Raw genomic sequence first — 115,343 nt, 5'->3', positions numbered from 1 at the left:
CATCCGTTATGACTCCTTGGGGACCGATAATCAGCCAAATGTACAGCCCTTGGCGACAAACGGAATGGTTAACTGCTTTAGAGTTTTATACAAAACAGAATATTCCGATTTTTGATGTGGTGACGGCAGGTAACTTTGAAGGGGGGGATTTTATGCTCATTGAACCTGGCGTAGCACTGTGTGGTTATTCTGGCGAACGTACTAATGAAGCGGGTATGAAGCAAGTAAAAGGTTGGTTTGAAAAAGAAGGGTGGGAGCTTGAAGGCATAAAATTTGACCCACACTTTTTACATATGGATGTGCAATGTGTCATGGTAGCTGAAAAATTGGCTGCTGTTTGTACCGCCGTTGCACCACAGAGTTTACTGACGTGGTTAAAAGGAAAAGGCATTGATATTATTGATATTCCTTATAAAGAAGCCATGGAATTAGGTTGTAATATTGTATCGTTAGGCGATGAAAGAGTGCTTATTCCTTCAGACAGTTTGACTTTAAGGGACCAATGTAACGCTCGTGGTTTAACTGTGTTTGACCCTGATATCTCTATGATCACAAAAGGTGGCGGTGGTGTGCACTGCATGTGCCAAGCCTTGAAAAGAGACGAAAAGTAATAAGTGAAATTGTCGTCAAGGAGGTCGCAATGGAATTAGCATTATATCGCACATTATGGGGTGTTAAAGAGCCCATTACCGCGCTAGCACCTATGTTGCGCAAAGTTGGTTTTCAAGGGGTAGAGGGAAGAGTGCCGCTAGATGTTGAATCTAGAACTGCTTTTAAACAAGCACTTGAAGCAACTGGCTTAGATTATATCGGTATTATTTTTACGGGTGGCGACGTCATTCCCGACCAAAGTAAAACGGTTGCGGATCATTTACAGCTTCTTGAGCAACAGTTGCCTTATGCAAAAGAACTGGGTGCGAAGTTTGTGAATGTATTAGCGGGTAATGATCGTTGGCCAATGGAAAAACAGGTTGAGTTTTTCACAAAAGCACTGGCTATCGCGAAGCAGGCCGACGTGATCTGTAGTTTTGAAACCCATCGCAGTACGTCGCTTTACAGCCCATGGGTAACACTTGAGCTAATGGAACTAGTGCCAGACATGATGTTTACCCTGGATATTAGCCACTGGATCTTAGTGTGTGAACGTCTACTTGATAAACCTGAAGATGATCTCTCTGCTTTCTTGAAACGTGTATTTCATATTCAAGCGCGTGTGGGTTATGACCAAGGTGCACAAGTCCCTCATCCTGCAGCACCTGAATATCAAATGGCTTTAAAATATCACCAACATGTATGGGAACAAGTTTGGTCTCATCATCAATCTCAAGGTCGAAAAGTAACAACAATGACCACCGAATTTGGGCCTGATGGCTACTTGCATCACCTTCCTTTTACTAACGTACCTGTTGCCGATTTATGGTCATTAAATGATTGGATGGCAGAGGAAGAACAGTCACATTATTCACTATTTCAGAAAAATGTATCATCAACTAATAACTTGAAAGGTGCTCTATGAGTAATACAAAGCCAGCATTCACTAGTATTCCTGTTATCAATGTATCGGGATTATTCAGTACAGATATAAAAGAGCGCCAAGCGGTTGCAGATAAAATGGGTAAAGCAGCTGCCGAAGTTGGCTTTTTATATGTCACAGGACACGGTGTGCCTAAAGCGCAAATTGCTGGCTTGCGACTAGCTGCTAAGCAGTTTTTTAGCCAATCACTGACTACAAAAATGCAACATTATATTGGAGACTCTAAAACCCATAAGGGCTTTGTACCTGAAGGTGAAGAAATTTATGGCACAGGTAAACCCGATAACAAAGAGGCTTATGATGTTGGCTTTCCTGCTCCTAAAGATAACCCGTATGTATTGAATAATACGCCATTGATTGGTGAAAACGAGTGGCCAGAATTAGCCGAATTTAGAGAACCTATCTTAGCCTATTACAACACCGTATTTGGTCTCGGTAGAAAATTGTTTTCTGGGTTTGCATTGGCGTTGGGGTTAGAAGAAAGCTATTTCGAAAGCATGGTGACTTGTCCGCCAGCAAAGCTGAGATTAATTCATTATCCATTCAATAAAGAGGTGCTGGATCGTCCTGGTATTGGCGCACATACGGATTATGAGTGTTTCACTATGTTATTACCTGACCAACCTGGACTAGAAGTATTAAATGACGATGGCGATTGGATAGATGCGCCACCAGTACAAATTGATGATGAAGAAGCCTTTGTGATTAACATTGGCGATATGCTTGAAGTACTCACTGCAGGTAAGTTTGTTGCCACATCACATCGTGTTCGAAAAGTGGCACATGAGCGTTATTCTTTCCCGCTTTTCTTTGCTTGCGATTACGATACCTTAGTCAAACCATTACCGCAATTTGACGATGGTAAAAATGAATACAAAGAACTCAGTATTGGTGAGCATATGTATAGCCAAGCGTTACAAACTTATCGATATTTACGAGAAAAGGTTTCAAAAGGGGAGTTGTCGCTTCCTGAACGAGCAAGAGGCGTTAATACGTTTGGTCATTTTAAAAAGCAGCCATAATATTAAATACAATAATTTTAAATACAATAATATTTCATATAATAAATACTTAACACAATAGAATATTTTAATTAAATCAAAAGGATAACACTTATGGAAAAGGCAAAAAAACTATTTACATCAACACTTATTGCAGCGGCAATAGGACTTAGCAGTACAAGTGCTTTAGCGGCTAGCACATTAACTGAAGGTAAAATTAATGTTGGAATGGAAATTACTTATCCTCCTTTTGAGTCTTATGACGGTGACAAAGTAGTAGGATTCGATCCTGAATTAACCGCATTATTGGCCAATAAAATGGGTGTTGAATATGGGTTTACTGATAATAAGTTTACGGGCTTGATTCTGGGCTTAGCCTCTAATAAATTTGATGCTGTAATTTCAGGTATGTACATTATTCCTGATCGTTTAGAAAAGGCAGATGCCATTCCTTATGCCAAAACAGGTGCTTCAATCATGGTTGCTAAAGGGAGTGATATTCAACCTAAAACAGGTGAAGATCTATGTGGCGTGAAAGTTGGGCTTCAACAAGGTACAACGTGGGTTAAAACACTGCACGAACTGTCCGATTCTTACTGTGTCGCAAACGATTTACCGTCGATTGTCGTTCAAGAATTTCCAACCGCGCCAGAAGCAACACAAGCAATGATGTCTAAGAACATACAGGCTCAGATTGAAATTGCAGGTGCAGCACAAATGTTGGTTGAACGTACGAGAGAGCGTGTGGAAATTTCTTCAACAACCTTAATTTTCCCGCAAACACTGGGTATTTACCTTAAGCAAGGAAATGATGAGCTAAAATCGCAATTAGAAAAAGCGATGTCAGAGATTAAAGCAGATGGTTCTTACCAAGCGTTGATTACAAAATATGAATTAATACCTATCACTGAATAATTTTTAATCGCTATGGCTATCTTGCCATAGCTTCTTTTGTTGTCTCTTAACACATATTTTGTGCAGAAAGTTATTCACTTTCAAGGAGTTTTTATGAGTTTAGATTGGGAATACTTTTTTTCATTATTTACTATGTCTGCTTTTTACGAAGCATGTGTCATCGTTATTATTTTGAGTGTGTTAGCGTGGAGCTTTGGGGCAGTATTTGGTTTTGTAGTTGCTTGCGGAAAGCTTTCTGAAAAAAAATGGTTATCGATACCCTCCTCAGTATTTGTTTGGTTTTTTCGAAGTGTCCCGTTATTAGTTGTATTAGTGTTTGTTTACAACATGCCGCAATTATTTCCAGTAACAGGGCCTTATCTTGGTGTGCCTTTTTTTGCTGGTTTAGTCAGTTTAGTAGTAACAGAAGCCGCGTATATGGCAGAAATTCATCGTAGTGGTTTAGTCTCTGTTGCTAAAGGACAAAAAGAAGCGGGGCATGCATTAAGCATTGGTTTTTTAGGTGTGCAACGCATCATTATTATTCCACAAGCTATTCGTGTTTCAATGCCTGCTATGGTCAATGAATTTGTTACTATTATTAAGCTCAGTTCATTAGTCTCTGCCATTTCATTATCTGAACTGTTACAAGTCGGACAACGTCTGTATTCGCAAAACTTTTTAGTGTTAGAAACCTTATTAGCCGTTGCGGTTTACTACGTTGCTATTGTTACTATCTTTAGTACGATTTTGCATTGGGCTGAGAGAAAAATGGATATTTCATTACGCTCGCCTGAAGCGTTGTCCGATGAAGAATGTGAAGTGTTAAGACAGCAATCTACAGCGGTTACTCATACACCAATAGACCCAACGCAAAAAGGTGTGCCTAATGCACTTTTTCTACAAAAAATTAAAAAATCATACGGCCGACATGAAGTATTAAAAGGTATAGATCTTAAAGTAAAACCTGGTGAAGTATTAAGTATTATTGGGCCTTCAGGCTCAGGTAAAACCACACTGATTAGAACCATTAATGATCTTGAGAAAATTGATGGGGGTGAAATTGTGTTGTTTGGGGAAGATTTCATTAAACCAAAAGGGCAAAGCAATCAGCGTACTGTTTTCGAAGGGATAAAACGTATTGGCATGGTGTTTCAATCGTTTAATTTATTTCCGCATAAAACCGTATTACAAAATATTATGATTGCACCTAACTACCACGATAAAAATACTTCTGACTCAGAGACTCAAGCTCAAGCCTTGTTTTTATTAGACAGAGTAGGGTTACTAGCGCATGCCTACAAATACCCGCATCAACTTTCTGGTGGTCAACAACAACGTGTAGCGATCGCACGTGCATTGGCAATGTCCCCTGATATTATGTTGTTCGATGAACCTACCTCGGCGTTAGACCCAGAAATGGTCGGAGAAGTATTAAAAGTGATTCAAGATTTAGCAAAAGAAGGGATGACTATGATCATTGTGACGCATGAAATGGAGTTTGCATTATCAGTTTCTGACCGCGTTATTATGATGGAAGATGGCATAATACAAGTTGATGCGAGTCCTGTTGATATTATTGACAATCCAAATAATAAAGAAGGTTTTGAACGAGTTAAAGCATTTATGGGGAAAGCAAGCTAATGGATGAACAAGTACAAGAACAAATTCTGCGCCGTGATCTCGCAGCTGCTTATCGTTTAGCCGCTATGTTTGGTTGGGAAGATACGTTATATACACATTTTTCAGTTCGTTTGCCTAGTGAAGGTGAAGCTCGATTTCTCATTAATCCTTTTGGGTTGATGTTTGATGAAATCACTGCAAGTAATTTAATTGTCGTTGATGCGAAAGGTCATATTGTGAGCGGAGATGCTAAATATAATCCAGCGGGGTTCACTATTCACAGTGCGGTGCACAGTGCGCGTGACGATGCGCATTGTGTGATTCATACCCATACTTTAGCTGGTATGGCGGTTGCAGCTTGCGAAAGTGGTTTGTTAAATGTTAACCAAATTAGTGCAGAATTTCATGAGCAGGTTGGTTATCACGATTATGAAGGGGTTGCGTTTAATCTTGAAGAACGCGCACGTATTCAAGCTTCTTTAGGCGACAATATGGCTTTAATCCTAAAAAATCATGGGTTACTAAGTGTCGGTGAGACGGTTGCTGATGCTTTTCAAATCATGTTTTACCTAAATAAAGCCTGTGAAATTCAAGTCGCAGCAGGGCAAGCCGCAGGTCTATCACGTATTCAGATTATTCCTGATAAGTTAGCAAACTATGTGTCAGGACAGTTTAAAAAAGTAGCACATGAAAGACAAATAGTCTGGGATGCTTGGTTAAGAAAGCTTGACCGTATTGACCCGTCATACAAGGATTAATCACCATGAAACCCATCATATTAATCGCAATGAATGACCCTGAACTTGTTGAACATTTTTTAAATTGTGCGCCGCAAGTTGCTCCTGAAGTTGAATGGGTGTTACCTACCAATCCACTTGCAAATAAAGCAAAAGTCGCTGCTTGTTGGTACCCTGAAGCATCATTATTATCTGATTTTCCTCAACTTGAATGTTTACATTCAGTCGGTGCCGGAGAAGATAACCTCGGTGATTTATTATCATCTGGTTTGAAGGTTGAACGCATCATCGATGAAGATCAAAAAGTAGGGATGTTTGAGTATGTGTTATGGGGGGTATTATATTATCAGCGAGATATGGATAGATATAATCAAGCCGATAAAACTAAGGTTTGGCAACCGCTTCCACAACGTAACACAAAAAATATTAAAGTCGGTGTATTAGGTCTTGGGGAGATTGGTAGCTTTGTTGCTACAAAGTTAGCTTCCATGGGTTATCAAGTGTCAGGATGGTCGAGAAGCCCAAAGCATATTGAAGGAGTATATAGTGTTCATGGCAATGATGCTTTACCTGATATGCTTGGAGAGTTGGATATACTCGTTAACTTACTGCCCTTAAATACTGCGACAGTAGGTATTTTAAATCAATCCTTTTTATCGATGTTACCAATGACTGCTAGCTTAATAAATTGTGGTCGAGGTGATCATGTCATTGAAGAAGATTTGGTTGAGTTATTGTCTAAAAACTTACTACGTGGCGCTATACTAGATGTATTTAAAACAGAACCTCTGTCGAGTCAAAGTAAATTAAGAAATTTGGATAATGTCTTTATTACACCACACATTGCATCAAGTGCTACTCCTGAGGTTATAGTAAAACAAATCTCAACTGCTGCTTTAGGTTATCAAGGTCAATTCGTTAATGCTTAATTCAGATTATCTAACAGCTCGATATTTGGATATTTCTTTGATGCACAAATAACTGAATTAGAACATGGTTATTTGCACAACCTTAGTTATCACATGAAAGATAACTAAGGTTAAATAGGTTTTACAAGATATTATATGTTTTTGAGTAATCAACTATTTCAGCCTTTAACCTGGATAGTGAAGTGTTTTTATTTCTAGGAAGTCCTCTAAGCCTAGTACACCTCCCTCTCTACCAACTCCAGAATATTTATACCCTCCAAATGGGCTTCCATAACGATGGGGCCCACCATTAATATGTACCATGCCTGCGCGTAAACGAGCAGCAACACGTTCAGCTCGATTCATATCATTTGTTTCAATATAGGCTGCTAAACCATAGTCTGTATCATTTGCTATCTCAATTGCTTGCTGTTCGTCTGCAAATGGAATAAGAACGAGTACGGGACCAAATATTTCTTCACGAGCAATGTTCATCTCATTCGTTACATTTGAAAATACAGTTGGTTTGGCGAAATATCCTGCTTCAAATCCAGCAGGCTTGCCAGTGCCACCAACAAGTAAATTAGCTCCTTCAGTGATGCCTTTTTTGATCATATCTTGAACTCGTTCAAATTGTTTCTGGCTGACTAATGGCCCGATATGCTCACCTTCTTCATCCGGCATTCCCACTAGAACAGCTTCTGCAGCAGACTTTGCAATAAGAGTTGCTTTTTCATACACAGATTGTTGGATCAACATGCGAGTAGGAGCATCACAGGATTGACCTGAATTAAGAAAGCAAGTTTGAACTCCACGCACGACACTTGTTTCGATATCTGCATCATCAAAGATAATGTTGGGAGATTTTCCACCGAGTTCTAAAGTTACTCTTTTAATTGTATCCGCAGCACTTTTACTGATTGATATTCCGGCTTTTGTTGACCCGGTAAATGAAACCATATCGACATCTTTGTGCTTAGAAAGTACTGCACCTGCCGATATACCATCTCCATTAACTAGATTGAAGCTTCCTGCTGGAAATCCTGCTTCTTCAATCATTTCAGCAAAAAGCATTGCATTAAGGGGAGTCTGTTCACTTGGCTTTAATACACAAGTACAGCCTGTCGCCAGTGCAGGAATAACTTTTAAAGCAATTTGGTTTATAGGCCAGTTCCAAGGAGTGATAAGTCCACAAACACCAATAGATTCTCTACAAATAATATCCCCATTAGGTAGGGTTTCTCGCGTTTTTAGCTGGCCTAATCCAGCAATGAAACCTTCTAAATGACCTAAACCAGTGTGTGCTTAGACTTGACCAGAATACATCTATGCAGTCAAATAAGAAGTATCATATTTTTAGATATAATTATTATTACTCTTAACTATTTAGACTGAAATCTATTTAAATTTAGGTTTATTTTTGCACTAAATCAAACGCTACCTTAAAAGCACTTTGCAATAATTCAACTTTATTCGGCTCTATCGGCACTTTTTTATGCACTAAAGATAAATCAAATTGATAAGTCAGTGTACTTGGTTGAATTATTCTAATCTCTCCAGCATTTAATTCTTGTTGAATATAACTTTGCGGCATATAACCTAGATATTGGCCAGACAATATCATTGTTTTACGCATATCAAATTGGTAAGCCTTGGCATTCAGATTTAATTTTCTTAACTGTTTTTTACCATTTTCTTCTATATCAATACCTGGGTGAATGGTGGAGGCAGAGGCTAAATCTTCAGGTGTAATGTGAGTATCAACCTTGTTAAAGAAAGGGTGCTTTTTACCACAACAAAGATAAATAGGTTCACTAGTTAAACGTGTGTAACTTAAGCCTTCAATCTTTTGGTAACCAGGAAATATACCAATATGTGCTTTATCTTTAAGTAATAATTTTTCAATGTTAGAAATAGAATCTCCATCTAACGTAATATGTAAATTAGGCGCTTTGCGATGAACAATTTCAATCATATTAGCTAATTTTTTTTGCTTATTTTTATCTAGTTGATCTGCACATAAAATAACTATTTCACCACTCAACTCTTTACCTAATGTGCCCACTATTAATGAGAAATCATTTAATGAATCAAATAAATTAATAACCGCTCGATAGACTAATTGACCTTCTTCGGTTAATGAGAAACCTCCTCGCCCACGCATACAAAGTTTTAATTTCATTCGTGTTTCAAGGTTAGACATATGAACACTAATCGTCGATCGGGTAATGCCAAGCGCTTTTTCAGCAGCAGAAAACCCACCATGCTCTACAACTGAAACAAAAATACGTAATAACCGTAAATCATATTCAGCGATGGGTTTGGGAATGATCGAATGAGTGTTCATAAATTCTCTAATGTTTTATTTAGTTAAACCTTTAGGTTGATAGTTTTATATTTAACATGACTTAAATTTAGTATTCAATAGCTAAACATTAAATCGTAGAGGTTATTTATGCTGAATCATCAAGACTTAGGTTTACAAGATAAACAATTAATTAAACATTTTTCTTATATCAATGGCAGTTGGCACAGTAGTGAATCACAAATTGATGTGACTAACCCTGCGAATGGAGAGGTGATTGCTCGAGTTGCTAATGCGGGTGTTGCTGAAACTGAATTAGCCATCAAATCGGCAAATGACGCATTTAAAATGTGGTCATCAAAATCAGCAACTGAACGTGCTGGCATTATGAAAAACTGGTTTGATTTAATGATTCAACATCAAGACGATTTAGCGCGAATATTAACCTTAGAGCAAGGTAAACCAATTGCAGAAGCAAAAGGTGAAATAGCCTACGGCGCTGCATTTATTGAATGGTTTGCTGAAGAGGGGAAGCGTATTTATGGTGATACCATCCCAGGTCCTTCTAACGATAAACGTATTATTGTGATCAAACAACCTGTTGGTGTCGTCGCATCGATTACGCCATGGAATTTCCCTAATGCAATGATTTCACGTAAAGCAGCAGCTGCATTAGCGGCTGGTTGTACTTTTGTTGTGCGTCCAGCAACACAAACGCCACTTTCTGCGTTGGCTATGGCTGAATTAGCAGAGCGAGCAGGTATACCGGCAGGTGTTTTTAATGTAGTTGTAGGTGATGATGCAAGAGGGATGGGCGAAGTCTTAACCCAGCATCCTGATGTTGATAAATTTACTTTTACTGGTTCAACTGCGGTGGGTAAGTCTTTGATCAGCCAATGTGCAACATCAGTAAAAAAAGTATCGATGGAGTTAGGAGGTAATGCGCCTTTTATTGTATTTAATGATGCAGATATTGATGCCGCAGTAAAAGGGGCGTTAATGTCTAAATATCGTAATGCGGGTCAAACCTGTGTCTGTACGAATCGTATTTTTGTGCAAAGCAAAGTGCTTGAAGATTTTACTGAAAAATTTACTGCCGCTGTATCTAAATTAACGATTGGTGATGGCCTAATTGACGGTATTAATATTGGTCCGATGATTTCAAGTCAAGCTGTGGAAGGGGTTGATAAGTTAGTAAAAGAGTCAATTTCTGCTGGGGCTAAACTCGTATTGGGTGGGAAAACTGATAAAGCTGGAGATGCTTTTTATCAACCTACTATTTTAACTAACGTGACTAACGATATGCCCATCGCAAGTAATGAAATATTTGGTCCAGTGTCTCCAATTATTAGTTTTGAAGATGAAGACGAAGTGATCGCGATGGCAAATGATACTGAGTATGGTTTGGCTGCTTACTTTTACGCTCGCGATATTGGGTTAATTTGGCGAGTGGCTGAAAACCTAGAGTATGGCATGGTAGGTATCAATGAAGGTGCAATTTCCAATGCAGCGGCTCCATTTGGCGGGGTAAAACAATCTGGTAATGGACGTGAAGGTTCAAAATATGGATTAGACGATTACTTAGAAATCAAATACTTATGTTTAGGTGGTTTAGATAAATAAACATGATGAGTTAATCGAAATATTTTGATCATGAAAATAATAATATTAGGTGAATAAAATGAACAATACTGATTTACAAAACAGAAAAGTAAAAGTAATCGCACGTGGCCAAGGTAACGTTTATCCAGTGTATGTTGAGCGAGCAAAGAACGCTGAAATTTGGGATGTTGAAGGTAATCGTTACATTGACTTTGGTACTGGTATTGCAGTCTGTAATACCGGTCATAGCCATCCTAAAGTGATTGATGCTGTTAAAAGTCAAATAGATAAATTTAGTCATACTTGTGTCATGGTAAACCCTTATGAAAGTGCCGTTGAATTAGCTGAAAAGTTAATTGAAATAGCGCCTGGTGAGTCAGATAAAAAAGCTATTTTTGTTACAACAGGTGCTGAAGCCGTAGAAAATTGTGTCAAAATTGCACGAGCACACACAGGGCGTAGAGGGGTGATTGCATTTAACGGAGGTTTTCATGGACGCACTAATTTAACCATGGCATTAACTGGGAAAATAACGCCTTATAAACATTTGTTTGGTCCATTTCCTGGTGATATTTTTCATGCCCCTTTTCCAATAGAGTCTCATGGCATTTCTGTTAATGATTCTCTGAAAGCGATCGCCAACTTATTTAAAGTGGATATTTCTCCAACGGATGTGGCTGCTATTATTGTTGAACCAATACAAGGCGAAGGCGGCTTTTATTCAGCTCCTATTGAGTTCTTAGTTGCTTTACGCAAGCTGTGTGATGAACATGGTATTGTTTTAATCGCAGATGAAATTCAAACAGGTTTTGGTCGTACAGGTAAAATGTTTAATATGGAATATTCTAATGTTGAACCCGATTTAATTACTATGGCAAAAGGGATCGCTGGTGGATTTCCAATTTCCGCCGTGGTCGGTAAAAGTGAGATCATGGATGCGCCATTACCAGGTGGGTTAGGGGGCACTTATGGTGGTTCTCCTGTTGCCTGTGCAGCTGCTTTAGCTGTACTAGAAGTGATTGAAGAAGAAAACTTAGTTCAACGTTCAAATGAAATTGGAGCTATTTTCAACGAGAAATTAACCTTATTAAAAAGCCAACATCCAGAACTTATTTCAGATGTGAGAAATAAAGGGGCAATGATTGCAATAGAATTAATGACTGATGGTGATATTGAACAGCCAAATAGTGTATTAACACAAGCCATTATCGCCAATGCAGCTAAGTATGGTTTGGTGTTATTAGCCTGTGGGTTTTATGGTAATGTGATCCGTTTTTTACCTGCGTTGACAGCAAGTAATGAGATCGTTGAAGAAGGATTAGAACAATTTACTAAACTGTTTAAATCGTTATGTTAATAGAATTTTTTAATCGTATTAAGTAGAAGATATAAAGAGAAATCTATCTAATGTTACTAGATTTCTCTTTTTTAATTCTGTCTTACCAAATTGCATTCCGCTCATTTTATCTCGTCCAAAACAGGCTGCTTTTAAATAATAGCTATATCTTTCTACATTTCAAAAATCTGTACATATTCTGAAGCTTTTAAATCCCAGATATTTCTTTAGATACCGATATTAGTTGATAACTAAATGAATAATTGATAATTCTTATTTGAAAAAGCACTACGTAAGCTTAATTAAAATAGAACGTTTTGGTGCAATTTCCTTTTTATGATCGTTTATGGTGCACCAATTAGAACAATAAGAATTCCTGAATATATCTATCTTATTGTAATTATTGGTTATTGTTAATTGGCATTATATTTGCTGTATTTTAAATTCTCGTATGAGAGATATTGGCAATTAACATTGCCCTATCTACAATTTGGTAATAGACATCTAGGGTTCCGGCTTTTAAAGCGACTGGACCGAGAGTTGTCGACCTTTATTATCTAAAGGTTACACGGAGGGATAAAAGCCCGGGAGAAGATTAGAGCAATGTCTCTCATGCTTTTTCAGTGTAATTAAGGATAAATATATGGAACTTACTAAATACTTACGTCACTCTGCTACAAAATTACTCACTATCGGCACGCTATGCTGCGCTGTCATTCTTACCCCCTCTACTGCAGTTGCAGAAACAAAATCAACATTTCGCTTAGCTTGGACTATTTATGTCGGTTGGATGCCTTGGGATTATGGTAATGCATCGGGCATTGTTAAAAAGTGGGCTGATAAATACGATATTGATATCGAAGTGGTACAAGTTAATGATTATGTCGAATCAATTAACCAATATACAGCGGGTGGCTTTGATGCAACGGTAATGACCAATATGGATGCATTAACCATTCCTGCTGCGAGTGGTGTTGATTCTACGGCCGTTATTATCGGTGATTTCTCTAACGGTAATGATGGTGTTGTTCTTAAAGGCGATAAAACCTTAGCGGATATTAAAGGCCAAAACATTAACTTAGTAGAGTTAAGTGTTTCTCATTATTTATTAGCGCGTGCGTTGGATTCGGTTTCATTAACTGAACGTGATGTACGTGTTGTTAATACGTCAGATGCAGATCTTGTTGCTGCATTTACCACTGACGACGTGACTTCTGTTACTACTTGGAACCCTCTGCTAAGTGAAATCACTGCAATGCCAAATACAAGTAAAGTCTTTGACTCTTCAATGATCCCGGGTGAAATTATTGACTTATTAATGGTTAATACAAAAACACTTGCGGATAATCCTAAGCTAGGTAAAGCCCTAACAGGTGCTTGGTATGAAATTATGGACACCATGCAAGGTAGTAGTAAAAAAGCGATTGATGCAAGAACCTTGATGGCTGAAGCTTCTGGTACTGATTTAGATGGATACGATGCCCAACTTGCGTCTACAAAAATGTTTTTTAACGCCGAAGATGCAGTTGCATTTAACAATAGTGCTGAGCTAAAAAATACCATGAGCAAAGTGGCAGAGTTTTCATTTGAACACGGTTTATTAGGTGAAGGTGCAAGTGATGCTAAGTTTATCGGTATAGAAACGCCAAGTGGTGTTTATGGCAATAAGCAAAATATAAAGTTACGTTTTGACCCTTTATATATGCAAATGGCCATCGATAAAAAACTATAAGGCTGACCTTATGCGTCTGATGAATAGTAAGCCAAGTCGCTCAATGCGACTTGCTTTAAACCTGCTACCTTTTGTCCTCTTATTAATTATCTATACGCTGGCATCAGATGCTCGTTTATTAGAAAATCCAAGTGACAAACTGTTACCTTCGTGGTCAAGCTTTGCCGATGCAATACAGCGTATGGCATTTGAACCAAGTAAACGTACCGGCGAATATCTGTTATGGGTTGATACTATCTCAAGCTTGCAACGTTTATTACTGGGTGTTGGTATTAGTGCATTGATCGGCTTAGTAATTGGCGTTGCTAATGGAATGTTGCCTTTATTTCGAGCAACGTTATCACCTTTAGTTACCGCTATTTCTTTAATCCCACCGATGGCGATATTACCTATATTGTTCATTGTGTTTGGTTTAGGTGAGCTATCAAAAGTAATGCTTATTATTATTGGTATCTGTCCGATCCTAATACGTGATTTACAACTACGTACACAATCATTACCCGTTGAGCAGTTATTAAAAGCACAGACCTTAGGTGCCAACACTTGGCAAATCATGGTCAGAGTAGTGTTACCACAAGTATTACCACCATTGTTGAATGCAGTACGTTTAACGCTAGGTAGTGCATGGTTGTTCTTAATTGCAGGGGAGGCCATCGCAGCAACCGAAGGGTTAGGATATCGTATTTTTTTAATTCGTCGTTATTTAGCGATGGATGTGATTTTGCCTTATGTACTTTGGATTGCAGTATTAGCTTTCTTAATGGACACCATTTTACGATTAATTTCTAAACGCGCTTTTCCTTGGTATCACGGTAAAAGAGGGGAAGAGTAATGAATGATTCATCTGCTGAAAAAACAGCTCAACCCATTATTGAAATCAAACAAGTATGGAAAGAGTACGGCGACCATATCGTTCTTGAGAAACTTAACTTAAATGTACAAGCAGGCGAGTTTGTTAGCATTGTTGGCGCATCAGGTTGTGGTAAAACAACGTTGTTAAATATGTTGTTAGGGACAGAGTCTCAAAGTAGAGGTGAAATTTTACTTGATGGCGAGCCTATGCCAACAGAACCTAATGCCACGCGAGGGATCGTGTTTCAGAAATACTCTGCTTTTCCGCATCTTAATGCATTAGAAAATGTGATGTTAGGAGCTGAATTCGCTGATGCACCTTTACTTGGTAAAGTATTTGGTACTCCACGTAAAAAAATTAAAGAACAAGCACTAGAGATGTTAACGGCTGTTGGTCTGGCTGACGCAGCAATGCGTTACCCAAATGAATTATCAGGCGGTATGCAACAGCGTTTAGCGATTGCGCAAGCGTTAATAAAAGAACCTCGTATTTTGTTACTTGATGAACCTTTTGGTGCACTCGATCCGGGTATTCGGAAAGATATGCACAAATTAGTGAGCGAGTTATGGCAAAAACGCGGCTTAACTATCTTTATGATCACCCATGATTTGTCTGAAGGCTTTAGTTTAGGATCTCGCGTCTGGGTGTTAGATAAACCACGAATCGACCCACAACAGCCAGAGCGCTACGGAGCACAAATCGTTTACGATATTGCGCTTAACGCTACACAGGCTATGCCATCATCAATACAAACATTAATAGAAAAACAAGCAACAGCCAAAAGTGCTGTTCAGGAGAATACTCATGAGTAATACATCACTGTCACAAGAGCAGTTACCATCACAACAGCAATCAAGCATCATTTATGAAGATACCATTCCAGGTGCAAGTCATTGGTCAATGGTTATTCCTGCTGGGCAAATATTGTCACTAACCGATATCGAAGGTGGTGCTAATGTTTCTATGTTGTTTTATAACCCAAAAAATTTATTAGAGCGTTATAACGCGCCAGACACTTTAAAGTGCCAGCACACCTTTAAATTAACCCATGGACATTGTTTGTATTCTGATATGGGACGTATTTTTTGTTCTATTGTACGAGATGATACCCAGTGGATTGATAGTATCGGTGGAGTCGCCAATAAACAAAAAGTGGCTGATAAATGGGGCGTAAGAAACTACCAGGGCGATCGTAATGCTTGGTTACAAAATGGATACGATAGTTTGTTAGTAGAAGTGGCTAAATATGGTCTAGGTAAACGAGATTTAGCGGCGAATATCAATATTTTTAGCCAAGTTAAGACTAATGACGAAGGCGATTTAAGTTTTGTGACTGACCATAGTAAAGCAGGTGATGTTGTTGAATTACGTTTTGAAATGGAAACCTTAGTGGTCTTTACCACCTGTCCTCACCCAATGAACCCTGCAGCAGACTACCCAAATCGCTCCGTACAACTTGCTTTACGGACTGCTCCTGAAATGAGCGCTGATGATAAATGCTTAAATTCTAGTGATGAAAATGGACGTGGTTTTGAAAACAATCGTCGCTATAACTTTCAATCTACTCATCAAACATTTAATCAACAGCATAACTGCCAGCATGCACATACTTATTCACACGACAGCCATACTGCGAAACAAGGAGCATAACCATGATTACTTCAAGCCAATTAAAAGCTGAAAATGCGACACGAAGCGATACTGTGCCTGCAGGTGATTATTACATGCAAGTACTTAAAGCAGGGCAAACATTACGTATTTTAGATCTTGAGGGTAACCAAGCTGCAGATACTTTATTTTATAATGCAAATGATCCAAGTGAACGTTATAGCTGCATGGATACCATTCGAGAACAAGGTAATGTTTATTTAACGGCGGGTACCAAGTTATTGTCTAATGACGGTAACGAAATGCTAGAAATTACTGCTGATACCTGTGGTCGTCACGATACCTTAGGTGGTGCTTGCTCAACAGAAAGTAATACCGTGCGTTACGCGATTGAAAAAAAGTGTATGCATGCTTGCCGTGATAGTTGGTTGCTCGCTGTCGCTGAAAACCCACAGTATGGTTTAAGCAAACAAGATATTACCCATAATATTAACTTTTTTATGAATGTACCGGTTAATAAAGAGGGCGGTTTAAGTTTTGCTGATGGTATTAGTGGCGCCGGAAAGTATGTTGAGTTAACCGCAAAAATGGATGTCATTGTACTGCTTTCTAATTGTCCACAATTGAATAATCCTTGTAATGCTTACAATCCAACACCAGTAGAAATGATTATCTGGGATTAAATTTGAGGTGATAAATCATAACAATATGATTTAGTAATACGTTAAGAAGCTAACAAGGACGACCTTGTTAAAATGCTTAGATTATTTCGGGACGACCCGACCTGTTAAAGGTCAACATTATGCTTAATACTAAACTTACTACTGAGCCTATTAAAGCACCGGTTCAAATGTTCACTAAGGTATTGATTGCCAATCGTGGTGCAATTGCTTGTCGTATTATTCGCACATTATCAGCCATGGGCATTAAAAGTATCTCTATTTATAGCCTCGCCGATGCCGATAGCTTACATGTTTCTCAAGCAGATGAAGCTTATTCATTAGGTGAAGGTGGTGCAAAACAAACTTATCTCAATATTGAAAAAGTGATCGCCATTGCTAAACAATGTGGTGCACAAGCGATTCATCCTGGTTATGGTTTTTTAAGTGAAAATGTTGATTTTGTGCAAGCCTGTGAAGAAAACGAGGTGATCTTTTTAGGGCCAACATCACAACAAATGTTGGAGTTTGGTCTTAAACATCGTGCCCGTGAAATCGCTGAACAAGCCAACGTGCCGTTATTACCCGGTAGTGATTTGTTAGTTGATATCGATGATGCGTTAACTTGCGCAGAAAAAATTGGTTACCCAGTGATGCTAAAAAGTACTGCTGGTGGCGGTGGTATAGGTATGCAGCGTTGTAATAGCGCAGAAGAATTAAACCAAGCATATGATTCAGTTAAAAGGTTAAGTGAAAACAACTTCAGTAACAGTGCACTTTTTTTAGAAAAATTCATCGTTCAAGCGCGTCATATTGAAGTACAAGTGTTTGGTGATGGTGAAGGTCATGCGATTGCGTTAGGAGAACGAGATTGTTCAGCGCAACGTCGTAACCAAAAAGTAATTGAAGAATGCCCAGCCCCAAACTTAGATGATGCACTACGTAAAGAGTTACATAGCACAGCAACACGCTTAGCAGCATCAGTAAACTATCGTAGTGCAGGCACAGTGGAATTTGTATTTGACCAACAAGCACAGCAATTTTACTTTTTAGAAGTGAATACACGCTTACAAGTAGAGCATGGTGTAACTGAGTTAGTGTATAAGGTTGACTTGGTTAATTGGATGGTCAGCTTAGCGGCAAAACAATTAGCACCATTAGTTGAACTTGAACAAAATTTAGTCGCCAAAGGCCATGCCATTCAAGTACGTTTATATGCCGAAGATGCGAACAAATCTTTCCAACCAAGTGCGGGGTTAATTAGCCATGTTAAATGGGCGACAGAGGTGGAACAGGGCACATTACGCATTGATCACTGGTTAGAAAGCGGTACTGAAGTCTCTCCCTTTTTTGACCCGATGTTAGCCAAAGTTATTTGTCACAGTGAGTCGCGAGAACAAGCATTAACGGGGCTAAAACAAGCGCTTATAAACAGTGAAATTTACGGTATTGAAACTAACAAAGATTACTTACATCAACTATTAAGTAGCAAAGTGGTTGAAGAGGCAAAGTTACTAACACAAACCCTCAATCAGTTTGTATACGCACCTTGTTCTATCGACGTATTAAGCGGTGGAACACAAACAACCATTCAAGATTACCCTGGTCGCAAAGGTTACTGGAATATCGGCGTACCTCCTTCAGGCCCAATGGACAGTGTGAGCTTTCGTTTAGCGAATACATTATTAGGTAATAACAATGATGCTGCCGGTTTAGAAATTACTGTGAGTGGCCCAACATTACGTTTTAACAGCGCGACACGCATCGTATTAACCGGTTCAACAATCGATGCGGTGTTAGATAATGTAAGTATCAGTAATGGTGTAGTTATTAATGTGCAAGCGGGACAAACGTTAACCTTAGGCAATATTAAAGGAGCGGGTTCTCGCTGTTATTTATCTGTACAAGGTGGTATTCAATGCCCTGATTACTTAGGCAGTAAATCAACGTTCACCTTAGGCCAATTTGGTGGTCATGCAGGTCGTGCTTTACGTACGGGTGATGTATTACATATAGATGATTTAGCTGAAAGTAGCTTTCAGATTGCTGAATCGAAACAGGCTGCTTTACTTCCTGGTGCCTTGTTACCCGCTACATTGTTACCTGAAATTACAGACGAATGGACTATTCGTGTTATTTACGGACCACATGGAGCACCTGATTTCTTCTGCCCTGAAGATATTGATGCTTTCTTTGATGCAACGTGGAAAGTTCACTTTAACTCCAGTCGTACTGGTGTTCGTTTAATGGGACCAAAACCAAAATGGGCGCGTAATGATGGCGGTGAAGCGGGTTTACACCCTTCAAACATTCATGATAACGCTTATGCAGTAGGTACGATTGATTTTACTGGGGACATGCCTGTTATTTTAGGCCCAGATGGCCCAAGTTTAGGTGGTTTGGTTTGTCCAGTTACCATCATTAAAGCGGACCTGTGGAAAGTTGGGCAGTTAAAAGCAGGTGCTAGCATTCGTTTTCAACCGATATCAATTCTTGATGCACAACAGTTAGAAACACAGCAAATTCAACAATTACAATCCGGTCAGTTTACTGAGCAGAAAGCGCCAACAGAATTACCTGAAACTGCGATTATCAAAAAAGTTGATAAAACAGAACATAACGAACAAGTGGTTTACCGCGCGAGTGGCGAAGATTACTTATTAGTGGAATACGGTCAGCAAGTGTTAGACGTGGCATTACGTTTTCGTGTACATGCATTGATGTTAAAGCTGCAAGATATGAATATTGCTGGCATTGAAGAATTAACACCGGGAATCCGCTCACTGCAAGTCCATTACGATAATTTACAACTTCCGCTTGCTCAATTATTAACTCTATTAGCCGAAGCTGAACAAGCGTTAGGGGATATTAGCCAATTAACCGTGCCATCACGTATCGTGCATATTCCTTTATCTTGGGATGATTATGCAACACGTTTAGCGATTAAAAAATACGATGAATTAGTCCGTAAAGATGCACCATGGTGTCCTGATAACATTGAGTTTATTCGTCGCATTAATGGTTTAGACTCCGTTGAAGAAGTAAAAGAAATTGTCTTCAATGCCAGTTATTTAGTGATGGGATTAGGTGATGTGTATTTAGGAGCGCCAGTAGCAACGCCGCTCGATCCTCGCCATCGATTAGTGACTACAAAATATAATCCAGCTCGTACTTGGACACCAGAAAATGCCGTGGGTATTGGTGGTGCTTATTTATGTGTTTACGGAATGGAAGGACCTGGTGGTTATCAGTTTGTTGGTCGTACTTTACAAATGTGGAACCGTTATCGCAAAACTGCAGAATTTGAAAAACCATGGCTATTACGCTTCTTTGATCAAATTAAATTCTATCCAGTAAGCAGTGAAGAATTAACTCAAATTCGTCATGATTTTCCTCGTGGTAATTACCCACTGAAAATAGAAGAAACAACATTTAGCTTAGCAGAATATCAACAAAGCTTATGTGATGCTCAAGACTCGATTGTGACTTTTAAAGAGAAGCAACAAAAAGCCTTTGAAGCAGAACGTCAACGTTGGCAAGAAACGGGTCAAGCTAACTTCGTTGCGGATGAAATGACACAAGTTGAAACGGATGTCATTAGCCTAACGGCAGAACAACGTGCTGTTGATAGCCATGTGGCAGGTAATATTTGGAAAATATTAGTAGAGCCGGGTGACGAGGTGATTGCAGGGCAACCGTTATTAATACTTGAAGCGATGAAAATGGAAATTGAAGTGGTGGCACCAGCCGCAGGGATTGTCTCAAGCCTTGTACAAAAAGAAGGTGCACAAGTACATGCAGGACAACGTTTATTGATTTTGGAGAAAAGCTAATGACTGATACTAAACAGGTTCTTGATAATAAAAAGATTATTGATAATAAAAAGATTACTGAGGCTAATAAAATGACAACACAAAACATGACGATCAGTGCCTTACAAGCAGCCTACTGTAGTGGTGAATTAACAATAGAAATATTTTTAGCCGCTAAATTACAACAAGCCAAAGACGATCAAAATAACGTCTGGTTAAGCACTATTTCTGAAAAACAGTTAACTGAGATGTTAACGTCATTAAGTAATAAACTAAGCACCCAATCCATTGATGATTTACCGTTATATGGTGTGCCTTTTGCGATCAAAGATAATATTGATTTAAGCCTATTACCGACTACAGCAGGTTGTGAAGCGTATCGTTTTCAACCAGATCAATCAGCGCAAGTCGTGCAATTATTAATAGAAGCGGGAGCGATTCCATTAGGTAAAACTAATTTAGACCAATTTGCCACCGGGCTTGTTGGTGTGCGTAGCCCATGGGGCGCGGTTAAAAATAGTTTTAACCCTGATTATATTTCTGGTGGTTCAAGCTCAGGCAGCGCAGTCGCTGTTGCTAATGGTAACGTGAGTTTCTCATTAGGTACGGATACGGCAGGTTCAGGCCGAATACCTGCTGCACTTAATAATATTGTTGGTTTAAAAGCGACCAAAGGATTATTGAGTTGTACAGGCGTTGTACCGGCATGTAAAAGTTTAGACTGTGTGACTTTATTAGCGAATACGGTTGATGAGCTTAACCAGTTATTAGATATTACTGCCAAGCAAGATAACAATGATTGTTACTCGCGAGAAAACCTTGGTACTGATGCGGCATACCAACCTGAGACAGGCTTTGAATCATTAAAAATTGGCGTGCCAGAACAAGACCAATTAGCCTTTTTTGGCGATGAAAGTGCACAAACTTTATTTGCTAGTACGGTTGAGCAATTAAAACAAGCTGGCGCAGAACTAGTGACTATCAACTTTCAGCCTTTTTTAGATGCTGCCACATTGCTTTATGAAGGACCTTGGGTAGCCGAACGTTATGCCGCTATTGAAGAGTTCTTTATTAAAGATCCTAAACAATGCTTACCAGTGATTGAAACTATTATCGGTGGGGCAACAGCACATTCAGCGGTGAGCGCTTTTAAAGCTATGTATAAATTACAAGCATTTAAAGTACAGTGTGATGCGATTCTGGCGGAGCTAGATTGTGTTGTGACTCCAACTGCTGGCACGATTTATAGTATCGCTGAGCTTGAAGCAGATCCAATTCAGTTAAATTCTAACTTGGGTTATTACACTAACTTTATGAACTTATTAGATTATGCCGCAATTGCCGTACCTGCTGGTTTCTTAGCATCAGGGTTACCTTTTGGTGTGACTTTCTTTGGCCCTGCTTTTAGCGATCGTTTATTACTGAATACTGGCGCAAAACTACAACAACTGAATAACTTTACCTTAGGCGCAACTGAGCAAATGTTAAGTAAGGCAAATGCTAATAAAGCGCAAGCCAGCTCATCCGCTGCTGAAATCGACATTGCTGTTTGTGGCGCACACCTTTCAGGTTTTCCACTTAACCATCAGTTAACAGAGCGCGGTGGTTATTTAGTAAAAAGTACTAAGACGACTGCTGATTATCGCTTTTATGCACTGGCTGGTGGTCCTCCTTTTCGTCCTGGTTTAATTCGAGTGACAGAGCAAGGTGTCGCGATTGATGTCGAAGTGTGGCGTTTACCTGCAAGTACAGTAGGCAGTTTTTTACAGGGAATAGGGCAACCGTTAGGGCTCGGTAAAGTAGAACTAGAAGACGGCAGTTGGGTGACTAGTTTCATTTGTGAAGGTTATGCGATTAATGACGCGACAGATATTAGTCACTTAGGTAGTTGGCGTGCGTATGCCGAACTGAATAAATCATTAATAGACACAAACGAAGTATAGACTGTATTAAGTTATTTCAAGATTAGCCTACATATTATTGTTGTAGGCTAGTTTTCATTATGTAGCTGTTAATGTCAGTGTAATTGTTAACATAGCCGCTTATTAGGACAATTTATTAAACTTATAACCAATGCCATATACTGAGCTTATTGGGTCTACTTCAGGTGCGATTTTGTTAATTTTTTTACGAATGTTTTTGATATGAGTATCGATGTTACGGTCGGAGATATCAAAAGTGTCGCTGTAGGCATACACTAATATTTCTTCTCGGCTGAATACACGACCACTGTTTTCTAAAAAAAGTCGAACGATTAAAAATTCCCTTGGTGTTAGATCTAAAAACTGTCCTTTAAAGGTCACTTCAAAGGCATTTATTTTCATTTCAAATCCAGAGTGTTTAATGACTTGTGTAGCATCAATCTCATTATTATTACCCGCTCGGCGTAATACGGTTTTAACTCTCGCCATCACTTCCCTTGGACTAAAGGGTTTACAAATATAATCATCTGCGCCAAATTCTAAGCCGAGTAGTTTATCAATTTCTTCGCCTTTTGCAGTGATCATGATGATAGGTAGTTCTGAGAAGGATCTGATTTTTTTACAGATCTCCAAGCCATCAATATCGGGTAACATTAAGTCAAGCAACATCAGGTCAATACTATTATCTTCAACAAAACCAACCACCTCTTTACCGCTACAGTGGTGTTCGACTAAGTAACCTGCATTTTGACAATAAGCGATCAGTATCTCTGCGATATGAGCTTCATCTTCAACAATGAGAATAGTCTGTTTTTTCATGGCCTATAATTCCTGTGCTCTGGTAATGTAATATTAATACTTAACCCACCTAATGATGACTCAGCAGTAGTGATAGTTCCTTGGTGGGCCTCGATAATTTGCTTACATAATGCTAAGCCTAAGCCGGAGCCTCCATAACCTCGGTTACGCGAAGGCTCTACGCGATAAAAGCGCTCAAACAATTTATCTTGGATATTTACCGGCACACCTGGGGCTGAATCTTGTATTTGAATATGCACTTGCTTAGCAATGATTTGTGCTGATATTTGGATTTGTCCAAGTGCATCAGTATAACGGCAGCAGTTCTCGAAAAGGTTAACGAATAATTGTCGAATCCTATCTTTATCGGCTAGTACGATACATTTTTTATCTGCCATTAATTGGGCGACTTGTGAGCAATCGACTCGAAGTTCTTTTTGACTAAACTGAGCTGTAAAACTATCGGCTACTTGCAATAGTATTTGAATAGGGTTGAGTGATTCTTTTTTATAAGTGAGTCCACCTACGTCGGTAATAGAGAGCTGATAAAGGTCATTAACAATATGGCTCATGCTATCTATTTGATCTATAAACAGTTGAACACGCTGCTCATCTGCTACAAATATACCGTCTTGCACACCAATCAGTTGGCCTCTTAATACGGTCAAAGGTGTTTTTAACTCATGTGTTACATCTGACATCCATTTAAAACGGCTATGTTGATTTTTGTCTAAGGTGTCAGCTAATACATTGACGTTTTCTGATAACAAAGCCAATTCGTCGTTTGTTTTCTTTTCAATTCTAATACGATAATTACCTCGAATTAAGGTGTAGGTACCTTCAATAAGCGAACTGATTGGTGCGACCAAATGCCTTGAAAATAACCAAGCAGTAAATAATGACAACACAATAACAATCAAAGCGATTACGTAATAACTTTTATATTGCTGTGCTAAAAATTGACTACCGGGGCTACCTTTAGCCAATTCAGAGGGAATTAAGCTAATCCATCCAATAGTTTGTCCATTTAACTCAATCACTTCGCTGTATGAGTTATCAGTTATTAATGGTTTGCCAATAACTACTTTTTTATCAACATCGTATAGGCTTAATCTTTGTTGTGTTTGTAATAAATTACTTAGTGCAGATAGGCTATCATCAGCCTCAATATCATCCTTTGATTGTGACTTATTGTTCCCATTTTTTGCTTTTGGTCCCAACATGGCTTTCCAAAGAGGCTCATTTCCTTTTAATTCATCCCAACTGTCATTTTCTTGGTAGTAAGCAATTATTCGGCTTTTTAAATCTGCAATTTTTTTATGTTCAGCTTCATTCACAAAATCATTGAAGCTGGTGGATAAATTGATGGTTATTAATACCAACATTAAACTGACAGCAATAAAGCTGGTGAGAAAAAACACAAAGAAAAATTTATAGAATAGCTTCAATTGTAGTCCTTTTTTATCATTAATATCGCTTGAGTAAGTGAGTTAATTGCCCTCAAATATAGCTCACTTTATTTTAAACTTACTGCTCGTTAACTTATGATACTCATCTCGGATATTATCTGTTCGGTATGTCTCTTATTAATCTCTAGACAGTGCCTCTACCGGGTTAAGTTTAGCCGCATTTCGTGCTGGTAGATAACCAAATAAAACACCGATCAAAGTTGAGCAAGCAAATGCGGTAATGATTGAATTCGTTGAATAAAGCATTTGAAAGTCACTGCTGCTAGAGGCGAAGATAAGACCAATTAAAAAAGCCAATGAAATACCCAAAATACCACCGCAAATACAGACTAACACCGCTTCAATTAAAAATTGTCGTAAAATATCATGCTTACGAGCACCTACTGCCATTCGAATACCTATTTCACGGGTACGTTCAGTTACTGACACTAACATAATATTCATGACACCAATGCCCCCCACAATAAGAGAGATAAACGCTATGGTTGAAATAAGCATGGTCATAGTCGCTGACGTTTTTTCAATATTTGCTCGAATAGTATCTGTGTTTACGGTAAAAAAGTCTTCAACACCGTGACGCATTTTAATTAGCTTAATAATACCCTGTTCAGCAGCGGTGCTAGACACGCTATCATTAATTCGTACAGTAATATCATTAACATCATTTTGTCTAAAAATACGTGCTGATACAGTGGTGTAAGGGATCCATACATTTAATGCGTCAGTGTTGCCAAAGGCACTTTCTCTTGGTTCTGTCACGCCAATCACTCGTACGGGTAGTTGACCGAGAAATATCACTTTACCGAGTGGTGATTCTTTCGGGAATAAAGAGGTTACAGTGTTTGAGTCGATGACGGCTACTTGAGCGAGTTCATCAACGCTATTTTCATTAAAATATTGGCCTTGCGCTAAAGTGTAACCGCGTACTCTAAAATACTCTGCCCCTACACCTTGTACTTCACCGGTGACGGCTTGGTTGCTATAGCGAATCGCCACATCCGCTCTCACTGTTGGTGTAACACTATCAACAAATGGTAATGTTTTGAGAATCTCTGCATCACTGGCTGTTAACGTGCGTATTCGACCAGAACGGCGATCACCCAGCCCATTACCGGGTTTAATTTCAATAGTGTTGGTGCCCATTGATGCCATATTTTCCAGAACCGCTTGTTGGGAACCGTTACCCAGTGCGACAACGGAAACAACGGATGCGATACCAATAATAATACCAAGCATGGTTAGAAACGTACGAAGCTTATGACTAGACATGGCAATCAATGCCATTTTTAGCGCTTCAAGATAACGTGTCCAATCAAATAAACTGTTTTTCGGGATAGTCGCCTTTTTCTCTTTTTTAAATTCGACGGCATTAACTGTTTCCGTTTTTGGGTTAGTGACTGTGTCACTTTTTATTTCACCGTCTTTTATCTCAATAATACGATCAGCAAACTTCGCAACCTGTAAGTCATGGGTCACTAAGATAATGGTATGGCCGTCTTTATGTAATTCTTGTAACAGCTTCATCATTTCTTCGCCGCTGCTACTATCAAGTGCACCTGTTGGTTCATCTGCTAAAATAACGTCGCCACCATTGACTAGTGCGCGTGCAACACTGACCCGTTGCTGCTGACCACCACTTAATTGGCTTGGTTTGTGATCAAGCCTGTCACTCAACCCTAATCGAGTCAGCAATGCTTCAGCTTTTGCTCGACGAGTTGCTTTATCTTCACTGGCATATAACGCTGGTACTTCTACATTCGCGACGGCGGAAAGATCTCCCAGTAGATGATAACGCTGAAATATAAAACCAAAATATTCGCGGCGCAGTGCTGCTAATTGGTCTTCATCCATTTTAGAAGTATCTTGACCATTAATCAGATACTGGCCTGCCGAAGGCTTGTCCAAACAGCCTAAAATATTCATTAAGGTTGACTTGCCTGAACCGGATGCGCCAACAATAGCGATCATTTCGCCTCTGTGAACTTTTAAACTCACGTTATTTAACACGGTAAGATCTTGTTCTCCAGCGCTAAATGTTCGGCTGACACCTGCAATTTCAAGTAGCACTTCACTCATAGATTAAAGCCCCGCTAGGTTTTGATGGCCACCCGCCTGACGGCTAGAGGTAGTGGTTTGATTTGCAGAAGATTGGCCGATAATAATTTCGTCACCTTCCTCAAGTCCTGATAATATTTGTGCATTAACACTGTTATTGATGCCAACTTCAACATCTCGGTACTCGACTTTATTATCTACTTTGACTGGCACTTGATAACTATTTGCTTGGTTTGTTGCTCCGCTTGATTTAGCTATAAGCACTTGAGAAGGAACTTGCAATGCATCTTCCGCACTTTCTAGAATAATAGATACTTGAGCAGTCATGCCAATACGTAATAGCTGTTCAGGGTTGTCGACATCAAATAATGCATTGTAATAAATAGCATCACTGTCACCTATGCTTAGCTGACTATCATCGCCAGTCAATAGTGTAGGGCCAGGCTCAATTGCACGTAATACTGCCGTGTATTTTTGTTTAGCATCACCAAGAATTGAAAAGTAAACTTGTTGTCCTGGGTTTATATGGATAACGTCTGCTTCTGATACTTCAGCTTTAATGGTCATGGTTGTTAGCTGCGCGAGTTCAACAATACTAGGTGTTTCTTGATTGTTGCTGATAGTTTGACCTTGTTGTGCAGAAATATAAATAACAGTGCCATCGATAGGCGCAACGATTGTCGTATAACCTAATGCTAATTTGGCGTTATCGACACTGATCAGTGCTTGTTCTTTCTGTGCTTCGATTTGTTCTAGTTCTGCGCTATATACCGTTAACGTTGCCTGCGCCGTGTCGAAAATGGACTGAGAGCTCACGCCATTTTTAAACATTTTTTGTTGGCGTTTAAATTCTGCTGTTGCTTCATGTATTTGTGCTTGTTTTGCTCGGTATTGAGCATTGATAATAGTAAGTGACGCTTGCGTTTCTTTTAACGTATTTTTTTGCGTCAAATTGTCTATTTGGGCAATTAAATCGCCTTTTTTAACCTGATCGCCGAGATTAACTGCAATATTGTCTATTTGTCCTGATGCCTGAGAACCCACATCAACCAGGGTATAGGGATAAAGTACGCCATTTGTTAAGACTACATTTTCTATATTGCCCTTTTTTACAAAGTCAGTGGTAAAAACAAGATTTTGTTCATTTTCTGCAAAGTAGTACTGAATCGAGAAAACAACTCCAACAACGAACAATATTAATATCGTTATGTGCTTTATTTTTTTATTCATGACCGACCCAATCTTATTAGTAAAAGTGAAAATGCTTCAATGAAAGCGATTAGGGTAAGTATAAGTAACAAATATAGGTAAAGAATGAAGATGAAAAATAAATTAAGTGTTTGTATTTAAAGTGCTATTTTTATTTTTTATGTGATTGTGTGGCAATTGTGTGGATGTGTTTTTATTTATTACTTTATCCATCAAGCGTTATTGTGCTTTTGTAAGCATTAAAAAATAAGCTATTTTCAGTTAAAAAAGTAATCACGGTCTTTCATTCCATTAAACTTATCTCTGCACATTAGCGTCTTTAATCATCATATTATGTTTATTTTACAAAATATTATGTCTGTCTAATTAAACCTTAATGCCATGCCTTCAGTATTAAGACTGAGAGAATACAATTTACTGATCATTTGAGATGAAGGGCTTATTCAACATGCACCATAATTAAACGTTAATCACTCACTGAATCATTTCAAGCAGTTTTTATTTAATGAGTATTATTAATTATTTTTTCTTTTTGGTTATCAATTAGTCATATTTTTTATAAGTAAAGTGCGAATGATCGTATTAATTAGAAAAACAATATGTTCTAATGTGAGCATTAAAGTGCGTTATCGAACATTTAGAACAAGGATTCCGAAATGAGCCTCAATAGAACAAACAATATTAAACAGCTAGCTGAAGAAGAGTTAGATGTCCTTATTTTAGGTGGTGGTATTAATGGTGCTGTTGCTGCGGCATCTTTGGCTGCTAAAGGCGTTAAAGTTGGACTAATCGATAAAGGAGATTTTGCAGGTGCAACCAGCTCTAATTCTTCAAACCTCGCATGGGGCGGTATTAAATACCTAGAAAGCCATGAATATCGTTTAGTGAATAAACTTTGTAAAAGTCGTAACAACTTAATGAAACATTACCCATCATCAGTGACTGAGGTTCGTTTCTTAACAACGATTCAAAAAGGTTTTCGTTTCCCAGTGTGGTTTGTGTTCATGGGGACGCTAGCTTACTGGTTATTTGGTCGCCTATTCACTATGGCGCCTAAATATCTGACACGTAATACGATTAAACAACTTGAACCATCTATTAAAGTCACTGGCGCACAAGCAGGTTTCGAATACTCAGATGCTTTCTTAAAAGATAATGATTCGCGCTTTGTATTCAACTTTATTACTGCCGCGGCAAAAAAATCAGCTCTCGTTGCAAACTATGTAGAGTCGGTTAACGCGGTACGTGAAAATGACCAATGGGTGATACAAGCAAAAGATAAAACCAACGGTCAAGCGTTTACTATTAAAGCAAAAACGCTCATAAATGCGTGTGGTCCGTTAGTTGACCAAGTTAATAAAGGCACTAAACAGAAAACATCGCATCATCACTTATTTTCTAAAGGTGTGCATTTAACGGTTGATCGTATTTCGAAAGAGCATCGCGTATTAGCCTTTTTTGCGAGCGATGGGCGTTTGTTCTTTGTGTTACCAATGGGTTCTAAAACGTGCATCGGTACAACGGATAACCAGGTTGAAAGCCATCAAACATCAGTGACTGATGAAGATCGTCAATTTATTCTTGATAATGCGAATACGTTATTAGAGTTAGATAAGCCATTAACTAAAGATGACATTATTGCTGAACGATGTGGCGTTCGCCCATTAGCGATTGAAGCGGAAGAGGGCGTAGCTGACTGGGTAGCGTTATCCCGTAAGCATGCTATCGATGTTAATAAAGCTGATAAACACATCAGTATTTTTGGTGGAAAACTAACCGACTGTATTAATGTTGGCGATGAAGTTGCTGATATTATTGAGGATTTAGAAATTTCAATGAACCGTTCTGATGCACTTTGGTACGGCGAACCTGCTGATCAAGTTAAAGCGAAATTTATGGGTGAGATTGAAGAATTTAATATTGATAAGTTAACACCAAAAGGCGCACTTGAGCCTTTATCTAGTCGTTTCTGGCGTCGTTATGGCGAAGATGCATTTGTACTAGTTGAAGCGATTAAACAGAATCCAGCTAAAGCAAATCTTGCGCTTGAACATACCGAGTTTACTTGGGCTGAAATTGACTGGGTTGCCGAGAATGAAATGATTGTTAACCTTGATGACTTACTTCGTCGACGTTCAAAAGCAACATTAGTGATTCGTAAAGAGCTATTAGACAATGCAGAAGGGCTGGAAGCGATAAGTAAGCGTTTGTTCGGTGATGATGCACAACAAAAAATGGATGAATTCCGTGGTCGAACTAATTTTAACCGCATTTAACCGTTAACGCCGCTGATTCATTATTTACTGATGTACATCCAGTGAAAATATAATGAAGTAAGTAGTGTTTATTTAGGAAAGTAATGTTCGTATTACTTTCCTAATGTTCGTTTGATTGTAGTCTCAATCATAATGGTTATAGCGATTATTTTAACAAGTAAATTAGCTTCAATAAATAATTGTGATAACGAGACTCTGCAACAACACTCTGCAACAATATACCAGCCTGCAATAATCTATTAAAAACTCTTCCTACTTCTAATCTGATTTATTACTCTATTCTTATACTCATTCTGTTTTTAATTTGTAACTTCATTTTTAGCTATTCTTCGGCTATTACGTGCGGTAAATTCACGAATTGGCACGCTAATTAATCTTCTATCAAGTAAGCTTTACATTAAGCTGTTTTATTAACCGGTACCAGTGGAAGATCTGAGGGAAGGTTAGTGTGATTACTATAAATTTTATCAAACTCAGATAATGAAGCGACTTTTACCGAAGCGGAAATCGTCCATTTAGTGGCATCGGCTACTAACCAAGTTTGTCGTGAGTTTTTTACAATACATCTCGAAATCTCTGCTTCAGCAGTTTCATGTTCCATTGCTGAATGACTGCTCGTCACCGCTGCGCAGCCTAATATGCCGATGTCTGCTTCAAAATTATTGAAGAACTCTGTGACATTATTACCAACCACATCTTGTTGTTGTGATCGAAATAACCCACCTGCAATATAGACCTCAATATCAGGATTCATTTCCAGAATGCGAACAACCTGTAAGTTATTAGTGATCACACGGTGTTTGGTTTTTAAGTAATAGGCGATACGCGTTACTGTTGTGCCGATCCCCATAATGATGGTTGAACCATCAGGAATAGCATTGGCGACTTTTTTGGCTATTTGATCTTTTACATCAAACTGTATATCACTACGATATTGATAACTGCTATTGGTCAATTGTGCAGGTAATCCTACACCGCCATGGATACGGCGAGCATAACCTGCTTTACAAAGTTGATTAACGTCTCGGCGAATAGTTTGCGTTGTCACCTGAAAGTGTTCAGACATGGTTTCTATCTGAATATCTTCCTTCTTACGTAAGCGCAATAAAATATTTTGCTGACGAGCGTTAAGTTTTATCATGTGTTAACAAATACATCTGGTTTGTCAGTAATAATAATATCGACGCCCCAAGATCTAAATTTATCTGCTTGTGTTACATCGTTAAGTGTCCAAATAACTAGTTTAAGTCCTGCATCTGTGATTGTTTTTGCCATCGTTTGATTTAATATTTTATGATCAAGATGCACGCTATACAGGTTCAGAGCCTTTAATTTTTCTAACGTAGCTAGGGGATTATGTTCAGTAATATAACCTAATCGAATATCTGGCATGACTTGATGACAATGCTCTAATGCTAATTCAGAGAAGCTAGATAAGATGAGCTTTTCATTTGGAAAGTTTACGTTAGTTAATACCTTTGCGATCTCATTCACTAGCGGTTCAGCTTGATGTGGATGATGAATCTTAATCTCAAGATTCATACTCAAATCATTCTCCATGAAGAACAATAAAGTGTGTTCAAGCGAGATAATCTGTTCACCAATAAACGCGTCTGAAAACCAACTTCCGGCATCTAATGCTTGTAGTTGATTAAACGTTAAATCAGCCACTAAGCCTTCACCGTTTGTGCAACGGTTAACCGTTTCATCATGGAAGATGATAGGTGTTTTATCTGCGCTAAGTTGTGTATCTAACTCAATCCATTTAGCACCCGATTGCAGTGCTTTTTTAAAACCTGATAACGTATTTTCTGGCGCCAGTGAAGCTGCACCACGATGACCTGCAATCATAAATCCACCTGTAATGTTCATTTGAACGTTAATGACTTGTTAATAGCTAGGTTAATAATAATGCATTTTAGAAAATATAAAAGGCTTAAAAATACAACAGACTGTCATATTAACTTAACAATTCAATGGTATTTATACGTTCTGGTCTACATTTTTGTAACCTACTATTTGCACGATAATGATTTTCATATGATTCTACAAATGTTCATATGAATAATGTTGTATAGGTTGGAAAAGGTTAACAAAAAAGCACATACAACTTATCTCACTATTTTTTTGTTTTAATAAACGAACTGATTTATTAAAACTAACTTTACAAACAAAGGTACTATTTATGATAAAGGTAATCGGAACCGTATTAACAGCTGTTGCATTGCTTGTTGGTTGTGGCGAAAAACCTGCTGACACAACGAAAGGCGCAGACGTTGCTAAAACAGCTGAGCCAATCGATATCAACATGAGTTTGGTATTTACTCAAAACGAATTATTAACGCAAGAGCTAATCAAAGCGACTGATAAAATTCGTGAGCGTACTGACGGTGGTGTGAACATCAAAGTTTATCCTGGTGGACAATTACCAGTCTATAAAGATAACCTTGAGCAAGTTGTTAATGGCGCCGATTGGATTGCTGTAGAAGATTTAAGTTACCTTGGTGATTATGTTCCTGATTTCGCTGCGTTAGCTGGCCCAATGTTATATAACTCTTACGATGAATATTTAGCGATGATGGATACAAAGTTAGTCGCTGATTTAACAGCTGAAGTTGAAAAGAAAGGGATTAAAGTGTTAAACGCTGATTACATGTTTGGTTTCCGTCATATGATCACGAATAAAGAAATTAAAAGCTCTGCGGATATGGCAGGCATGCGTATTCGTGTTCCTGGTAGCCAGTTATTCATTAGCACATTAACGTCGATGGGCGCTGCACCTGCATCATTACCTTTCCCTGAAACCTATGCCGGTGTTCAACAAGGTGTTGTTGATGGGCTTGAAGGTTCAATTTTGACTATGTACTCAACTAAAATGTATGAAGTGGCTAAAAACATGTCATTAACTAAACATTTCTTAGGTACTGTCGGTCTTTATATCTCACCTAAAGTTTGGGATAAATTTACACCTGAGCAACAGCAAATCATTAACGAAGAACTAGCGGCTGGTGCGATTTCAAATACCACTGAATTAGTTAAGTTAGACAGTGAGTACACTCAAAAACTACAAGATCTAGGCGTTAAATTTAATGAAGTTGATAGCGCTGAATTCAGTAAATTAACCGCTGATGTTTATAACCAATTTCCAGCTTGGAGTGATGATATCCGTAGCCGAATTGGTACCGAACTTGAAAAAATTCGTGCTGCTGAATAAGCCAAAAAACAAGTTTTAAAAAAGTATTATCAAGTAACTGCTTTATTGTATTTTCAATAAGGCAGTTATTTTTTTAACGTTAGATAATTATTACTGAAATTTCATTCACACCATTAGCGATTACTTCAATAATTAGTCTTTAACCGTCATATTTTGAAGGTTTTGAATGGCTAATTTTATTGCGTTTTATATTGAGGTGAGTGTGACTAATAATAAAATTTAATTAACAACCATTATATCAATTAGTGAAGTAGGAGAAGTCATGGGCTTCTTAGTTAAAAATTTTGAAGAGATATTCGCATCCATTGCAATATCCATTACCATTTTGATGGTGATTATTAATGTATTCCTTCGTTATGGATTTGGTTTTGTTGTGCCATGGAGCGAGGAGCTAGCCGTTATCTGTTTTATTTGGTCTGTCTACTTTGGGATTAGCTCATGCTACAAACATAAGCTACACATGGGTGTTGATGTTGTTATCGCATTATTACCTGAAAAAGCAAAAGTCTCGTTTAATCTCGTGGTTTTATCATTCTTATTAGTTATTAATTTGATTCTTGCTTACTTAAGTTACGACTACATGATGCTCTCTAATAAAGTGTCTCCTGTGATGGGCATGTCTTACTTTACGATTAACGGTGTGTTGTTTTTGTGTTTCTCTTTGATGACGATCCATACCGTAAACTTCATTCGAAGTGATTTAAAACAGCTATTCAAAAAGCAATCCAATACTCTATAGGTGACACCGTGGAAATCTATCTTCCAATTATTATGCTGTTCGTTTTATTTTTATTAAACGTTCCCATCGCATTTTCATTAATCGCTTCTTCGTTGGTTTATTTTTTATTTATTAATACCTCGATTCCAGTCAGCTTAGTGATGCAACGTTTTATTTCATCAGCTTCATCATTTCCGTTATTGGCGATACCCTTCTTTATTATGGTGGGATCGGTCATGAATTATTCTGGAATAAGTCGTAGTTTACTGTCACTTGCAGATTCATTGATTGGGCATAAAACCGGTGGTCTTGCACATGTGAACGTCGCATTAAGTACGTTAATGGGCGGGATTTCTGGCTCTGCTAATGCGGACGCGGCAATGCAATCTAAAATACTTGCACCTGAAATGACTAAACGTGGTTATGACTTGCCTTTTACGGCGGCAATAACCGCGGCATCATCAAGTATTAGCCCTGTGATTCCACCTGGTATTAATCTTATTATTTACGCGTTATTAGCTAATGTGTCAGTGCATGAAATGTTCATTGCGGGTTATGTGCCTGCCTTCATGATGGCGTTATCTTTAATGGTCACTATTGCTATCATTGCTAGACGTAGAAAATACGCCCCTTCAAGAACAGAAGCAGCACCAGCAAAAGAACGTCTACATTATTTAGGTAAAGCAATTCCTGCTTTATTAATTCCATTTGGTATCATTTTAGGGATGCGTTTTGGTTTATTTACACCGACTGAAGCGGGTGCTATTGCTGTTTTGTTGTGTGCCATTATTGGGTTGTTTATTTACCGTGAATTAAAAGTTAGCCATTTCCCTGCCATCTTCAAAGAGACAATTCAAGGCACTAGCAGCGTGATGTTCATTATCATTGGTGCGATGATTTTTGGTTATTACATGACGTTGGAGCAGATCCCTCAGAATGTGGCTTCTGCCTTGATTTTAGTCACTGATAACAAGCTCGTCTTATTAATGCTAATCAATCTATTGTTATTGATTGTTGGTATGTTCATTGAGGGTGGGGCGGCAATGATCATTTTAACGCCACTATTACTACCGGCCGTATTGAACCTTGGTGTTAACCCTGTCCACTTCGGTATTATCGTGATTGTTAATATTATGATTGGTGGAGTCACACCGCCATTTGGCTCGATGATGTTTACAGTTTGTTCGATACTTAAAGTAAAACTGGTGGACTTTGTTCGTGAGGTATTGCCTCTTTTATTTGCATTATTAGTTGTATTAATGTTGTTAACTTATTCAGAAGGTTTAGTGATGTTCTTACCTAACTTATTATAAGTCGATTGCTTATAAATGGATGGTTTTGAAGTCGATAAATTAGTAAGTCGATAGGTTAATAAATACAAACGAACAAGCACCATAGATATTAAGAGATATGATGAAACTACCAAAAAATACATTAACTAATGAATGGAAAGAGGTGCAGTGGGTACTGACCGATGTTGACGATACATTAACTTGGAATGGCCAGTTACCACCAGAAACCTTAATCGCCTTGTCTGCATTACAACAAGCAGGTCTTAAAGTGGTTGCTGTGACAGGTGCATGTGCAGGGTGGTGTGACCATATTGCACAGCTTTGGCCTGTTGATGCGGTAATTGGAGAAAACGGTGCATTCATTATGGAGAAAAAGGAAGGGTACTTAACACTTCGTTCCGGTGCGCCGATGTCAACTATCGTCGATAATCAAACTAAGTTAAAGCAGCAAGTTGTTGATCTATTATTAGACTACCCTGATTTAAATCTAACCTTAGATCAATCATATCGCTTGTGTGAAGTAGCTATTGATATTGGCCAAAATCGTGAACCAGTATCACCAGAAATAATTGCTGAAGTTGTCTCTAAAATTAAACAGTTAGGGGCGAGTGCGACGGCAAGCTCGATTCATATTAATAGCTGGTATGGAGATCACTCTAAAAAAGCTACTTCATTAGCATTCTTGCATGAAAAAGGCTTATCAGAATCCCAAATAACGTCTCAAGCTTGTTATGTTGGTGATTCATTAAATGATGAATTCATGTTTGCGGCATTACCCAAAAGTGTCGGAGTGGCTAATATTAAGAAGTATTGGGATAAGCTTCAGCATCATCCAGAATTTGTGATGACTGAATCTGGTGGTTATGGTTTTGCTGAGTTTGTAAAACAGTTATTAGCGATTAAAGGAGCAGCGTAGTAGAGCATTCAAATTGAATAATATAGTTAATTATTTCTTTCGTTATTCGGTAGTTTACCTAGAGTGATTTTATTTTGGTATAAGTTATCATTACTGTTCGATACCATAATTCGCACTTTTTTATTAAATATAGATTTTATTATTCATTCTCTAGAAAGCTCTCATTGTGAATACATAATGAGAGCTTTAATAATGTGATAAAATTATTTTATTTTATTTTTACTGTTGGTCTTTTTCTTATTCTGCGCGGTTATTTTGATCGGCGGTAAAAGGTGTAATTTATTGTGTATTGCGTGATGAATAAAAGACAACTTAGTGCGTACTGCTTGCGTTAATACAAACGGGTAAGCATCTGACAATCCCATGCTTCTATTTAATGAATTAAGCATCACTGAAAAATCCATCCACGTATCTAAAATACTATTTATGTCGGTTTGTCTTCGAAAATAAGAAGCATCCTGAGGTAAATTTAATTCTCCAAGTTCTTCTGTATCGGCTTCAACTCCTGAAGTGGAGCCTGCCATTGAAAAATTTTGTGCCGTTTCTAAGGTATCTATAATATGCATATAGTGCGCCCACGTTTCTGCCCAGTCTTCATAAGGGTGCATGGTCGCATATTCGCTGATGAAGGTATCTCGCCAATTCTTGGGCGCGCCGTGTTTATAATGTTGTTTAAGTGCTTCTTGATAATCTAATTGATCATCACCAAAATATTGTTTACATAAAGCGTGTTTTTTCGGTGAGTGAGTAATCAGTTGATCAAAATAATAGTGGCCTAATTCATGGCGGAAATGACCAAGCAGTGTACGGTATCGTTCACCCATTGCATGTTTTGTTTGAGATCTTGCAACATCATCAGCTTCGGCTAAATTAATTGTAATATGTCCACAATCATGCCCTGTGAACACTGTTTCATGTCCAGCTAATGGACTAGTAAAATGGTCATTTACATCGCGGTCAGTAATAAAATCAAAACTTAACCCTGTTTCAGGGTTTTCACTGATAGTTTGTAGCGGAATGGGCAGTGCTTTTAAAGTATAAAGAGCGCGGCGCTTAGCTGTTTCCATTTTTTTCCATAAAGGAATATGTTCAACAATGCTTAAATCCGGAACGGTTTCATTAAAACGACAGCCAAAGCACAGCATTTCTTCGTTATCTGGATCAGGTACAAAAGTACTTAAATTAACCATGCCATTACAGGCATTAAATTGTTCATTATTGTCACATTTTTTATAATGAATTTTTGGGGTTGCTGCTTTAAAAAATAAGCCTGTTTTTTGATCAAGTTCATAAGGTTCTACTTGGTCAAATTCATCATCCAATCCAACTGTTCTTGAGCAAGCAATGCAGTGAGTGCTTTCAAAAAATAAAATAGGTTGATCTTTGCAATTACATTGGAATGTTTTCATATTAATACCGGAGAATAAAGGGATGGAAAAAGCATAGTTCATTATCGAGTATCGTACTCAGCTCAACAAGCATTAAGCATGTTTTAGACATTTTACGACTTAGCTATTTAAAATAATCAATATAAAAATAATATATTTGAATTAATACCATCATTGATTATTTTGTGCATAGCTAAATGACAACATAATAATAATGGTATTTGATTCTTTTAATCGAGGTTATCGACTAAATTCGCTGTAATAAATCAGATTTCTTACTATTATATTCATCATCTGTCAGCGCACCTAAATCACGTAGCTCAGCTAATTTTGCTATAATTTCTAGTGTTTGGTTTGTTGTTTCAGTATTCGAATTATTTGTAATCGTTTCATTTACATTCGGTTGATTTGGAACAAACTCAGGTGCCGTATTTTTTTCTGTAAAGTTATCTTGTTGTACAAAGTTAGTTTGCGGCGCAGGAGGCATTGCTTGGCCTGAAACTAAAGGTAAACTATTTACGCTCAGTGTGCCAAATTGACTACTAAAGCTGAGAGAATCATTACTACCTTGCTGTTGACTTACACCGCCAATATTATGGTTTAGTGTGTCATATACAGAAACTTGTCCATTTAATTCAACAGCTAATCGATTAGGAAAAACAGCATAACGACTATTATTCTGTGCACCACTACTGAATGGAGTGCCTAAATTAACTGGCCACCATTGATTACTGCCGGGTGTACCCGCTGGAATCATTGGAAATATTTGGTTATTACTGAGTATGTTTGATAGTTCATTACATATGTTATCAACCGTCGTTTTCAGACCATTATTAAACATATCGCCAACCATTGTCATACCGCCACGCATCCATTGGCCAGAACCGCCTAGTTCAGGGCAGTTAAATTGTGCCATGGAGCAACCTCCATTATTCACAGCAACTAACATGTGGAGGACTGCATCGTGGCTTAAGCCATAACGTGACGCTATATCATTGACGAAATTTTCACCAATATCTGTTAGCTTTTGCATACGAAATTATCCTATTAGGTAAATTGTTTTGATGTTACTGAACCGAAGAAATCGGGTCGTTTGAAGTGCATTATTTATTAGCATTTTATTAGTAATTTTGAACATTATGATATGAATAAAACATTTGAACGAATGTCGCTCAAATTGCTTATTTTATCTTAATAAATCTTGCTCGTTTTTTTATTACTTAAACGCTCAAAAGATGTCCTATCATAGCATCTTTATTAACCTTCTTAGCAGGTTTATTGTTAACTTTTTTTGACGCTAGGTAAGGCGTACATTAAATATAATTAATCTCTTTTTTAATAAGTACTTATATCCTTTTTCTTTATTATTTTATAATTATAAGTGGACTGTTCGGTTAGATTTTTCGGTGATAGTGGGTCATGGTTTATTATTACAGAGGTTTGTATTCCATTATTAATCTATTTTTTGCATTACTGTTCTCTAATTATTTCGTTAGGACAGGGCTCTTAAGTGCTAATTACCATCACTAAAAAGATATTCAAAAAGGATTCATGTTTTTCTTAAGATTTAAGATACAGGAGAAGTGGTTTTTTCTGACTTATCTGTCATTCTTCACTAGAAATTAAGTTTATACTGGACAGCTATTTTACTGTTTTTTAGTACTATTTTAGTGCATTCCTTGCACCATTGATTATATGGAGTACTATTTTTTATTGTATTTAACGGGGAATTCATTCTGTTAATTGATTGATTTAGGCTGCTAATCAAGCTAAAGCCCTTATTTTGTTGTATTTGAAGTAAGTGGAATAAATATTGCAGAAAATAAAATCAACACCAAATAACATTTTCATGTTATTTATATAGTTGCGTATCATTAAAGGGGATTAGTTGATGACCATTACTGTTGGTATTACACACCATACTGAATATAAATATGACCGTTCAGTTAAGATGGGGCCGCACATATTTCGTTTACGTCCTGCACCCCACAGCCGCACTAAAATTAAAAGTTATTCTTTAAAAATTGTACCCGAAGATCATTATATAAATTGGCAACAAGATCCTTTCGGTAATTATCAAGCAAGAGTTGTATTTAATAAACCCACCACAGAATTTAGCTTTACCGTTGATTTAGTAGCAGAACTTACTGTTATTAACCCTTTTGATTTCTTTTTAGAAGAATATGCTGAAGAATTTCCTTTTGTTTATGATTCAGTATCAAAAGCCGAGCTTGCCCCTTATTTAAAAAAACGTAAAGCGAGTACTAAATTTCTAGAACTAATTGCCTCTTTACGCCCTAAAGAGCCAATTCGTAGCGTTGACTTCTTAGTTGCAGTGAATCAGGTTATCTATGAATTAGTTGGTTATGGCATTCGTTTAGAGCCAGGTGTACAAACTGCTAATGAAACAATCACTAAAGGAACGGGATCGTGTCGTGACTCGGCTTGGTTATTAGTACAGTTATTCCGTCATCTTGGCTTAGCTTCTCGATTTGTATCAGGTTACTTGGTGCAATTAACATCTGATCAAAAATCATTAGATGGACCAAGTGGACCAGAAGAAGACTTTACTGATTTACATGCTTGGACTGAGGTTTATATTCCTGGCGCTGGTTGGATTGGGCTTGACCCTACTTCTGGTTTATTCGCCGGAGAAGGTCATATTCCATTAGCTTGTACACCAGAACCAAGTTCAGCAGCACCGGTAACCGGTGGAATAGACGACTGTGAATCTGAATTTAGCTTCTACAATAAAGTAACACGAGTGCATGAAGACCCTCGTGTTACCAAGCCTTATTCTGAAGTCCAATGGGCTGCTATCAACCGTTTAGGTCAGCAAGTCGATAATGTTTACGATGAAGAAGGTATCCATTTAACCATGGGAGGAGAACCTACGTTCATCTCTATTGATGATATGGAACATCCACAGTGGAATACTGAAGCCGATGGGAAACAAAAAAGAGAATTAGCCCAAGATTTATTTGTAGAAATGAATAAAGTCTTTACGGTCGGCGGCTTTACACATTATGGACAAGGTAAATGGTATCCTGGCGAACCTTTGCCTCGTTGGCAGTACGCTTGTTATTGGCGCAAAGATGGTGTGCCTTTGTGGAAAGACGCCAAGCTGTTAGCTGATCCGAATAAAGATTATAAATTAGACCATACCGATACTAAACAATTTGCTGAAAAATTATGTAGGGCATTAGGTTTAAGCGATAAAGCATTAACCACTGCTTATGAAGATATTCTTTACCACATGTGGCAAGAAGCATCTTTACCCGTAGAGCTAAACCCAGAACAACCTGAATTACTTGATGCAATGAGCCGTAAAGGTTTATTAGCAAAAATGGAAAAAGGGATAGAAAAACCAGTCGGTTATGCATTACCTTTAAAATGGAATGATGGCAAAAATTGCTGGCAGTCATGTACATGGGAATTTAAACGTGGGCATTGTTTCTTATTGCCGGGTGAATCTCCATTGGGCTACCGCTTACCGTTAGACAGCCTTGATTGGACTGAAAATATAATAGATCGTGACCCCTTTGATATTCCTGATGATTTTGAAAAGCCAGGTAGAGTTAAAAAAGGTTTTATCGGCAAAGAGATGGTTAAAACCGCACTTGTGTTAGAAGTGAGAGAAGGGCGTATGTATATATTTATGCCGCCTACCAGTCACTTTGAACAATATATGGGCTTATTAAATGCCATTGAAAAAGTGGCTAAAGGTTTAACTATTCCCGTCGTCATTGAAGGGTATACGCCACCAAAAGATAGTCGTGTTGAAAAATATGCGGTAACACCGGATCCTGGTGTAATAGAAGTTAATATTCATCCATCAGTTTCTTGGAAACAATTAGTTGAAAGAACCACAACCTTATATGGCTTAGCAAAACAGTGCCGTTTAGGTACTGATAAGTTTATGGCAGATGGCCGTCATACTGGTACTGGTGGTGGTAATCATGTGACATTAGGTGGTGAAACGCCGGATCAAAGTCCTTTCTTACGTCGACCTGATATTTTAAGAAGTTTTATTACTTTTTGGCAGCATCATCCTGGTTTATCTTATTTGTTTTCTGGTCTATTTATTGGGCCTACAAGTCAAGCACCACGTGTAGACGAAGCTAGAGACGAAGTATTATACGAGTTAGAGATTGCTTTCTCGCATATGCCGATGGGCGAAGTGCCTGAACCTTGGTTAGTTGACCGATTATTACGTAACTTATTGGTTGATTTAACGGGTAATACACATCGAGCTGAGTTCTGTATTGATAAGTTATATTCACCTGATTCCGCAACTGGCCGTTTAGGTATTGTCGAATTTAGGGGTTTTGAAATGCCACCTCATTCACAAATGAGTTTGGTACAAATGTTATTGTTACGTACCTTATTGGCTTGGTTTTGGAAAACGCCTTACCATAAACCATTAATACGTTGGGGTACTGAATTGCATGATAAATTCTTATTGCCACAATATGTTGAAAATGATTTAGGGGAAGTCGCTCGAGATCTACAACAAGCTGGTTTCAACTTCCAACTTAGTTGGTTAAACCCATTCTTTGAATTTAGGTTCCCAGTATGTGGTACGCGAGAAATAGATAACATTACGTTAGAGCTTAGAACCGCTATTGAACCTTGGCATGTATTAGGTGAAGAAGCGAGTGCCTCTGGTACTGCTCGTTATGTAGATTCGTCATTAGAAAGAGCACAAATCAAAGTTAAAGGCATGATCAGTGACCGTTATATTATTACTTGTAACGGACGTCGTGTACCTCTGAAATCGGTTAAAGGTAAGTCGAAAGATGAAATGGTCGCAGGTATTCGTTACCGTGCTTGGCAACCACCAACGGCACTGCATCCAACCATTGGTGTACATGCTCCGTTAGTCATTGATTTAATTGATACATGGGTAGGCCGTTCATTAGGTGGATTTGTATATCATGTGAGTCATGCTGGTGGGCGTAATCCTGAAACGTTACCTGTTAATGCATTTGAAGCTGAAGGGCGTAGAGTTGCTCGCTTCTGGGAACATGGACATACCCCTTCTTTATTGGCGACTGATGAAGCTGCTTGGAGTCCATCTGCAGTTAAACATAGTTTCCAATCTGCCGGGGCTGTTACTGAGTTTGTTATTCCTGAAGAGGAAAGTATCAACGAAGACTACCCTAATACCTTAGATTTACGCAGACAACCAACCTTTAAATAAAGGTAGGACCTAAATCACTCTACCTTTGCCTTATTTAAGGTAGAGTGATTCATTACTTCTTACTTCCGTTATATGATGATGGTTACTGACTATCAAATGGAGCACTTTCAGCTTGTATATTAAAAACCACTCTATGTCGGCATTGCCTAAATGGCTGTCCTTATATCTGAAAACCCCCCATGTTCATGACGAACTGGCTAATCATGGCGGTGATTCACCTGAACAGTGGGATACCTTATTTAATCGACTAGATAGTTTAACAGCTGAAGATATTAGCAGCCGTGCCATAGAAATTAGTCAACTATTACAAAACGGTAATACTAACCTCGAAAGTCAATCTCAGTGGCATTTTGATCCCTTACCTTTTATGTTCTCTAAATCAGAGTGGGCTTTACTGGAAGAGGGCATTAAACAAAGAACCATTTTATTAAACAAAATTCAGCAGGATATTTACGGAGAACAAAAGTTATTACTTGATGGTCATATTTCAGCACAACAATTATACCAAGATAGTAATTACCTTCGTGAAGGCTTTAGTCTTCCTCCTGAAGAGCTAAAGTTATTTTTTACTGCGCTTGATGTCTACCGTACGCCTTCTGGTGAATTCAAAGTACTGGCGGATCATTGCCAATGTCCTTTAGGCATGGGGTTATTAGTTGAAAGCCGTATTATTGCTCGACGTATTATGGCTGAAGAATTTGCAGAGTGTAATGTTCAGCAAATTAAAGGTTTCTTGAAGCATTTCCAAGAAGGCATTAACGAATATACTCAATATATGGAAGATCCTAGAGTCGTTATTCTGACTCAAGGTAGTGACGATCCAAATTATAATGAACATGCTTTTTTATCTGCTTACTTTGGCTATACCTTAGTGCAAAGTGCCGATTTGACCGTACGTAATGGTGAAGTTTGTTTAAAATCATTACAAGGTTTAGGCAAAATCAATGTCATTATTCGCTGGGTAGCTGATCGCTTTATCGATTCATTAGAGCAAACTGAATATTCATTACATGGCATTCCAGGGCTATTACAGGCAGTGCGTGAAGGTTCGGTTAAAGTATTAAACCCATTTGGTAGTGGGGTGTTATCGTCGCCAGTGATTCAATGCAATTTAGCGAAACTATCGGAACAGCTTTTAAATAAGCCGCTTATTATCGGTGAGCCTAATTATTATAATGTAGAACAAGCTAAAGCGTTAGATTGGGATTTACTTGAGTTAGTCAGTTATAAAAATAAACGGGTTAAGTTAGATGGCACTAAAGATGCGGATAAAATTACCTTATTGATTGATGAAGAGCCTAATAATTATTACTTTCAAGATAAGCCTATTTTTAGTACCGCCCCTTTTTGGGATGATGGAAAGCTAATCGCTAAACCCGTTATTTTTAGGTGTTATGCTTTAACAACTAAAAATGGTGTTGAAGTATTACCTTCTGCTTTATGTTTTTCCAATGAGATAAGTAATGATCCAAATGTGTCTGGTTGGATTAAAGATACGTGGATAAATACCGCAGATAAGACTGATTTAGACCTACACAATGTCCCTAATCCAATCAAAAAAAGAATGGATGTAACTCTACTAGAAGGTGTTATTTCTAGTCGAACTGCAGAGCATTTATTTTGGTTAGGGCGATATTTAGAAAGATGTGAAAATACCGTGCGTATTTTGCGTATTTTTATAGATAGATACACTGAACTGGCTATCTCTCCAGATGCTACTCGACTAAACATTGTCGGTCGATTTTCAAATGCTATCCGCACACAACACATTGTGTATCCATATATAGAACAACAAGCAAAATTAGATGACTTTGATCCTCTATTATCTAAGCAAGTAGCCTTCCAGTTGTTAGCTGATGAGCAATGTGCAGGCAGTATTATTAATACACTTAAATACCTGTCGAATGCTGCAGTACAAACTCGTGAGCTATTATCTCATGACAGTCGAAGAATGATTGATGATATTAATACGCAGGTTCAACTACTAAAAAATATTAACATCAACATTTCCACACGTGCGATGCAAAGCATGCTGGATAGAATCATAGGATCAATCATGGCCTTTAATGGCTCAATTGCGGATTGTATGCCTAATAGTAATGGTTGGTTCTTATTAGAAATTGGCCGTCGGATTGAGCGGAGTATTCAAATAACGTCATTAAGTTCTGCGTTATTAACCGAAGAGCTAGATGAATCAGAAGAGATTGGTTTAATAGAAGCGGTATTGAGTTGCCAAGTAAGTTTAGTGACACATAAGCGTCGTTATCGTATGTATCAAAGTATCGGGACTGGATTAGAGTTATTATTATTGGATGCGGAATATCCACGATCGCTACTTTTTCAGTTAGAGCAAATTAATCAACTTTGCCAGCACCTCCCAACTAAACGTCGACCTGGATTAATTGCAGCACATGAAAAAGCAATTTTATTATCTAAAACAACCTGTTATTTAACTGAAAAAGATTATCTACAAAAAAGTGTTGAGGGGCAGCGTCAACAATTAATAGAATTTAGCCATAATATTCGTATGAACTTAGATACTTTTTGTGATGTATTGCTACTACAATACTTCTCTCATACGCAAACAGCTAATAAATTAAACTGGACCAACATTGAACAAGCTCAATCGTGAAATATAAAATAAAACATACCACCACATACCATTACACGGACTTTGTAAGCTTGTGTCAAAACCAAGCCCGCTTAACACCGAAAACGGATCGTGGACAAATATGCCATCACAGTCGCATTGAAATTTATCCTCCGACAAACTACTTACGTCAGTTTACGGACTATTTTAATAATAATGTGACCGTTTTTGAAATTGCTACTCAACATAAAATATTAACCGTCACCATGATCAGTGAAGTTGAACTACTGATGGGGGCGAATAACAATTTAAATGACCTTGATATTACGTGGGAAAAAGTTCGTGATTTGCTATTTAAACCTAATACAACAGAACTATTAAAAGCGGCTGAATTTACTTTGCCGTCGCAGCTTACACCTCTAGATGAGGGAATTAAAGATTATGCATTAGTGTCTTTTACACCTAATAAAAATTTAATTGATGCATGTAATCATTTAATGGCACGAATTTTTCATGAATTTTATTATGATCCTGGTTTTACTACGATTAGCACGCCTTTAAGTGTTGTTTTTGCACAAAAAAGGGGCGTTTGCCAAGACTTTGCACACTTTGCACTAGCTTGCTTACGTAGTATGGGGTTAGCTGGAAGATATGTTAGTGGGTACATTGAAACAATGCCGCCCGAAGGCGAAGAAAAATTAGAAGGTGCTGATGCAACTCATGCTTGGTTCGCTGTGTTTTTCCCTGGTGTAGGCTGGGTTGATTTTGATCCTACTAACAACGTTTTACCCACTGACCAACATATCACTTTAGCCGTTGGACGAGATTTTTCTGATGTCACTCCTTTAAAAGGAGTTGTGTTTGGTGGTGGTTCTCAGCAATTAGATGTAGCAGTAGATATGATTCGATTAGAGTAATTTTTACAACTTTATATTTTATATAAGTTAATAATGAAAAAGGCGGAACAGTGTATGGGAATTGATTGGAAAGCGTATAACACAAATGGGTTTTTTGATGAATTAATTGATGGAAAAGGAAACGTCAGATTACACGGAAAGCAATTAGCTCAGTTTTTTTCTAGTTTATCAGGGGAAGAATTAACAAAAGCAAGAGCAGTTGCAGATTTAGCAATTAAAGAAATGGGTATTAGCTTTACGGTTTACGATGAAGGTAACATGATAGATAGGGCATGGCCCTTTGATATTATTCCTCGTACTATTGGCAAAAAAGAATGGCAAGGTATAGAGGTTGGTTTAAAACAACGTGTTGAAGCGTTGAATCTATTTATTGATGATTTATACCATGACCAAAAAATTATAAAGGACGGTATTTTTCCAAAAGGTTTATTAGAAAAATCTGTTAATTTCCGCTCTCAATGTGTCGGTATTAATCCTCCTAATAAAATATGGGCACATATATGTGGCTCTGATTTAGTCCGAGATGGTAGTGGTACTATGTATGTACTGGAAGATAATTTACGTGTTCCTTCCGGTGTATCATATATGCTTGAAAACCGTTCGGTAATGAAACGCGTTTTCCCCGAATTATTTGAGCAAGTTTCCATCTTACCTGTCGATGATTATCCTTCGCAACTATTTGATATGTTAGCGGCAATGTCTCCACGTCCTCAAGATAAACCTGAAGTGGTTGTATTAACACCAGGTGTCTTTAACTCTGCTTATTTTGAACATTGTTATCTGGCTCAAGAGATGGGTTGTGAATTGGTCGAAGGCAGAGATTTAGTCGTAGAAAAAGATGATTGTGTGTACATGAGAACAATCACTGGTTTACAGCGAGTCGATGTTATTTATCGTCGAATTGATGATCTGTTTTTAGATCCAGAAGCATTCTTACCTGATTCTCAATTAGGTGTTCCTGGCTTAATGCGAGCTTGGTCTAAAGGTAATGTTGCTTTAGTTAATGCACCAGGTGCAGGTGTTGCGGATGATAAAGTTGTTTACGCTTATGTGCCTGAGATGATCAAGTATTACTTAGGCGAAGATGCGAAACTCGCTAATGTCCCGACTTTTAAGTGCATGGATCCAAAAGAGTGTGACCATGTTATTAAAAACATCGATAAGTTGGTGATTAAACCTGCCAATGAATCAGGTGGTTACGGTTTATTAATTGGACCTAAGTCGACTAAAAAGCAGCAGCAAGAAACCATTGCACAAATTAAAGCAGACCCAAGAAATTGGGTGGCTCAACCTACATTAGATTTGTCTACTGTACCCACTTTAGATGGTATTGAACCTGATGGTCGTCATGCAGACTTAAGACCATTTATTTTATCATCGGGTAAAGATACTCAGGTCACAACTGGTGGTTTAACACGTGTTGCTATGGTGAAAGGTTCCTTAGTGGTGAACTCATCACAGGGTGGTGGTAGTAAAGATACTTGGATTGTTGACGAAGAGGCGAAATAATATGTTATCAAGAGTATGTGAAACTTTATATTGGGTGTCTCGCTATATTGAACGTGCAGAAAATGTAGCCCGTTTAATTAATGTTAATAATATGTTGATTATGGATCTGCCTAAAGGGGTGAGTACAGGTTGGGAGCCTTTAATCGACATTATCGGTGTGCGACAAGCATACCAAGAAAATCATACTGACTTTTCTGAATCGAAAGCCTTACGCTACTTGTTAGTTGGGCATGATAATAACTCATCAATTCTTAACTCGATTATCTCTGCGCGTGAAAGCGCACGTACTATTCGTGATGTGATACCAAGAGATGTGTGGGAAGAGATTAATTCTTTATATTACTACGTTAAAGATAATCAAAATGAAGGTTTGAGTAAGCGTGGTCGATTTGCTTATTTAAAGAAAATCATTGAATCCACACACATGATATTCGGAACATTAGATGCCACAATTAATCATGATCAAGGTTATGTTTTTATTCGATTTGGCTTAATGATCGAACGTGCAGATATGACCTCTCGAATTTTAGATATCCGCTCTGCTACGTTAATTACAAACGAAGAAGCTAAACCCTATGAAAATATTCAATGGATTAGTTTATTACGCTCAATGAGTGCTTATCAAATGTATCGCCAGCAAATGGGAGTACGTGTACAACGCGCTGACGTTATAGAATTTATTATGCACAGTGAAGTTTTCCCTCGCTCGATTTTATTCTGTTTATATGAGTTAAAACAGTTAATGGAACCCCTTATCCATTCTGTAGAGTTGATTAAATTAATCGATGAAGTCATTCAGGAATTAAAAAATAAAGATGTTAGAGCACTTAAAAATGGTGATTTACATGATTACATTGATCAAGTGCAAATCAAGTTAGCGGGTCTCCATAATGAACTAGCAGAGTCATACTTCTTAAAACCACCTGAAGTGACTGAATAAAAGAATAAAAGAATAAAACGAATGAAGTGATCAAACATTGTACGTTATAAAAGCACGATACTAAGACTAACAATAATAAGTTAGAAAGGTGTTTGCTCTCACTTCATAAGTCATTTTCCAGAGCTGATTATCTAGGCGTTCTAGGTATGGCGGTTCAAAAATGATCACCTAGACTTAAAATGTACAGACCTAAAAGGAGTGGTGAAACATACCGTTTAATAATAACTTTCCAATAAGAGCTTTAACAAATAAAGCGCCACTTTTAAGTACTACTCGACTAATTTCCATACCTAATACTAATCACATTAATTAACCTGTTTTAGTTAATTCACCGACAGACGATTAACGAAGTTAATCTTCGAAAGGCCTCAATTTACGCCTTAAACTAAGTCATTTTTCCTGCGCAAAATTTAGATCACTTATTTAACGTAATCGGTATAAATACGCTATATATTCACATTAAAAATATTCATTACTTTTTATAATGGGCTTTAGACATTTACTGAGTAACTTTTACATGGTCGCATACAAGTATCGGTAGAAAATACAAAGTTTAGCCTTTGATAATATTTACATTAAATTTTTATTTTAAATAAAGGTTTTAATAATCAGTTTCTTATGGTTATTTTTTGCGGGTTTCTAAATGTGGCATGGCTTTCGCAATGTTAAAAGAGAATAACAAATATTTAGGGACGTTTATCTGAACAGGTTTGATAAACAAGTATATAACCCTATTTTTAGCGTGAAATCATATTATACATTCTGTAATTAAGGAGATTTAAAATGGCTACACCAAAAGCAAAAACTCAAGAGTCACAACAAAAAATCGAAGAAGCGTATCATTTAGCTGAAGAAGCGACTTCTGAAGCCGTTCACTCTTTAAAAAATAAAGCACAAGAATCGTTAAGTGAAGGTTCTGAAAAAGTAAAATCAGTAACAAGTCAGGCTGAAAATATTATTAAAGAACGCCCATTATTAAGTATTGGCTGTGCTTTTTTAGCCGGATGGGCTGTTTCAAAACTGATAAAATAATTAAGTCACCAGAGAGGTTTTATTATGGAAAATACTCCAAATATGTCGAATCAAGATAAAGCCTCTCAAGGTACTCAAAAAGATCCCTTGTTAGATAACGAAGAGTTAAATAACGAGCAGTTAAATTCTGATGGGATAGATGTCAAAATTGATGATCTCAAAGATGTATTTAACAAGGTATCAAACATAGCTCAAGAAGCTGGTCAGTGGTCGGAATCTACAATTAAACTTTTCTTTGTTGAAATATTAAGAAATGTTGCCGCTGCTCAACGTTTTGTCGTTTGCCAGCTTTTATTTATTCCTTTATTGATTCTCTTTATATTTAGCTTATGTGTCAGTATCGGTATCGTTGCTTATAGTCTTACCTATAACTTATTAATTGCAGTGGGGTTTTTCTTACTTGCCATGAGTTTAGTGTTATTGGGGTTAATTTATTGGCAAAAATACCTGACCCGTTTCTTCGGTTTTAAAGAAACGATTGCTCAACTAAAGGAGGGCGCAGATGTCATCTCTAAAGCAGCTAAATCATTCGATTAACTTAAAACGATTGGAAGGTAAGAATTCCGCCAGACAGTGCGAATTGAAACTCAATTTACTATTGTATACCGTTAGCAAGCAAACTCAAAGGCACCCGTTTGCCGTGACCATCGGTGTCACTGTTGCAACTGCTTTACTGGCACGGTATAGAAAAAGAATAAAATCTTTATACCCTATCGCTTCTTTAGGTCTAAATTATTTGAGCCAACATTACAGCTCAAATAAGTAAAGTAATGAAGTTTTAAATTTCTTAAATAGAAGAGCCAGCCTAATGAAAGCTTGTCAGGCTAAGCTAAGCCAAATTAAAGCTAAGCCAAATTAAAGCTAAACCAAATTAAAGTTAAGTTGTATTAAAGTAGAAAAAATGGAGTATATAATTTGAAGGATAAACAAAAGAACACTCAAATAAATGACTCCTCTTCAACTGTTCAAGTCAGTGATGAACAGCAAATTTATACCAAAGAAAATAGCCCCGCTATCGACCAAGAAGATCAAGATATAAAGCAAAATAAAAAGGATATAAAAACCTTATACACCATTGGTTTTTGGTTCTTGTTTATTATCGTTCTTATTGGCTGTATCTACTTTGGTAAGTCTATATTATTACCCGTCATGGTCAGTACGTTTATTGCGCTGTTATGTAGCCCATTAGTTAATTATTTAGAAAAAATTGGCATTCCCAGAACAGTAGGGGTGTTGAGCGTTATCTTTTTGATTGTTGGTCTTTTATTTGGCGGAGTAGCAGTATTAACTGAGCCTGCTCAACAGTGGTGGTCGAAGCTTCCAGAGTTAGTGAAAGATATTTCACAAGAAGTGACTAATGCAACCAACAACGCAGGCACAAGTTCAGCATTAAATGAGGCAATTGTTAGTAGTTCTAATGTCGGTGAGTTTCGAAGTACAACCGTCGTTTCATTGGTTAAAAGTATTGCAGTAGCAACACCGACTGCTATTACTCAATTAATGATTTCGCTCTTTATGGCGTATTTTATGCTCAGTTATGGACGTTCTTTGTTTACTGGTTTTTTAATGCAATTTGACCATCTATCTAACAAGCGTAAAACAGTGGAATTGGTCAGAGTGATCCAAAAAGATCTCTCTCGTTATATTGGTACGGTGACGTTAATTAATATTGCGTTGGGTATCGTTGTTGGCTGTGTTTTCTTTATATTTGGTGTTGAAGACCCATTCCTATGGGGAACATTAGCAGGCATTATGAACTTTGCGCCTTATTTAGGTCCACTCATTTCTATGATCTGTTTTGGTGTTATTACTTATGTTCAATTTGATTCAATGAGTTATGCATTCATTATTATTGCGACTTATTTAGTGATTAATATGGCTGAAAGTCAATTTGTTACACCTACTTTATTAGGCAGAAGGTTTAACTTAAATCCGTTGATTATTTTTATGTGGTTAATTTTATGGGGATGGTTATGGGGTAGCATGGGGATGTTACTTGGTGTGCCATTACTCGTGTGCTTAAACACTTTATTAGAGCGATTAGATATATTTGGAAGAAGTCATTTAGTGCTGAGAGCAAGGTGATTTAAAGCAAGTATATGTGATTGAAAATATTGAGCGCACTTAATCATTAAGTGCACTCAATATTTTAGTTATCCTAACTTTATAATGATTGTTAGTTAAGTCACTTCATACTTATCGAGTTTATTGTAGAGCGTTTTCACACTGATACCGAGCTCTTGAGCTGTTTTAGTTTTATTACCTTCATTGTTATCTAAGGTATTAACAATCGCTGCTTTTTCAATTGCAACTAAAGCTACCCCAACCGGTACTAATGCGTTCAATGTCGAATCGTCATCTTGTACTTGAAGAGAATCAGAAACAATATGTTCCTCTTTAATCACATCATCGGAAAGAATAAATGCTCTTTCAATAGAGTGTTTTAATTCCCTTACATTACCTGGCCAGTCATAAGCTGCAATCTTATCTAGCGCACTATCTAAAATTGTTTTGGTTTTTACTTCTTTCGCATTTTGATGGGCCATAAAGTGTTTGGCTAGACCAACAATATCAGCACCTCTTTCTCTCAATGGGGGAACATTAATTGGGAAGTGAGCTAAACGGAAATACAAATCTTCTCTTAATTCTTGTTCATCAATCGCTGTTTGAGGATCTCGATTGGTTGCAGCAATAATACGTGTATCAGCTATATGCACCGTTTCTCCCCCAACTCGACGATACTCTCCAGTTTCTAATACGCGTAACAACTTTACTTGGTGTTCAATAGGCATTTCAGTAATTTCATCAAGGAATAAAGTGCCTCCTTCTGCGCGTTTAAATACGCCATCATGAGGTTTGTCAGCACCGGTAAAAGCACCTTTATTATGACCAAATAGTTCGCTATCAACTAAGTCTGGGCTAATTGCACCACAATTAATGGCAATAAAAGGATGTTGGCTTCGTTCACTCGCTTGATGGATTGTTTGAGCAACAAGTTCTTTACCCGCTCCACTTTCCCCGATAACAAACACCGAAGCATCGGTTTTTGCTACACGACGTAACGTACGATATAGCCTGTGCATAGGGCTTGATGAGCCAATTAATAAACCAAATTGATCTAAATCGCTGGTGGATACTTGTTGTCCTACCGTACTTTTAGGTAAATTTGATTGTCTTACATCTTGTAATGTTTCAGCTAAAATTTCGATATCAACAGGCATACGGTAATGAAATATCGCACCTAGTTGCATTAATTTATCTAAATTTGGATTAGGAGCACCAGAACTAATAATAATTAAGTCCATTTCGTTTAACGCTTCAAGTTTAGATAATGCTTCATAATCCTCTGAGCTAAAACTATTCACCCCAATAAGTGCAACGGTAGGTGCTATCGTTTCGATTTTTGATATCCAATCTTGGCTTGCTTCTAGTTCAATAATATTGAATTGAGTCAATTCTGAATTACTTAGTATAGCTTGGCGTAATGAGCTATTTTGGATACTTAATAACAAGTTTAATTTATGCATTAATTTGATCTCACGATAATGAATCAATCATTTAATTTTTCAGGAGGGGGAAGTTAATAATCGCGATGAATTGGAACTTTGTCAAATTTATAAGTTGATACTTTTTATTTGATATAGAAAAAGTCGTCTACGAAGCAGTTAAGAGGTTATGTATTATAATGCATATGGTTATAAATAGAGGACTTATATTCGTTTTAAAATAAACCAAATAGTAGTGTATTTATTAGCCAGCATTATTATATTCAGAGTTGTTTTTGATGGCTTATCATAGATAGTTTTACAAACCATATGATTTTTACGAGAAGTCGATAGCTATTAAAGTGATAAAGCTATCGAGGGAAAAGGTCAAATTTAAACCTAAATCTAAACTATCAGTTAATACTCTTTATTTAGAAGCAGCAAAGACCTTAAGTGATGAAGGCTGAACTGTTATGTTGATATTCTGGGCGCTATAGTTTTCACCGTCGATAACATAGGCTATTTCATGACCTGCAGAGATCTCTATCTTTTCACCGTCACAATATTGAAACTGATTAGCTTTATCTTGAAGGCCTAAACTAGAGGCCGCTAAATCAGATAGTGCAATCACTGTTTCAGTAAATGAATCAGTATTATCTAAATAAGTCATATGTAACTTACCATCATCAGGCTCAGGAGCATTACCTCCGTGAGCTAATAAAGTACTGAATGGGGCGGTATTGGCCACCATCAAGCTTTGAACATGTAAGTCTTGTTGTGGTTTACCATTAATTTTTACACTTAACTGTTGAGATTCGCTTGAAACCACAGCATTAAAGAACCCATTTAAATATGCAAATTGTCCACTTTCATTTTTATTCTCTCTATTTGCAGACGCAATCATTTGTTGTTCAAAACCAATACCCATGGCTAATAACATCAATTGTTCATTACATTGTGCGGTATCAATAGTACGAACTTGCTCAGATAAAATGGCATTACAGGCTGCATTTACTGGAGAGTATTTTGCTTCTAACCCATACAGTACGTGACATAAAGCGTTTGTTGTACCAAAAGGAACGATCCCGAGTATTATTTTTGAATCAATGAGTTGGCTGGCGACTTCCGTTACGGTTCCGTCTCCACCACATACAATTATTTTACTCGTCTCTGCTTTTTTAGCTTGTTTGGCAAGATCTGTTGCTGAAATTTGTGGGGTTGTTTCTACTATTTTTAGACGGTGTTTTGTACTTAATTGACGAATCAACTGTTGTTTATATTGTTGCCATTTACCGCCACCTGAAACAGGGTTAACAATCATCCAGGTTGGTTCTGGTAGTTTTAATTTTTGCTGTTTACTGATTGCACTCAGTACTTTGTATTGTTTCTTATTTAAATTGGCAGAGCTACGAATAGAATGAATTTGAGTTAATGCCTGATCGATACTTAATGAAGAGTCTCGACTTAATAAATATGCTGCCATCACAAAGACTGATCGCCCACGACCTAAAGCACAATGGATAACCACAGAACGAGACTGTGATAGTTGTACGTCAATCCAATAAAGCGCGTGGCGTAATTTATGTAAAGAGGGCGTTTTATGGTCTAATACTGGGATCGTTAAATAATCGAAATGCTTATCTGTCATCGCACTTTCTAAACCAGCAAACTCTGCTGTAACATCGACAATACAATCAATATTTTGTGACTTTAAATAGTCTAAATCAGATGATAATAAACGTCTTGAAAGGTATAGGTTACTAGTGATTTTTTGTATTGGTGGAACCTCATCATTCTTTATTGCCCATGCGTTATAAGCTTTAACACCAAGTAGAAAAGGGATAAAAGCCCATTGGATCCACCATAGTATTTTCCCATCACTATTTTTTCGAAAAATAGAGGGGATATCAAACAAATAAGCAAAGCTAACAATCGCTAAGGAAAGTGCTACCCATGAAAACAATATTTTTAGTATTAGCAGTGGGATAAACCAAGCTAACGCTAAGCTTAACAGCGTACCAAATAAATAAAATTTAGTAATAAACATGGGGTTTCCTCAGCGAATAAATTAGAAAATGAGTCTCTAATAAAAAATAGACCGTGTATTAATTGTGTATTGTTAACACAATTAGAGTAATTTAATATTAGACTGCCATTTCTTCAATATATTCTTCAGCCAGAGCATGTTTTTGTTTCGCAGTAAAAACCTTACCTGCCATTTGGAAGAAGCGTTGCTCTTCTTCATCGAGGTGATGAGATACTTTATGCTGTAAAGATTGCATAAGCGTTAGCCATCCTGGTGAGCTAAATTCAGTATTGTCTAATTGCTTAATAATTTTATCAATCTCATGGTGCTCTGCGATACCATGGCGTGATATTTCAATGGTTTTATCTGCTTTAATCAATGGTGCATAAAAGCTACGTTCTTCTGCCATCGCGTGTAGTTTAAGTTCTTGTTTTAAATCATCGTAAAACTCACGTCTGGTTGATGAGTCACCAGAGGTTTTTAATAATGCTTCCATTAAAACACGTTGTTTTTGATGACTTTCTCGTAATGCTTCAAAAATGTTATTCATTATTTATTCCTTCTTTATATTTTGACCTGATTCGGATTAATGCAGTGAATATTTAAGGTTTAAACAGTGATAAAAGAGAGAATAATCAAAATGGATTATTCTCTCTTTTATTAATAACAAATATTAACAATCTGTATCTGCTGCATTAAGTGTGTCTTTCACACCTTCACAGGTATCTTCAATACTATTTCCAATATCAGTTGATGCATCATCAATTTTTTCGCCTGCCTTTTCTGCAGGACCTTCAGTACAAGCACTCAGGGCTAGTACTAAACCTGAAATTGCTGCAAAGTGCTTATAAGATCTTATATTAGTCATTTTTTCTCCTACTATTTTTAGCGTTTTATTACGTTGGCGACAATTGAGATAACAAACAGTACTGCAAACAGATAAAATATAATTTTAGCAATACTAGCGGCTGCACCAGCTATACCACCAAATCCAAATACAGCTGAAATTAAGGCAATGACGAGAAATAAAAATACCCAGCGAATCATGTAATTTCTCCTTACTTATATGAGGTACTAAATGCTCTGTAAACGTGCATTACAAAAATGAAATGAATATTGTTTATTGGATAATTTCAAGCTTATCAATAACTTTAGTAACATCTTCTGTATTACGTGCCATATTCATTGCTAAGTCGTGTTCAGTACCTGACTTCACTTTACCCGTTAACAAAACAACGTTATTGGTTGTTTCTACTTCAATATCCATTGCGCTAACATCTTCAGCCATTAAGAATCTTGTTTTTAAAACCGTCGTGATTTTGGCATCTGTTAATGCTGATAATGCTTTATCATCGAGATCTGATTGGTTATTTTCGTCTAAAATAGATAAGTTATTTTCTACTTCTTTTACACCATCTAATCCGGCTATTAATTCGCCAGCTAATGATTTTTCGAGATTGCTATCCACCGCACCGGTTAAGGTAACAACACCACTATGAACATCAGTATTAATATCAAATGAATTTAAGTTAGTATTTAATAATAATGTTGTTTCAGCTTTACCATCTATCCACGCATCAAGAGATTCATTTTTCCAACTTTGTTGATCTGCTAATGCAATAGTTGATGAAGTCAGTAGTACCGTTGAAAGTGCTATTGTTTTCATGCTCTTCATATTGTTTCTCCTTTATTTGATGTGTATTAAGTATATTGCCATTACTGTGCCAGTTTTTTATCTTATTGTTTTTATTGTGTATTTTTGTTTTTATGAAAAATAATAGAGCGAAAGTGTGAATTATTTACAGGGTGAGGATGTAATAATGTTTTGGTTTGATTTATTTGCTTTTAAGTATTAATTTTTGTTTGTAGATTATTGAAAGAGTGGGTGAGATGTTCATTACATAAAAGGATTAATCTTGTTTATTTTAAAGTATTAAAAATGTAAAAGGTAAACGACAGTTTGGTTTACCTTTATTTTTTAACCCTTTATTTCGGGCTAAGATCTTTACCTGATGATGCTTGATAAAGCTGCTCAAAGTGTGGAATCGCTTCTTCCCAAATTGGTTTTTGTTTACCTAAATATTCAGATACTGCATCAAAGAATAATCGTGTTCTTACGGGGAGGTCTCGATGTGGATAGACCGCATAAACTGGATAATAATCCTGTAAGGCTAAATTAGTTAATATTGGCACTAATAATCCATCTTTTATTTCGTTGTTAACAAGAAATGCTGGCGTTATAAAGTAGGCGCTACCAGAGAGGGCTTTCATTAATAGAACATCTGCATCATTACTCCTGAAAACACTTTTCATTTTTTGTTCCGCTTGCTTACCATCTTCGTCTAAGTAGCTGATTTCTTCCATTCTCGCCGTCGCAGTGGCAAAGCTAGCAGCTGGTAAGTCTGCTAAATCTTCTATTTTAGTAGGGTGTCCGTAACTTTTAATAAACTCCGGTGAGGCTAAAATGAGTAATCGATTACGCGCGATTGGCCTAGCAATTAAAGAAGAATCTTTAGGTTTACCGATACGGAAAGCTAAATCAAAACCTTCAGAAATAATGTCGACAACACGATCGTCTAAGCGAAGTTCCACTTCAACTTGTGGAAAACGTTTCTGAAAATCATTAATCACAGGTTGCAAATAGCGACGACCAATAATAGATGAACTCGCTATCTTCAACACACCACGTGGTTCTTGGTGATAATTTTCAGCCAAACGTAGCGTATCGCCAAGTAAATCACGTATCTCAATTGTTTTTTTGACCATTTCAGCACCAGCAGCGGTTAAAGAAAATGAGCGAGTAGAGCGATTAAGTAATCTAACGCCTAACTCATCTTCTAAACGTCCAATTTGCTTTGAAACAACCGAACGGTCTATGTTTCTTGTTTCTGCTGCTTTCGCAAAAGAGCCTTGTTCAACGACTTCGAGTAGCATTAATAGTCGACTGGTGATATCCATTTTTAATCCTTAATGCATTTAAATGATATTTTCGATCATTATAAAATCACTTTCTTATAATTCATTGGTGCTATTTTGGCACTAATGAATTTAAAAAACGATGCTTTTTTTGCACTAGTTTGTTCCGTAAAATCTGCTGTAATTAGAAAAGGAGCATCACCATGAACAAATATTTAATTGCTGCAATTTTTAGCGTAGCAAGTCTTACATTAATCGGTTGTGTAGAAGAGCCAAGTAAGTCTGCAAGTCAAAGACCTTTACAGGCGATAGATGTTGCAGAAGTGTTAGTGACACCGACTCAAAAATGGCATACCTACACCACGCGTTTAGAAGCACCTGAACAAGTTTCATTAATGCCGCGTGTATCGGGTGTGATAGAGCAAGTCTCATTTCATGAAGGTGATCAAGTCAAACAAGGAGACTTGTTATTTAAATTAGACAGTCGTCCTTTTACTGCGGTAGTGGCTGGGCTTAAAGCACAAGTGATCAGTGCACAAGCTGCATTACAACAATTACGAAGTGAGGCACAACGTGCTGTTCGTTTGGTTCAACGTAAAGCAATTTCAACAGAGCAAGCTGAGTCTCGAGCTTCTGCATTACGCCAAGGTGAAGCACAACTCGCGTCATTGAAAGCAGACCTTAGCGCTGCACAACTCGATCTAGAATTTACTGCGATACGCTCTCCGATCGATGGTGTTATCTCTCGCACTAATATTACTCGTGGTAACAATATTTTAGCGGGACAAACGGTACTAACGTCAATTGTTTCAAATAAAGAAATGTATGGTTATTTTGATATTGACGAACGTACTTGGAATGGCTCATTTGACGATGTGACTGCGGCAAGCCATCAACAAGTGGTGATGCAAAAAGTAGGTCAAACCGATTTTCCTTATTCTGGCTATATTAATTTTATCGATAACCGCATCAATCCATCGACAGGTACTTTACGTGTACGCGCAGTGTTTGATGAAAAAAATAAAGGGTTACGTGCGGGTTCTTTTGCACGCGTTAGATTGGCTGCAAATGAAGTAACAGATCAAGTGGTTATTCCTTCACGTGCTATCGGTACTGATTTAAAAAACAGCTTTGTACTGACGGTAGGCGAGGATGATGTATTGCAATACACCTTAGTAGAGCTAGGCGAACGTTACGGTAGTTTACGTGCGATTACTTCAGGTTTAAAAGCGGGTGATGTAATTGCGGTAAATGGTCCTGCTCGTGTAGGTCCAGGTATGACAATCAAACCAAATTCTGTGGATATTGATAGCGCTGGCGTGGCTTTTACATTATCACCTGTAGATGAGCCGTTAACGGCAAGTACTAAGGAACTATAATGAAGTTTTCACATTTCTTTATACAGCGCCCAATATTTGCGGCGATGTTATCTTTAGTTATTTTAATTGCTGGTAGTATCTCTTTATTCCAACTACCCGTCAGTGAATATCCTGAAGTTGTGCCTCCGACAGTCGTCGTAACAGCCAACTACCCAGGTGCGAATCCAACGGTAATCGGTCAAACTGTTGCTACACCGTTAGAGCAGGAAATTAACGGTACTGAAGACATGTTGTATATGTTTTCACAGGCAACCAGTGATGGTCGTATGACATTAACCGTTACCTTTGCATTAGGTACTGATTTAGATCGTGCGCAGGTACAAGTACAAAATCGCGTAAACAGTGCATTGCCGCGTTTGCCTGAAGAAGTGCAACGTTTAGGTGTGGTAGCAGAAAAATCATCACCAGATTTAACCATGGTGGTACATTTGTATTCACCAGAAAAAACACATGATACGGCGTATTTATCTAACTATGCTGATTTAAATGTTAAAGATGAAATTGCACGTTTACCGGGTGTAGGTGATGTTCGGTTATTCGGTGGTGGTAAATATTCAATGCGTGTTTGGTTAAACCCAGATGCTTTAGCAGCACGTAGTTTAACGGCTGGTGATGTGGTTAGCGCATTACGTTCTCAAAACCAACAAGTTGCTGCCGGTAGTTTAGGTGCGCAACCGATTTCTAATGACAGCCAATTCCAAATATTATTAAACGTTAAAGGCCGTTTAAATAGCATTGAAGAATTTGAGCAAGTTATTATAAAGGTCGGTAATGAAGGTCAGTTAACCCGTTTATCTGATATTGCACGCGTTGATTTAGGTGAAGATAGCTACTCATTACGCGCTGAATTAGATAACCAACCTGCATTGGCGATGCCTGTGTTCCAACGTCCTGGATCGAATGCCATTGAGCTTTCAGATCAAGTGCGTGAAACCATGGCACGTTTATCGAAAGATTTCCCTAAAGGTGTTGAATACGACATCGTTTATGACCCAACCGTCTTTGTTCGTGGTTCGATTGATGCCGTGATTGCAACCTTATTGGAAGCGATTGTATTGGTTGTTATTGTTGTCATTGTGTTTTTACAAACATGGCGTGCGTCTATCATTCCATTAATTGCAGTGCCTATTTCATTAATTGGTACGTTTGCGGTGATGCAATGGTTAGGTGTATCGATTAATACATTATCGCTATTTGGTTTAGTACTGGCGATCGGGATAGTCGTCGATGATGCCATTGTAGTGGTCGAAAATGTTGAGCGTAATATTGAAAAAGGATTCTCTCCTTTAGAAGCGACACGCGTTGCGATGAGTGAAGTGACGGGCCCTATTATTGCAATTGCATTAGTACTGAGTGCGGTATTTATTCCGACGGCATTTATCACTGGATTATCAGGTCAGTTCTATAAACAATTTGCGTTGACTATTACTATTTCAACGATTATTTCAGCGTTTAACTCATTAACATTATCACCTGCTTTAGCGGCATTATTATTAAAACCGCATGATGCAAAACCAGACTTCTTCACGCGTTTATTGAATAAATTATTTGGTCGTTGGTTGTTCGAACCTTTTAACCGTGTCTTTAATCGTGGTGCAAAAGGTTACGAAAAATTAGTTAAAAAATTAATACGCATGTCTGTTATCGCAATGGTTGCTTATGTTGTATTGCTTGGCGGTACGATTAAGTTATTTGATACTGTACCGGGTGGTTTTATCCCACCGCAAGATAAACAGTATTTAGTCGCAATTGCACAGTTACCTGACGCTTCAAGTCTTGACCGCACACAAGATGTATTAAAAGAGATGCAAGAGATTGCTTTGTCAGTACCAGGTGTTGCACACACTGTTGCTTTCCCAGGTTTGTCGGTTAACGGGTTTGCTAATACACCTAACAGCGGTATTGTATTTACTACACTTGAAAGCTTTGACAAACGAACTGACCCTAGCCAATCTGCAATGGCGATTGCTGCGACGTTAAATCAACGTTTTACTGCTATTGATGAATCGTTTGTGGCTGTGTTCCCGCCACCGCCAATTCAAGGTTTAGGTACCACGGGTGGGTTTAAACTACAAATTGAAGACAGAGCCAATAAAGGATTTGATGCGTTATTTAATAGCCTACAAACGGTGATTGGTAAAGCACAGCAAGATCCTGCGTTAATGGGACTTTACTCAAGCTTCCGTATTCAAGTACCGCAAATGGATATAGATGTAGACCGTGAGCAAGCACTGATTCAAGGAATTCCATTGGATGAAGTCTTTGATGCATTGCAAATATACCTCGGTTCTGTGTATGTAAACGATTTCAATTTATTTGGACGTACATACCAAGTTAATGCTCAAGCTGATGCAGATTATCGTGTCGACCCTGGGCAAATTCTTAACTTAAAAGTCCGTAATCGTGCCGGTAACATGGTGCCATTAGGTTCGGTATTAACCGTAACGCCTACTATTGGCCCAGATAGAGTCATGCATTATAACGGTTACCCAAGTGCTGAATTGAACGGTAGTCCAGCACCTGGTTATAGCTCAGATCAAGCGCAACAAGCGATTGAGAAAGTACTAGCAGATACATTACCAACGGGCATTGAATACGAATGGACGGAAGTAACTTATCAACAAGTACTTGCGGGTAATACCATGGTTTATGTATTCCCATTAGTGGTGTTGTTAGTGTTCATGGTTTTAGCGGCGCAGTATGAAAGCTTACGTTTACCATTAGCCATTATTTTAATCGTACCGATGACTATTTTCTCTGCATTGCTGGGCGTGTGGTTAGTGGGTTCTGATAATAATATCTTTACGCAAATTGCTTTGATTGTATTGGTGGCCTTAGCCTCTAAAAATGCCATCTTGATGATTGAGTTTGCTAAGGATCAGCATGATTCTGGTTTAACGCACCTTGAAGCAATCCTAGCTGCGTGTCGTATGCGTTTACGCCCAATATTAATGACATCAATCGCCTTTACGGCAGGTGTTGTACCGTTAATTCTTGCAACGGGTGCAGGTTCGGAAATGCGTCATGCAATGGGGAATGCCGTATTCTCAGGTATGATCGGAGTCACTATCTTTGGCCTATTATTCACACCAGTGTTTTATATGCTAGTGAGTAAAACTAAGAACGATAAAGCACAAATGAGTATTGATGATCACAACAATGTTGAAAAAAATATCAATATTGAGGAGAAAAATAATGCTTAAGTTAGCCAAGCGTTTAAAGCCTAAAGTTGCTTTATCTACTGTCTTAGTCGCCACTATTTTGTCTGGCTGCGCTAGCCAAGTGAATACAAAAGATGAACAAGAAAAAGCTTATACTTTTATCGATAAAAGCAGCCTTGTTGAGCGATTAACCGGTGAAGATGAAGTCAACTGGTGGAGAAATCTTAACTCTCCACAATTGAATCAACTGATTGATGATGCAATGTTAATGAATCATGATTTGCGCACTAGCCAGTTACAATTACAAAGTACGTTAGCGCGTATTGGTGTTGAAGAAGCGAAGTTCCTACCGCAAGGTGGCGTAATAGCTGGCGCACAAAGAGGTGACGTGGATATCACAACGCCTCGTCAATCAAGTGCGTACCTATCATTAACTTGGCAGTTAGATTTATTTGGTCGAATCAGTGCGTTGGTGGATGCAGCAGAAGCATCAGCAATGAGCCAAGCTGAACAACGTCGTTTGCTACAGATAGAAGTCGTTTCTTCTGTGGTAAAAGGCTATGTCAGTTATCAAGGCCACCAACGTAAAAAAGAGATCATTCAGCTACAAGTTGAAGCGTTAGAACAGAGTGTCGGTGTATTAGAGGCGCTAGTTGAAGAGGGGGCTGCTAATGAACTTGACCTAAATCGAACGCGTGCCCAGCTTAGCCAACAAGAAGCATTATTACCTGCAATTGCTTATGCAGAATATAGTGATTTATCGACACTAGCGGTATTAACAGGACAATTAACCAGTGCCGTTAGCTTGCAAAATGAACAAGGGATTTTTGATTTACCTTTTCGTGTGGCATTAGCTGAACCTAGTAATGCCATTGCATTACGTCCCGACATTAGCCGTGCTTTATATGAATTTAGCCAAGCAAATTCATTAAGTGTGGCGGCAAGCAAAGCGCTGTTACCTGAGGTGAGTTTAAGTGCCTTTGCTGGTGTATTAAGTTTAGACAGCCTAAGGCTGTCTACTTCGAATAGTCAATGGCAAGTAACACCACAAATTGAATGGTCACTATTAAGTTACCCTTCATTATTAGCAGAACGTGACGCACAAAAGTACTTGAGTGAAGCGGCCTATAGTGAATATCAACAAGTTGTTTTAAAAGCAATAAGCGAAAGTGAACTTACTTTACAGCGCCTTGTTGAGCAGAGTTCACTACAACGTTACGCAGATCAGCGTTATCAATATTCAAATCGTGCATTCTTACAAGCTGAAGCAATGTATGAAGAAGGGCAATTGCCTTACTTAGAATTATTAGACTCACGTCGCGATCTGTTAAGTGCTGAAGAGAATGATGTTGATTCGACGATTTCATTGTTGCAAGCTAAAGTGAATGCTTATCAAGCATTTAACGGCCGCTGGAGCTATGCGCTGGATACCTTATAAGAGCAATAAGAAATGGTAAAGACTGATACTGTAAAGCTAGATACGCTAAATATGACTAACGTAGACTTAAGTCTCCCACAGATGATGCGAGCGATTGTATTGATTGAACCTAATGAATCAATTCGCTTGTCTGAAACAACATTGCCGGTGCCTGAGTGCAGCGATAATGAGCTGTTGGTCAAGGTTGAGTATGTCGGTTTAAATCCAGTCGATGCGATACTATCTAAATCAGGTTTTTGTCAGTGGCAATACCCCCATATTTTGGGGTTAGATGCCGTCGGTATAGTCGTCAAAGCACAAAAGGGTGTTTACCCTAATGTTGGTGACAGAGTGATGTGGCATGCCAGTATGGGTGAGCAAGGGGTTTTAAGTGAATATACTAAAGTCCCCAATTTTGCTGTCTCAGTCGTACCTGATGAAGTTGATGCAATGACCGCTGCTGCTTTACCTTGTGCAGGTATGACAGCACTCATTTCTCTTGAAAAATTACGAGTGACCGCTGGCGAAACCATTCTGATTGAAGGTGGAGCTGGCTCAGTAGGGCAGTTTGCTATTCAATTTGCAAAACAACGTGGTGTGGATGTATTTACCACGGCCTCTAAGCGTAATCATAAATTGCTTAAGCAGCTAGGTGCCGATGTTGTTTTTGATTATCACGACCCTAAACTATGCGAAAAAATACGCCGAGAATTAGGGCCACAGGGATTTGATGCGGTATTAGATTCAGTTGGTGGCGAATCAACGATTCGTAATATCGAATTGATGCGCTTTTGTGGACGTATCGCATGCCTAAGGCCGTTACCCTTATTTGAGCAAGAGCTTCTTGATCGAAAAGGTCCAACGATCAGTATCGTATCTTTAGGTGGGGCATGGCTAGATAATAGTTTATGTGCGCAACAAAAGATGGGATTCATGAGTAAAGTCATGTTGGATAGTGTTGCTAAAGGTGAAATTAAAACGTCAGATCTTCAGCTTGTCGAGTTTACTGCAGGCCATATTAGCGATGCTTTAAACCGCCAAATCGGTGGCTCTTTTACTGGTAAACAGATAGTAAAAGTAAGCGATTAGTATTACTCTTTTTAATTAACCTTTTTTAAGTTCACCTCCTATTTATTGACTCGTCTTCAAACTGTTTTGCTAACCTAAAATTGAGGTTAGCAAAACGCTTTAAAGTTAGCTTTATCCTTAGCTATGCTCAATGCTATCAATACTAATCATAACCGCATCTGGTCGCCAATATTCAAATTCACAATCTATTATTTGAGCGTGTTGATTGTAGTTTACACGGCATATTTTCAGTATTTGCTGACCTGGGCTAATGTTTAATGCTTTGGCTACATGTGCCGGTGCTGCTGCAGGAATTACATCGAAACGCGATCGGCTGGTGGTGAAATTATATTTAGTTTGATAGAGGGTTGTTAGAGATTGAGTTAAATTTTCTGAAATAATATTCGGAAAAAAGTGACTAATTAAGCAATTCTCAACAAATAACACGGCTCTGCCATCAATAAAGCGTAATCGTTCGATAACGTGTATTTCAGTTAGTTCAGTTAGTGCCAGGGCTTTTGCGTAATGGCTGGGTGCCATGATGGTACTGACATTTATTAATTGTGTTTCAGCAATGCGTTGTTGTTCTGTGACCATCTGATGGAAATGAGCACGCGATAATGGGTTATATTCGACTCTTGGTGGTGAAACAAACCATCCTCTACGATTTTCTTTGTAAATTAGCCCTTCCGTTTCTAATGAAGCGAGTGCATCTTTAACACTGATACGGGTAATTGAAAATAAATCACTAAGATCTCGTTCAGACGGTAGCTTCTGTAATGGAAGTAATGAACCTCCAAAAATCTGCTCACGTAATACATCCTTCATTTTTAACGGTATTTCAATTTTGCTCTTCATTGTTATTGGTCTAGTCCAGATTTTGTCTGTCATAAGTATTCAATATACATTAAAAGTAATAATTTATGGTTTTATTATTTTTAAAATAGGTTAGTCAGGTAACAAAATTAAAAAAAGTTTTGAATATCTGTCAAAAAACTGTAATGTTTCTCTTGTAGTATGAAAAATGAACTCACTGAACTAGTCCAAAGGATGGAAGTAAAATGAATACATTTAAAGTTTCAACAACACTTATTGCACTCTCTCTATCACAGTCTCTTTATGCTGCTGAACCGGTTAATATCGATTCACTTGTAGCTGCCGCTCAAAAAGAAGGTCAAGTTTACAGTATCGGAATGCCTGATAGCTGGGCAAACTGGAAAGATACTTGGGCTGACCTTAAAACTGAATATGGTATAGAACATCAAGATACTGATATGAGTTCTGCACAAGAAATTGCAAAATTTGATGCGGAAAAGTCTAATGCTACAGCAGATATTGGCGATGTAGGTTTTGCATTTGCACGAGTTGCAGTAAAAAAAGGTGTATCGCAACCTTATAAACCAAGTACATGGGACGATGTTCCTACTTGGGCAAAAGATGCAGATGGGCATTGGGCATTAGCTTACACTGGGACGATTTCATTCATTTCTAACAACAATCTAGTAAAAGATGCGCCTAAAACATGGGCGGATTTACTAAAAGGTAGTTATAAAGTGACCGTTGGTGATGTTGGTGTCGCTTCACAGGCTAACAATGCTGTTTTAGCTGCGGCTATTGCGAACGGTGGGGATGAAAGTAATCTTGATCCTGCTATTGAATTCTTTGGTAAATTAGCAAAACAAGGGCGTTTATCATTTACTAACCCTAGTGTTGCTAACTTAGAAAAAGGCGAAGTCGAAGTTGCTATTTTATGGGACTTTAATGCGCTAAGTTACCGTGACCAAATTGACCGTAGCCGCTTTACTGTTGGTATTCCACAAGATGGTTCGGTGATTTCTGGTTACACTACTATCATCAATAAATATGCTAAAAACCCTAACGCTGCAAAACTAGCGCGTGAATATATATTTAGTGATGCGGGTCAGGTTAACTTAGCGGATGGTTATGCTCGTCCGATTCGTACTAGTGTAAAACTACCTGATGAAATTCAAGCCAAGCTTATTCCAAACGAACAATATAAATCAGCTCACCCAATCTCAGACTTCTCTGCTTGGGAAAAATCTGCACGTAAATTGCCACGTAAATGGCAAGAAGGCGTTCTTATCTACCAAAACTAAAAGGATTTAAGATGAATGATAAGGTCATACTTGTTGTTCTTGATGGCTTAAATCTAAAAGTAGCTCAAGATTGTTTGGGCTACTTAAATGGTTTAGTAGAACACAAGAAAGCAAGCCAATACTCACTTTATAGCGAATTACCATCACTTTCTCGCCCTTTATACGAATGTATATTAACGGGTATTACACCGGTTGAAAGTGGCATCGTACACAATAACGTAACGCGTCGTTCTTTGTTTGATTCGATTTTTAGCTTAGCGCAAAGCCAAGGTAAAGCGACCGCTGCAGCTGCTTATCATTGGGTGAGTGAGTTATATAATCGCTCTCCATATGATGCGATACGTGATCGTCATACTCATAATGAAAGTCTGCAAATTCAACATGGTATTTTTTATCACTGGGATCATTATCCAGATCAAGCTTTGTTATTGGATGGTGAATATCTTCGACAAGAGTTTGATCCTGATTTTTTACTTGTTCACTCAATGAACATTGATGATGCAGGACATAAGTTTGGATTAGATTCTGCTGAATATCGTAATAGTGCACGTCAAGCGGATGTTATTTTATCTGACTTTTTACCTGCATGGATTGAAGAAGGTTACCAAATATTAATAACCAGTGATCACGGCATGAATAATGATCGTTCACACGGAGGTACTTTAGCGGAAGAGCGTGAAGTCCCTTTGTATCTTATTGGTAATCGTTTTAGTCATTTTGATGTGTCGATAAAACAAACTGAGATATGTGGTTTGGTTTGTGAACTGCTTGGTTTACAACATCAAAAAGCATTTGCTGCCGATGTATTAGTATAAATAAGGATTGCAGCATGATAACAACGAAACCTATTGCCGTTACTAATATAGACGGTACTGCTGATATAGATGGTGTGAATAAAGACGTTAAATCTATACAAGCTAATCCCTTATATATGAAAAAAGGGACACCTACTTTTAAAGCAAAGTTAGGTAAATATAAACCAGTATTATGGTTAATTCCTTTTATCATTTTTTATTATCTCTTCCAAATTGCACCAATGGTTTGGGTGCTTGTGAATAGTTTTCTTTATGAGGGAGAGTGGAGCTTAGAAAATTATAGCGAGATAATGGACTCTGCTTTTATCTTACAAGGTTTTAGTAATAGTCTTTGGATTGCTTTTTGGTCTAGTTTTATCGGGCTTATTCTTGCTGCTATTCTTGTTTCATCATTGAGACATTTAGACAGTAAAATTCGTGATGCAATTGTCGCTTTTACTAATATGAGTAGTAACTTTGCAGGTGTCCCTCTCGCTTTTGCTTTTATTATTATTCTGGGTACGAACGGCGCTGTTACCTTGTTATTAAGACAATGGGGAATATTAGGTGATTTTGATTTATACAGTAGCTCTGGGCTATTAGCCCTTTATATTTACTTTCAAATTCCACTTGGTGCTCTTCTTTTATATCCCGCTTTTGATGCCTTAAAAAAAGATGCTTATGAAGCCTCAATGTTACTAGGTGCAAACTCTCGTCAATACTGGATGAAAATAGGATTACCTATTTTATCTCCGGCTTTATTAGGTACATTTATCATTTTGTTTGCCAATGCCATTGGCGCCTATGCAAGTGTGTATGCATTGACCTCTGGTAACTACAACATGGTAACGATTCGTATTGCTAGTTTAGTTTCGGGCGATTTATTTTTAGAACCGAATTTAGCAGCGGCTATTTCTGCTTTATTAATGTTATTGCTGGCCATTATCACTGCGGTTAATCAATGGTTAATTTCAAGGAGCTACCATGCATAATACTAATTTAACGCTCCATAAAACCATCGTATATGGTATCTCTGGTCTATTATTTATTCCGATTTTTGCCACCTTACTTTACTCTTTTTCATCGAGTTGGGGGGCGACTATTTTACCGGATGGTTTTTCATTGAAATGGTATTCGCAACTGCTAACTGATCCTCGCTTTTTGGATGCTTTTGGTCGTTCGTTGTTTATCTGTATTGCATCATTATTATTAGCGATGGTGTTAGTGTTACCGATGATCTTTGTTATTTTTTATTATTATCCTAGTTTGGATAAAGTAATGAATATATTGATTCTATTACCTTTTGCTGTTCCACCAGTTGTTTCATCGGTTGGGTTATTACAACTTTATGCCGATAGCTCAATTCAATTAGTTGGCACACCTTGGATTTTAATCGGTACCTATTTCACCATTGCATTACCTTTTATGTATCGTGCCATTTCAAATAGTTTCACAACGATTAATCTAAGAGATTTGGTCGATGCTGCACATCTTTTAGGGGCAAGCACGACTAAAGCTTATCTGTTGATCATTTTGCCAAACTTGAAAAAAGGTTTATTGGCATCAGCGTTTCTTTCTTTCTCATTCTTATTAGGTGAATTTGTGTTTGCCAATATATTGGTGGGTACGCGTTATGAAACGTTACAAATATATCTATATAACATGCGTCAAACCAGTGGGCATTTTACATCTGCTTTAGTAATGACCTATTTTGCGTTTATTTTTGTATGTACTTGGTTAGCAACCCGTTTCAGTAGAGGGAATCAATAATGAGCTACGTTAAAGTGAGTCAATTGGCTAAAAGTTTTGGTGATGTGACGGTGTTTCAAGATATTAATTTTGAGATTGAAAAAGGTGAGTTTATTACCTTACTTGGACCAAGTGGATGCGGAAAATCAACGTTATTACGTTGTCTCGCTGGGTTAAATCAAGTGGACGATGGTGAGCTTTGGGTTGATGGTGAAGATATTACTGATATCTCCCCTCAACAACGAGAAATTGGTATGGTATTTCAATCATACGCGTTGTTTCCGAATATGACCGTTGAAGATAACGTTGCTTTTGGATTGAAAATGAAGGGGATTAGTAAATCTGAAGCACGCTCAGAAGCCAAGAAAATGATTGATTTAGTCGAGCTAGACGGTAAAGAAAAATTCTATCCTAGCGAACTGTCTGGTGGTCAACGTCAACGTGTGGCATTGGCTCGTGCTTTGGTGGTGAAACCTAGAATACTTTTGTTAGACGAACCTTTGTCGGCGCTTGATGCAAAAATACGTAAAAGTCTACGTCAGCAAATCCTTAATATTCAACGAGAGTTAAACCTAACGACAGTGTTTGTAACACATGACCAAGAAGAAGCGATGTTATTATCAGATAGGATTTTCTTGATGGATCAAGGTTCAATTGTTCAGCAAGGCAAGCCTGAAGATATTTATACAAAACCTGCTAATGAGTTTGTTGCATCATTCATGGGTCATTACAATTTAATTGAAGCCGAAACAGCTAACCAATGGTTTAACTTAGCTAGCCAAGAAAAAGTGGCGATTCGTCCTGAATCTATTTACATTCGTGAAGCTGGCCGCAAGTACGGTGAACATATATCAGCACCGATGCCAGCGACCGTTCTTTCTCATCAGTTATTAGGAAACGTAATCCGCTATAACCTAAAGGTTGAGGAGAACGAGCTAACTGTTGACTTACTTAACCGTTCATCGGAACGATTAATGGCAAAAGGAAGCTCACTTGAGCTGATGTTTAACTTAAATGAAATTCAACCAGTGAGGGCTTAACATGTCGCAAGCACTACACGTTTTTGATATGGATGAGACCTTAGTCAACGGAGACTGTGCTAGCTTGTGGAGTGCGTTTTTAGTTGAAAAAGATATTGTTATTGATCCGGATTATTTAGCGACTGATAAAGCATTAATGGTGAAATATGCGAAAGGTGAGCTAGATATGGAGGAATATATTTTCTATACGCTTGCTCCCATAACAACTATTCCGCAACATGAAATAGATAACTTGGTAGATGAGTTTGTCAGTACGAAAATTCTTCCCTTGGTTTTCCCTGAAGCGATTACGCTAGTTAATGCTTTAAATGCCAAAGGCACCCGATGTTTAGTGATTTCGGCAACGGTCACTTTTATTGTTAAAAAAGTCGCAAAATCCATCGGTATAGAAAATGCGTTAGGTATTGATCTTGTCGTTGAAAAGGGCTGCTATCTTAATCAAGTCACTGGCATTGCGACCTATCGTGAAGGGAAAATATTACGCCTAGAGCAATGGCTTGCTGAACAAAAAACTAGCTTTGAGGCAATTCACTTTTATAGTGATTCAATTAACGATTTACCATTATGTGAATATGCCGATTATGCGTATTTAGTGAACCCTTGTGAGCGTTTATCAGTCGAAGCAATAAAACATCCTGAATGGCAGATCTTTGATTGGGGTAAATAATATCAATCACACTAATTAACTGATCTATTTTACTGGTTAAAATAACTTATTTGTTCGTTGTAAGTTTCATAAAGGGGACAACCTATTAGAGAATTAACCTCTTTTAGTTAATTATCCGACAGACGATTAGTGAAGTTAACCTTCGAAAAGCCTCAACTTGCGCCTTAAGTTCAGTCATTTTTTCTGCGTAAAATTTAGAACAATTATTTAATGTAATCGGCATAAAAAAGGAGCTAATTGAGAGCTCCTTTTTTATTATTAATATTTTACTGTATTATTTAATGTCTTCTCGGTAATAAAATGCTGCCGATAAACAAAATACAGCCTGCCACTACAATCGTTGGACCTGATGGCGTGTCGTATTCAAAAGATCCCCATAGGCCTAATCCCACACTCATTGCACCAATCACCATTGCGATTAATGCCATACTTTCAGGCGTATTTGCAAAGCGCCTTGCAGTTGCAGCAGGGATGATTAACAAAGCTGTCACTAATAACATACCAACGACTTTCATCATAATTGCTACAATCAATGCAATTAATCCTAAAAATAGCCAGTTAATGCGATCAACAGGTAATCCCTCAACACGGGCTAAATCTTCGTGAATGGTAATTGATAACAGAGGTTTCCAGATCCAAATCAATCCTAATAATGCGGCACCACCTGCACCATAAATCCAATATAGATCATCATAACCAATCGCCAAAATATCACCGAACAGATAGCTCACTAAGTCGATTCTGACATTATCCATAAAGGCTAATGCGACTAACCCAAGAGACAATGCTCCATGGGAGAATATCCCCAATAACGTATCACTGGCGAGTTGACGCTGATATTGGCTAATAAACAAGAGAATCGCTAAAATTTGGCAAATAATAAAAATGCCTAAAGTCAGGTTGATATGCAAAATAAAACCAAGTGCAACACCTAATAAAGCAGAATGTGCCAAGGTGTCACCAAAATAGGCTAGTCGTCTCCACACCACAAACGAACCAAAAGGCCCAGCAACTAAGGCTACACCTAGTCCACCTAACAGTGCTCTTAATAAAAAATCATCCATTCTTGCTGTCTTCCTCGTTCCCACAACACTCATGATGATGTTCATGGTCGTGCTGATGTTCTTTATCATGTACGTAAAATGCTAAATGTCTTGCTGCGTATGGGCCAAAAAGTGCTGTGTAAGCAGGGTCATTAACGACGACTTCAGGTGTCCCACTACAACAAATATGTTTGTTTAAACAAAATACACGATCAGTAGATGCCATTACTAAATGCAAGTCATGAGATACCATTAAAATGGCACAACCGCGCTCTGTACGTACACGACTGATCAAGTCATATAATTCAACTTGGCCATGTACATCAACTCCTTGCACGGGTTCATCTAACACTAAAATGTCAGGTTCACGCATTAACGCTCTAGCCATTAGCACACGTTGTAATTCACCGCCTGATAAACCTTGTAATGGCGAATCAATAACATGCTCCGCGCCAACATCTTTTAATAAAGGTACAAATTTTGTTTTATCGTGGCCTTTTGCTAATGCTAAAAAGCGCCTTACTGTAATAGGAAAGGTGGGATCGATGTGAAGTTTTTGTGGCACATAACCAATTGTTACATCTTTAGCCTTTTCTACTTTGCCTGATGTTGGTTTTTGTAAACCAAGTGCAACCCGCAATAAGGTTGTTTTACCTGCGCCATTAGGGCCTACAACCGTGACTATTTCACCGGGTTTAAGTTGTAAATCCACTGATTCAAGTAATGAACGACCGCTTATTTGTAGATTTACATTGCTTAAAGTGAGTAGTGGTTGACTGTTATTATCTTTATTGATCGCTAACATTGTTAACAAATTACCTTTATTTAATCATTTCTTTTGTAGTGCTTGTGTCAATCACTTTTAATGTATTTTATAGCTTGTTGACAACTTAAAATGTTATAATATAACATTACGTTAATCAACTATCTTAAAGGACTAAACATGAAAAAACTATTATTTATTTGCTTATCTATATTTGTACTGCCATTGCAGACATTGATGGCAGATGAAAACCCGAAAGTCGTGGTCAGTATTAAACCACTTCATTCATTAGTCAGTGCAGTGATGGAGGGGGTTGCTACGCCAACTTTATTGGTAAAAAAAGGCTCTCCGCATGCTTATACTTTACGTCCTTCAGAAGCGAGAGCATTAGCGAGTGCAGATCTAGTGATTTGGATTGGACATGAGATGGAAAGCTTCCTTGAAAAGCCATTAGAAACGGTTGCAGAAAACGCTAAACAGTTAGAGCTAGCTGAAGTACTTGAAACATCACTATTAAAAACGCGTAGCGGTGTTGAGTGGGACGAACATGAACATCACGAAGACCATGCGACTCATGAAGAGCACGAAGGTCATGAAGAACATGCGACTCATGAAGATCATGATGAAGAGCACGAAGGCCATGAAGAACATGCGACTCATGAAGATCATGATGAAGAGCACGAAGGCCATGAAGAACATGCGACTGACGAAGAACACGATGATGATCATGAAGGTCATAAAGAACATGCGGATCATGAAGCAACACATGACGAAGAACATGAAGGCCATGACGAAGATGCTGATCATGAAGAGCATCATCATGGTGTAATGGATATGCACTTTTGGTTAGATCCTAAAGTAGCGCAAAAAATAGTGACTGAAACAACTAAAATGTTAATTGATATCGACCCTGCACATGCAGTTCAATATCAAGCTAACTCAGCTAAATTAACGACAAAACTAGTCGCACTTGATGCATTATTGAAACAAAAATTAGCACCAGTGAAAGATACGCCTTATCTTGCATTTCATTCTGCTTATCAATACTTTGAAGTCGCTTATGATTTAAATGCAGTTGGTTCTGTTACGATTGACCCAGATAGAAAACCTGGTGCAAAAGGTATTAGCGAGATACGTGAAAGAGTGAAGAAAACGAAGGCCCGAGCTGTATTCAGTGAACCACAATTTGAATCAAGCTTAGTCGAAACAATTATCGAAGGAACTGGCGCAACAACAGGCGTGCTTGACCCACTAGGTTCAGACTTAACTCAAGGACCTGATACATACTTTATCTTATTGAATAATCTAGCTGATAACTTAGTCATTGGCTTAAAATAACTGATTTAAAAAGTAAATCTTATTTTTGATGTAGCTACAAAGAAGACCTAGCGATAAGTTAGGTCTTCTTAAACTAACGTTATTTTACCGGATAATTTTTATAACCTAATTCAGATGAGATATTCTTTCCTGCTTGTTGTAATAGCGTCACATAATGCGACATGCGCTGTTCATCAAAACGAATGGTAGGAAATGAAATTGAGATACCTGCTATAACACTACCAAACCTATCAAATATTGGTGCTGCAATACATCTTAAACCAGGCTCTTGTTCTTGGTTATCTTCTGCGTAATGCTGTTCTTGAACAACCTTTAATTCAGATAATAATTGATTTGTATTTTCTAATGTTTTTTCAGTGTGTTTAATAAATTTTACATCGGATAACGTCTCACGAACAAAAGCTTCGTCTCTACCTGCCAATAAGACTTTACCAATTGCCGTACTATAAAGAGGGTTACGACGACCAATTTTTGATTGCATTCTTAAACTGTAATTAGAGTCAATTTTATGGATATAAATAATTGAATTATCGTCTAGTGCACCTAAATGTAATGCTTCATTTGTTTGCTCTGATATTAAACGCATCTCTTTATCCGCCAAGCCAATTAAATCTACATATTCTAAAGATTTAGCACCTAATTCGAATAACTTAAGCGTCAGTGAGTACTTATCTGCTTGATCTTCTTGAGTGACATAACCGAGGGTTTTCATCGTTTGTAGGAATCGATAAGTGGTTGCTTTAGACATCATTAAACGTTGTGAAAGCTCTGATACACCAATATTTTTTTGCTCACCTAATGCTTGTAAAATACTAAATACTTTTAATACCGATGAGACAGATTCTGGTTGAGTTGGTTTATCCATTGCTTTTCCTTATCGTTTTTATTTGTGCACATCATAACCTGAGTTAATTTTCAGTGCAGTATTTTTAAAAAGCCTTTTTAAAAATTTAAAAACCTTAATGTTGAAAGGAATAATGTTGAAAGAAGTTAAATTTGAAAGGAATTACATTTAAAGGAATCGTATTTAAAAGGAATGACATTTAAAAGAAGTCGTACTTGATGAATAATTCTTGATATACATCTAAATTTATAAAACGATGTTTCATAAATTATTGTAAGTGATTTTTTTCTACGTATATTGGTATGAGTTGTGACAGATATAATTATCTTTAACTAAATTAATAGCAGCATCGCTGTAGGAGATACCATGAAAATAGCGTTAATGATGGAAAATAGCCAAGCAGGTAAAAATGCAATGGTGTTAAATGAGCTAAAAACCGTTGTAGATCCGCTTAATTATCCTGTTTATAACGTCGGTATGAGTGATGAAAATGATCACCATTTAACCTATATACACTTAGGGATTATGGCGAGTATTTTGATTAATGCTAAAGCCGTTGATTTTGTTGTTGCTGGTTGTGGTACAGGTCAAGGCGCGATGATGTCTTTAAATATACATCCTGGTGTTGTTTGTGGTTATTGTTTAGAACCTTCCGATGCATACCTATTTAACCAAATTAACAATGGTAATGCATTGGCGTTGGCCTTTGCTAAAGGATTTGGTTGGGGAGCAGAATTAAATGTACGTTACATTTTTGAAAAAGCGTTCACGACAGGTGAGCGTGGACAAGGTTACCCGTTAGAGCGCGCGGCTCCGCAGCAAAGTAATGCAAGTATTTTAAACGATGTTAAAGCTGCAATAATGAAAGATAACTACTTAGACACATTAAAATCAATTGACCAATCATTAGTTAAAACAGCCGTATCAGGCGAGCGTTTCCAACAATGCTTTTTTGAACATTGCCAACATGATGAGATTAAACAATACGTACAATCATTGTTAGCTTAAGGTTTTTTAATAAAAAAGGGCAACTACCTTAAGATAGCTGCCCTATAATATTTACCCCGTCATTGATGTATTAGATAACTAGGTAATTAGTTATCTAATAGGTGAAAATATGTAAACTACTTTTTAGCTAATTTAAATTCATCGATACGTACTTCTGTTTGCTTCGCAACATCACCATCCATATCAATTTTTGATAGTTCTGCAATGTGTAGTTTTGCATAAACAGTCACTGACACATTTGTACCAGAGTTAAAGCTAACTAATGTTTGACGGAAGCTATCTCTTACTGCACCTTTAGGTGCATTATTAAGCTCTGATGTATGTACTGTTTTAGTTGCTAATGATTGACCAGATGCACTTGTTACACCAAACACTAATTCTGTTGGTGATTCATCGCCTTTTTTATCGTTGTAATAGAGAGAGAATTCATAATCTGTATTTGGTTGTAAACCAAAGACTTCTTGGCTTAAACCTGGTTGAGCAGTAAAGTCATCAGACGCAGCGATAAAGCGTAAACGAGATGATCCTTCTTCACCAAATGCCGTATCTTTCGAGCTACCAGCGTCACCTAAGCCTTTATTTTTATTCGCATTTTTTTTCCAAACATCACTTTTACCACTATTACTTCTGAATTGAGTTAATTGTGGGTCGATAATTAGATTGCTGCCGGTTGCGACTGAGACTACAGAGTTTGTTGTTGATACAACTTTTGATGTTGTATCTGCAGTATTAGCACAACCCGCTAATAACCCTGTAATCACTAATCCTAAATAAATTTTCTTCATTATTTTATCCCTTACACATACCTTTATTAATGGAAAAGCCACTCTATAGTGATATTGTATTATTTTATGTGATTGAATAAACAGTTTGAAAAGGGCATAGATAAATTCATCATGGGATTAGTATTTATGTGAGATAGATTTTTTAAGTCCAATTAAAAGTGAGAGCTGTGTTGTTTCGACTTTACGGAACTTCAATATAAATTAGACATTCACTATTAATATAAGTACTAAAAATCCTATTTTGGGTCCTAGATGTAGTGATGATGATCTTGAAGCCCTCAAGTGAAACAAGTCTGCTTAAAATAAGCTAGATAAAGTAAGTGGTCTCGATCATTGCATCGATGACCACTTACTTTTTTAGATCGTTTGGTTGAGCGTTTTGGATCAGTACTGCGTCATTAATTAAAATTAAATCTAAACCTAGACCTTAACCTTAATTTAGACCTAAACCTTAATAACTAATCACTGGGTTGGTACTGAACAGGTAACCATCAAAATCAGGATGGTCAATATCAGACAAACTGAATAATGTTTGTTTTACATTTTCTAAATGCTGCCACATTGAATCTCGCGCACCCGCCGCATCTCTGCGCTGCAGGTTCGCTAAAATCTTTTCATGATCCTTTAGCCACACTTTACGGTAATCTTCATTGTTAATGTGTAAATGTAGTTGTCGCCACATCGGACTATTATTTCTTTGTACCCACAGGTCGTGGACCATACCACTCAACACGCTATTTTGTGTCGCATCGGCAATCGCCATGTGAAACATTTCATCGCCGTCATAATCTTTACTATTATTTTCTAAATTTAGACGTTCCATTTCAAGAGCTTGACGGAGTTTGTCTATATCATTTTTGGTTATTTGTGTGGCTGCAAACTCTGCGATGCGACTTTCAAGAAGTTGTCGTGCTTGTAATGATTCAAAAGGTCCAACGTCATTATCTTCATTTTCAATGTCATTTGTTAGGTGTCCTTGTGAGTTGATCTCGTCAGAGGGAATACGGGTCACATAAACACCTGAGCCTTTTCGTACATTTACAATTTCTTGTAGCTCCAACATAATTAAAGCTTCACGCACAACAGCTCTGCTGACATTCATTATATGTGCTATTTCACGTTCGGGAGGAAGCTTTTGACCGATCGAAAACTCTCCGCTAGAGATACGTTTTTTTAATGCGATACCAATTTCTTGGTAAAGGCGTTTTGGCGAATTCATCGTTTACAAAACCTTTTAAGTTTCTTGATAGTGAGCTTACTTAGCTTTTTGTACTTTTATATAAAGGTTAAGTACAGAGAATAGATATGAAAGCTAAGTGCATTTTTATAAGTTTGTAGTTTGTATAGATTTGGGTCTTTATCAGCCAATAATATTGGTTTAAGTAATATCAGTTCTTATTATTCTTTTTATTTAATACTTCAATGACCATTTAAAATGTAACTTATAGATATTAAAGGTTAAGTTTAACATTTGCTTAACTTGTAAATGTGCAAAATTTTATCAATTTAAATTTACCAAATAGTTATTCATATACCTTATTCATATATCTTCTTTATATACCCTATTTATATAGCTTAACCATTTGTCCTTAATGGTGTCGCTATTGAATACAATGAGCTGTTTTGCTTGAGTATATTGTAAGTTTAATAAAGGTAATGATGTCAAACATACCATTATAAACCTGTTATCACCGACATATGATCTTCTTATTTTATAAGTTGATGGGCCTCTGTTATTGCATCGATAAGAAAGTTAAATAATTTAAATTTCTTATCGAGTAAATTATCTAGCATATTCGATTTTTTTGATAGTTTATAAAAATGCATGTGATCACATAAAACCATTAATTGGTCTACCAATTGTTGATTCATGTTAGTTCTTTATTACTAAAAAATAATTAAATTGTTAATTATCAATATCTTATGTTTTTATCTTGTTTGGTGTCTCATAATTGAGTGAGAAAATACTTCGATCAATTAACTGTGATCCCTATCCTTTGGTCCTACCAAAATAAACTCTATACTCATTTTGTTTTGTAAAGTAACTGTTTAATAAATGTTAATTTTACTTTAAAAAGTAGGCTTAAATCTCGCTAAGTCTACAGTAATTTATTAATGGAAAGCGTAATTAGCCTGTAATAAGTAGCAGTAATATTAATCGCTTACACATATTTATTCTTTTGTGTATTTAACGTTTATTTTGTACTACTTAATACTTTCAATATGAAAAAACGAACAAGGAAAAGTTATGTTATTTGGTCAAAAGTTTAAAAAAGTCATTAAGACTACGGTAGCTGGCGCAACGTTTGCTGCATTAGCTGTATCAACAACATCAGTAAACGCCGAGACACTTCGTGGCGCTAGTATGTTCGATGGTAATCATACTTTTACTAAAACAATGGTTAAATTTGGTGAGCTAGTTGAGCAGTATTACGATGGTGATGTTGAATTTGATTTACGTTTAAATGGTGAATTAGGCGTTGAAAAAGATTATGTTACTTTTTTAAACCAAGGCGTAGCGATTGATTATACGATATTGGCGCCTTCTAACATGGCAAGATTTGCACCTTCAATTCCATTAATGGATATGCCTTTCCTATTTCGTGATTTAGAGCATTGGAACACGGTACTTTCAAGCGACACATTAGCGCCGCTTGAAAAAGAGCTATCTGACAAAGCTGATATTGTTATTGTTGGTTATGCGGGCGGTGGTACTCGTAACCTTATTTCAAGTAAACGCATCAGTAATATGGATGAGCTAGCAGGACACAAAATGCGAGTAATGGGTGCACCTATCCAAGCGCAAATCTTTGCGGCTATCGGCGCGACACCTTCTGCTATTTCTTACAATGAAGTTTACAACGCAATACAAACGGGCGTTGTTAGCGGTCTAGAAAATGAAGCTGCTAGTATCCAGAACTTGAAGTTTTATGAAGTTGCACCAAACGTTACCTTAACAAGTCACACGATTACAGTACGTCCTATTGTATTTAGTGGTAAAAGCTTCCGTAAACTACCTGAAAAACTTCAAGCTGCCATTAAAAAAGCAGGTAAAGAAGCGGGTGATTTTGGTCGTGAGTTAGAAACGCGTGAAGATGGCATTAAATTAAAGCAAATGGCAGATGCTGGACAAATTCAAATTGCAGAATTTGCTGAACGTGAAAAGCTATTAATAATTGTTAAACCTGTTCAAGATAAATTTGCTGCAAGTATTAATGCAACTGAATTACTTGAAGCGATTCGCAATAAGTAACAGTTACATTAGCAATAGTTACCTTAGTAACAATGATTTTATTAAAGTAGTTAATGACTCACTTTTTAACTAGATGACGTTGGTTTAAAAGTCATCTAACTAAACTGTTAACACTTTAATAAGTAATAACTCTACGTGGTCCAAACAGAGATCACGTAGAGATCTCTCCTTTATAAACGAATTTCTTTTTGAGGTTACCCATGATTAAACGCAGCTTAGAGTTGCTTTGCACGGTACTAAAAGTAACTCTAACAATATTAGTGGGTGCTTTGGTCATCCCAGTTGCAATGCAGGTTATTGCTAGATACACAGGTATCATTCCCGTTTATCTTTGGACTGAAGAATTAGCGACCTTTATTTTTGTATGGGTAGTGATGATTGGTTCAGTGTTAGCCGTCTGGGATAACACACATTTTGATGTTCAAGTATTACCTGACAGTTCAAATCCACTCATTTTGTTAATTCAACGATCAGTTGTGTACTTATTAGTAGGCGGGTTTGGTGCAATGTTTACTTGGTACGGTATCGATTATGCAAAATTTGGTGGTATCCAACATTCAGTAATGATGAACGCAAACTTATTAATCACCCATATTACCGTGCCATTTGCAGGATTATTGTGGTGTATTTTTTCTCTATTTAAATTCTCAGAAGCATTTCAAATATACAAATCAAGCAAAGGGATAACGCAATGATTCTTACTACTGGAGTAGCCTGTGCGTTACTCGTTGGCTGCTTTCTTTTATTAGTTATATTGCGTGTACCGATTGCATTTGCATTAGGGCTTGCAACACTTCCCGTCGTATTCTTAGATATTAGGCTTACCCCTTTTATCATTATCGATAGAATGTTTCAGTCGTATAACTCGTTTATTTTGCTTGCTGTTCCTTTCTTCTTATTAGCCGCCAATTTAATGAATTCCGGGAAGATAACCGATAAATTAATTGATTTAGCGCGAGTACTAACAGGATGGATGCCTGGTGGCTTAGGCCATGTAAATGTCGCTGTTTCTATGTTATTTGCTGGTATTTCTGGTTCATCAACGGCTGATGCAGCCGGTTGTGGGAAGATCTTAATCCCTGCCATGATTAATGAAGGTTATGACAGACGTTTTGCCATTGCCATTACCGCATGTTCGTCAGTAATGGGCGTAATAATACCGCCTAGCATCTTGATGATTGTGTGGGGCGGCGTTATGCAAGTCTCTGTTGGTGCTTTATTTTTAGCGGGCGCAATACCGGGGCTGTTAATTGGTTTCTCATTAATGGCGACGGTTTATGGTTACGCAAAAGTTTATAACTATCCAATTACTGTAAAACCTACTTTTAAAATGGCTTTTAAAGCATTTAAAGGGGCTGCATTGGCGATGTTAACACCCGTTTTTGTTATTTACGGCATTGTCGCTGGCATCGTAACACCAACAGAAAGCGCAATTATCGCAGCAGGTTATTCATTATTCTTAGGCATGGTTGTCTACAAAACAGTGAAGCCACGTGATGTTGGACCTATCCTTTATGATACGGGCCGATTTGCTTCAATTTCATTGTTTGCGATAGGGACTGCATCAGTATTTGGATGGTTGCTTGCTTATTATAACGTGCCACGCTTAATCATTGATTTTATGGTCAGTATGGAGTTTGGACAATTAGGAACACTGCTTGTTATTGCCTTTTTATTCCTGTTTTTTTGTTTATTTATTGATGCGATTCCAACCATTATTATTTTAGGAACGGTACTTTTACCAGTTGCAACACAAGCTGATATTTCGCCTATTATCTTTGCCATCATTGGTATCATTTCCCTCGCATTTGGATTGGTCACTCCACCCTATGGTTTATGCTTATTAATTTCAGCATCGATTGGAGGAATGAATGTTATTCAAGTATTAAGAGAAGTGTGCATTATTCTGCTACCCATGTTACTTATTTTATTCTTAATTATTATGTTTCCAGAGATAGCACTATGGCTTCCTAAGCAATTGATGCCAACGGCGGTAAGTTAAAGATAAGTTAAAAGTAAGCTCAAGAGAAGCTAAAGATATATTGAAGATAGACGAAAGATAAATTGGATAAAGTTTAATATAAAGCACCTTACTGTTTTAGTAATTCATATCAGAGACCTAACAGTAAGGTTGCTTTTACTTCTTTTCAATCACTGCTACACATTAGTAACCTTCTGTATAATGCGTCATGAGTGATGATTCATCTTTGAAATCATTATCTGTGCGACTAAAACGATTAATACAAACCACCACAGTAGGCATCATCTCAATTAAAGAGGTTTAATCCCACAGCCTTTTAAAGTGACTTGTGTGAGTAATTTAATTCCTTTATTGAAGTCATCTTCATCTAATTGCTCTTTACCCATTAAAATACTGATTTGTAATCCATGATCGGCATAGGCTTGTGTTGTAGACCAAAGCATAAACAGTAAATGCTCTGAATTAATAGGATCCATCCATTCTTTCTCAACCCAAGCATCAAATACTTGGCAAGTTTGATCAAATTGATCTTTTAACTCTTCCTGTAGCGAATCACGTAGGTAATGCGCACCATGTAAGACTTCTGCTGCAAATATGCGTGACGCATTTGGGTGTTCTTTTGATTGGTGTATTTTATTAGAAATGTATTTAGGTAAGGCTTCGTTAGGGTGAGAGTCTGCACTCATTTCATTCATGTGATTCATCCACAACTTTAATAGCTGGTTGATCACCGCCTTATAAAGGCCTTCTTTTGTCTTAAAGTAATAAAGAATATTTGCTTTTGGTAAGCCCACAGCTTCAGCAATAGCAGCAACTGTAGTGCCTCTATAACCTCGTTCAGCAAAAACTTGCTCTGCTGATGTTAAAATTTGCTGTAAATTATCTTTACGTATATCAGCTAACGAACCACGTGACTTAATGCTTTTTTTTATTACTTTTTTCATAAATTAATAATGCTCTACGAGTTTAGATACAGGGTTAACAAAGTGATAAAAATAGGGGATTTAGCGTCATACTAAATCCCCCAATTTTCATTTATCTTAACGATTATTCGTACAGAGTTCGTTGATTAAGCTCAGGCGTTATTAACGCTAAGCGAATATAAATGACTAAGATATAATTAGGTCCGTTCTCATTATTTCAACTTACCATCAACACCTTCTACGTAGTAGTCCATGCGTAATAAGTCGCCGTCTTTCATTACTTCACCTGCAGGTAAAATGACTTTGCCAGACTGATCTTTAATTGGACCCGTAAATGGGTGGAATGTACCGTCAACAATTTGGTTTGATAGTGCCGTTACTTTAGCGACAACATCTTTTGGCACAGCTTCGTTGAAAGGTGCTAATTGAGTCATACCAGAAGCAATCCCTTTCCACACATCTTCAGATTTCCAAGTACCATCTAAAACAGATTGAACACGTTGCTCGTAAAAACCATTCCAGTTATGTACAGCTGCAGTTAATTGAGCTTTTGGTCCATATTCGCTCATGTCTGAGTGGTAAGCAATAGCATAAACACCTGCGTCTTCAGCTGCTTGTACTGCTGCTGGAGAATCTGTATGGAACGTAATAACATCTGATTTTTGATCGATTAAGCTGTTAGCTGCTTCACGTTCTTTTGCTGGATCAAACCAAGTATTTACCCAAACAACTTTAACTTTAATATCAGGGTTAACCGATTGAGCACCTAGTGTGAATGCATTGATCCCACGTACCACTTCTGGGATTGGGAATGCACCGATGTAACCAATGACATTGGTTTTAGACATGTAACCAGCAACCACGCCGGTTAAATATCTTGCTTCGTAAATACGGTCAAAATAAGTCCCTACATTCTTAGCGCGTTTATAACCTGTTGCATGTTCAAATTTAACATCAGGAAAACGTTTTGCTACTTTCAATGTTGGGTTCATGTAACCAAATGAAGTCGTAAATATTAGTTTATGTCCACTTTGAGCTAATTGAGTGATCACGCGTTCAGCATCAGGTCCTTCTGCTACATTTTCGATAAAAGTTGTTTTAATTTTATCACCAAATACTTTTTCTAAGTTAAGTCTTGCTTGATCATGCGTGTAAGTCCAACCTGCTTCTCCTGTTGAACTAACGTAAACAAAACCTATCTTTAATGGTTCTTCTGCTGCATTGCTTAATGCAGAAAAACCTAAAGTAAGTGTTAAACACAACATCTTGAAAATATTTTTCATCTTCCTTTCTCCAATATTTTGACTTTTTGTTTTGTATTAAAAGTTGTTTAGGGACTGCTTATTTCTGATATTGTTTGTTGTTAAATATGACTTCTTATATTCAACAACACAGAATTTATAACAGTATGGTTATTTTATAGTATTACGATTACAAAGTATCACTGCAAAAATAGCGCCATCCTCTCGCATTACTGTTAAATACTTTCTGTAAAAGTATTTTTACTTCTATTTAAGTTTGTTAAACCAGACAGAAGAATACTCACCAGACTTAGCTGGTTTTACCGTAAACGATAAAAAAAACCACGATATTCCTTATTAAATAGCTTTTTTGAGTGCTAGATCAAAGGTTGGTACATAGTATGCAATGCAATGTATTGACCAAATGGTCAAAAGTGTTTTAAATATTTTTAATGTCAGCTAAGAAATAACGTTAAGCCCCTAGTAATAAAGGCTTGGTTAATAAAGAGAGGTTTACGTGGTTCAATTTTTACTTAATAACGAAATGGTTAAGTTACAAGCATTTGCTCCAAGTTTGAGCATTTTAGATTGGTTACGCACCAATATGGGGAAAGTGGGCAGCAAAGAAGGCTGTGCTTCTGGAGATTGTGGTGCGTGTACGGTAGTGGTTGGTGACTTAATTAATGGCGAATGGCATTACAAAAGTATTAATGCTTGCCTAATGTTAGTAGGTAACTTGCACGGTAAACATCTATTAACTGTTGAAGCATTGACTACAAAAATGAATCCAGCAGTTGAAGATCTTCACCCAGTACAAAGAGCGATGGTTGAATGCCATGGCTCACAATGCGGCTTCTGTACACCTGGTTTTATCATGAGTTTATTTGCTTTATATATGAATTTTGAAACTTACCCAGGCAAAGAAAAGGTGATTCAAGCATTGGGCGGAAATTTATGTCGTTGTACTGGTTATCAACCTATTTTAAAAGCGGCTGAAAAATGTTTTAGCTATCAAAACCAAGCTGCACAAAATATTGCACACAAAGATCATCGCTTTAGTAAACAAGTCCAAGCATTAACTATTTCCTTAGAAAAAGACTTAGCATTAAATAAAATACCAATGATTGAAAACACAACAAGCGAAAGTGAAGGACAATACTTTTATTTACCACAGAATCTAGCGCAATTATGTGAATTAAAAGCCTCACATCCCAAAGCACAGTTTGTGGCTGGCGCAACTGACCTCTCTGTAGAATTTAGCCAACGACTTAGTTATAACAACCAATTAATTTCAGTGCGTTACTGCCCTGAATTGATGCAATTTAATGAAGATGAACAAGGTTTACACATTGGCGCTGCACTCCCTTACAGCGAATTCCTTGATAGATTTTCTGATATTTACCCTGAATCACATGAATTATTTGAACGCCTAGGTTCATTACAAATTAGAAATGCAGGCTCATTAGGTGGCAGCATTGCTAATGCCTCGCCGATTGGCGACCCTGCACCCTTATTTATTGCGTTGAACGCTAGCCTTGAATTACAAAGCATTCGCGGTAATCGTATTATGCCATTACAAGATTTCTTTCTTGATTACCGAAAAACACAATTAGCACAAGACGAAGTTATTGTGGCCATTCATATCCCGACACGTAGCCCTGAATTTAATTTAAGTTGTCACAAAATATCAAAACGCATAGAAGATGATATTTCAGCGGTATGTTTAGTTTTAAGTTATCAACTTGATGGCGATAAAATGCAAGATGTTCGATGTGCAATGGGTGGTATGGCGGCAACACCTGCATTAGCCAAAAATGTAGCGCAGGCATTAGAGGGAAAAACCTTCAGTTTAGAAAACTTACAAAACGCAGCATTGCAAATACAAATCGATTTTCAGCCATTGTCTGACGTTAGGGCATCTTCAGCTTATCGTTTACAAGTGAGCAGAAATTTATTCGACCGCATTTGGTATCAAGGATCTGGGAAGATCCAATTGCAGCAAAACAGTGATCTTGCCATTCATTCTATTTCAGCTATTCACACAAGGATTAATCATGCGTCACTTTAAAACAGATAAACCAAGTGGGTCTACAAAGAATGCAATTGGTAGCTCTTTCATACACGAAAGCGCGGTAAAACAAGTTATTGGTAAAGCGGCTTATATTGATGATAGACCAGAGGAAGTGAATAGCTTGCACGCTTACCCTGTGTTATCGACGATTAGTAGCGGTAAGATATTATCAATCGATACCAGCGATGCATTACAAATTGAAGGTGTTGTTGCTATTTATGGTACACAAGATATTCCAGGTAAAAATGATATTGGTCCGGTTTTTTCGGGTGATATTTTATTAACAGATGACGTCGTTGAATATCATAGCCAACCGATTTTGTTAGTGGTTGCAACGAGTTACCAAACTGCACGTATTGCAGCCCGAAAAGTCGCGATTGAATACCAAGAGACCGCCGCTGTTATTGATATTAAAGAAGCCATTGCCAATAAAAGCTGGGTTCGTCCTCCACATGCGCTACACCGAGGCGATGCACAACAAGCGATTAAAGACGCAACGCATCAAGTGAGTGGTGAGTTATATGTGGGTGGTCAAGAGCACTTTTATTTAGAAGGGCAGGTGAGTATTGCAACACCAACAGAAGATGGAGGCATGTTTATACAATCTTCAAGTCAGCATCCATCTGAGGTTCAGCATCTAGTCGCTAAAGTATTAAACCAACCATTTAACTATGTAACTGTCGAAATGCGTCGAATGGGCGGTGCTTTTGGTGGTAAAGAAACGCAAGCTGCACCATGGGCTTGCCTAGCTGCGTTAGCTGCTTATTACACAGGTCGCAGCGTTAAAATTCGTTTAGCACGTAGTGATGACTTTAAAAGTACAGGTAAACGCCATCCTTTTTATAATACTTACCAAGTTGGATTTGATGACAATGGTTTAATCACCGGTGTTGATATCGATATCAATGGGTATTGTGGTTATTCGCCAGATTTATCTGATGCGATTGTTGACCGTGCTTTGTTCCATGCTGACAACGCTTATTACTATCCCAATGCACATATTAATGGTAACCGTTGTAAAACTAATACCGTTAGTAACACTGCATTTCGTGGCTTTGGTGGCCCGCAGGGGATGATCATGGCGGAGCAGTTAGTAGACGATATCGCTTATTACCTCGGTAAAGATCCATTAGAAATTCGCAAATTAAACCTGTATGCACCAGGACGTGACTTAACGCCTTATAAACAAAAAGTTGAGCAATTTATATTGCAGGATATGATCGCCCAAATGGAACAAGAGAGCGATTATTGGGCGCGTAAAACAGCCATTGAAACCTTTAATAAAACATCACCTATTATCAAAAAAGGGTTGTCATTAACACCGGTTAAGTTTGGTATTTCATTTACGGTTCAACATTTAAACCAAGCCGGAGCATTAGTTGTTATCTATTCCGATGGAACCGTTCATGTAAACCATGGCGGCACTGAAATGGGACAGGGATTAAATACTAAAATTGCACAAATAGTCGCGCAAACATTGTCTATCGATATGCAACATATTTTAGTCAATGCAACGCGCACCGATAAAGTCCCAAATACTTCGCCTACTGCAGCATCAAGCGGTACTGACTTAAATGGCATGGCAGCATTAAATGCGGCCAATACCATTAAAGAAAGATTGTTTGAGTTTGCCGCTACACATTTTGATGTGGAACCAGATAGTTTGGCGTTAGTGGATAACCAATTGATCCATGAAAAAGGTCAAATTAGTTTTGCTGAGTTAATTAACCTTGCTTACTTAAACCGTATTTCACTTTCTTCTACTGGCTTTTACGCAACACCAGAAATCTACTACGACCGTGAAAAAGCGGAAGGGCATCCTTTCTTTTATTATGCGTACGGTATTGCCTTGAGTGAAGTCGAAATTGATGTGCTAACCGGTGAAAATACCGTTACCCGTGTTGATATATTGCATGATGTGGGTAACTCAATTAACCCAGCATTGGACGTTGGCCAAATCGAAGGGGCCTTTATTCAAGGGATGGGATGGTTAACAACCGAAGATCTCAGTTGGAATGACAATGGTGTATTAGCAAGTAATGCACCTGCGACTTATAAAATACCTGCAATTGGTGATACGCCAGCAGAATTTAACGTGACGCTGTATGATTCAAAAAATCCTGCTACCACTGTGTTTAAATCTAAAGCCGTGGGTGAACCACCATTTATGTTGGGGATAAGCGTATGGAGTGCATTACGTAATGCCGTTGCGAGTATCACTGACTATCAATTTGCACCAAGCTTGAATACACCTGCTACCGCTGAATGTGTTTTAGGTGCAGTACAAGTGGCGAAAGATTGGTTACAGGATCAAAAATCAGGGAAACAAGGCACTGATAAAAAAGGAACTGGCGATGCTTAATATCTCAACGCAAGGCTTACACGCCCATAGCTGGTTAGAAGCGGCTACAGAGCTTGAGCAAGGCACAGAAACCTATGTGATTGTAACGCTGCTAAGCACCGCAGGTTCTACACCTCGTGCTAGTGGTACGAAGATGGTGGTCAGTGAACATAATATTTACGCCACCATTGGAGGCGGCCATTTAGAATTTAAAGCGATTAAACAGGCTCGCCAATTAATTGAACAAGGAGAAACATGCCAGCAAGTTGAAAACTTCCAACTAGGTGCCAATCTAGGGCAATGTTGTGGTGGACAGGTCGTTGTATTGTTTGAAGTGTTTGCTAGCGATAGTATGCAATTAGATGTGTACGGTGCAGGTCATGTCGCGCAAGCCTTAATACCGGTTCTCGCTCAACTTCCAATTCGTGTCCGCTGGATTGATAGCCGTGCAGATTTATTCCCAGAACACGTGCCAGCAAACGTGAAAAAAATAGTAGATGAAGAACCTACTGATCAAGTAAAAAGTGCCACTAAAAATACGGCTTTCTTAATATTAACTCATAATCATCAATTAGATTTTTCATTAACTCAGGCGATTATTAAGCGTGCCGATTCGTTATGGCTTGGTGTTATCGGTTCAGATACCAAAGCGAAGAAATTCCAATACCGTTTAGCACAAAGAGGTTTTACAGATAAGCAGGTACAAAGCATGACCTGTCCTGTTGGCCTAAAAGAAGTCTCGGGTAAGTTACCAATGGAAGTCGCTATTTCAATAGCAGGGCAGCTGGTGGATCTTTACCAAAGCTTACAAGTTGAACAACCGAAACAAAAGGGTAAACAATGGAAAGAGTTACAAAATAACTTGGTTCATTTAAGCGCTTTGCAAAGCAAAAAAAGTAAGGTTGGTTAATGGTTTGTGCTGTTTGGTATAGCTCGTTTGCGCTAGTCCAGTCATTAAGGTTAATGATAGGCTTTGGTATTCCTCCTTGCAGCGCCTTACTTTCTATTGATCAGAAGAGAACCTAAGCCAGATCTTTAATTAGGCTAGGAGTAAGTGAGCGACTTGTAATCAGTTGTGGTATCACCGGCAAAAGCCCTTGTCGTAGTTCGAAAATCAAAGGGCTCAGTAGTACGGTCTGCAATGAGTTTTTAGCCAAACAAGGTTTGATTTCATTAAAGGATTTGTGGATTAATATTCACTATTAATCATAAGATGAACCGCCCTGTGCGGAGCCGCATACAGGGTGGTGTGGGGGCTGGAGGTTAGGTACCTCCGGCTACGTGATTATGAATCTATTCGATGTAGCCCCGACTTTTCTAAGTAGGAATCTACGTTATTTAACACATCATGAATTTTGGCAACTGAATATTCGAAATCACGAACCATACCTGAATCAATATCTGGAGCGGGTAGTAAAGATTTCCCATCATCTACAGATATTAGAATTGTTCGATGAATAAATGCACCATCGTAATAAAGCTCATGCCAATAACTTGTTGCATGTGGATGTAAATAACAATTAGCCCAAGGCTCTCTAAAGTCACGAGCTTGAATACCATCTTCGGAATATCTTGTTCTAAACCTCAATCTAGGATCCTCCTTTAAAAAGTACTCGCTAGCCTCAACCGAAGATAAGCCTTTCCAGTCATTTTTATAATCAGTAGTTGGAATAAATATTAATAATTCATCATATGTCATTTGTTTTACAGGTTTACGATTTGGGACTAAATACTCTGCGGCAGCTGGTGATGCGAAACATAATGAACTCATAAGGCTTAAAACAAAGGCGATAGGCTCAACTTCGTTCCCCAAACTCCATATAACCCCAGTAATCAAAGCCAAAGCAAAAAAGATAACACCAAATACTCTAATTGGATGCGAGAACTCTTTAACCCAGATACAAACTTTAAGAACATTCAGTTTTTCCATATTATTCATCCAATATTCATAACGAGGCAGTAGAATTTTTCTATTTTCAAGAAAAAATTACTTTTAAAATTTAATGATCAAATAAAACAAAAAGTTAAAAATAGATGTTTATTATTGATTTACAAAAAACGAGTTATTCTACAGCCTCAACGCCGCACTAAGCGGACTAAAATTGTGGGTTGTAATATGTAGCGAAGATAATCGTAAGTCACTGTTTTAATTTCGTTTAAGTGCTTTGTTAGTTTGCTTTCTACGACTCGTTCCATAATATATTTAAATCATCCATTACTCTTAATTTAAAGCTTTTGGCAATAGAATTTGAAACTAACAGTAATTCAGGTTTTGTATAGTTCTTCACCGGTATAGAACGACAACCAACAGAGTTGATTGGAAATATTTTCATGGTATCAAAACTACTATCAAACTCTTTAATCTTTTTAGCTGATAAATCACATGAAGGGCTAGCCATGAAGGTTTGTATAAATAACTTTCCGACAGTAAATCCAGTTGTTTGGAAGTTTTGCTGGAAAGTTTTAAAGCCAAAATGATTAATTAATGCAGGATGGTCTAATTGTGGGTTGTGCTTTCCAAGCCAAATATTCCATGTTGGAGGCGGTAAATTATTTTCTTTTAGAAAGTATCTTTCTGCTTTGGGTACTGTTGCCGTTGCAGGGTGAGAAAGTTCATTAACTATTGTAAACATTGCAGACCAAGCTGAAATTACGCTAAAGCTATCTTTTGTTAGCTTACTCCAGTCACCATTAAGTAAAGGAATCAAATGAGGTTTTGATAAACTTTGCAATCTACTCATCCAACCATTATTACAGTTTTCACAAACCACTCTTAATTTTTGTTTATGAAAATCAATTGGCCTTTGAAGCTTGCCAGTTTTAGGATCCTGACTATTTTGTGTAACCTTGTGTCTAGACAAGTTATCATCACTTCGAATTAAATGCTCTTTAAGCCAATCAGGGTATATGTGCTCTTTAGAAAGCCTTCCATTTCCACTACAAAAAATACAACCGACATTCATAACTTAGATCTCAATTGGAAAATATAAACTTGGTAAACTAACATCTTAATGACAACCTTAATACATCCAGTTGATTAACTTATAAGTCGTTTTTATAAGAGCTAGAAAGTGACTGAAAAAGCGACTCTCTTTTAGCTAGAAGTGTTGTTCTCACTTCTTCCATTTGCTTTTCTGTGATAGATTTCTTGCCATCATAGTAGTCTCTACGCATTTCTTTCAAGAACACTCCGTAATCCCTTAACAATTGAGACGGTACTTTAAGCCCTAAAAGTAGTAATTTGGATTCGGCAACTGTTAGGTTTTTGAATTGGTCAAAAAGCTCAATCTTAGTTTTATCTAGCTCTTGCTGTCTTTTGTCTGTAAGCCCCAGATCTTTTTGATTGTTTCTAACCCATTCAGTTACGAATGCCCAATAGCGTAATGAAACATGTGTCATTTCCTCGATCTGTTCACTAACCAGCTCAAGAGCATCATGGAAACGTTTTTGTCTATCTTTTTTATACTCATGTTTATGGTTCAATTTGGCTATAAAAAAAGTCCCCACCAAAGTAATTAAACCACCTAAACCAATTTTCACTGCAGTATCAGCGACCTCTATCAATGTTGTTGCCACACTTCCTCCTAGGCTTATAGCAGCGTAATTAAATAGAATCATTCCGTATTTCTATTTGGTAGGCAGAACACTCTATTTTATTTAAATTTGATAATAGAATACTAAAATAAATAAACCAATCAAAACGTTAAAAATAAAAATAAAACCTTAATCATGTGGATAGATAGAATAATTCTGCATTTACGGTAGAAATACAGAAATATATTTATTCTGTAGAGGGTGAGCTTAAGTTTTTGTCAAACAGGCTAAAATTAGCATAAAACATTGCTCAATGTGGACGAACAATCCCACCGTCTAGTTTTCCCAAATAATCAATTACTTTTAGCAAAGCCAAACAGGATGTTTGGATTAGGCTCGTTTGGCACATGGATGTGCCGTAAGAGCCGGTGCGTTATAAAAGCAATTTATTATTTGGATTAGAAAACGCTCGGTTGGCCTTTCCTTTGCTTACTTTCCTTTTGGCCATTCAAAGGAAAGTAAAGTCGCCGACAGGGCGAAAACACTGATAATAAATATCAAACTGACCGGATGAGCACAGACGAATTCAACTCAAGTAAATTAAGCTTAAAAAGTATGGTTTCCACGTGAAGTAGAAGAGGGAAAAACAAACACACAAAAGCAAAGAATGCAGACTAAAGTCAGCGCCCCAAAGTCAAAATTTGTTTTACTCAGTTGCTAAGGACATCGTTCGAGTTAGTATTTTTAGGTTTTAATAAACACACACAGGCAAAGAATGCAGACTAAAGTCAGCGCCCCAAAGTCAAAGTTGTTTTACAGAGATTGGTGATCGTATCGTTTGAGTGCATATCTTAGGCTTTCATAAAAGGGTAAGAGCAAAGCATAAAACATTACTCAATATGGCTACAACTCCCCGCCGTCTAGTTTTCCCAAATAATGAATTGCTTTTAGCAAAGCCAAACAGGATGTTTGGATTAGGCTCGTTTGGCCTTTCCTTTGCTTACTTTCCTTTTGGCCATTCAAAGGAAAGTAAAGTCGCCGACAGGGTGAAAACACTGATAATAAATATCAAACTGACCGGATGAGCGCAGACGAATCCAACTCAAGTAAATTAAGCTTAAAAAGTATGGTTTCCACGTGAAGTAGAAGAGGGAAAAACAAACACACAAAAGCAAAGAATGCAGACTAAAGTCAGCGCCTCAAAGTCAAAGCTGTTTCACATTGATGGGTAATTATCGTTTTAATTTGTATTTCAGGTTTTTATAAACAGGCAAAAGCAAAACATTGTTCAATGTGGCTACAACTCACCGCCGTCTAGTTTTCCCAAATAATGAATTGCTTTTAGCAAAGCCAAACAGGATGTTTGGATTAGGCTCGTTTGGCACATGGATGTGCCGTAAGAGTCGGTGTGTTATAAAAGCAATTTATATTTGGATGAGAAAACGCTCGGTTGGCCTTTCCTTTGCTTACTTTCCTTTTGGCCATTCAAAGGAAAGTAAAGTCGCCGACAGGGCGAAAACACTGATGATAAATATCAAACAGACCGGATGAGCGCAGACGAATTCAACTCAAAGTAAATTAAGCTTAAAAAGTATGGTTTCCACGTGAAGTAGAAGAGGGAAAAACAAACACACAAAAGCAAAGAATGCAGACTAAAGTCAGCGCCCCAAAGTCAAAGCTGCTTTACAGATATTGGTGATCGTATCGTTTGAGTGCATATCTTAGGTTTTCATAAAAGGGTAAAAGCAAAGCATAAAACATTACTCAACATGGCGACAACTCTCTGCCGTCTAGTTTTCCCAAATAATGAATTGCTTTTAGCAAAGCCAAACAGGATGTTTGGATTAGGCTCGTTTGGCACATGGATGTGCCGTAAGAGCCGGTGAGTTATAAAAGCCATTTATTCTTTGGGTCAGAAAACGCTCGGCTGGCCTTTCTTTTGGTTCTGTTTTCTTTGGCCATTTAAAGAAAATGAACACGCCGCAAGGGCGGAATACCAAAGCATACAATTAATCAAACTGACCGGATGAGCGCAGACGAATTCAACTCTAAACACTAGATCCAGCACTAATAAAAAGCATAAAAAAAGCCGTTGCTATCACCATAACAACGGCCATAGATTTCCCATTAAAAAACCAAAAAGTAAGCGATTACCAACCTCGTAAGGTTAACTGCTCCTATGCCATGGTTTACCTAATGCCATCGGTTCAAACAACTTCAAGCGTTGCTTATCTCGACTTAACATCACTAACACAACTAGCGTTGCAATATACGGCATCATCGCTAATAAGTTAGAGGAGATATCCCAGTTTAAGCCCTGTGCAACGAGGTGCATGATGCTTGCAAAACCAAATAAGTAAGCCCCTAAAATGATACGTTCGATACGCCAGCTTGCAAACACCACTAAAGTCAGTGCAATCCAACCTTTACCTGACACCATGCCTTCCGTCCACATCGGTGTATAAGCAATCGATAAGTAAGCACCTGCTAACCCCGCCATAGCACCACCAAAGGCAACGGATAAATAACGAATCAACATAACCGGTAAACCTAAGTTACTCGCTACACTTGGGTCTTCACCTACAGCACGAACCGATAAACCTTGACGGTGGTAACGGAAAAATAAATACACAACGACAATTAATACCCAGCTTAAATAGACAATGGCATTCTGTGCAAAAATAGCTTTGCCTATGATGGGAATATGCTGCAATTCAGCAATCGCCAGTGAAGGTAAAATAGAAATTTGTTTACCTTCATAATCATTACCTAGGAAAGCAGATAAACCTGTTCCAAAGATAGTAAGTGCTAACCCAGCGGCTACCTGATTTGCGTTAAGTTGTAATGCAATGACTGCAAATAAAAGCGACATAGCAACACCGACTAGCATCGCGAATACAAAACCAAGAATGTAACTATCAGTGTGATACATTGCGATAAAACCAGCGACCGCACCCATCAACATCATGCCTTCTTGGCCTAGGTTTAACACGCCACTTTTTTCACACACCATTTCACCTAAAGCCACCAATAAAAGTGGTGTGCCTGTCATGATCATGGCGTATAAAATATTTGTTATTAAATCAATATCCATCAGTTAATTTCCTTAATACTGTTTAATTTTTTGCCGTAGCAGTTAAACCTGAACGCTTAAACGTGAAGGTAATTCGGTAACGAATAAGCACGTCACAAGAGAGTAAGAAGAACAGTATCAACCCTTGTAATATTCCACTTATTGACCTTGGTAAATTCAAGATCATTTGCGACATTTCGCCACCCATAAACAGTAGTGCAATTAACAATCCTGCTAAGGTTATTCCCACGGGGTGTAAACGCCCAAGAAAGGCAACAATAATTGCTGAGTAGCCGTAACCTGGCGAAATGGCAGGTATTAATTGCCCTGTTGAGCCAGTCACGATAACGGCCCCTGCTAAACCCGCCAATGCACCTGATACTAAAAATACCATTGCTGCTAATTTTTTCTGTTTGTAACCTGCCATGTGAGCAGCAGGTTTATCTAAACCGAGTACTTTGATTTGAAAACCTAAGAAGGTTTTACTCATGAAGACCCAGGTCACGACAAGCGCTAATACCACTAATAATAAACCGACGTGTAAGCGCGTTCCTTCAAACAAAATAGGTAAGAGAGTACTATCGCCAAACAAAGCACTTTCAGGGAAGTTGTAGCCATTGGGATCTTTTAATGGCCCGTAGACTGCCCATAACAATGTGTTAAGTGCGATGTAGTTCATCATTATGGTTACCAACGTTTCATTACAATTTAAACGTAGATTCAAGAAAGCTGATATACCTGAGCAAATCATGCCGCCGACCATACCTGCGATTAGTGTCAAAGGCATGGCCCAAGCACTACTCGAATCAACAAATTGCAATGCCATTACAGTGCCGACTACAGCGCCGGTTAACAGTTGACCTTCAGCACCAATATTCCATATAGAAGCGCGGTAACATAAAGCTAAGCCATAGGCACACAGTAGGATTGGGATTGCAACCACCAATAACTCGGTGACGCCATACCAATTAGCAATAGGACTAATAAAAAAGGTGTAAAGCGCTTCTACGGGATCTTTACCTAATGCCATGAATAAAATGGAGCTAGCAATTAAGGTTAAAAATACCGCTAAGATAGGCGATAAATATCCCCATTTAGCAGAGGCTTGAGCGCGAGGGACTAATTTAATCATGTTGCGATGCTCCTTTATTGTCGGCAGCTGTCGTAGATGTTGCTAAAGGGGGCTGTGTAGATGATGAATTTGTAGGTGATGACTTTATAGGTGATTGTTTAGGCGAAGGTGTAGTTGAATCTGTCGTATCAAAATCACCTGCCATCCATTGTCCTAACTTAACTAAAGGCAATGCTTCTGGCGCTAAAAACTGTGATATTTGACCATCACAAATAGCCCCTAAACGGTCACTGATTTTATACAGTTCATCTAAGTCTTCAGAAACGATTAAGATAGCGCAGCCACGATCTCTTAACTGTAAAATCGCATCGTGAATAGCCACTTGGGCACCAATATCTACGCCCCATGTTGGGTGAGACATCAGTAAAAAGTTAGGTTCTTGATCTATTTCTCGACCGACAATGAATTTTTGTAAATTACCGCCCGACAAACTTACAGCAGCGTCATGATTACCTGCTGTTTTCACTTTGTATTTTTTGATTATTTTGTCTGCTAACTCAACTATTTTAGATTGTAGTAAAAAACCGTTTTTAACTAAACCTGAATCAAAGCTAGTGAGCAGGGCGTTATCGCATAAATCTAAATCAGGTACTGCGCCTCGGCCTAAGCGATCTTCAGGAACAAAAGCTAAACCTAAACGACGACGTTGTAATGGTGTTAATTGATCTATCACTGTCCCTGCAAAGGTGATAGATTTTGAGTTTGGATGAATATCTTCACCGGATAAAGCTCTAAGTAGTTCTTCTTGCCCATTACCTGCTATACCAGCAATACCGACTATTTCACCGCGTTTTACCTGCAAGTTAATATTTTTCAAGGCAACGTCAAATTGACCCGTTGACTTGGTCGATAAGTTTTCAATGTTCGCAAAGACGTCAGTTCCTAATGAACGACGGCACTCATTACTGATAGCAATATCTTCACCGACCATCATGCGTGCGATAGATTCGGATGTTTCGTCTTTTGGATGACAGTGCCCAGTGACTTTACCTGCACGTAAAATCGTCGCACTATCACAAAGCTCGGTGACTTCATGTAATTTATGGCTTATAAACAGTACCGAACAACCTTCTTTGGTTAGTTGTCTTAATGTTTTAAATAAATTGTCGACTTCTTGCGGTGTTAATACTGAGGTAGGTTCATCTAAAATAAGTAATTGAAGATTTAATAATAAGCAACGTACAATCTCAACACGTTGACGTTCACCTGTTGATAAACTTGAAATACGACGGTCTGGGTCGAGTGGCATTCCGTATCGTTCTGAAGTGGCTTTGATACGATGCGCTAAGGTTTTTGAGTTACCAGCCTGGTCGCCTAAAACTAAGGCTATATTCTCTGAAACAGTGAGTGTTTCAAATAATGAAAAGTGCTGAAAAACCATACCAATACCTAAACCACGTGCTACCGAAGGTTGGTCAATAGAGACAGGTGTCCCATTCCATATAATGCTACCTGAGTCAGGTTTTACTACACCATAAAGCATTTTCATTAAGGTACTTTTGCCCGCGCCATTCTCTCCTAACAGCGCATGGATTTCACCATGTTCTATATCTAGAAATACCTCATCATTCGCTTTACAGCCTGGGTATTCCTTGGTGATTCCAAGCATCGCTAAACGCTTAACATTGCTCATTGATAAATCCCTTTTATTACAGATTATTATGATCTAATTAATGTTATTAACCGCTATTAATTACACCTATTTTGTAGAGCGAACTCATCGATATTATGCGATGAAATACCCCTTATTCATGGCGTTTTTACTGTAACCTGTCCAATTGGTCAAAGTTGGTATGATATTAGCAATAAGCTTACCAGCTATTTAAAAACTGCATCGAATTAATAAGCAATTAACTGCTATAAAAAAGGCTAAAGGCTTTATGGCCTTTTATTACAATAGGTTATAGTTATTAAAAATAACACGATGCAATTTTGTAATTATATACGAACAAAATATAAAGTGAGGCAAGAAGCACCAAGAGTGTACATTTTAAATTAATTTGCACCATATATGGGCTTAAATTAAAAAATGTCGTGTTTTTTTGTGTGTCATTTTGTCTTTATAAGAAGATTATTTCTCATGCTAAATCATGTCAATCAGTAGAAATAATCGAGTGAATTTAAAAAGGAAAGTTGATGAGTTTGAATGAAATAAATACGGCTAATACAGAAGACACATATGCTGTTTTCGAAAGTTGCTGCTGTGCGCCTAATTGGATTGAAGCTATGGTTAGTGCTCGTCCTTTTGTCGATTCAAAGGCTTTATTAGCTGCATCGGAACATGCTTTTTCACAATTATCAGACGAAGACTATCTTATTGCTTTTACTGGTCATCCACAGATAGGTAATTTAAAAACCTTACATGAAAAATATGCCAATACGTCAGGTACAGCAAGCAACGAACAAGCTGGTATGTCGCTTGCTGGCAGTAAAGTATTAGAAGAGATGATTCAATTAAACCAAGCTTATTTAGAGAAATTTGGTTTTATCTTTATTGTTTGTGCTTCAGGTAAAAGTGCACAAGAAATGTTGGATTTAATTAGAAATAGAATTGGCAACCAGCGCTCAATAGAGTTGAGTATTGCGGGAGCTGAACAGGCTAAAATCACTAAAATACGTTTGGAAAAATTATTATGAATAACAACCCAATTACAACGCACATACTCAATACAGCATTAGGAAAACCTGCTGCAAGCATTGCGATTCAACTGTTTGTTTTAAAAGATAATGAATGGTCATTACTCTCTTCAGCGGTGACTAATGAAGATGGTCGAATCGATGATTGGCATGAGACGGGGTGGTATCAAGGTAAAACATCTGAGCAGTTATTTGCAACCTATAAAATAGTTTTTTCACTTGAAGATTACTGGGAAAAGCAAAGCATCGATGGTTTTTATCCAAGTGCAGAAATCAGCTTTAAAGTACAGGATTCAAGACATCACCATATTCCTTTGTTATTAGCACCATACGGTTATTCAACTTACCGAGGAAGCTAGTAAAAATGTATTGTTAATAGAGTGTTACACATACAGATAAAGTGCAAAAAATAAAAATAACAAAGCAAAAAAATAGACAGGATAAACAATATGGAAAATTATTTAATTGAAGTAGCACATCTAATTTTACGCTATTTCCACGTTATTGCAGGTATTGCATGGATCGGCGCCTCGTTCTATTTTGCTTGGTTAGACAATAGCTTAGAAACACCACCGAAAGAAAAGGCTGATAAAGGCATTAGTGGTGATTTATGGGCGATACATGGCGGTGGTTTTTATGAAGTCGCTAAATATAAGAATGGCCCAGAGCACATGCCAACAACGTTACACTGGTTTAAATGGGAAGCTTATACTACTTGGATCACGGGTACATTGTTGTTTAGCTTGCTGTATTACGTTGGTGCTGATGTTAATTTATTAGACGGCAGTAAAAGTGAATTAACTAAATTAGCAGCGATTGGGACGTCATTCGGTAGTATCGCGGTTGGGTATGTTGTTTATCGTGCGTTATGTAACTCAGCATTGGTTAAAAATGGTTTTTTATTCGCGGCTACAAGTGTTGTATTACTAGGATTATGGGCTTGGGGATTTGACCAACTCTTTGCTGATAAGGCGGTTTATATCCATATTGGTGCGTTAATTGGTACTTGTATGGCGGGTAATGTTTATCACATCATTATGCCTGGTCAACGTTACTTGGTGAAAGAAGTAGAAGCAGGGCGGATTCCGGATCCATCAGTTGGTCTAAAGGCTAAGCTTTGTTCTATTCACAACAACTATGCGACATTGCCGATTATTTTCATCATGTTAAGCAATCACTTTTCACACACCTATACGCATCAATATGGCTGGTTAGTATTAATTGCTTTGATCGTTATTGGGATGTGGATAAGACATTATTTTAACCTTAAGCACCGTCATATTAATAAACCCTCTGTTTTAATAAGCGGTATTGCTGCTTTTTTCGTATTGATGCTAGCGATTGCTCCTTGGGAAAGCTTTGCGCCGAGAGTGACTGCAACCAATGAAGGTGGAGTTGATGTTGTACAGATTTCAGATGCACAAGCATGGGATATCGTAGAAAAACACTGTACTGAGTGTCATAGCGCAACACCGACTTCAACGATGTTTAGCAGTGCGCCATTAGGCTTTACACTTGATTCGATAGAAGCGGTAGAAACACAACATGAGAAAATTTATTCTCGCGCAGTATTAAATAAAGATATGCCGTTAGCAAATTTAACCAATATGACCGAGGAAGAGCGTGAAACGTTGGGAAGTTGGATTGAAAACTACCGTATTAAGAAAGAAGCTAAGCAGTAATCTAAGTATGGTCTATCAATACAAAACTTAGATTTAAATCAAGAGTGTTACGGCTTTAATGTTATTTATTTAAAGTCGTAATGCTCAAGTTAGAGTCTCTCTATAACAACATGGAGGGATAACGCCCTGTGTTTAGTTATGGACAGACTCTATTTCTACCATTTTCTTTTGCTTTATAGAGTTGTGTATCTGCTTTTTTATAGACATTTTCAAGTAAAAAGTTACCTTCATTGACTTCAGATATACCGATGCTGATGGTTGTTTTAATAGAAACAGTATTATAAATAAACTCTTTATTCTCTATCATAGAACGGATTTTTTCTGCGATAACCTTTGCTTTAGTAAGTGATGTGTTATTAAGTAAAATAGCAAACTCTTCACCCCCAACACGTGCAAAAAGATCACTGCTTCGCATCGTATCTTTAATCGACTTAACTATCTCTATCAATACAAAATCGCCTGCTTGATGGCCAAAAGTGTCATTAATACGCTTAAAGTAATCGACATCGAGCATTAAAAGAGCAGTACATTTTTGTTCTCTAGAGGCGATTAAAATTATATTTTTAGCTATTTCAAAAAAGTAACGTCTATTATAAATATTAGTGAGTGCATCTGTTATCGATAATTGTCGAAATTTTTCGGTACTTTTCTCTAATGCTTCATGTGCCTCAATGCTCGATATTCGATTATTTAACATTGTTTTAGAGAGTAAGATAATGGCAGGAATATAGATCATAATGAATATAACTAATGCAATATGCTGCTCGTCTCCATAATAAAGCATGATCAAAATTTGAGGTGTAATAAGGCTAAAGATAAAGATTAAATAGGCTTTATAGAGTGATGACATGGATAAAGTGGCTGCTGTAATAACTCCTACAGAGACTAAGAACATAACAAACTCAAATGGCTGAGGTGCATAAGCTAACACTAAAAGTGAGGCAATAGCCCACATTGCAGCTTGAAATACATTCAAAACAATAAAGTAAACTTCCGCTTTATTTATTTTTATTGTGTCTTTATTTTGTAAATGTTTTTTAAACATTTTTACATTTTGTAAACGGTATGCAACTAATATTATTTGAAATAATAACCAAGTAAAAATAAAAATTAAGGGGATGAATGGTATAAATATAAACAAATAAGCAAAAGAAACGACCAACATAGCAGCCATTGCTCTTGGTGTTTGATTAATCACGACTTCTATTAATTTTGGGTGAACATTAGGCATCTTGTATCCTAGGATAATTAAATTCTATTAGTAGATAACTAATTAACCAGTATTATAGACCTGTATTTATTTGATAATTTACTAAAAAGTCAACTTTTTATATTATCATTGTAATCTAATGAGAGAGGTAACTAAAGGTGTAATCTAATGATTATAGTCACTATAAATATATTTAGGCGTGATTAAGTATTTTCATGTGTTGATATTTTATATTGAGTTTGTTTCAATATTATTGAATCTTTTTTACATCGGTGAATATATAAACAGTTCGTGATAATCCATTCTACAAAACATTCACTTCGCCCGCTTCATTTTATCTTTTTAAGAAACTAAGAAATTAAGCTTAGGCTGAGAAGGTAAAATCTCATACACCCGTTACCAATCAAGATATATTATTCAGTTGTTCACTCGGACACCAATACAAGGCGACAGTTGATGGTAATGGCTAGTTTTATCGAACGTTACAATGTGGTTCGAGTTGACGGACCCGTGAAGTAAGTCGTGAAGTAATCCGTTAGATCTTTACCTTCATACCTATAATTTGCCTACTTCACGACTTGCTGATTTTTATATCTTGAATGGTGATGGGTATATATTGAATTTTCCTCATCTTTACCCTGATGAAGTTTCATTATGTTTTTTCTAGGAATATGTTTAAATAAGCCTATATTAATTTAGACGTATAGAAGTCCATAATGAAAAAATTAACAATACTCGATGGTGGTATGGGACGAGAACTTAAGCGCATTGGTGCACCGTTTTCTCAACCACTTTGGAGTGCACAAGCATTAATAGAGGCGCCACATTATGTGACTCAAGCTCATCAAGGATTCATTGATGCAGGTGCAGAGATTATTATTGCTAATAGCTATGCTTGTGTGCCATTTCATCTTGGTGAGGTGCTTTATCAACAACAAGGTCATGCATTAGCTGAGCAAGCTGCCGTTATTGCGAAAGATGTTGTTAAATCGTCGAAAAGAGACGTTTTAGTCGCTGGGTCGTTACCGCCTGCTTTTGGATCTTATCGCCCTGACTTATTTGAGAGAAAACGTGCTTTTGAAATATTAAGCACTTTATTTAATGCACAAGATCAACACGTCGACTTATGGTTTGCTGAAACTATTTCTAGCATTGAAGAAGCCTTGGTCATGGTTAATGTACTTAAAGATTCAACAAAGCCTTGCCATTATGCATTTACATTGAGTGATGAAGTAGGTGAATCTGCTCGGTTACGTTCTGGTGAATTGGTAACAACGGCTATTAAAGCTATTTTGCGAGAAGGTAACCTTGATGGTATTTTCTTTAACTGTTCTATTCCCGAAGTCATTGAGCGAGCGATACGTGATACTAATAAGGTATTATCAGAGCGAAATCTGAACAAAGCGAATAGAGAAAATAACAACCAGCAGATAAACATTGGTGCCTTTGCGAATAGTTTTGTCCCTATTTCAGCTGCTCATAAAGCCAATGAAGCTGTTCAAGGTTCTCGTGATTTATCACCTGAAGAATATCTACAATTTGCTAAAAAATGGCATAGCCTCGGTGCAAATATTATCGGAGGATGTTGCGGTATTGGTCCTGCTCATATTGAAGCGTTAGTTGATTGGAAAGATAGCCTTTCATAACGGAAAATTCTCATAAAAATAAAGCTCTATTTAACCCAATAGATTTAATAGAGCTTTTTATTCAAAACAGTTTTATTTAAAACTGCTTAATTAACGCTAAAGCTTACCTGCCGCTGCTTGTTTTAATTTCTCTCGGTTTTCATCGTTTGCTTCAGGTTCTGATTGACCAAAAATACCTGCCATCCAATGACCATCGGTTGGGTTAGGGAACAATACATATTTCTTGCCGTATAAATCACGGTCTTCTTCCATCTTCGCTTTACGTCCTACAACATCGCCTTTGACATAATATTTACGACGGAAATCATTTAGGCTATCACCAAGAAAAACAGCCACGTCATAATCTTTCATTATTTCATTTTGGCGAGTTTCTTTATTTGATGTGTCACGTAACACCGTAAGGTGGCTTTCATCTTTCAATGGGAAACCTAAGTGCTTGATATTACCAAGTGCATATTCAAAGGTTTTTTCGCCTTGTTCGCGACTGGTGATATAAAAAATTTCCACATTATTTTCTGCACAAAAGGCTAAAAATTCTTTTGAGCCTGGCGATGCGACCATTTTATTTTTTGGGATCCATTCATCCCAAATCGGATCGTCAAAAAAGTCGATATTTTTGTCGACTAACATTGCCCAGTAATCAAGAGGCAGTACTAATGTGTCATCAAAATCAGATACGATAGCAAGTGGTTTATCACCTTTTTTATGTTTAGCTAACGCCAACTCTACGTGCATACGAGCGATATTAAATCCTTGATAGTAAAGCGCTTGGTATTCTGCTGCTGTTTGTTTCCATGCCACTGAATACAGTAAAGGGTTTGCTGTTTCGACATGATCAGTGGCTAATACTGCCGGCGTTATAAAAGGACTACAAAGTGCGATAGTGAGGAGTGATTTTTTTAAAAAATTGGGCATAACGTTTTAACATCCTTGATTAAACAATCTAAATAGAATCTCTATAATAACGAGTTGAATTTCGCTTTATAGAGCTAAGAAGTAATAAAGCCAACTCCTGATGCTTCAGATAAGTGACTTAGATTAATATAATTTAATTCAGCCTATTTCTCTATGACATCATTTAATTATGACGTTTACATTAAATAAGCGATCTAAATTTTGTGCAGGAAAAATGACTCAAGTTTAAGGCGTAAATTGAGGCTTTCGAAGATTAGTTTCGTTAATCGTCTGTCGGAGAATGAACTAAAAGAGGTGAATGTTTTAATGGTTGTCTCCTTTGCGACATTTACAACGAAGCAATAAATTATTTTAACCAGTGAAGTAAATAAGCTATTTATTGCGATTGGTATTCGTGTGGTTGGTACTAAGCAGCTTAATTAAAACATTATTTTTAATTAAGGATTTTTTTTAGACAGTAAAAGGTATTTGATCGTGAATGAGTAGAATGTAGGTCATTTTATAATGGAGTGATAAACTACCTTCAACCTAGGTGTTAATACATCTAGATTGCTGCTAAAAAACAGCAATCTAGAGCATAAACCTAACGAGACTTAACGTAAGGCACACCGATTGATTTTGGTCCTACTGCACGGCCAATAAAGCCAGCAAGTAACAACACTGTCAATACATAAGGCAATATTTCAATTGCTTGCACAGGAATTTCACCAATAAATGGTAATTCAGCACCTTGTAGACGGATTGCCATCGCGTCTAAGAAACCAAATAGTAAACAGCCCCATAATACTGGTACAGGTTTCCACTTACCAAAAATAAGTGCAGCTAGTGCGATATAACCTTTACCCGCACTCATATTGGGCACAAACCCAGCACTATGTGCAGTGGATAAATAAGCACCCGCTATGCCTGTTAATATCCCTGCACAAATCAATGCTCGATAACGTAACCAAGCAACAGAAATACCGGCTGTATCAACGGCATGAGGGTTTTCACCTGCTGCACGTAAACGCAAACCAAAGCGAGTTTTAAAGATGATCCACCAACAAACAGGGACGATTAATAAAGATAAATACACTAGGATGTTATGCCCAGATATTAACTCACTATAAAGCAACCCAATTACTGGTACGTCTGCAATAGCGTCAGCACCTGGTAAAGTAATCGAAGTAAAACGCTCATCTTGAGATAAAGGTGGTGTTTGACCACCAAGTCCAAACCAGTAACGACCTAATGTAACGGTTAACCCGGCTGCAAGCATATTAATAGCAACACCTGAGACTATCTGGTCACCACGATGCGTTATGCATGCAAAACCATGTAGCATTGCTAACATAACCGATGTCGCCATGGCGGCTAATAATCCTAATGTCACTGACCCTGTTATTGAGGCAGTGGCTGCAGCTGCAAATGCTGAAGCTAATATCTTTCCCTCAAGGGCAATATTTACAATGCCTGAACGCTCCGAAAATAAACCAGCTAACGCAGCAAGAATAAGTGGGGCAGCTACCCTTAAGGTCGCATCGAGTATTAAAATGATACTTTCATACATAATTTAAACCTCCGCTGCTAGTTGATTTTTAGATTGTTTTTTGGCATCAAGGTATACAAATAATCGCTCTGTTGGTCTTACTAACATTAACGAAAGGGCACCACTAAATAAAACAACTAGTGCCTGTACTACTTGAATCATTTCACGGTCAATATTTGGAAAATCAAAAGAAAGTTCAGCACCGCCTTGATAAAGAATACCAAATAAAACACTCGCTAGAATAATACCAAAAGGATGATTTCGTCCGATTAAACAAACCGCAATACCGGTGAAACCATAACCTGCAACAAAACCTAATTTAAGTTGTTGTCCGTATCCTTGTACTTCATTCAGGCTTAATAAACCTGATAAAGCACCTGAAATTAGCATCACAATAATGATTAAACGTTTACGATTAATACCACCGTACTCAGCGGCTGAAGGGCTGGCACCCATTGCTCGTATTGCGTAACCCCAACGTGTTCTCCAGAGTAATAACCAAACTAATACACAACAAACGAGTGCGATAAGAAAACTTAAATTCATCGGTGATTCAGAAAAACTGAACCCAAACCATCCAACGATTTCATGAAAGCCTGGCAAGACTGCTGAGGATTCAAAAACTCGCGATACGGGGGCCATTTGTCCTTTTTGGTTAAGTACATTCACCATTAAATAAACCATTAATGAAGAGGCAATGAAGTTAAACATGATGGTGGTAATAACAATATGACTACCGCGATAAGCTTGCAAATAGGCTGGAATAAAAGCCCATAATGCACCAAATGCCATACTGGCAAACATAGTGATCGGTAAAATAGCCCAGAACGGTAAAGTATGGTCTAAGCCTAAACAAACAAGGCCAACACCCAGTCCACCAATATAAGCTTGTCCTTCACCACCGATGTTAAATAAACCAGCAGAAAAGGCGACAGCAACAGCAAGACCGGTAAAAATAAAGTTTGTTGCATAATAAAAGGTGTAACCAATCCCTTCTTGGTAACCTAGGGCACCATTTATCATTGTTTGTGCTGCTTCAATTGGGTTAACGTCAACCGCAATAAAAATAATGGCAGAAAAAGCAAAGGCAAAAAGAATATTAATTAAAGGAAGAACAATAATATTTACCCATGCTGGAATCTTTGAGTCATTCATATTTGCTCTCCAGATGTTGTTTGTTGTGTTGTTGATAAAAGTTCATCAGGCATTATATTTGCCATCATCATGCCGAGGATTTTTTCATTTGCTTGCTCTGCACTCACTTCACCAACGATGTGACCATCAAACATAACAATAATACGATCTGATAACGCCATGATTTCATCTAACTCTACTGAGACAAGTAAGATCCCTTTTCCTTGATCTCGTAATTCGATAATGCGTTTATGAATTAATTCAATTGCACCAATATCGACACCGCGAGTAGGTTGACCAATCAATAATACATCTGGATTTTTATCGACTTCTCGTCCGATAATTAATTTTTGTTGGTTGCCGCCGGAGAATAATGAACTGCGTAATTTAGGATCGCGAGGACGTACATCCCACTCTTCCATCAAACGAGCACATTCTTGGTTAATTACTTTTGGTTTATTAAGTAGTTTGCCATTGTAGGTTGGCGAGTTTTGATAGCCTAAAATAGCCGACTCTTCTGCACTAAATGATTTTATTAATCCCATTACTAGGCGATCTTCTGGGATATGACCAACACCTAGTTCTCGCATTTGTGCTGCAGAACTTGGATGCATTGAGTCAATACATGTTTGTCCGATATTAACTTGGCCTGAATTCGGTTTGATTAGTCCAGCTAATACACTCATTAGTTCTGACTGTCCATTACCTGAAACCCCTGCAATACCAACGATTTCACCAGACTTTATTGAGATAGAAACGTCTTTTAAGCGATCGACTCCCATTTCATCGGTGTAAGTTACCTTTGAGGTCGATAATAATTCGTTTTCAGGTGCTGCTACTGATTTCTCTACTTTAAGTCTGACTTTACGCCCAACCATTAGCTCTGCAAGTTCTTCTTTATTGGTTTCAGCAGTTATGCGATGGGCGACCATTTCACCTTGGCGCATCACGGATACATTATTAGTGGCTGCTAAGATTTCTCTTAATTTATGAGTGATTAATAAGATGGTGACGCCTTTATCACGTAGCGCATCAAATATTTTAAAGAGGTGATCTGTTTCTTGAGGCGTTAACACACCGGTTGGTTCATCAAGAATAAGGATTTTGGCGCCACGATATAAGGCTTTTAATATTTCTACACGTTGTTGTAGGCCCACTGGAAGATCTTCAATTAACGCATCTAATGGGACATCTAATCGGTATTCTTTTGCTAAACGTTCTAATTCTGTACGTGCTTTTTTTAAACTAGGCTTTAATAAAGCACCTTCTTCGGCACCTAAAATTACATTTTCTAATACACTGAAATTATCAACTAACATGAAATGTTGATGAACCATGCCTATGCCATAACGTATTGCTTCTTTAGAACTGGTTAATTTACGTACTTTACCTGATATTTTAATATCGCCAGAATCAGCAATATAAAACCCATAAATGATATTCATTAGGGTTGATTTTCCTGCGCCATTTTCACCAATTATTCCATGAATGGTGCCAGCAGGTACCTTTAAGTTGATATTACAGTTAGCATGTACCGCACCGAATTTTTTATCGATACCACAGAGCTCTAAGGCAATATTTTGTTGATTATGGGGCTGAGACATAAATTAAGTTTCTCTATTCTGTCCGTTTATAAAGATCGCTAAAAATGCCTCCTTGTTGGCAACAATGAGTTCACAACAAGGAGGCATAATTATTTTTTCGAGGAGATTTAGTACTTACAAGTATTATCACTCATGTAATCGTGTACTTTGATTTCACCAGATACTATTTGTGCTTTGATACCAGCAATTTTGCCTTCCATATCAGGCGTAATTAAGTCTCGGTTGAACTCGTCTAATGCCCAATCTACGCCATTTTCTTTTAGACCAAGATTTTGGATACCAGCAGTAAAGTTACCTTTTTCAGCTGCGTTAAATGCCTCAACAGTCGCGACGCCAACACGTTTAACCATAGACGTTAACATAACACCTGGGTGAATGTAGTTTTGGTTAGAGTCTACACCAATTGCATATTTACCTTCATCAGCAGCGGCTTGATAAACACCAACGCCTGTTCCGCCAGCGGCTGCAAATACGATATCAGCACCTTTACTAAATTGGCTTTTTGCTAATTCTGAGCCACGTGCTGGATCAGACCATGCCGCGTTTGTTGAACCTGTCATGTTTTGGAATACTTCAGCATCTTGATTAACAAATTTTACGCCTTGCTCATAACCACAAGCAAATCGACGAATCAGTGGAATATCCATGCCGCCAACAAAACCAACTTTAGCTGTTTCAGATTTCATTGCAGCAAGTGCACCAACAAGGAATGAACCTTCTTGCTCTTTAAATAGCACAGATTTTACATTTGGTAGGTCAACAACAGCATCAATGATAATGAAGTTACTATCAGGGTATTTAGCCGCTATTTTTTGTAATGGCGTTGCGTATAAGAAACCCACAACAAGAATTGGGCTGAAGCCTTTACGTGCTAGACGTTCAAGACCTTGTTCACGTTGAGCATCACTTGAAGGTACTAATTCACGCACTTTCGTATCAGATTGCTCCATAAATTTAATAACACCATTTTCAGCAACAGCTTGACCAAATGATTTATCAAATTTACCCGTTGAATCATAAGCTACAGCTGGTTTGAAATCAGCAGCATTTGCAACAAGTGAACATAGAGCGATCGATACTGCAGCCGCAGTGGTGGTTAATACTTTTTTCATAAATTGTCCTTAATATATATGTATTGTTGGTTGGTAAAAATAATTCACTATCTATTATCAGTTTTCTACAATAAAAATTATTTACTAAAAGTTATCTACTAAAGTTATCTAATAAAGTTATCTAATAAAAGTTATCTACTAAAATACGCCAAGTTGTAGAGAACGCCATAGTTATTTTTGATAGTTATTTCTGATAGTTATTTGTAATAGCGCTTTACAATAGTTATTCATGTTACTCACTAAGTTTAATGTCGTCGCTTAAATTGCTAAGACAATTATCACACTATCTAAAAACTAATTGAAGAGTAACCGTTTAAAACGATAGTTTCTACAATTGAGCCACACAGCTCTTTTAGATAATGAGAAAGGGGATGAATTGGCTCATTTTCTAACCAATTCAATAAATTTATTTTTTAGTTTTTAATCTCTTTAGACATCTCTTCATTAATCGGAAAGTCTTGAATAATTGGATTATATTGTTCAGGGTAATCACCTAAAAATAGTGTTAGCAAAATAACACTTAAACCACTCGCTGTAATAGGTGAGCCAAAGATACTTTTTACAATGGCACCTAAATCACCACCAATATTAACAGAGATAGTATTAACCACTTCAGGCACTAATAGCACGCCTAGCCCCATACCGAATGAAACGGCGAGCGTTAACATATTCTTTCTGTTCAACTCAACGTGTGTCAGGATTTTCACGCCTGCTATTGCCACAGTCGCGAACATAATAATGGTTGCGCCACCTAATACCGAATTGGGTACCGCACGAAATAGGGCTCCAATATGTGGAAATAAGCCCATGATGATCAAGATAGCGCCAATCCAAACACCAATAAAGCGACTAGCAATACCGGTTAATTGAATTACCCCGTTATTTTGGCTGAACGTCGTATTAGGGAAAGTATTAAATACACCTGCAATTAATGAGTTAACACCATCGCCTAAAATACCTTGTTTAATACGGTTGATGTATGATTTACCGGTGATTGGTTGCTTTGATACCATGCAGTTAGCCGTGATATCACCAGATGTTTCAATGGCTGTAATTAAATAAATTAATGCAATAGGAATAAAAGCAGCGATATCGAATGAAAAACCATATTTGAATGGAATAGGAAGACTGATCACTGATTCAACATGCGTAATAGCACTGAAGTTAACTTTACCCATCATCATTGCTGCTATCATACCAACAATCATTCCTATGATAATTGAAGATAAGCGTACCCATTGATTACCATACTTGTGCGCAGTGATAATACTAACCATTACTAATGCACCTAAAAAGAGGTTATCAAAACTCGCAAAAAGCTCTGGTTTATTGGTTAATAACCATTGGCCGCCAGCTAAATCAGTAAAGCCTACTTTGATTAAACTAATACCGATAATTGTAATTACCGTGCCCGTCACTACTGGTGTAATAACGCGTTTTAATTTATCTACAAACTGACTAACAAAAATCTCAACAAAAGCGCCTAGCACACAAACACCAAAGATAAGTGATAGGATTTCATCGGGACCACCGCCATTTGCTTTTGCAATAAATCCTGCTGCTAATACTGAACTTAAAAACGCAAAACTAGTGCCTTGAACACAGATCATACCTGCGCCAATTCCCATTGGCTTTTTAGCTTGAATAATAGTGCCCACACCAGACACCATCAGTGCCATCGATATCAAATAAGGAATTTCATCGCCTAAGCCAAGCACACCACCAATAATAAGTGTTGGTGTAATGACACCAATAAAGCTCGCTAATACATGTTGTATCGCAGCAAAAAATGACTCTTTGTTCGATGGGTTATCATCAAGTTTATAGATTAACTCAGATTCATCACTCATGTGTATTTCCTTATTAATTAAGTGAAACGATTGCGGCTATTTGTATTATTTTTGCAACGATCGTGCCATTTAATAAAGAACAATAAATATTCATTAAAAACAGTAGTTTATTAATATTTTTAAATTTATTTTAATGAGTTTTAGTTTATATTAATGCTTTATTGGTGCAGTAACCGCACTTTAAGTGCGCAATAAATGGGATCTATGAATGGTTCTTTGAAATATATTTAAAGTATTTATATATAAAAATTTATGTTAATTGTTATATATAAATATAAGAGAATAATCTATGCAACTTATTACTGTTTCCCAATACAGAGATCACTTTTTAGACTGATTAACATTCAGTTAATCGTCGTTTTGAGTGTGAAGTGTGCCACTGATATCGGAGTACTTGACCTTGAGGATACAAGCGAGGATATTTATCTTGAGCTTAAAAGTAAATGTGAAAAATCGATTAAAATTGATGGTGCAGAAGCGATTGTATTAGGTTGTTCTGGCATGTCTGATTTAGCCGTAAGACTGGCTGAAGAGCTACAAGTGCCTGTTATTGATGGTGTATCAGCGGCTGTAAAGCTTGCTGAGTCTTTGCATCAACTTAGTCTGAAAACATCCAAAATAGGTCAATACGGTTTGCCATTTAACAAAGCATTTCATGGTCGTTATCAGCACTGGGATAACAGTAAAAAATAATAAAAGCTGATAATTAATAATAGAGTAATTAATTAAAAAGCAAACTAATCAAAAAGTAAATAAGGATAGTTAACAATGAATAGTGATAACCCACGTGATTATATTGGTTATGGTCGCGATAATGTACCCGATGCTAACTGGCCTAATAAAGCAAAAATAGCCGTTCAGTTTGTACTGAATTATGAAGAGGGTGGAGAGAATTGTGTTTTACATGGTGATGCACATTCAGAAACATTTTTATCTGAAATAGCGGGAGCAGAAGCTTACCCTGAACGACATATGAGTATGGAGTCATTATATGAATATGGCTCAAGAGCAGGTGTGTGGCGTATTCTTAATGAGTTTAAATTACGTGGCTTACCATTAACTGTTTTTGGCATTGCCACTGCTTTAGAGCGTAACCCTGAAGTCACTAAAGCAATTATTGAAGACGGTCATGAAATTGCTTGTCATGGTTTAAAGTGGATCCATTATCAGCATATGCCAATTGAAGAAGAGCGTGAGCACATGCATCAGGCGTTAGATATTATTGAAAAACTAACGGGTACTCGTCCAACAGGTTGGTATACAGGTCGCGATTCTCCTAATACACGAACATTGGTTGGAGAGCAGCGCGGTTTAACTTACGATTCAGATTATTACGGCGATGATTTACCTTTTTGGTCACAAGTACCAAGCTGTGAAGATGGCGAAGATATGCGTCCGCATTTAGTCATTCCTTACACGCTAGATAATAACGACATGCGCTTTTCATCACCTTATGGTTTCAGCCATGGCGATGAATTTTTCCAGTATTTAAAAGACAGTTTCGACTGTCTTTATACTGAAGGAAGTGACAAACCTAAAATGATGTCAATTGGTTTACATTGCCGTGTTATTGGCAAACCAAGTCGTTTTATGGCGCTTAAAAAGTTCTTAGATTACGTACAGTCACATGATGATGTATGGATTGCACGCCGAGATGAGATTGCAAAACATTGGATAGAAAATCATCCTTACTCGGAGTGATTTTTAATTAATTCAAATAGCTTTTTGTTTGGTGTACTCACATAAAAACGGCGCTTAAATACATTATTTAAGCGCCGTTTTTGTCAGTTTTTTTGAACGTTATTTTAAAAGCTATTTTCAAGCACATTTACTGACTATTGTAATGCTTTTTTATACTGCTAGCTTTCTGATCATGTCAGTTAAACAGTCCAAAGCAACGGCAACGTCAGACTCAATCACTTGTTCTCTTGGGTTATGGCTGATGCCTTTTTCACAGCGAACAAATAACATGCCGATATCAGTAATATTGGTCATGACCATCGCATCATGTCCTGCGCCACTAGATAGAAAACACGGCTCTTTTTGAGTATGTTGCTCAACCACTTCACCCCATTTCTGTTGTAAATCATCACTACATAAAACCGCTTCAGCTTGATACAGCTTTTCATGCTGTAAGGTTAGTTGACGCGCTTCAGCGATATCGCTTAATTGCTGTAATAGTAGTTTGCAGCAGTTTTCTAATGTTGATTGAGATTGACTGCGAATATCCACTGTGAAATGAACTTCACCTGCGATGACATTCACTGCACCAGGGAAAACATCACAACGGCCAACCGTTGCTACAATTTGATGTTCAAAGGCAAATTTTTCGATAGCACTGATCATTTGTGCTGCACCAGACATCGCATCTCGTCGCAAAGCTAAAGGCACTGTCCCTGCGTGGCCTGCCATTCCTTTAAGCTTAAATTGATAGCGTTTTGCGCCAGCAATACCGGTGACGACACCGACTGCTAAGTCGAGATCTTCTAATACTGGGCCTTGTTCAATATGCACTTCTAAATAGGCTAGGGTATCTTCTTTGGTTTTTTGATCTTGACCTGCTAACGCTGGATCTAAACCAAAGTCACGCATCGCTTGGGCCATGCTAATACCTTGGCTATCTTGTATCGCTAACCAGTCTTGTTGAAAGCAACCTGCCACTGCACTTGAGCCAATTAATGTGGTGTTAAAGCGCGTTCCTTCTTCGTCGGCAAAAGCCACGATATCGACATGGAAGGGCAGTTCTTCACCAACTAATTGAAACATCGCTTCAATCGCTAATAATACCCCTAAGTTACCGTCATACTTACCTGCATTTGCTACG

General features: G+C 37.6%; 93 protein-coding genes, 1 pseudogene and 1 riboswitch (2 of these 95 running past the window's edge). Of the genes and pseudogenes, 54 read left to right on the top strand and 40 right to left on the bottom strand.

Translation table 11 applies throughout. The annotated features are described in order from the left end of the window. The 8 genes and pseudogenes from GQR59_RS16285 to GQR59_RS16255 form a co-directional block, all read left to right on the top strand. Positions 1-611, top strand: partial view of a dimethylarginine dimethylaminohydrolase family protein gene (locus tag GQR59_RS16285; RefSeq protein WP_160064454.1) — the 3' portion only. 298 nt of this gene lie to the left of the window's left edge; 611 of the gene's 909 nt are visible here — the last part of the coding sequence; its start codon lies beyond the left edge, outside the window; its stop codon occupies positions 609-611. A gap of 29 nt (positions 612-640) precedes the next feature. Further along, on the top strand, positions 641-1,516 hold the full coding sequence (locus GQR59_RS16280; protein ID WP_160064452.1) for a sugar phosphate isomerase/epimerase family protein: 876 nt from the start codon (positions 641-643) through the stop codon (positions 1,514-1,516). Then, a complete protein-coding gene (locus tag GQR59_RS16275) occupies positions 1,513-2,556 on the top strand; it encodes an isopenicillin N synthase family dioxygenase (RefSeq protein WP_160064450.1) in 1,044 nt (347 codons plus the stop codon). Before GQR59_RS16280 ends, GQR59_RS16275 begins: the two co-directional genes overlap by 4 nt. A 93-nt stretch (positions 2,557-2,649) precedes the next feature. Then, positions 2,650-3,450 (top strand): ABC transporter substrate-binding protein, encoded by an 801-nt coding sequence (locus tag GQR59_RS16270; protein ID WP_160064448.1) that lies wholly within the window; start codon positions 2,650-2,652, stop codon positions 3,448-3,450. Between the two features lie 93 nt (positions 3,451-3,543). Beyond that, positions 3,544-4,194: pseudogene (locus tag GQR59_RS18760) on the top strand (amino acid ABC transporter permease); the annotation flags it as partial. A 117-nt stretch (positions 4,195-4,311) separates the two neighbouring features. Further along, on the top strand, positions 4,312-5,073 hold the full coding sequence (locus tag GQR59_RS18755) for an amino acid ABC transporter ATP-binding protein (protein ID WP_328600628.1): 762 nt from the start codon (positions 4,312-4,314) through the stop codon (positions 5,071-5,073). Continuing rightward, positions 5,073-5,810: a class II aldolase/adducin family protein gene (locus GQR59_RS16260; protein ID WP_160064444.1), complete on the top strand. Its 738-nt coding sequence runs from the start codon at positions 5,073-5,075 to the stop codon at positions 5,808-5,810. The genes GQR59_RS18755 and GQR59_RS16260 overlap by 1 nt, the downstream gene beginning before the upstream one ends. Positions 5,811-5,815: 5 nt before the next feature. After that, a complete protein-coding gene (locus tag GQR59_RS16255; protein WP_160064442.1) occupies positions 5,816-6,718 on the top strand; it encodes a 2-hydroxyacid dehydrogenase in 903 nt (300 codons plus the stop codon). A gap of 165 nt (positions 6,719-6,883) precedes the next feature. Here GQR59_RS16255 and GQR59_RS16250 read toward each other — a convergent pair whose 3' ends face one another. Both GQR59_RS16250 and GQR59_RS16245 read right to left on the bottom strand, forming a co-directional pair. Then, positions 6,884-7,969, bottom strand: coding sequence for an aldehyde dehydrogenase family protein (locus GQR59_RS16250; RefSeq protein ID WP_160065264.1), 1,086 nt, complete (start codon positions 7,967-7,969; stop codon positions 6,884-6,886). A 142-nt stretch (positions 7,970-8,111) separates the two neighbouring features. After that, positions 8,112-9,044 carry a LysR family transcriptional regulator gene (locus GQR59_RS16245; RefSeq protein ID WP_160064440.1) on the bottom strand — a complete coding sequence of 311 codons (933 nt, stop codon included), beginning with the start codon at positions 9,042-9,044 and terminating at the stop codon, positions 8,112-8,114. A gap of 108 nt (positions 9,045-9,152) precedes the next feature. On the opposite strand from GQR59_RS16245, the gene GQR59_RS16240 reads away from it, so the two are divergent. The 9 genes from GQR59_RS16240 (at position 9,153) to atzF (ending at position 22,547) form a co-directional block, all read left to right on the top strand. After that, a complete protein-coding gene (locus GQR59_RS16240) occupies positions 9,153-10,625 on the top strand; it encodes an NAD-dependent succinate-semialdehyde dehydrogenase (RefSeq protein ID WP_160064438.1) in 1,473 nt (490 codons plus the stop codon). 58 nt (positions 10,626-10,683) lie between these two features. Further along, the gene (gabT, locus tag GQR59_RS16235; protein ID WP_160064436.1) at positions 10,684-11,961 is read left to right on the top strand and encodes a 4-aminobutyrate--2-oxoglutarate transaminase; all 1,278 of its coding nucleotides are present in this window, start codon (positions 10,684-10,686) and stop codon (positions 11,959-11,961) included. A gap of 472 nt (positions 11,962-12,433) precedes the next feature. Continuing rightward, positions 12,434-12,533, top strand: a riboswitch (guanidine-I (ykkC/yxkD leader). 50 nt (positions 12,534-12,583) lie between these two features. Further along, complete coding sequence (locus GQR59_RS16230; RefSeq protein ID WP_160064434.1) at positions 12,584-13,672, top strand: putative urea ABC transporter substrate-binding protein; 1,089 nt, start codon at positions 12,584-12,586, stop codon at positions 13,670-13,672. A gap of 10 nt (positions 13,673-13,682) precedes the next feature. Next, a complete protein-coding gene (locus GQR59_RS16225) occupies positions 13,683-14,504 on the top strand; it encodes an ABC transporter permease (protein WP_160064432.1) in 822 nt (273 codons plus the stop codon). Continuing rightward, positions 14,504-15,337 carry an ABC transporter ATP-binding protein gene (locus GQR59_RS16220; RefSeq protein WP_160064430.1) on the top strand — a complete coding sequence of 278 codons (834 nt, stop codon included), beginning with the start codon at positions 14,504-14,506 and terminating at the stop codon, positions 15,335-15,337. Before GQR59_RS16225 ends, GQR59_RS16220 begins: the two co-directional genes overlap by 1 nt. Next, positions 15,330-16,175, top strand: a complete 846-nt coding sequence (locus GQR59_RS16215) for an urea amidolyase associated protein UAAP1 (RefSeq protein WP_160064428.1) — start codon at positions 15,330-15,332, stop codon at positions 16,173-16,175. The genes GQR59_RS16220 and GQR59_RS16215 overlap by 8 nt, the downstream gene beginning before the upstream one ends. Before the next feature lie 2 nt (positions 16,176-16,177). After that, positions 16,178-16,816, top strand: a complete 639-nt coding sequence (locus GQR59_RS16210) for an urea amidolyase associated protein UAAP2 (protein ID WP_025563387.1) — start codon at positions 16,178-16,180, stop codon at positions 16,814-16,816. Between the two features lie 119 nt (positions 16,817-16,935). Continuing rightward, positions 16,936-20,625, top strand: coding sequence for an urea carboxylase (gene uca, locus GQR59_RS16205; RefSeq protein ID WP_268893011.1), 3,690 nt, complete (start codon positions 16,936-16,938; stop codon positions 20,623-20,625). After that, positions 20,625-22,547: an allophanate hydrolase gene (gene atzF / locus GQR59_RS16200; protein WP_236546797.1), complete on the top strand. Its 1,923-nt coding sequence runs from the start codon at positions 20,625-20,627 to the stop codon at positions 22,545-22,547. Before uca ends, atzF begins: the two co-directional genes overlap by 1 nt. 102 nt (positions 22,548-22,649) lie before the next feature. On the opposite strand, the gene GQR59_RS16195 is transcribed toward atzF, so the two are convergent. The 4 genes from GQR59_RS16195 to GQR59_RS16180 all read right to left on the bottom strand — a co-directional run bounded on the left by GQR59_RS16195 (position 22,650) and on the right by GQR59_RS16180 (position 28,078). Then, positions 22,650-23,345, bottom strand: coding sequence for a response regulator (locus tag GQR59_RS16195; protein WP_160064426.1), 696 nt, complete (start codon positions 23,343-23,345; stop codon positions 22,650-22,652). Beyond that, positions 23,342-24,772, bottom strand: coding sequence for an ATP-binding protein (locus GQR59_RS16190; RefSeq protein ID WP_201288130.1), 1,431 nt, complete (start codon positions 24,770-24,772; stop codon positions 23,342-23,344). The genes GQR59_RS16195 and GQR59_RS16190 overlap by 4 nt, the downstream gene beginning before the upstream one ends. Positions 24,773-24,910: 138 nt before the next feature. After that, positions 24,911-26,869 carry a MacB family efflux pump subunit gene (locus GQR59_RS16185; protein ID WP_160064424.1) on the bottom strand — a complete coding sequence of 653 codons (1,959 nt, stop codon included), beginning with the start codon at positions 26,867-26,869 and terminating at the stop codon, positions 24,911-24,913. A gap of 3 nt (positions 26,870-26,872) precedes the next feature. Then, positions 26,873-28,078, bottom strand: a complete 1,206-nt coding sequence (locus GQR59_RS16180; RefSeq protein ID WP_160064422.1) for an efflux RND transporter periplasmic adaptor subunit — start codon at positions 28,076-28,078, stop codon at positions 26,873-26,875. A 635-nt stretch (positions 28,079-28,713) separates the two neighbouring features. Here GQR59_RS16180 and GQR59_RS16175 point away from each other — a divergent pair. Then, complete coding sequence (locus GQR59_RS16175) at positions 28,714-30,333, top strand: glycerol-3-phosphate dehydrogenase/oxidase (protein ID WP_160064420.1); 1,620 nt, start codon at positions 28,714-28,716, stop codon at positions 30,331-30,333. A 397-nt stretch (positions 30,334-30,730) separates the two neighbouring features. On the opposite strand, the gene GQR59_RS16170 is transcribed toward GQR59_RS16175, so the two are convergent. Next, positions 30,731-31,474: a DeoR/GlpR family DNA-binding transcription regulator gene (locus tag GQR59_RS16170; protein WP_201288129.1), complete on the bottom strand. Its 744-nt coding sequence runs from the start codon at positions 31,472-31,474 to the stop codon at positions 30,731-30,733. Beyond that, the gene (locus GQR59_RS16165; RefSeq protein WP_160065254.1) at positions 31,471-32,184 is read right to left on the bottom strand and encodes a glycerophosphodiester phosphodiesterase family protein; all 714 of its coding nucleotides are present in this window, start codon (positions 32,182-32,184) and stop codon (positions 31,471-31,473) included. Before GQR59_RS16165 ends, GQR59_RS16170 begins: the two co-directional genes overlap by 4 nt. A gap of 334 nt (positions 32,185-32,518) precedes the next feature. On the opposite strand from GQR59_RS16165, the gene GQR59_RS16160 reads away from it, so the two are divergent. From GQR59_RS16160 to GQR59_RS16145, 4 genes are all read left to right on the top strand, one after another. Continuing rightward, positions 32,519-33,547: a C4-dicarboxylate TRAP transporter substrate-binding protein gene (locus GQR59_RS16160; protein ID WP_160064418.1), complete on the top strand. Its 1,029-nt coding sequence runs from the start codon at positions 32,519-32,521 to the stop codon at positions 33,545-33,547. 262 nt (positions 33,548-33,809) lie between these two features. After that, positions 33,810-34,286 carry a TRAP transporter small permease gene (locus GQR59_RS16155; protein WP_160064416.1) on the top strand — a complete coding sequence of 159 codons (477 nt, stop codon included), beginning with the start codon at positions 33,810-33,812 and terminating at the stop codon, positions 34,284-34,286. Between the two features lie 8 nt (positions 34,287-34,294). Next, a complete protein-coding gene (locus GQR59_RS16150) occupies positions 34,295-35,578 on the top strand; it encodes a TRAP transporter large permease (protein WP_025563399.1) in 1,284 nt (427 codons plus the stop codon). 100 nt (positions 35,579-35,678) lie between these two features. Continuing rightward, on the top strand, positions 35,679-36,473 hold the full coding sequence (locus GQR59_RS16145; RefSeq protein WP_160065252.1) for an HAD family hydrolase: 795 nt from the start codon (positions 35,679-35,681) through the stop codon (positions 36,471-36,473). Between the two features lie 203 nt (positions 36,474-36,676). Here GQR59_RS16145 and GQR59_RS16140 read toward each other — a convergent pair whose 3' ends face one another. Continuing rightward, entirely contained in the window at positions 36,677-37,882 is a 1,206-nt protein-coding gene (locus GQR59_RS16140) for a zinc-binding metallopeptidase family protein (protein ID WP_160064414.1), read from the bottom strand. Positions 37,883-38,108: 226 nt separating this feature from the next. Next, the gene (locus GQR59_RS16135) at positions 38,109-38,894 is read right to left on the bottom strand and encodes an SHOCT domain-containing protein (protein ID WP_160064412.1); all 786 of its coding nucleotides are present in this window, start codon (positions 38,892-38,894) and stop codon (positions 38,109-38,111) included. 858 nt (positions 38,895-39,752) lie between these two features. Between GQR59_RS16135 and GQR59_RS16130 the strand changes: the two genes are divergently transcribed. The 8 genes from GQR59_RS16130 (at position 39,753) to GQR59_RS16095 (ending at position 52,137) form a co-directional block, all read left to right on the top strand. After that, positions 39,753-43,064 carry a transglutaminase family protein gene (locus GQR59_RS16130; RefSeq protein WP_160064410.1) on the top strand — a complete coding sequence of 1,104 codons (3,312 nt, stop codon included), beginning with the start codon at positions 39,753-39,755 and terminating at the stop codon, positions 43,062-43,064. Positions 43,065-43,176: 112 nt separating this feature from the next. Next, positions 43,177-45,696: a circularly permuted type 2 ATP-grasp protein gene (locus GQR59_RS16125; RefSeq protein ID WP_160064408.1), complete on the top strand. Its 2,520-nt coding sequence runs from the start codon at positions 43,177-43,179 to the stop codon at positions 45,694-45,696. Further along, complete coding sequence (locus GQR59_RS16120) at positions 45,693-46,571, top strand: transglutaminase family protein (RefSeq protein WP_160064406.1); 879 nt, start codon at positions 45,693-45,695, stop codon at positions 46,569-46,571. Before GQR59_RS16125 ends, GQR59_RS16120 begins: the two co-directional genes overlap by 4 nt. 54 nt (positions 46,572-46,625) lie before the next feature. Further along, positions 46,626-48,080, top strand: a complete 1,455-nt coding sequence (locus GQR59_RS16115; protein WP_160064404.1) for a circularly permuted type 2 ATP-grasp protein — start codon at positions 46,626-46,628, stop codon at positions 48,078-48,080. Between the two features lies 1 nt (position 48,081). After that, the gene (locus GQR59_RS16110; protein WP_160064402.1) at positions 48,082-49,020 is read left to right on the top strand and encodes an alpha-E domain-containing protein; all 939 of its coding nucleotides are present in this window, start codon (positions 48,082-48,084) and stop codon (positions 49,018-49,020) included. Positions 49,021-49,803: 783 nt separating this feature from the next. Further along, positions 49,804-50,052, top strand: coding sequence for a hypothetical protein (locus GQR59_RS16105; RefSeq protein WP_160064400.1), 249 nt, complete (start codon positions 49,804-49,806; stop codon positions 50,050-50,052). 24 nt (positions 50,053-50,076) lie between these two features. Beyond that, a complete protein-coding gene (locus GQR59_RS16100; RefSeq protein WP_160064398.1) occupies positions 50,077-50,589 on the top strand; it encodes a phage holin family protein in 513 nt (170 codons plus the stop codon). Between the two features lie 378 nt (positions 50,590-50,967). After that, positions 50,968-52,137 (top strand): AI-2E family transporter, encoded by a 1,170-nt coding sequence (locus GQR59_RS16095; protein WP_201288126.1) that lies wholly within the window; start codon positions 50,968-50,970, stop codon positions 52,135-52,137. 95 nt (positions 52,138-52,232) lie between these two features. Here the strand turns inward: GQR59_RS16095 and GQR59_RS16090 are convergent, their stop codons facing one another. The 7 genes from GQR59_RS16090 to GQR59_RS16060 form a co-directional block, all read right to left on the bottom strand. Then, complete coding sequence (locus GQR59_RS16090) at positions 52,233-53,579, bottom strand: sigma-54 interaction domain-containing protein (protein ID WP_160064396.1); 1,347 nt, start codon at positions 53,577-53,579, stop codon at positions 52,233-52,235. A gap of 385 nt (positions 53,580-53,964) precedes the next feature. Further along, positions 53,965-55,584: a diacylglycerol kinase family protein gene (locus tag GQR59_RS16085; RefSeq protein ID WP_160064394.1), complete on the bottom strand. Its 1,620-nt coding sequence runs from the start codon at positions 55,582-55,584 to the stop codon at positions 53,965-53,967. 97 nt (positions 55,585-55,681) lie between these two features. After that, the gene (locus GQR59_RS16080; protein ID WP_160064392.1) at positions 55,682-56,113 is read right to left on the bottom strand and encodes a hemerythrin domain-containing protein; all 432 of its coding nucleotides are present in this window, start codon (positions 56,111-56,113) and stop codon (positions 55,682-55,684) included. Positions 56,114-56,236: 123 nt separating this feature from the next. Next, a complete protein-coding gene (locus GQR59_RS16075) occupies positions 56,237-56,431 on the bottom strand; it encodes a hypothetical protein (protein WP_160064390.1) in 195 nt (64 codons plus the stop codon). Between the two features lie 17 nt (positions 56,432-56,448). Then, positions 56,449-56,610 carry a DUF1328 family protein gene (locus GQR59_RS16070; protein ID WP_160064388.1) on the bottom strand — a complete coding sequence of 54 codons (162 nt, stop codon included), beginning with the start codon at positions 56,608-56,610 and terminating at the stop codon, positions 56,449-56,451. Positions 56,611-56,683: 73 nt separating this feature from the next. Next, on the bottom strand, positions 56,684-57,229 hold the full coding sequence (locus tag GQR59_RS16065) for a BON domain-containing protein (protein ID WP_442966207.1): 546 nt from the start codon (positions 57,227-57,229) through the stop codon (positions 56,684-56,686). Positions 57,230-57,549: 320 nt separating this feature from the next. Next, positions 57,550-58,521, bottom strand: a complete 972-nt coding sequence (locus GQR59_RS16060; RefSeq protein WP_160064384.1) for a LysR family transcriptional regulator — start codon at positions 58,519-58,521, stop codon at positions 57,550-57,552. 161 nt (positions 58,522-58,682) lie between these two features. Between GQR59_RS16060 and GQR59_RS16055 the strand changes: the two genes are divergently transcribed. Genes GQR59_RS16055 through GQR59_RS16040 form a run of 4 tightly spaced genes read left to right on the top strand, consistent with a single transcriptional unit; the run spans position 58,683 to position 65,525 of the window. Then, positions 58,683-59,858 carry an efflux RND transporter periplasmic adaptor subunit gene (locus GQR59_RS16055; protein WP_160064382.1) on the top strand — a complete coding sequence of 392 codons (1,176 nt, stop codon included), beginning with the start codon at positions 58,683-58,685 and terminating at the stop codon, positions 59,856-59,858. After that, positions 59,858-63,061 carry an efflux RND transporter permease subunit gene (locus tag GQR59_RS16050; RefSeq protein WP_160064380.1) on the top strand — a complete coding sequence of 1,068 codons (3,204 nt, stop codon included), beginning with the start codon at positions 59,858-59,860 and terminating at the stop codon, positions 63,059-63,061. Before GQR59_RS16055 ends, GQR59_RS16050 begins: the two co-directional genes overlap by 1 nt. Further along, positions 63,054-64,457 carry a TolC family protein gene (locus GQR59_RS16045; RefSeq protein ID WP_160064378.1) on the top strand — a complete coding sequence of 468 codons (1,404 nt, stop codon included), beginning with the start codon at positions 63,054-63,056 and terminating at the stop codon, positions 64,455-64,457. The genes GQR59_RS16050 and GQR59_RS16045 overlap by 8 nt, the downstream gene beginning before the upstream one ends. Before the next feature lie 51 nt (positions 64,458-64,508). Then, entirely contained in the window at positions 64,509-65,525 is a 1,017-nt protein-coding gene (locus GQR59_RS16040; RefSeq protein ID WP_160064376.1) for a zinc-binding dehydrogenase, read from the top strand. A 117-nt stretch (positions 65,526-65,642) separates the two neighbouring features. Here the strand turns inward: GQR59_RS16040 and GQR59_RS16035 are convergent, their stop codons facing one another. Continuing rightward, positions 65,643-66,395 (bottom strand): UTRA domain-containing protein, encoded by a 753-nt coding sequence (locus GQR59_RS16035; protein ID WP_236546796.1) that lies wholly within the window; start codon positions 66,393-66,395, stop codon positions 65,643-65,645. Between the two features lie 170 nt (positions 66,396-66,565). Here GQR59_RS16035 and GQR59_RS16030 point away from each other — a divergent pair, with 170 nt between their 5' ends. The 6 genes from GQR59_RS16030 to GQR59_RS16005 are packed head-to-tail and all read left to right on the top strand — an operon-like array spanning position 66,566 to position 71,871. After that, entirely contained in the window at positions 66,566-67,621 is a 1,056-nt protein-coding gene (locus GQR59_RS16030) for an ABC transporter substrate-binding protein (protein ID WP_160064372.1), read from the top strand. Between the two features lie 11 nt (positions 67,622-67,632). Then, positions 67,633-68,436: an alkaline phosphatase family protein gene (locus GQR59_RS16025; RefSeq protein WP_160064370.1), complete on the top strand. Its 804-nt coding sequence runs from the start codon at positions 67,633-67,635 to the stop codon at positions 68,434-68,436. 14 nt (positions 68,437-68,450) lie between these two features. Next, positions 68,451-69,407: an ABC transporter permease gene (locus GQR59_RS16020; protein ID WP_236546795.1), complete on the top strand. Its 957-nt coding sequence runs from the start codon at positions 68,451-68,453 to the stop codon at positions 69,405-69,407. Beyond that, positions 69,400-70,185: an ABC transporter permease gene (locus GQR59_RS16015; RefSeq protein WP_160064368.1), complete on the top strand. Its 786-nt coding sequence runs from the start codon at positions 69,400-69,402 to the stop codon at positions 70,183-70,185. The genes GQR59_RS16020 and GQR59_RS16015 overlap by 8 nt, the downstream gene beginning before the upstream one ends. After that, positions 70,185-71,204, top strand: coding sequence for an ABC transporter ATP-binding protein (locus GQR59_RS16010; protein WP_160064366.1), 1,020 nt, complete (start codon positions 70,185-70,187; stop codon positions 71,202-71,204). Before GQR59_RS16015 ends, GQR59_RS16010 begins: the two co-directional genes overlap by 1 nt. A gap of 1 nt (position 71,205) precedes the next feature. Next, a complete protein-coding gene (locus GQR59_RS16005; protein WP_160064364.1) occupies positions 71,206-71,871 on the top strand; it encodes an HAD family hydrolase in 666 nt (221 codons plus the stop codon). Positions 71,872-72,149: 278 nt separating this feature from the next. Here GQR59_RS16005 and GQR59_RS16000 read toward each other — a convergent pair whose 3' ends face one another. Continuing rightward, complete coding sequence (locus tag GQR59_RS16000) at positions 72,150-72,935, bottom strand: iron chelate uptake ABC transporter family permease subunit (RefSeq protein ID WP_160064362.1); 786 nt, start codon at positions 72,933-72,935, stop codon at positions 72,150-72,152. After that, complete coding sequence (znuC, locus tag GQR59_RS15995) at positions 72,928-73,719, bottom strand: zinc ABC transporter ATP-binding protein ZnuC (RefSeq protein ID WP_160064360.1); 792 nt, start codon at positions 73,717-73,719, stop codon at positions 72,928-72,930. Before znuC ends, GQR59_RS16000 begins: the two co-directional genes overlap by 8 nt. A gap of 138 nt (positions 73,720-73,857) precedes the next feature. On the opposite strand from znuC, the gene GQR59_RS15990 reads away from it, so the two are divergent. Continuing rightward, positions 73,858-75,015 (top strand): zinc ABC transporter substrate-binding protein, encoded by a 1,158-nt coding sequence (locus GQR59_RS15990; RefSeq protein WP_160064358.1) that lies wholly within the window; start codon positions 73,858-73,860, stop codon positions 75,013-75,015. Positions 75,016-75,094: 79 nt separating this feature from the next. Here the strand turns inward: GQR59_RS15990 and kdgR are convergent, their stop codons facing one another. Beyond that, on the bottom strand, positions 75,095-75,880 hold the full coding sequence (gene kdgR, locus GQR59_RS15985) for a DNA-binding transcriptional regulator KdgR (protein ID WP_160064356.1): 786 nt from the start codon (positions 75,878-75,880) through the stop codon (positions 75,095-75,097). 345 nt (positions 75,881-76,225) lie between these two features. On the opposite strand from kdgR, the gene GQR59_RS15980 reads away from it, so the two are divergent. After that, positions 76,226-76,867: an RpiB/LacA/LacB family sugar-phosphate isomerase gene (locus GQR59_RS15980; protein ID WP_025562633.1), complete on the top strand. Its 642-nt coding sequence runs from the start codon at positions 76,226-76,228 to the stop codon at positions 76,865-76,867. A gap of 116 nt (positions 76,868-76,983) precedes the next feature. Here GQR59_RS15980 and GQR59_RS15975 read toward each other — a convergent pair whose 3' ends face one another. From GQR59_RS15975 to GQR59_RS18750, 3 genes are all read right to left on the bottom strand, one after another. Further along, the gene (locus tag GQR59_RS15975) at positions 76,984-77,652 is read right to left on the bottom strand and encodes a hypothetical protein (RefSeq protein WP_160064354.1); all 669 of its coding nucleotides are present in this window, start codon (positions 77,650-77,652) and stop codon (positions 76,984-76,986) included. A gap of 451 nt (positions 77,653-78,103) precedes the next feature. Further along, on the bottom strand, positions 78,104-78,871 hold the full coding sequence (locus GQR59_RS15970) for an FCD domain-containing protein (RefSeq protein ID WP_160064352.1): 768 nt from the start codon (positions 78,869-78,871) through the stop codon (positions 78,104-78,106). A 488-nt stretch (positions 78,872-79,359) separates the two neighbouring features. Continuing rightward, on the bottom strand, positions 79,360-79,524 hold the full coding sequence (locus GQR59_RS18750) for a hypothetical protein (protein WP_236546794.1): 165 nt from the start codon (positions 79,522-79,524) through the stop codon (positions 79,360-79,362). A 376-nt stretch (positions 79,525-79,900) separates the two neighbouring features. Here GQR59_RS18750 and GQR59_RS15965 point away from each other — a divergent pair, with 376 nt between their 5' ends. The 3 genes from GQR59_RS15965 (at position 79,901) to GQR59_RS15955 (ending at position 82,907) form a co-directional block, all read left to right on the top strand. Then, positions 79,901-80,905, top strand: a complete 1,005-nt coding sequence (locus tag GQR59_RS15965; RefSeq protein ID WP_160064350.1) for a TRAP transporter substrate-binding protein — start codon at positions 79,901-79,903, stop codon at positions 80,903-80,905. A 200-nt stretch (positions 80,906-81,105) separates the two neighbouring features. Then, on the top strand, positions 81,106-81,600 hold the full coding sequence (locus tag GQR59_RS15960; RefSeq protein WP_160064348.1) for a TRAP transporter small permease: 495 nt from the start codon (positions 81,106-81,108) through the stop codon (positions 81,598-81,600). Further along, the gene (locus GQR59_RS15955; RefSeq protein ID WP_160064346.1) at positions 81,597-82,907 is read left to right on the top strand and encodes a TRAP transporter large permease; all 1,311 of its coding nucleotides are present in this window, start codon (positions 81,597-81,599) and stop codon (positions 82,905-82,907) included. Before GQR59_RS15960 ends, GQR59_RS15955 begins: the two co-directional genes overlap by 4 nt. Before the next feature lie 269 nt (positions 82,908-83,176). On the opposite strand, the gene GQR59_RS15950 is transcribed toward GQR59_RS15955, so the two are convergent. Continuing rightward, a complete protein-coding gene (locus GQR59_RS15950) occupies positions 83,177-83,830 on the bottom strand; it encodes a TetR/AcrR family transcriptional regulator (RefSeq protein WP_160064344.1) in 654 nt (217 codons plus the stop codon). A 191-nt stretch (positions 83,831-84,021) separates the two neighbouring features. After that, on the bottom strand, positions 84,022-85,092 hold the full coding sequence (locus GQR59_RS15945) for a BMP family ABC transporter substrate-binding protein (protein ID WP_025564095.1): 1,071 nt from the start codon (positions 85,090-85,092) through the stop codon (positions 84,022-84,024). 475 nt (positions 85,093-85,567) lie between these two features. On the opposite strand from GQR59_RS15945, the gene xdhA reads away from it, so the two are divergent. Genes xdhA through xdhC form a run of 3 tightly spaced genes read left to right on the top strand, consistent with a single transcriptional unit; the run spans position 85,568 to position 90,372 of the window. After that, positions 85,568-87,118 carry a xanthine dehydrogenase small subunit gene (xdhA, locus tag GQR59_RS15940; RefSeq protein ID WP_160064342.1) on the top strand — a complete coding sequence of 517 codons (1,551 nt, stop codon included), beginning with the start codon at positions 85,568-85,570 and terminating at the stop codon, positions 87,116-87,118. Next, entirely contained in the window at positions 87,105-89,483 is a 2,379-nt protein-coding gene (gene xdhB, locus GQR59_RS15935; protein WP_160064340.1) for a xanthine dehydrogenase molybdopterin binding subunit, read from the top strand. Before xdhA ends, xdhB begins: the two co-directional genes overlap by 14 nt. Further along, positions 89,470-90,372 (top strand): xanthine dehydrogenase accessory protein XdhC, encoded by a 903-nt coding sequence (xdhC, locus tag GQR59_RS15930; RefSeq protein WP_160065246.1) that lies wholly within the window; start codon positions 89,470-89,472, stop codon positions 90,370-90,372. Before xdhB ends, xdhC begins: the two co-directional genes overlap by 14 nt. A gap of 375 nt (positions 90,373-90,747) precedes the next feature. On the opposite strand, the gene GQR59_RS15925 is transcribed toward xdhC, so the two are convergent. From GQR59_RS15925 to GQR59_RS15900, 6 genes are all read right to left on the bottom strand, one after another. Beyond that, the gene (locus tag GQR59_RS15925; protein ID WP_160064338.1) at positions 90,748-91,392 is read right to left on the bottom strand and encodes a hypothetical protein; all 645 of its coding nucleotides are present in this window, start codon (positions 91,390-91,392) and stop codon (positions 90,748-90,750) included. Between the two features lie 250 nt (positions 91,393-91,642). Continuing rightward, positions 91,643-92,425 carry a hypothetical protein gene (locus tag GQR59_RS15920; RefSeq protein WP_160064336.1) on the bottom strand — a complete coding sequence of 261 codons (783 nt, stop codon included), beginning with the start codon at positions 92,423-92,425 and terminating at the stop codon, positions 91,643-91,645. A 79-nt stretch (positions 92,426-92,504) separates the two neighbouring features. Then, entirely contained in the window at positions 92,505-93,038 is a 534-nt protein-coding gene (locus GQR59_RS18535) for a hypothetical protein (RefSeq protein WP_201288124.1), read from the bottom strand. A 2,125-nt stretch (positions 93,039-95,163) separates the two neighbouring features. Continuing rightward, entirely contained in the window at positions 95,164-96,090 is a 927-nt protein-coding gene (locus GQR59_RS15910) for an ABC transporter permease (RefSeq protein ID WP_160064334.1), read from the bottom strand. A gap of 22 nt (positions 96,091-96,112) precedes the next feature. Beyond that, positions 96,113-97,201: an ABC transporter permease gene (locus GQR59_RS15905; RefSeq protein ID WP_160064332.1), complete on the bottom strand. Its 1,089-nt coding sequence runs from the start codon at positions 97,199-97,201 to the stop codon at positions 96,113-96,115. Next, positions 97,194-98,834, bottom strand: a complete 1,641-nt coding sequence (locus GQR59_RS15900) for an ABC transporter ATP-binding protein (RefSeq protein ID WP_160064330.1) — start codon at positions 98,832-98,834, stop codon at positions 97,194-97,196. The genes GQR59_RS15905 and GQR59_RS15900 overlap by 8 nt, the downstream gene beginning before the upstream one ends. A gap of 503 nt (positions 98,835-99,337) precedes the next feature. On the opposite strand from GQR59_RS15900, the gene uraD reads away from it, so the two are divergent. The 3 genes from uraD (at position 99,338) to GQR59_RS15885 (ending at position 101,520) form a co-directional block, all read left to right on the top strand. Next, positions 99,338-99,838 carry a 2-oxo-4-hydroxy-4-carboxy-5-ureidoimidazoline decarboxylase gene (gene uraD, locus GQR59_RS15895; protein WP_160064328.1) on the top strand — a complete coding sequence of 167 codons (501 nt, stop codon included), beginning with the start codon at positions 99,338-99,340 and terminating at the stop codon, positions 99,836-99,838. Beyond that, complete coding sequence (gene uraH / locus GQR59_RS15890; RefSeq protein WP_160064326.1) at positions 99,835-100,197, top strand: hydroxyisourate hydrolase; 363 nt, start codon at positions 99,835-99,837, stop codon at positions 100,195-100,197. Before uraD ends, uraH begins: the two co-directional genes overlap by 4 nt. A 90-nt stretch (positions 100,198-100,287) precedes the next feature. Then, a complete protein-coding gene (locus GQR59_RS15885; protein WP_160064324.1) occupies positions 100,288-101,520 on the top strand; it encodes a urate hydroxylase PuuD in 1,233 nt (410 codons plus the stop codon). A gap of 136 nt (positions 101,521-101,656) precedes the next feature. On the opposite strand, the gene GQR59_RS15880 is transcribed toward GQR59_RS15885, so the two are convergent. Then, positions 101,657-102,751 (bottom strand): GGDEF domain-containing protein, encoded by a 1,095-nt coding sequence (locus GQR59_RS15880; protein WP_160064322.1) that lies wholly within the window; start codon positions 102,749-102,751, stop codon positions 101,657-101,659. Positions 102,752-103,446: 695 nt separating this feature from the next. On the opposite strand from GQR59_RS15880, the gene GQR59_RS15875 reads away from it, so the two are divergent. Next, complete coding sequence (locus GQR59_RS15875; protein ID WP_160064320.1) at positions 103,447-104,376, top strand: homocysteine S-methyltransferase family protein; 930 nt, start codon at positions 103,447-103,449, stop codon at positions 104,374-104,376. A 96-nt stretch (positions 104,377-104,472) separates the two neighbouring features. On the opposite strand, the gene GQR59_RS15870 is transcribed toward GQR59_RS15875, so the two are convergent. The 6 genes from GQR59_RS15870 to GQR59_RS15845 form a co-directional block, all read right to left on the bottom strand. Continuing rightward, positions 104,473-105,291: a 5'-nucleotidase, lipoprotein e(P4) family gene (locus tag GQR59_RS15870; RefSeq protein ID WP_160064318.1), complete on the bottom strand. Its 819-nt coding sequence runs from the start codon at positions 105,289-105,291 to the stop codon at positions 104,473-104,475. Positions 105,292-105,874: 583 nt separating this feature from the next. Then, on the bottom strand, positions 105,875-106,840 hold the full coding sequence (locus tag GQR59_RS15865; protein ID WP_160064316.1) for an ABC transporter permease: 966 nt from the start codon (positions 106,838-106,840) through the stop codon (positions 105,875-105,877). 3 nt (positions 106,841-106,843) lie between these two features. Then, positions 106,844-107,974, bottom strand: coding sequence for an ABC transporter permease (locus tag GQR59_RS15860; RefSeq protein WP_160064314.1), 1,131 nt, complete (start codon positions 107,972-107,974; stop codon positions 106,844-106,846). Then, entirely contained in the window at positions 107,971-109,557 is a 1,587-nt protein-coding gene (locus tag GQR59_RS15855; RefSeq protein ID WP_160064312.1) for an ABC transporter ATP-binding protein, read from the bottom strand. The genes GQR59_RS15860 and GQR59_RS15855 overlap by 4 nt, the downstream gene beginning before the upstream one ends. Before the next feature lie 107 nt (positions 109,558-109,664). Next, positions 109,665-110,669, bottom strand: a complete 1,005-nt coding sequence (locus tag GQR59_RS15850; RefSeq protein WP_160064310.1) for a BMP family lipoprotein — start codon at positions 110,667-110,669, stop codon at positions 109,665-109,667. A gap of 413 nt (positions 110,670-111,082) precedes the next feature. Then, complete coding sequence (locus tag GQR59_RS15845; RefSeq protein ID WP_160064308.1) at positions 111,083-112,519, bottom strand: uracil-xanthine permease family protein; 1,437 nt, start codon at positions 112,517-112,519, stop codon at positions 111,083-111,085. A 366-nt stretch (positions 112,520-112,885) separates the two neighbouring features. On the opposite strand from GQR59_RS15845, the gene GQR59_RS15840 reads away from it, so the two are divergent. Next, the gene (locus tag GQR59_RS15840; RefSeq protein ID WP_160064306.1) at positions 112,886-113,212 is read left to right on the top strand and encodes an aspartate/glutamate racemase family protein; all 327 of its coding nucleotides are present in this window, start codon (positions 112,886-112,888) and stop codon (positions 113,210-113,212) included. Between the two features lie 75 nt (positions 113,213-113,287). Next, entirely contained in the window at positions 113,288-114,220 is a 933-nt protein-coding gene (puuE, locus tag GQR59_RS15835; protein WP_025564340.1) for an allantoinase PuuE, read from the top strand. A 150-nt stretch (positions 114,221-114,370) separates the two neighbouring features. Here the strand turns inward: puuE and GQR59_RS15830 are convergent, their stop codons facing one another. Beyond that, on the bottom strand, positions 114,371-115,343 hold the 3' portion of the coding sequence (locus GQR59_RS15830; RefSeq protein WP_160064304.1) for an allantoate amidohydrolase. The gene runs 257 nt beyond the window's last position; the window shows 973 of its 1,230 coding nt (coding positions 258-1,230); its start codon lies beyond the right edge, outside the window; the stop codon is at positions 114,371-114,373.

This window comes from Psychromonas sp. L1A2, assembly GCF_009828855.1.
Taxonomy (GTDB): Bacteria; Pseudomonadota; Gammaproteobacteria; order Enterobacterales; family Psychromonadaceae; genus Psychromonas.
The sequence above is the reverse complement of the archived record's forward strand: the minus strand, read 5'-3'. Positions and strand labels throughout refer to the sequence as shown.

Coding starts and splice junctions, on each gene's coding strand:
- GQR59_RS16280 (WP_160064452.1), top strand. CDS start 641: ATGGAATTAGCATTATATCGCACATTATGGGGTGTTAAAGAGCCCATT.
- GQR59_RS16275 (WP_160064450.1), top strand. CDS start 1,513: ATGAGTAATACAAAGCCAGCATTCACTAGTATTCCTGTTATCAATGTA.
- GQR59_RS16270 (WP_160064448.1), top strand. CDS start 2,650: ATGGAAAAGGCAAAAAAACTATTTACATCAACACTTATTGCAGCGGCA.
- GQR59_RS16260 (WP_160064444.1), top strand. CDS start 5,073: ATGGATGAACAAGTACAAGAACAAATTCTGCGCCGTGATCTCGCAGCT.
- GQR59_RS16255 (WP_160064442.1), top strand. CDS start 5,816: ATGAAACCCATCATATTAATCGCAATGAATGACCCTGAACTTGTTGAA.
- GQR59_RS16245 (WP_160064440.1), bottom strand. CDS start 9,044: ATGAACACTCATTCGATCATTCCCAAACCCATCGCTGAATATGATTTA.
- GQR59_RS16240 (WP_160064438.1), top strand. CDS start 9,153: ATGCTGAATCATCAAGACTTAGGTTTACAAGATAAACAATTAATTAAA.
- gabT (WP_160064436.1), top strand. CDS start 10,684: ATGAACAATACTGATTTACAAAACAGAAAAGTAAAAGTAATCGCACGT.
- GQR59_RS16230 (WP_160064434.1), top strand. CDS start 12,584: ATGGAACTTACTAAATACTTACGTCACTCTGCTACAAAATTACTCACT.
- GQR59_RS16225 (WP_160064432.1), top strand. CDS start 13,683: ATGCGTCTGATGAATAGTAAGCCAAGTCGCTCAATGCGACTTGCTTTA.
- GQR59_RS16220 (WP_160064430.1), top strand. CDS start 14,504: ATGAATGATTCATCTGCTGAAAAAACAGCTCAACCCATTATTGAAATC.
- GQR59_RS16215 (WP_160064428.1), top strand. CDS start 15,330: ATGAGTAATACATCACTGTCACAAGAGCAGTTACCATCACAACAGCAA.
- GQR59_RS16210 (WP_025563387.1), top strand. CDS start 16,178: ATGATTACTTCAAGCCAATTAAAAGCTGAAAATGCGACACGAAGCGAT.
- uca (WP_268893011.1), top strand. CDS start 16,936: ATGCTTAATACTAAACTTACTACTGAGCCTATTAAAGCACCGGTTCAA.
- atzF (WP_236546797.1), top strand. CDS start 20,625: ATGACTGATACTAAACAGGTTCTTGATAATAAAAAGATTATTGATAAT.
- GQR59_RS16195 (WP_160064426.1), bottom strand. CDS start 23,345: ATGAAAAAACAGACTATTCTCATTGTTGAAGATGAAGCTCATATCGCA.
- GQR59_RS16185 (WP_160064424.1), bottom strand. CDS start 26,869: ATGAGTGAAGTGCTACTTGAAATTGCAGGTGTCAGCCGAACATTTAGC.
- GQR59_RS16180 (WP_160064422.1), bottom strand. CDS start 28,078: ATGAATAAAAAAATAAAGCACATAACGATATTAATATTGTTCGTTGTT.
- GQR59_RS16175 (WP_160064420.1), top strand. CDS start 28,714: ATGAGCCTCAATAGAACAAACAATATTAAACAGCTAGCTGAAGAAGAG.
- GQR59_RS16170 (WP_201288129.1), bottom strand. CDS start 31,474: ATGATAAAACTTAACGCTCGTCAGCAAAATATTTTATTGCGCTTACGT.
- GQR59_RS16165 (WP_160065254.1), bottom strand. CDS start 32,184: ATGATTGCAGGTCATCGTGGTGCAGCTTCACTGGCGCCAGAAAATACG.
- GQR59_RS16160 (WP_160064418.1), top strand. CDS start 32,519: ATGATAAAGGTAATCGGAACCGTATTAACAGCTGTTGCATTGCTTGTT.
- GQR59_RS16155 (WP_160064416.1), top strand. CDS start 33,810: ATGGGCTTCTTAGTTAAAAATTTTGAAGAGATATTCGCATCCATTGCA.
- GQR59_RS16145 (WP_160065252.1), top strand. CDS start 35,679: ATGAAACTACCAAAAAATACATTAACTAATGAATGGAAAGAGGTGCAG.
- GQR59_RS16140 (WP_160064414.1), bottom strand. CDS start 37,882: ATGAAAACATTCCAATGTAATTGCAAAGATCAACCTATTTTATTTTTT.
- GQR59_RS16135 (WP_160064412.1), bottom strand. CDS start 38,894: ATGCAAAAGCTAACAGATATTGGTGAAAATTTCGTCAATGATATAGCG.
- GQR59_RS16130 (WP_160064410.1), top strand. CDS start 39,753: ATGACCATTACTGTTGGTATTACACACCATACTGAATATAAATATGAC.
- GQR59_RS16115 (WP_160064404.1), top strand. CDS start 46,626: ATGGGAATTGATTGGAAAGCGTATAACACAAATGGGTTTTTTGATGAA.
- GQR59_RS16110 (WP_160064402.1), top strand. CDS start 48,082: ATGTTATCAAGAGTATGTGAAACTTTATATTGGGTGTCTCGCTATATT.
- GQR59_RS16105 (WP_160064400.1), top strand. CDS start 49,804: ATGGCTACACCAAAAGCAAAAACTCAAGAGTCACAACAAAAAATCGAA.
- GQR59_RS16100 (WP_160064398.1), top strand. CDS start 50,077: ATGGAAAATACTCCAAATATGTCGAATCAAGATAAAGCCTCTCAAGGT.
- GQR59_RS16090 (WP_160064396.1), bottom strand. CDS start 53,579: ATGCATAAATTAAACTTGTTATTAAGTATCCAAAATAGCTCATTACGC.
- GQR59_RS16085 (WP_160064394.1), bottom strand. CDS start 55,584: ATGTTTATTACTAAATTTTATTTATTTGGTACGCTGTTAAGCTTAGCG.
- GQR59_RS16080 (WP_160064392.1), bottom strand. CDS start 56,113: ATGAATAACATTTTTGAAGCATTACGAGAAAGTCATCAAAAACAACGT.
- GQR59_RS16075 (WP_160064390.1), bottom strand. CDS start 56,431: ATGACTAATATAAGATCTTATAAGCACTTTGCAGCAATTTCAGGTTTA.
- GQR59_RS16070 (WP_160064388.1), bottom strand. CDS start 56,610: ATGATTCGCTGGGTATTTTTATTTCTCGTCATTGCCTTAATTTCAGCT.
- GQR59_RS16065 (WP_442966207.1), bottom strand. CDS start 57,229: ATGAAAACAATAGCACTTTCAACGGTACTACTGACTTCATCAACTATT.
- GQR59_RS16060 (WP_160064384.1), bottom strand. CDS start 58,521: ATGGATATCACCAGTCGACTATTAATGCTACTCGAAGTCGTTGAACAA.
- GQR59_RS16055 (WP_160064382.1), top strand. CDS start 58,683: ATGAACAAATATTTAATTGCTGCAATTTTTAGCGTAGCAAGTCTTACA.
- GQR59_RS16050 (WP_160064380.1), top strand. CDS start 59,858: ATGAAGTTTTCACATTTCTTTATACAGCGCCCAATATTTGCGGCGATG.
- GQR59_RS16045 (WP_160064378.1), top strand. CDS start 63,054: ATGCTTAAGTTAGCCAAGCGTTTAAAGCCTAAAGTTGCTTTATCTACT.
- GQR59_RS16040 (WP_160064376.1), top strand. CDS start 64,509: ATGACTAACGTAGACTTAAGTCTCCCACAGATGATGCGAGCGATTGTA.
- GQR59_RS16035 (WP_236546796.1), bottom strand. CDS start 66,395: ATGACAGACAAAATCTGGACTAGACCAATAACAATGAAGAGCAAAATT.
- GQR59_RS16030 (WP_160064372.1), top strand. CDS start 66,566: ATGAATACATTTAAAGTTTCAACAACACTTATTGCACTCTCTCTATCA.
- GQR59_RS16025 (WP_160064370.1), top strand. CDS start 67,633: ATGAATGATAAGGTCATACTTGTTGTTCTTGATGGCTTAAATCTAAAA.
- GQR59_RS16020 (WP_236546795.1), top strand. CDS start 68,451: ATGATAACAACGAAACCTATTGCCGTTACTAATATAGACGGTACTGCT.
- GQR59_RS16015 (WP_160064368.1), top strand. CDS start 69,400: ATGCATAATACTAATTTAACGCTCCATAAAACCATCGTATATGGTATC.
- GQR59_RS16010 (WP_160064366.1), top strand. CDS start 70,185: ATGAGCTACGTTAAAGTGAGTCAATTGGCTAAAAGTTTTGGTGATGTG.
- GQR59_RS16005 (WP_160064364.1), top strand. CDS start 71,206: ATGTCGCAAGCACTACACGTTTTTGATATGGATGAGACCTTAGTCAAC.
- GQR59_RS16000 (WP_160064362.1), bottom strand. CDS start 72,935: ATGGATGATTTTTTATTAAGAGCACTGTTAGGTGGACTAGGTGTAGCC.
- znuC (WP_160064360.1), bottom strand. CDS start 73,719: ATGTTAGCGATCAATAAAGATAATAACAGTCAACCACTACTCACTTTA.
- GQR59_RS15990 (WP_160064358.1), top strand. CDS start 73,858: ATGAAAAAACTATTATTTATTTGCTTATCTATATTTGTACTGCCATTG.
- kdgR (WP_160064356.1), bottom strand. CDS start 75,880: ATGGATAAACCAACTCAACCAGAATCTGTCTCATCGGTATTAAAAGTA.
- GQR59_RS15980 (WP_025562633.1), top strand. CDS start 76,226: ATGAAAATAGCGTTAATGATGGAAAATAGCCAAGCAGGTAAAAATGCA.
- GQR59_RS15975 (WP_160064354.1), bottom strand. CDS start 77,652: ATGAAGAAAATTTATTTAGGATTAGTGATTACAGGGTTATTAGCGGGT.
- GQR59_RS15970 (WP_160064352.1), bottom strand. CDS start 78,871: ATGAATTCGCCAAAACGCCTTTACCAAGAAATTGGTATCGCATTAAAA.
- GQR59_RS18750 (WP_236546794.1), bottom strand. CDS start 79,524: ATGAATCAACAATTGGTAGACCAATTAATGGTTTTATGTGATCACATG.
- GQR59_RS15965 (WP_160064350.1), top strand. CDS start 79,901: ATGTTATTTGGTCAAAAGTTTAAAAAAGTCATTAAGACTACGGTAGCT.
- GQR59_RS15960 (WP_160064348.1), top strand. CDS start 81,106: ATGATTAAACGCAGCTTAGAGTTGCTTTGCACGGTACTAAAAGTAACT.
- GQR59_RS15955 (WP_160064346.1), top strand. CDS start 81,597: ATGATTCTTACTACTGGAGTAGCCTGTGCGTTACTCGTTGGCTGCTTT.
- GQR59_RS15950 (WP_160064344.1), bottom strand. CDS start 83,830: ATGAAAAAAGTAATAAAAAAAAGCATTAAGTCACGTGGTTCGTTAGCT.
- GQR59_RS15945 (WP_025564095.1), bottom strand. CDS start 85,092: ATGAAAAATATTTTCAAGATGTTGTGTTTAACACTTACTTTAGGTTTT.
- xdhB (WP_160064340.1), top strand. CDS start 87,105: ATGCGTCACTTTAAAACAGATAAACCAAGTGGGTCTACAAAGAATGCA.
- GQR59_RS15925 (WP_160064338.1), bottom strand. CDS start 91,392: ATGGAAAAACTGAATGTTCTTAAAGTTTGTATCTGGGTTAAAGAGTTC.
- GQR59_RS15920 (WP_160064336.1), bottom strand. CDS start 92,425: ATGAATGTCGGTTGTATTTTTTGTAGTGGAAATGGAAGGCTTTCTAAA.
- GQR59_RS15910 (WP_160064334.1), bottom strand. CDS start 96,090: ATGGATATTGATTTAATAACAAATATTTTATACGCCATGATCATGACA.
- GQR59_RS15905 (WP_160064332.1), bottom strand. CDS start 97,201: ATGATTAAATTAGTCCCTCGCGCTCAAGCCTCTGCTAAATGGGGATAT.
- GQR59_RS15900 (WP_160064330.1), bottom strand. CDS start 98,834: ATGAGCAATGTTAAGCGTTTAGCGATGCTTGGAATCACCAAGGAATAC.
- uraD (WP_160064328.1), top strand. CDS start 99,338: ATGAGTTTGAATGAAATAAATACGGCTAATACAGAAGACACATATGCT.
- uraH (WP_160064326.1), top strand. CDS start 99,835: ATGAATAACAACCCAATTACAACGCACATACTCAATACAGCATTAGGA.
- GQR59_RS15885 (WP_160064324.1), top strand. CDS start 100,288: ATGGAAAATTATTTAATTGAAGTAGCACATCTAATTTTACGCTATTTC.
- GQR59_RS15880 (WP_160064322.1), bottom strand. CDS start 102,751: ATGCCTAATGTTCACCCAAAATTAATAGAAGTCGTGATTAATCAAACA.
- GQR59_RS15875 (WP_160064320.1), top strand. CDS start 103,447: ATGAAAAAATTAACAATACTCGATGGTGGTATGGGACGAGAACTTAAG.
- GQR59_RS15870 (WP_160064318.1), bottom strand. CDS start 105,291: ATGCCCAATTTTTTAAAAAAATCACTCCTCACTATCGCACTTTGTAGT.
- GQR59_RS15865 (WP_160064316.1), bottom strand. CDS start 106,840: ATGTATGAAAGTATCATTTTAATACTCGATGCGACCTTAAGGGTAGCT.
- GQR59_RS15860 (WP_160064314.1), bottom strand. CDS start 107,974: ATGAATGACTCAAAGATTCCAGCATGGGTAAATATTATTGTTCTTCCT.
- GQR59_RS15855 (WP_160064312.1), bottom strand. CDS start 109,557: ATGTCTCAGCCCCATAATCAACAAAATATTGCCTTAGAGCTCTGTGGT.
- GQR59_RS15850 (WP_160064310.1), bottom strand. CDS start 110,669: ATGAAAAAAGTATTAACCACCACTGCGGCTGCAGTATCGATCGCTCTA.
- GQR59_RS15845 (WP_160064308.1), bottom strand. CDS start 112,519: ATGAGTGATGAATCTGAGTTAATCTATAAACTTGATGATAACCCATCG.
- puuE (WP_025564340.1), top strand. CDS start 113,288: ATGAATAGTGATAACCCACGTGATTATATTGGTTATGGTCGCGATAAT.